Source organism: Bacillus sp. FSL K6-6540 (genome assembly GCF_038007545.1).
On sequence record NZ_JBBOXH010000001.1, the window covers coordinates 4,477,302 to 4,592,644 of the forward strand.

The window sequence follows — 115,343 nt, forward strand, 5'->3', positions numbered from 1 at the left end:
GTTTTCTTTGGACGTTATCAAAATGGATGTACGTCCCGGAGGCATGTTTCTAGGCTGTCAGAAGTCTCCGGACGGCAGTCAAGCCATGTGGGGTAAATTTGTATATCAGGAAGTTATCGTACCTGAGAAGCTGGTATTCGTTCAATCATTCTCAGATGAGGAAGGGAACACGATACGCGCACCTTTTAACGCAAACTGGCCGCTTGAAATTATGAATATCATCACATTGGAAGAAATCGACGGAAAAACTACGCTTACCATGCAGGGAGGCCCCGTAAACGCGACTGCGGAAGAACTGGCAGCGTTCGATGAAATGGCTCCAATGGTGAAACAAGGATTTGGCGGTACTTTTGATCAACTCGCTGAATACCTTGAAAGCCAGCAATAATTACATCGATTAAGGAAGGCTCAACCGAGCGGAGGCGAACCTGTTGGTTCGCCTATTTTTAATTCTTCAGAATGCAGCATCATCACGCTCGAAAACCCCCCTTAAAATTTAAGGAGGGTTTTTCCATGAAGGTTCGAGAAATTACAGTTTTTGGGCGACCGCTTGTTCCGCTGCCTGTACATCGTCTTTATTCTCAGGCAACTCGCCGTCTTTCCAGATGACTTGTTCGCCGTAATCTTTTCCCCAATCGTACATCAATTTCAAAATCGGCATCAAACTCTCCCCGTAGGGAGTAAGCGAATATTCCACCCGAGGGGGAACCTCAGGGTAAACCACGCGGTGGACCAGCTGGTCCTCCTCCAATTCACGAAGCTGATTGGTCAGCATTTTTTGCGTGATGTGGGGAATCATTCGGTTCAGTTCACCGAAGCGTTTCACGCCCTCCAAACCGAGATGCCAGAGGATGATCAGCTTCCATTTGCCGCCGATGACCGCCAGGGTTAACTCCTTATGGCAGTTTATTTCCTTCAGATTAATTCGCTGCTTGACCTCGTTTGCCATAATGCATCACCCCTTCTTCCCTATAGTATACAACGGTTGCGGGGATATCATCAAAGCGGCAAACTTATCATCATGACCGTTTTTTCTTATTCCAAATTGGCATGCAGGCTAAACATTTGGTCTGAGCGAAGCTTGCTTTTTTCCATCAATCTCAGGATAACCGCATCGAGCACGATCAGCATGCTTTGCTCAAATAATGAAGCCATCGGTTGAACGGTGACGAGGATATCCTGATTCTGCTCCTTCGTTGTTCCCGGAAGCTGGACCATCGCATCCGAAAGCATGCCGATACTCGATTCCGGTCTCACGGTTACGACTGCAACCGCGGACCCGATCCCTTTGGCTTTCCGAGCCATGGATACCAATCCTTGCGTTTCGCCGGAGCCTGAACCGATAAGAAGCAGGTCATTCGCTCCGATAGCCGGTGTTACCGTATCGCCGACGATATGAACCTTAAATCCCATTTGCATTAACCGCATGCCGAAAGCCCGGATCATCAGGCCGGATCTGCCTCCCCCTGCCAAGAAGACGGCATCGGATTGCACGATCCGTTCAATCAATTCCTCGATCTGGCCAGCATCCACCTGCTGAACGGATTCCGATAACTCCTTGGCAATGACGGATGCATATTGAAAGATGTTATGACTCATGGCGACTTATGCCTGCTTCACAAGCTCGTTCATTTGAGCCGCTGTGGCCTTCTTGTCGGTTTGGCTTGTAATTCCGCCGCCGACGATGACGAGATCGGGATTTGCCTGAATCACCTCAGGGAGCGTCTCCATTTTGATTCCGCCCGCAACGGCAGTTTTGGCTTGTTTCACGACACGTTTGATCGCCGCCAATTCCTCGAATGAGTTTTTGCCTTCCGCCTGGTGGTCGTAGCCGGAATGAACGCAGATGTAATCCACGCCGAAGGCATCGATCTCCCGCGCCCTGCCTTCAATGTCCTTTACATTGATCATATCCACCATCACTTGCTTGCCTTGCTTGAGGGCTTCCGCTACCGCGCCTTTGATCGTGGAATCGTCGGATACGCCAAGCACCGTAATGATATCCGCACCGGCTTCGGATGCCTTCATCACTTCATAGCCGCCGGCATCCATAATTTTAAGGTCGGCCAGCACGCGCAGATGCGGGAACGCCTCTTTAATCGCTTTGACGGCATGAAGCCCTTCGTTAATGACAACCGGCGTGCCGATCTCCACGATATCGATAAACTCCGCTACCTCCGCCACGACTTCTTTTGCTTCCGGAATATTCACCAAATCCAATGCCAATTGAAGTTCCATATTGTCAATCTCTCCTTATGAGTGTATTGGTTAATAACTACACGATCATTGTAGAGTAGACAGTTTACTTTACGGAAGTACGTACTTATAAGTGAGATACTTACGTGGAAGTAAGTAATACGGAGGGACAAGGGTTCTCGGGCTTTCGCTTATTTGCGAAACTTTCGTCTCGATGCTGGTAAAAAACAATTAAGCCTGTTTGTTCACTTTAGTCCAGTCTTCGGCTGTGATTTAATATAGTTGTCAGGCCGGACAAAATGATCGGAAAGGAGGCTGAACGAATTGATTCAGAATATGGAGGTGGCATCCGCGTAAGCGGGTGTCGCGTTTAAGGGAGCCCCGTGCTGGGCTCCCTTTCATTTGAAATCCACAGAATCGGAGGTAACATGATGTCCTATTCACGTCAACCTGCCGTAATCGTTGTCACCGGCGTCATGGCTTCAGGTAAGTCGACCGTAGCCCAGCTGCTGGCCGAGAAGTTTGATCGCGGAGTCCATTTGCGGGGAGACTCGTTCCGGAAAATGATAGTCAGGGGCAGGGAAGAAATGCTTCCGGATGCTTCCGACGAAGCGAAGCGGCAGCTTGCCTTGCGCTACAGATTATCCGCATCCGCTGCCAAAGCTTATGTCGAGGCCGGTTTTCATGTCGTTCTGCAGGACGTTATTCTCGGCCCGGCGCTGCAAGAAATGACCGTTATGTTAACAGGCGTTCCCGTGTTCGTCGTTGTGCTCAATCCTTCCGAGGATTCCATCCGTGCCCGGGAGCAGGATCGAAGCAAAAAAGGCTACGGAGTCTGGAGCATTCATGAGCTGAACCGGCGGTTAACCGACGAAACGCCCAGAATTGGCCTCTGGCTGGATACTTCCGATTTAACACCTCAAGAGACCGCCCAAGAGATTTGGAAGCGGATTTGGGATGAGGGGAAGATCCATTAACCTAAACCCTGCATCTTCACGACCGGACTTCCTGGTAAAAAACAATTAAGCTTGTTTATTCACTTCAGTCCTGCCGCCGGCCGTAGTTTAATATAGATGTCCGGCTGGACCAAATGATCGGAAAGGAGGCTGAACGAATTGATTCAGAATATGGAGGTGGCATCTGCGTAAGCGGATGCCGCGTTAAGGGGAGCCCCTACAGGGCTCCCCTTCATTTCATTTATTCATAGATTACGGCTTTGATTTCGTCGCTATCGATATTGTTTTTGTCGTACCAGTAGAATCCCGTATCGATCTGCGGTTCGACCTTCTCCCCTTTGATGGCTGCCACGGCGGCTTTTACCGTCTCATATCCGATGCCGACCGGATTTTGCGTGATGGCTCCCGCCATCGTTCCGTTCTTGATCGCGTCGATCTGCGCTTTTCCGGAATCGAATCCGACCACGATGATTTGGCCTTCCTTCTTCATCTCCGTCACCGCATTGATGACGCCGACGGCGGAGCCTTCATTGGCGCCGAATATCCCTTTTAAATCCGGATGCGCCTGCATCATCGCTTTGGCCAGGTCTGTCGACTTCAGGTGATCCCCGCCGCCATATTGAATGTCCACGATCTCGATATTCGGATACTTCTCTTCGATCTGCTTCTTGAAGCCGTCGCGGCGGCTGACCCCGGTTACGCTGGTCTGGTCATGGACCACCATGGCGATTTTGCCTTCATTCCCGATGAGCTCCGCCATTTTGTCCGCCGCGAGCGCCGATGCAGCCATATTGTCCGTTGAAGCCGTCGTTACCGGAATGTCGCTTTCCACGCCCGAATCGAAGGCGATGACCGGGATGTTGTTTTCCTGGGCTTTTTTCAGATAAGGTATGGAGGCCTGGCTATCCAATGCGGCAAAGCCGATCGCGCTTGGTTTCTTATCGAGTGCAGCCTGCAGCATTTCGATCTGCTTATCCACCTGGGATTCCGTTTCCGGACCTTCAAAGGTAATCCGCACGCCAAGCTCTTCCCCTGCTTGCTCGGCACCGGCTTTCACCGCCTGCCAGAACTGGTGCTGAAAGCCCTTGGAAATGATCGGGATGTAGATCTCTCCTTCGGCTTGAGAACCGGCTCCTGATCCGGATCCGCCCTCGCCTGGACTGTCGGTACCTCCGGCAGCGTTATTGCCCGATGAACCGCAAGCCGCCAGCATGCTTGCAGTCAGCAAAAGAATCAGCGTTAATACGGAAAGCTTTTTCATAATGCAATCTCCCCTTGTTTGGACATTTTGGTACAGCTATAGATCTTCCGTTATGGAAGCTTCTATCGAGATCAAGCCAACCTACGGCTAACCTAGCTCCGGCAGCAGGCACTTATAAGGGCTTACGCTTTGCGTCTGCGCAAAATATCCGCATACACCGCGAGTATAATAACGAACCCTACAACAACGGTTTGCCATTCCTGCGGCACGGACAGAATGCGCAATCCGTTCGTCAGCACGCTCATGATCAACGCCCCGATCACCGTTCCGATAATGGTACCCTTGCCTCCGCTGAGCGAAGTTCCCCCGATCACGACCGCCGCGATGGCTTCCAGCTCGTACCCGGCACCCAGCGCCGGATTTGCCGAGTTTAGCCTCGATGCCATCATGACCCCCGCCAAACCGGTAAATGCGCCGGTTAAGGTGTAGATCACGATTTTCCAGAAGCCCACGTTGACGCCGGACAATCGGGTCGCCTCTTCGTTGCTGCCCAGCGCAAAGTTATAACGGCCGATGATGGTCTTCGATAAGATGAGATAGCCCAGGATCGCCGCAATGAAGAAAATGACGACCGCATTGGGAATATCGAGGCCCGGCACCAGCCAGCCCAGCACGCTGCCCTGGGACACCTCGGCAAAGCTTTCGGCATCGTTGAAATAGACCGGTTTGGCCCCGGAGATGATGAGCGCGAGACCTTTGGCAATCATCATCATCGCCAGCGTTGCGATAAAAGGCGGAATCTTCATTTTCGCCACCGCCGTCCCGGACAGAAGCCCGCACAGGGCGCCGGTCAAGATGCCGCCAAGAATGCCGACGGGGACAGGCAATCCCCAGAATGTGATGCAGACCCCGGTCATAACGCCGCTCAGCGTCATGACCGTCCCGACGGACAGGTCGATGCCGCCGGTAATAATGACAAAGGTGGATCCCAAAGCCAGCACGCCGATTACCGCTGTGGAAAGAAGAATGCCCACGATGTTGGAGAACTGAAAGAAATTGCTGGACGAGAACGTAAAGAATAGGACGAGAACGACCAAGCTGGCAAGAGCCAGCACTTGCTGGAGCGCGCCCGATTTGATTTGAATGTTCATCTGCTTGTTCCTCCTGACGTGAATAGATGACGGCGACGGCGTCTTACATCCTCGCTGTAGCCAGATGCATTATGCTTTCTTGGGTCGCCTCTTCATGATCCAGCTCGCCCGTAATCCGGCCTTCGCACATGACGAGAATCCGGTGGCTCATCCGAAGAATTTCCGGCAGCTCCGACGAGATCATGATGATCGACTTGCCCTGTGCTGCAAGATCGTTCAGCAATCGGTAGATTTCGCTCTTGGCCCCAACGTCGATTCCTCGCGTCGGCTCGTCGAAGATCAGGATGTCGCAATCCCTCGTCAGCCATTTGCCAATGACGACCTTCTGCTGATTGCCCCCGGAGAGGAACTTGACCTCCTGATCGACATGCGGCGTTTTGACCTTCAATCGCGACACCATATCCTCCGCCTGCTCGCGAATCCTCGCCGTATTCATCCAGCCCCCGGGACGGAGGAAGCTGCCGTATGAGGCGATAGCCACATTGCTCTTCACGTCGAGATCGACGACGCATCCATAGCGCTTGCGATCCTCGGATAGATAGCCGATCCCTTGCCGCACCGCATCGTGCGGGCCCTTGATCGTTACCTTCCGGCCGTGCACGCGGATCTCGCCGGATTGGATGCGGTCGGCGCCGAAGATGGCCCGGGCAAGCTCGGTCCGTCCCGCGCCGACGAGGCCGGCAATACCAAGAATTTCTCCCTTTTTCAGAGTCAGGTTAATGTCCTTCAAGTTTCTGCCTTGATTCAGTCCTATAACCTCCAATACCGTCTCGCGCTCACCAGCCGTCCTCTCCGGCTTCGAGGTCTCGTAAATCTGCCGACCGACCATCTTCGAGATGATGTCCTGGGTCGTGACTTCAGCCGTGGATACCGTATCGATGTACTGCCCGTCGCGCATCACTGTAATGCGATCCGTGATTCGTTTGATCTCATCCATTCGGTGGGAAATGTAAACGATTCCAACTCCGCTCTCGCGAAGCTGCCGTATGATGCGGAACAAATCCTCAATCTCCGTTTCGCTCAAAGCCGCTGTCGGCTCATCCATGACCAGCACATCGGCGTTGTAGGATAATGCCTTGGCGATCTCCACCATCTGCTGCTTGGCAACCGTTAATTCCGAAACCTTGATGGAGGGGTCCATGTCGAGGCCCATCCGTTCGAACAGTTCCTTCACCTGCCGGTGCAGCGCCCGGTCGTCCAGAAACAATCGGAGCTTTCGCCGCGGCTCCCGCCCGATGAAGATATTCTGGGCGACTGTCAGGTCAGGGGCCAGATTCAGCTCCTGATGAATCATGCTGATTCCCGCGTCCTGAGCCGCTTTCGGGTTCGATAACTCAACGGGCTGCCCTTTGAATTCGATCGTTCCTGCATCCTTCTGATAAACGCCGGTCAGGATTTTCATCAGGGTTGACTTGCCCGCACCGTTTTCACCCATAAGGGCATGGACTTCACCGGCCCGCAGGTCGAACCGGCAGTTATTTAATGCAAGAACACCCGGAAATTCCTTCATGATTCCTTCCATCTGTATCAGCCATTCGCTCAACGTCCCTCACCTCTCTAGCTGGCACCTTTTATGAATCATTGTACAAACCGCTACCCCGCGAAGGAATGGAATATTCTCTGATCGATGTTGAATAATCTATGATCCGCCGCAGAAACCCAAAAGAGAAGAAGCTACTCCTCCACAAAGGGAAAGAGCAGCTTCTGGTTCTCCTCGGTATACATATTGTCCTTATTGATGATAACGGAATCGGTGTATATATGCCGGGGCATCCTGTCGCCCTCGATAACGGATACGGCAGTTTTGATGCCCAAATAACCGATGTTGAAGGGCTTCTGAACGATCGTGGATTGCAAGACTCCCTCTTCGAGCAGCTTGACTTCCTTCACCGAGCTGTCGAATCCGACCAGCTTGACTTTGCCCACCAGCCCCAGTTCCCGAATCGCTCTGCCGGCCCCCACCGTAGAAGGCTCATTCAGTCCGACGATTCCATTCAGGTCAGGCCTCTCAAGCAGGAGCTTTTTCGTGATTTCGTACGCCCTCTCCTCCTTGCCTTCGCTGTAGTAGGTGCCTACGATTTCCGTGCCGCCGCGCTGCTCCAGAATGCTTCGAACCCCTTGCTCCCTCTCGATCTGCGTCGAGGTGCCCTGCACGAAACTGATGATAGCAACCTTGGCATGTTCCGGCAGGCGTGACGAAAGCTCCTTGCCGGCCTTCTGTCCCGCATTCACATTGTCGGTCGCGATCAAGCTCAGCGCGTAATCACCATTCACGGCGGAATCAATCATAATGAGCGGGATGCCGGCCTTACGAATCGACTCTGCTACGGGAACCAGGCGATTATAATCACCGGCGGCCAAAACGATCGCATCCGGCTTCTGCTTGACGGCTTCCTCCAACAATTGAATCTGCAAGTCAACCTCGATTTCCTGAGACGGTCCTACCACCGAGACGTCAACGCCGAATTCCCGGGAAGCCGTGTTCACCCCTTCAATCAGTACCCGCCAGAATTCATTCTCGTCCAGCGCCTTTACGCCGACGATGATCTTCTTGGCTCCGGGTTCTTCCTTGGACCACTGATTAACGGCATAACCCAGAAGAAGCAACGGAATCAGCAGCAGTACCATATAACGCATTCGCAGGTACGACTTCAAGGCACATCCCCCTCCACACGCTGCCACTCATCTGCATGAACGGCCGGAATGACCAGCGTTACGCTTGTACCCGATCCGGGCACGCTCGCATAGCTAAGACCATATTCCGTTCCAAAATATAACTGTATCCGCTGATGAACATTCGCAATGCCAACGCTGTTTCTCGATCGTGTGCCTTCTTTGGACGTGAGCAGCGTCTCCACCTTGGACTGATCCATCCCGATGCCGTCGTCCTTAACTTGAAATTCGATGCGGGTATCTCGACGCACCCCCGTAATCGTGATCGTCCCCGGCCCTTCCTTGTTTTTGATGCCATGATAAATGGCATTCTCCACCAGCGGCTGCAGAAGCACCTTCAGCGTCAGATACGGGTAAAGCCCGCGATCGATATCCAGGGCAAACGTGATTTTGTCCTGATAACGCATCTGTTGTATTTTCAAATAATTCGTTATATGCTCCACCTCGGTCGCAATCGGTATCAATTCCTTCCCCTTGCTGAGCGAAGCCCGAAACAGCCTGGCTAAAGCCGATGTCATCAAAATCACCTCGTCATGCTTTTTGCTCTCGGCCATCCATATGATGGAATCCAGCGTATTGTAGAGAAAATGGGGGTTGATTTGGGCTTGCAGGGCATTCAGCTCGCTTTTTCTCTTAATCTCCTGCTCTACCACGATTTGATACATCAATTCCTTAATCTTCAGCACCATCACGTTGAAGCTGCGGGCCAGTCCGGAGATTTCCCTGGAATGCCCCACCGGGACCCGAATGTCGAAATTTCCCTTCTCCACCTCCATCATCTTCTCTTGCAGCTTCTTGATGGGACGCGTCAGATTGCGCGAGAGGACGACGGAGAACAGCACGCCGACGACGAGGCATAACAATCCCGCTATAGCAAAAGACAGCTGCATCTGCTTCTTATTGTCCACCAGCTCATTCTCGTAAAAAACGCCCACGATTTTCCAGCCGAAATCCGTGTTCTTAATGCTGTAAATCCGGCTCGCACCGTCCTCCTTCACGACAAAACTTCCATGTTTGTCCTGCAGCACCTGGTCCAATCTCTCCGTTTTCAGATTGCTGTAAAGCAGCTGCTGCTGGGGGTGATAAACAATCCGGCCTTCGCGGTCGATAACGAACACATACCCCCGGTTCCCCAGATCGAGCTTGCTGAGCATATCGTTAATTACTTTGAAGTTAAGATCGATTAGCAGGATGCCAAGCCCTTGGGTCGAATCCATGCCGCTGAGCTCGCGGCTCAGCGATACAACCCAGCGGTACTCTCCCTTAATGATGGGCTGTACATGCGAGGAAGAGATCACCGTTTGTCCTTGGTTTTCCTTCGCCTGCCGATACCAGGGCTGATCGGATATTTCAATATAAGGATTTAACTCCGCGTTGGACCGATCGGATATGAAGGTTCCGCCCGCTCCGAAGATGTTGATCGAAGCAATGTCTTTGCGCGAAATGCGAATCGAGTGAAAATAATCCGATATCTTCGCCTTCAATACCGCCAGCTGCGCAGGCTCCAGCTCGTCGGCCGAGGCCAGGTATTCTCTTACGTTCGGATTGTTCATCGCGGCCAGCGAAATGTCCTTCATGCCTGTAATGTAGGTTTGGATATTCGCATTGACTTGATTGATCAGCTCGGAGGTATAACTTTCCGCCGTTTCGCGAACAGCCGATTCGGACAGCCGATAGGAGATGAAGATAAGCAGCAGGGCCGTGAACAGCACGAGCATCACGAAGGAACTGGCAATGCGGGACTGAATGCTTTTGATTCGCTGCGGAGCCTTCATGGCTGTACCTCGCCAGTTGCCATTTTGTTCCGGTACTCCGTCGGGGTATCTCCGGTATGTTTCTTAAACAGCACGCTAAAATATTGAGGATCCTGATAGCCGGTTTTCGCCGCAATTTCATAGGTTTTTAACAAGGAATGCTTCAGAAGTTCCTTCGCTTTCTCCATGCGGACTTCCGTAACGTATTCGACGAAGGTCTTCCCGGTATGCGACTTGAACAAGGCGCTGAAATAACTCGTGCTCATGAAGATCCGGCTGCACACGGTCTTAATCGATAACTCCTCATCCTCATAATGCCGCTGGATGAAATCGACCGCCTCCAGCATCTGGGAGCGTGTAATATCCTTTCTGGTCTTGGCTACGTCCCTTAACGCCTGCTCGCATACCTCGTTTAACCAGCGCTCGATCTCATCCAAGGACCGAAAAGAATACAGATCGGACAGCAGCCTCTTCTCCTTGCCGATCAGCTCGTTCCCATTGCTGCCGATTTCCATCAAGGTTTGAAGCACGGCAAGCATGACCCGAAGGACCCGCACGTAACAGAGCTCGATTGAAATTGAAGCGCTTCCAATTTCGTTGATCAGCCGCCGGATGCACGCCTTCACCTCTGAGCCTGTGCCCGCCCGGATTGCCGAAACCAGCGCCGTCTCCGTTTCGATCCCATCCAGGAGAGGACCGCTCCCGCGTTTTTCAAGATCGGTGATATGGACCACCTGATCGCGGCCGATCAGAAGCCGGTACTCCAGGGCGGCCTCCGAGGCCTTGCAGGAATATCGTATGTCCTGCAGCTCGCGACAGATCGTTCCGATGCCAACCGTGACCGTGAATTTCATGAACTGCTTGGTGGAGCCGCGAATGTCCTCCGCCAGTTCCTGGGCCCGGGCGTGCAGATCTTTCTCGTCGGAGCCCGACAGAATGGTCATGACCTTATTCTCTTTGTACCGAAACACGGCCGCACCAGGCTCACCCGCCAGGATCTCCTGCATGATGTTGTATAAGGCAAAAGCATGCAGTTCATTATCGGCGTGCTGTTCATCCGAGCGTAGCTCATCCATATCCGCTGCCATGGCGATATACAGCGGCCCGCGCAGCGGAATATCGAAATAATCCAGCCGGCTCTCCATTTCGGACCGCTTCATCGGCGATGACGCCAATCGTTCCAGAAAACGTTCCCTAAGCAGAACCAAGCTCTCGTTCAACTGCTTCTTGAGTCTCTTCAAGTGCTCGGTATGACCGCGCTCCTCATCCATTTCCAGCTTGAGCTTGTCGAGCATGTCCCTTAATTCCGCCGCCGTAACCGGTTTCAAAATAAAATCCGTCACCTGCAGCTTCACCGCCTGCTGGGCGTATTCGAAATCGTCGAACCCGGTCAGGATGATGATCTTCGTCTTAGGAAAACGTTCCGTAATATGACGGGACAATTCCAAGCCATCCATGTACGGCATGTTGATGTCCGTTAACACGACATCGGGCTGATAGCGGTTTACGGCCTCCAACGCATCTCTGCCGTTCTCGCAATCCCCGATGCATTCATAGCCATGCTCCGACCACGGAATCCGGTTTCGGATCCCTTCCCTTACGATCGGTTCGTCGTCCACAATAAGAATCGTATACAATCAAAGCCTCCCCCGTTCAAAAGCAAATCCATTCGCTTTGGTTTATCGTGTTACGAGGTGAATAATACAGGAAAAGCCCTTCGGCAGGCAACTGCCAAAGGGCTCCAGACTTCATGTTTTATTTCCGGGCTTTCATCCACGTCATGAAATTGTTCACCACGATATCGATGAAACCGATCGTCGGTTCATGGATCAGCTTGCCGGACTCATCCATCTTCTCGTGCACGGCGCCGATATAAACTTCATTATTGGGAAGCAGCGGTGAGGTAATGCCAACGGAGAAGAGAATGTCCCGAAGATGCTCTTGGGCGCGAACCGTTCCGAGCTGCCCCATCGACGCCCCCATGATCCAGGAAGGCTTCCCGTTCATGACCTTATCGACGCGCGATAACCAATCCAGCGCATTCTTGAGCACGCCCGGTATGGAATAATTATATTCCGGCGTGATCCACAATACGGCATCGGAAGCGGCAATCCGCTCCTTGAATTCCTTGACGGCCGCTGGAGGGTCCAACTCCGTGTCTTGATCGTAGAACGGAAGATCGCGAAGATCCACGATATCAAAGGCGATCTGATCCGAATAGCGCTGCTTCAAATATTCCGCCAGCTTCCGATTGTACGACTCTTTTCTAATGCTTCCCACAACGATTGCAACGTTCATGATATCCTCCAGTTCTATGCCTTTCCAGCATACATGATTCAGTTATTGGGTAACTTATTTTAGCCTATCACCATATTTTACCATTGTCAAAATAGCCATGTTCTACTTCATCAGGGACAGCAGCTTACATACTTCACGTTCCAGGTCTCCCCTTCTTTCAACAGGCACATGCCGCAGCAGCGCCATGGCGGCGTAAGGTACCTTGATGGCATGCGGATCTTCATACAGCCGGCTCCAATAGGCCGATTCCGTGATGGAAGCCTTGGCAGGCGCATCGATCCCCTGAGCCATAAGCGCTTGAGGTCTGAGACGGTTAAGTTTCGTTTGGAGCCGGTGATTGCCTTGGCCCAGCTTGCCCAACTGGGCATAACCGAGCCGTTCCAGCTCAATCAGCGCGTGTGCGTGGGTAATCCCATGCTCAAGCTCACCGGCAAAAAAATAATATTGGCCATCCACATGCTGATCCGGCAGCACGTGATCCAGCTCGGAAAGTGCGCGGCATGCCAAATCGGACGCATCCCGGTAAGGCGGTATTTCCGAGAGTGAGATTTCCGATAGATCCAGCTGCGTATAATCGTCAATGCCGTAATACCTTGCAAGCTTATGTTCACTCGCTGCATCGTCCATGAGCTTAAGCAAACCTCTCACGATGGACGGAGTCAGTAAGTCCGGACGGTCCCGCAGTGCTTTCAGTCCGAGCACGCCCAGGGTCACGCCGTGGCCCGAGGTGCTCAGGCTTGTCAGGTTGGGCAGAAGCCCTTCCAGCAATTGATCCATCAACTCAGGCTGAGCGGGCTCGGATGGATACGGTTCAAACCAATCTTCATGCTGAGCGCGCAGATGACGGCAATTGGCAGCCAATCCATGAAGCACATCTTGAGGCAGATCTTGCTCCTTCTGCATGTAATACGCTGCCAAATACGCTCCGCCGACATGCCCTTCAAACCAACCGACTTCGCCGCCGCGGCTCAAAGCCGTGAGACCGTCTATCAAATATTGGTCGTCAATGACCGGGTTCACCTCCTCCCCTTCGGCGGCACTCGGCAGATTCAGCTTGGCTGCAATTTCCTTGGGAAAGCTGGTTATCTTCAACCTGATGCTGTAGCCGTACATTCTAAAACGCAGTCCCTCATCGTTATCCGATTGGATCATCCGCCGATCCAGGGCCGAGCGAACCCGGTCTATAAACCGCTCGTCGGTGACGCCATACGTTAATTCCAGCGTCGGTGCCAGCGCGTACATCGAGATCGGGATCCATTTGCGCCTCGTGGATACCACAACGGCATGGGCCGTTCCGCCGATGACAAAAGCAAATTGTTCCGATTCCTTGGCGATGGTGAATCCGAGCGTCCGCTGCATCCACAGTCGGGCAGCTACCGGATCCTCGACAGGCAGTCCCACTTCCCGCAAATAGAGGACGCCATATTTACCGCTCGGGGTCAGGACCCCTTCCTTTAAATCCGGATGGGCGATAAACTCCAGCAAATTTCCATCCCCATCCCTGAAGTATACGTTCACGCCGGAATCGAAGGGTTCGACCACCTTGCCGTCCGGCCATTTCAACAATGGCACCTGTTCCGCGAGGCTCCTGACGGTGGAATCAAATTGGGAGAAAGCCACTTCAAACGCGATATGGGCAGGGGCTATGGGTTCAAACACCTCTTCAAATACAAGCGTGAAATCGGGTGTAGGCTGAAATGCAATTTCGGCCTCGCTTTCTCTGACGACCGGGAATTGAAGCAATCCGTGATAGAATTGCTTCACTCCCTCGATGGAGACGGTCCTTAAAGTTAATCCGGCGAAATGGGTGATCATGAGATTTCAGCCTCCACTTTATTGCTGATCTTCTTAACCAGCTCCATAAAGATGGAAAGCGCCTCTTTCGCCCGATAATCCAGCACGATCGTACCCTCAGCCGCTTCCGATTCGTAAATGGCCCGTTGAGATCCGCCAATGGAAATCCATTCCGGACTATTAATACCATGCAAATTGCGTATGGTGGCCTGCATTTGCTGCAGTGAACTTACGCCGACCGCCCCGCCTGCCGAGCTTACCGATAAGACGGGTTTACCCGAGAAATGCATTTGCCCCAAATGATCCAGAGCATTCTTCAACACTCCGCTCATCCCGCCGTGATACTCCGGGGTAGTCAAAATGACGCCGTCCGCCTCCATTAATAACCGCTGCAGCTCACGCACGCCCTCATGCCGGTTGAATATTTCGTCCGGGGAATAGAACGGGAGCGGCGTTTCATACAAATTAAACAGCTTCACTTCGACGAACAACCGGTTCATTTGCGCTTCCAAGGCTTTGGCCAAAATGGTGCTTGTCGCTTCTTTGCGATTGCTGCCTGCGATAATTACGATCTTCATGGTAATGCCTCCCTTATTCGTATTCGAATGTTTTGTTAAATACATTGTAGAGGAGGCACGTCATGAAATCGTCAACATATCGAGTGATTTTACGAGCAAAAGCTCTCATGCCTTCGGCTGAGAGCTTCTACGACTATAGTCTTAGAAATGATCATTATGTACGGTTATATTGCATAAGCAGCAAATCCCTAATCCTATACGATTCCATGCTTAAGCGCATAGATGGCAGCCTGTGTCCGGTCGGCAACCCCAAGCTTATCCAGCAGGTGGCTGACATGGGTTTTGACCGTCTTCTCGGTAATATAAAGCGCTTCGCTGATTTCCCTGTTATTCATCCCAGAGGCAATCAGCTGCAATACTTCCTGCTCTCGGCGGGTAAGCTTATCCAGCTGCGCAGCTTCCTGATGGCTGGATCCATTGGCCTCATCCTCTCCCGCCGGGGAAGTAACATGCGTCATGAGCAGGCCGGCTGCATCCGGATGCAATTCGACCTGTCCTTGGAACACGCGTCGGATCCCGGCTACCAATTCCTCCGGCTCGATATCCTTCAGGAGATAGCCGCGAGCACCCGCTCGAATCGCAGGCAGAACATGATCGTAATCAACAAACGAGGTCAGTACGATCACTTTGATATGAGGCAGTTCTTTTTTCAAACGTGCCGTGGTATCGATGCCATTCAATACAGGCATATTCAAATCCATCAACACGACATCAGGCAGCAAAAGTTTGGCCTGTTCCAGCGTCTCTTCGCCATTCGCGGCTTCTCCCACCATTTCGATATCCGGCTGCGTCGCCAGAAAAACCTGGAGGCCCCGCCGTACCATGGCGTGATCGTCAGCTATTAACAATCGGATCATCGGTTATCCCCCTTTCTCTGTTGTGACCGCCTTCAAGGGTATCGTAACCTCAATGATGGTTCCCTCCCGGTGCACGCTGTATAAACGGAACTGGCCTCCGAGCGATTCGGCCCGCTCCCGCATGCTGGACAGGCCGATGGAATGCCGCGTCAGCTCCTTCCATCGTTGCTTGGTTATCCCGCGCCCTTGATCCTCGATCCGAAGCTCCGCTTCATCATTCTGCAAGGATAACGCTACCGTTACTTCCTTCGTATCCGCATGCTTGCTCACATTGTTCAGCGCCTCTTGCCCGATCCTCCACAATGCCTCTTCCGCAATCCGCGGCAGCTCCTGCATCCCGCTGATATGTGTACGCACATGAAGCTTCAATCGTTCGCCGTATTGCTGTAGACCTGTCATCAGCCCCTCCTCAAGTCCGGGCGGGCGAAGCTGCATGATCAGCTCCCGCATTTCCTTTAGTGCGCTTTGCGATAATGACTGGATATCGTGGATCGTGTCCTGGAGCAAGCTTTTCTGCTCATCCGGTTCAGCAGCAATCATCCCCCCTACACCTTTGGACATCATCACCAGCGAGAACAGGGTTTGGCTTACCGAGTCGTGCAGGTCCCGGGCCAGGCGATTTCGTTCATCCATCCTTGCGAGCTCCCGCCGGTTCTCCTCCAGACGGATGCGCTGAAGCGTCATGCCGATATGCTCCGCTATGGCCTCGATGACCTCCATGTCCGCCCGATGCTGGTCTCCATACTGTTCATAGCCCACCAAGAGCATCCCGGTTAAGGAGTCCGAAGCAACCGCAAGCGGTACCGCAACGGCTCGACGAATGGGAGCTATCCATCCTTTCTCCACCAGTTGATCCGCAAGTTGCTGCGCATCCGGATCGCCGACCGGCGCTGCTGAGCGCTTCACTGCATCAGAACCGATCCGAGCCATGTCGGCGAGCGGAAATTTGGCATGGGGCAGCGTGGTCTGTCCACCGCTGTATAGCGCACGCAGCGTGATTTCCTGGCCCACCGGTTCAAGCAGCGCCGCAACCGGCCAATCAAAATAACGGCCGAGCAAACTCATCACCTGCTCCGTTAATTCGGCCCGGCTTACCGCTTGGGATGCATAAGCGCCTAGCGCGCTGCTATATTCTCCTAGCCGGGCGAACAAATCAGCCCGACGCTGCTCAGCCGCGTACAGACGCATGCGCTCGATGGCGCTGCCGATTTGGTAGGCTACCGATTCCAGCAGCGCCAGCTCCTCCTTGGAAAAATGAAGCTTCCCGGGTGCGGCCACATTCAGCACGCCGAACCTGCGGCTGCCGGAACGCAGCGGAACGGTAGCATGATGGGTAATTCCCTCCGTGTCGCCCCACTGATAACGAACGGCGTTATCCAGACGTTTGCAATTCAAAATGTTCACGGCATTTTTCAGTCGGCCGTCATCATAGCGCTCCAGGCACCAGCAGCTGCCGCACCTCATCGGTTCGTCATCTTCCCGTCTCAGAGCAGGCGGCAGATTCCGGCCCGCTACGAATTCATGCGTTCTCTTCTCTTCCACCAGGAACAGCCAACCGGTCGTAAGTCCGGTCAGCTCCAGCAGTTTGCCGATAACAACGTCCAGCATGGGGGCTAACTCATTGGATTCGTTCAGCGTTTCGGCAATCGTCTTCAACGTGATTAACTCCTGGATATGCGGGTCGTGTGTGGACATACAAGCAAGCTCCTTCTTTATTTTGCATTCTGAAGTAACTATATTATATAATCCTGTCACACACCATCCAAATTCCGAATGGAATTCCTGGCCGGTGAAGATCATTCATCCCATGAATCGTGGTAAAAAACAATTAATATTGTTTTATCTCTTGCAAATTTCCACCTACATATGGCTTAATATAGAAGTCGGGCCGACGAAATGAGCTGAAAGGAGGCTGATTGCAATGATTCAGATCCGTGAGGTGGTATTCGCGTAAAGCGAATATCCGTTAAATGGGAGCCCGCCGCGGGCTCCCTATATCTATTTTCAACTCCAATAAAACCAAAATCTAAAAAAACCAATTTCACGAAAGGAGGAGGGCAAGCATGATCAATGCAATTGTTTTGAAACTCAGCGATAGCTTAAATATTTACACAGAAAGAGGAGGGCATCGATGGGCCATTACAAGAACGGAAGAGAAGTGCTTCCCCCCGAGCTGCTGCAGCAAATTCAACAGTATATAGACGGAGAATTACTCTACATACCGAAACAGAGCGAGCAAAGAGCCGGCTGGGGAGAGTTAAGCGGTTCCAAACAACGCATCGAAAGTCGCAATAAAGAAATGTATCGCGCTTACTGCAAAGGACGGTCCATTGAGGAATTGGAACGGACCTACTTCCTGTCTGGAGAAAGCGTGCGCAAGATCATAAGTAAACTTACCCGCGTAGGGACCTGAACCGATGAGGTTTAACGGTCTCCGCACGGATTAACATAGGACTGTTCCCACGGGGTACAGTCCTTTTCATGTTGCATGGATCGGGGCACGGTGAACCCGCGATGTACCGTTTTTAGGGCTGTTCGGCATTTTTACCGCATTGCCACTTTGTCCGATTCGTCTGCACCATAGAAAAGGCCCGGCTGCAAACGAGCTGCAGCCGGGCTTGAATGTACCCTAAAGTTCTTCCCGCTTCTCCCCGGCTACATCCCATCGATGGCGGAATTTCTCCAGCCTCGGATGCAGAACCGGCGGCTCGGACAACAAGATCAGCCTCAGCTTCACGATCCATTCCTCGAAGGAAGAAAACGAAGCAAACACGTTAGCTACCTCCGGAGTCAGGAGAAGAAAGTGGGGACTTCCGTACTTCTCGACCAGATGTCGAAGCGCCGTATCGATCGGCGTGTATTTTTTTCGCTTCGACTCGAACGATTCAATCACGACCGAAGGTCTTCCGTGCTCCTCAATCCATTCCTGAAGCTGTTTCTCCCGCTTGTAATAAGGGCTCACCGGCTCCTTGAACATCCGCTTCACCGTCTCTTCGTGCAGCGGATACCACACCAACTTTGCGAAGGATCGTTCCTCAAAGATGGCAGCCGCCTGCTCGAGGGCCACCTGATCCTGCTCAAAAAGATCGTAAAATATCAAAGTGCCTTTCGTTGTCGGCTTCGGGGGCTCGTAGCCGTATGGGACATACTCCAAATTGCGCGGCATGATTGAACATCACCTCTCTTTACTATGATGACTGGGATGAAAGGTTCGGCGGCACACGATGCTTGGTGGCCTGCTCGAAGCCGTAGGCTAACTGAATCAACACCGGCTCGCTATAAGCCGTCCCGATGAATGTGATGCCCTGAGGACCTTTGGTGTTGTATCCTCCCGGAGCTATGATCCCATTCTCGGCATAACCACCGGGAACGGTAACCGAAGGATACCCTGCACGGGCAGCCAGATCGGGTCCATATTCATTACCCAGAAACAGCAGTGCGTCCAGCTGATGCTCCCGCAGTACATGGTCAATTCCCATGGCGCCCGCCCTTTCCTTGTTCTTCCGCTTGCTCTCCAAATACTCTTTTTCGGTCAACGCACCGCTTGTTTCCTCGGCCCAAATCAGCGTATCCTGTCCATATTTCAGGGCTATGTCGGCGTGTGCCTCATTATAAGCGATAACCTCAGCTAATGAATGAACCGGCAGCGACGGAGCTACATTCGCCAAATAATCATTGACGTATTTCTTGAATTCATAGCGAAGGACATTGGCATCCCATCGGGTGCCCTGGCATGGCAGTTCCACCGGATCGATGATGGTCGCGCCTTGTTCGCGAAGAACATCAATGGCAGACTCTACGATATCTAGTCTATCCCGATCCAGGTGCTTATAGTAGTATCGGGGAATCCCGATTCGTGCCCGCTTCAGATAACTGGCGTCCAGAAACTTCGTGTAATCCTCTACCCTTGCTTGAGCAGCTGTCTTGGTCACCTCGTCCAGGTCATCCGCACCCGCGATCGCGCCAAGCAGAATCGCGGCATCTTCCACCGTTCGGGTCATTGGACCTGCCGTATCCTGCGTATGCGTGATGGGAATGATGCCCGTCCGGCTTACCAGACCGATCGTCGGCTTCAAGCCAACCAGACTGTTCTGGCTGGAAGGGCTGATAATCGATCCCGAAGTTTCCGTGCCGATGGCTGCCGCAGCCAAATTCGCCGCCACTGCAGCTCCGGAACCGGAGCTCGAACCTCCGACGAACATTTCGCCGGGACCGTAGGGATTTAAAGTAAGCCCGCGTCTTGACGAGTATCCTGCCCACATGGTCGAGGACATGAAATTCGCCCACTCGGTCATGTTGCTCTTGCCCAGAATAACGGCCCCCGCCTCTCGGAGCTTTGCGGCAACAAAGGAATCTTTGGCGGCGTACGAATCGGCCAGCGTGATGGAGCCGGCGCTCGTATGCAGCCGATCCCCGGTGTCGATGTTGTCTTTGAGCAGTATCGGAATCCCGTGCAGCCGTCCCCGTGCTCCCAAGTTTCTGCGCTCCTGATCCAGCTCTTGGGCAATCTGCAGCGCATCCGGGTTCACCTCTAGAATCGAGCGAAGCCATCCATCGTATAACCCGATCCGTTCCAGATACAATTGCACCAGTTCGACCGAAGACATCCAGCCTTCTTCCATGGCATGCTGCATATCCGCTATGGTTGCTTCCACAATCCATGTTCTTTTATCCAAGCTCATATATGGTCCCCCTTATTTTTCTGATCTTGCGGCAGGTGTGGGGTTTAACGTTTCATATTTTAGCCTCCAGACGTTTCAAGTCCCTATTCAATTCGGGATTCAGACATGAAACTCCTTCTGGCACGCAATCGGTCGGCATCTTAGCGGCTCTCTCGTCTCCCATGGCGGCTTGCCCCTCCTAACGTAAACTAAACGCAGGAAGCGGACCAAGAATGACTTCTTGATCCGCTCCGCTTAACTTTCGCATGCGCTTCAAAACCGGTGCCGCATGCTAGCGATACCACTGGGCCTGCTTATTGAACATCTCGGCATAATGGGCTCCCTGCCCGATTAATGCCTCATGTTTTCCCTCTTCAACGATTCGCCCTTCCTTGAGGACGAGAATGCGGTCCGCATGTCTGCAGCTTCCCAATCGGTGCGATATGAAGATGGCGGTTTTGCCTTCGGTCATGGACATCAGGCTCTCGAATATCGCGGATTCCGTAAGCGGGTCTACGGCCGCCGTCGGCTCGTCCAGATAGATCACTTCAAAATCCCGATAGAACGCCCGGGCGATCGCGACCTTCTGCCATTGGCCCTGAGACAGTTCGCGCCCGCCGGAGAAGCGCGTACCCAGCTGGGTTGCTACTCCGTCCGGCAGCGAATCTACTAGCGGCGTCATCGCGGCCTTCTCCATGGCCTGATTCAATCGGCGATGGGCTTGCCGGTCGTCCGGATCATGCTCACGCAGCGCAATGTTAGCCTCAAGGGTCCATTCATATCGATAAAAATCCTGGAACACCGCCGTTACTTTGCTGCGGAAGCTGACGGAATCATAATCCTGGATCGGGATGCCGCCATAGCGCACAACGCCATGCGTCGGTTCATACAAGCCTAGCATGATTTTTACGAGCGTGCTCTTCCCCGCACCGTTCTCCCCGACAATGGCAACCTTTTCTCCGGGCTTGATGCGAATCGTCAAATCGTCTAGCACAGGCTTACCCTGATTTGGATAGCAAAAGGTAACGCGATCGACTTCGATTCCCTCCCGCAAAGGCGTGGTCATCGGCAGCGCTTTTTCCGGCTGCGGAACCGGCGTATCCAGAAATTCGAACAATTGGTGGATAAACAGACCGTCATGATAGATTTGCCCGATGTTCTGACTGATGTTCTGGATGGAATATCGCGTGTCCTGGACCGCTTGATAGAGGGCGACATAGCTGCCGATGGTTAGTTTGAGGCGTGAGCCGAGCCAGACGAACACGGCTAAAATGCTAAAAGAACAAATCGTCACCGCCCCTTCCACGATCAGGCGATTCTTCATGTTTTTCCGCTCGACGCCCAGCATTTCATACGTATTTTTGAAATAAATGCCCCGCCATTTGTTCAATAAATAATCTTTGGCATGAAACAGCCGGATTTCCTTGGCCGCTTCCTTCGTCTGCAGCAGTTGGTTCATGTAGGCCGCCATACGGGACGAAGCCGTCTGCTGATGAATGACCACGAAGCGGGAAGCCCCCTCTTTCTTCTGGATGATCAACAGCGGAACGATCAGAAGCAGCATAACGATTGGTAATATGTAATGAAAGCTGAACAAGAGCACGAGCAAACCCGTCAACGTGATGAGGTTCTGAATAATCGAGAACATGTAAAACACCATGTTAATTCCGCAGATATTCAGATTGCGAAGAGCACGCTGCAGCTTGTCGTAGCTTTCCGGAGATTCAAAGAATACGAACGGAAGCTTGCTTAACTTCTCCGACACTTGGAGATTAAACCAGTAGGATACATAAGCATTCATCTTTCGCTCGGTATACTTTTGAAGAGATGCCAGCACGAGGCCAATCAGAATGACCGCCATCTGGAGTAACAGCCAATACAATGCTTGGTATGGAGCTTGATCCCGAATCAACACACCGGTAACGGCGTCTATGACTTGAGCCGTAATATAAATCTGGGCAACGGGCAAAAAAGCCTGCATCAAATAAATCATGGTCGATCTGGTGAACATCCGCGGAGAGACGCGGTACACCTGCTTCATAACCTCGAACATCAGGTTTGCATATTTCATGTTGTATAACCTTGAGCCTCCTTCGTCGCTAAGCCGATTTGTTTAGGGCTGAAGGTTTAGCATGAGGCAGCTGGTTGATCATTTGTTCTAAATGATGCAAATAATTCGTGACGCTTTTGTTGATGACGAGCTGCTCCTCGGATAAGTAGAACGCCAACGGAAACCGGTTCACTTTAAACGAATCGATCATAGCCCGGTCTGCCCACACGACCTGCATATCGGTTAACTCATTGGCAACCGCCATTTCTGCGGCCTCATCCGCATCCTGGGCATATAGGAATACCGTGACCGAAAGATCCGGATGCGAAGCCATAAACGCTTTGATGGCCCCGTACGTTTCTTTGCAGGCATTGCAATGGTTCATCGTGAACAATAGAATTTTGGGCTTGCCGTCGTACAAATTCACGGTATCACCGGCCATGCTCGTATAGGCTGCCCGAGGAATCTGCGTGCCAAGCTCGAGCCCTTCCTTCGGAACCGCAGGCATCTCGTGCCCGGTCACGACTGTCTGCGGCTTCAACTTCAACTCCCGAACCTGACGGTACAGTTTGAACATGAAGAAAGCCAAGCTGAATATCAAGCCATACTGAATTACGAGCACGGTCGTAATCAAATTCATGGATTCGTTCCCTCCTTCGCCTGTAATGAATCAAGAGTATACGCATTCACCGCCACCAACGAAATAACGGCAATGCCGCCGGCCGACAGCAAGGTAAGAACCGCCTCTTGGGCCGGCATGAGGAAGAGATTCACGGGTTCGGACAAAAGCCAAATTAGCGCATCCAATATACCTAAGCATGCAATCTTAACGACCGTATTCTTGCCGAGGGCCTCACTAAACCATGAGCCAAAGCAGCTGCATTGGATCTCCTGATTCTGCACAACCCTGGCTTGATAAACGGCGTATCCGAACCCTGCCAGCAAAATAAAAATCACGATCTGCGCAGCGGCTCTGCTCCAGGAAAACAATAAACCCGCCCCGGCTGCAATCTCAGCGGCGCAAATGAGAACAGGTACAATCCGTAAGCGGCCTGCAGGCATCTGCAACCGTTCGATCGTCGTCCTGAAATCCGCTAACGATAACAGTTTCGACACTCCCGAAAACACAAACACCAAGGTCAGAAACAAAAGGCAAAGCGCGCTCATGGACATGGTTCATTCTCCTTCCCGACAACCAGGGGGACCAAGCCCCCATTCGATGACTTTGATATCTTGCTTGGACTGCACCTTGCCGTTCTTCTTCGCGGTTCACCCGTTCTCGATCATACTGCAATGGACCCAAAACCATATTCGACCCCTCACTCTTCAACCGTAATAGGAAGCCGCATGCCCTACGTGAAATATAAACAGCGGAACAAGTAGTTCCGCTGTTTAAAAGATAGGTTCATGCGTTTACAAAAAATTAACAGCCGCAAGTATATCTCTCTTCCGAACCGTTGCCGCAGTCCCATACTTCAAGACGAACGCCGAATTTGTCGCGTCCGCATTGCTCCGTAGTGTTACAGGAAGTATGACGAAGAATGCACATAAATACTCACCTCCTTTCAAGTCATGAAGTTCAGTCATTTATATGAAAGGTGTTGCTATGCAAAAAGCTTCGGAATGTGTTAAACGCTGGCTGTAGGGATCTTCAAATTCTTAAACCGAGTCGTTTGTAAGCGGGTTCAATTTCTGAGGGGTGTAAGTGGTTTATGCTAACTAGCTGGCTTGCAGGATAATTTTAAATATACTATATTTATCATTTCTTACAAGGATAATATCTTATAGTAAAATAATAGAATATTATCCCTTATTAAAGAAATTACATAAACAAAAGGCCGCCCCATTTTGTTAATCGGGGCAGCCCTTTGCTTACCTATTTAACTGATGATCGTAATGACCGGCGCCGAAATGGTAGGCTGTGTCGTGATGGCGGAGGCCGTATTCGTGAAGCTTGCAATTTCCAACAACACCGGTATTCCCGCCGGAACATCCGTCGTATCGAGCACCAAGCTGGCGGTTGTCAAAGTCGATAACGCGAGCTGCTGCAGCATCCCGTTAATATACACATTAAAGTATTCAGCGCCTGTCAACGCGGGAAATGCCGTCACGGGTGCTTCGGCATCATCGATGAAACTCGTGGCCGGCATGGTAATCGAGTCTGCACCGATCATCGCTTCGTCGACCAGCGCAAAATAACGGGTTACGATTGGCGTTACCGTCGTGGTGATCGTGCCGCCGGTTGCAACGGGAACCGATGCGACCGCGGTAATGATAGGTTTAATAACTGGCATGATCTTCACTCCTCTCTTGTCTAAGATAGAAAAAATATGGCTGTGCCACATTATCATTAAATGATAGATTCTGAGATTTGGTTCTGACATTCTCCCACTATATAAAAAACAAACAGTGAATGAATCCATGCTCAGGCCAATATATCACCGAAGAAAGGATAAATGTCCACTCGAGTCCTTCCCCGATAACATAAACTAAGTGGAGACATTCATCCGGGGGGAGGGGGGATAAGACTGAAAACTCCCGTGATCAAGCGGAAACGATATCGAATTCTAAAAGCTGCAGAATATCGAAAACGCAGGAACTGCAAGAAGCGAAAATACAAACGAGTCGTGGCGGCAGGCAAACGAAAATGGAGATGCAACTCCAGATCCACTTATCGGACCACCCCCTCTGCTGTTCAACATAGACGTCAAGTGGGACGCGGTCCAAAAAAATTCTTATCGACACTATTACCTCTATTCCCTCAAGTCGTTCCTGGGAACCCGGGCTTGGCGGGGCCAGCCGGGCTTCAAGGACCCCAGGGCATTCATGGCAACCCTGGCTCGGAGGGGGCAGCGGGCATTCCCGGACCGGTGGGACCCCAAGGCCCTCAGGGTGTTCCTGGCAACCCTGGCATGGAGGGGCCGGCGGGCATTCCCGGACCGGTGGGACCCCAAGGTCCTCAGGGCGCTCCAGGCAACCCTGGCATGGAGGGGCCGGCGGGCATTCCCGGACCGGTGGGGCCCCAAGGCCCTCAGGGCGCTCCAGGCAACCCTGGCATGGAGGGGCCGGCGGGCATTCCCGGACCGGTGGGGCTCCAAGGCCCTCAGGGCGCTCCAGGCAACCCTGGCATGGAGGGGCCGGCGGGCATTCCCGGACCGATGGGACCCCAAGGTCCTCAAGGCGTTCCAGGCACTCCAGGTATGGAAGGGCCGGCGGGCATTCCCGGACCGATGGGACCCCAAGGTCCTCAAGGCGCTCCAGGCACTCCAGGTATGGAAGGGCCGGCGGGCATTCAGGGGCCCACGGGGCCGCAAGGCCCGCAAGGAATCCCCGGAAGCGTCATCGTGCCGGAGATTAACGTGCTGCCGACCACGCTTCGCTATTTTTACGTATTGATGTCCGAGGTTAATCTGGATGATCCCTTCGTCATATCTGCCGGACAATTTACGGATGACGACGGTAACCAGGCATTTCAGAGCATTATGGTAGGTCCGAACAGCTCCTCGACCGTTTATATCAACGGTATGATTCAGGAAGGCCGAATCTACACCATCACTTCGGAGGCACTAACCTTATATTCTCCCGGCGATGTGCTTCTGGCCGGAACGCCCATCTTGCTGGAGGTGCTGTATCTCACCGTTCAGGTGGTAGCTTGAACGGTGAGCAAAACACCCCGCTGCGGCGGGTAGCAAGGTTCGCGCAAAAAAGACATCTGCCGCAAGGAAGATGTCTTTTTCCTCTACTTCTTAACATGTTACCGAAATAAACGGTCCCCTCTCTTTCATCTTATCGAATTCGACTATTCGGCCCGGCTATCGATGACTTCATAATCAAACCAGTCGAACAGCGCAGGGGTTGTTCCATTGTCGCCGAATGCATACATAGCAATCATTAACCCTGTAAATCCGCCGGCTACTTCCGTCGCAAGCAGATGGGTTTCACCTGATCCCATATTCAGGACCTCTGATGAACTTTGTCCCATGGAGAATCGGAAATGCTCGGGCATTGCTTCGATTCGTAACACGACAGGCCCCTCCGGACAGCGACTGGTATGTTCTACGCTAAGCGACCCCACGGTACGTCTGAATACGATCGTTTTTTCCCCGTTTATAAGCTTTACGGCCAGATCATAATGATACCTTTCATTCATAAAAACGGTTAATCCCGCTTCTTCCCCCTCGTTTGCAGGCTCAAAGTCCAGAGCAGCGGATATATTGCAAGAAAAGTGCCTTAATCGTCGCCCGACAAAAGCAGGGGATGCCGCGTCGTTCAAGGACGATGGGTTGCCCCGCAGCATGAGATATCCCGGATGTTCCTGCAGCGACCAGCTCCCTGGTAATGGGTTGCGCAAAAAGACCCAGTCCAAACCGAGGGAGGCGTGATCGAAATCGTCTCTGGACGGCTTTGCGGGCCACCGGCATTCCGGCAGCTGAGGACTGTCCATTACCTGCTCGACCCTTCCCTTGAATCCGATGCTCGGCCAACCGTCCGCCGTCCATGTGACCGGAGCCAGATAAGTTTCTCTGCCGAGATGATGGCGCATGGGGTATGAAACCGGCCTGATCCCCAAGAAAACGGCCCACCACGTGCCATCCTGAGCCTGCACCAGATCCGCGTGCCCTGTCGCGTGTATGGGGCTTCTCCTGCTTCGATGGGACAGAATCGGATTATGGGGACAAGGCTCAAACGGCCCGTAAGGATGTCGGCTTCGCGAGACCGTGACCATATGTCCGTACTCGGTGCCGCCCTCGGCAATCATTAAATAATACAGACCGTGTATTTTGTATAAATGCGGGGCTTCCGGACTGGCTCCCCCGGTTCCTCTCCAGATTAAGCGGCTTTCCGTCAGCTTCTTGCTGCTTGCAATATCGATTTCGCATTGATAAATGCCCTCTCCCTCGTCGCCGTAGCAAGCCGTCTGAAAATAGACGCGACCATCGTCGTCAAATAGCAGCGAAGGATCGATGCCTTGCTGGGCGACAGGGATCGGGTCAGACCAAGGACCCGCAGGATCCGTGCTTTTGACGTAAAAGTTGCCGATTCCGCTGACGTTGGTTGTCGTCATATAATACCAGCCCTCATGATAGCGAAGGGTCGGGGCATAAATTCCCCCTGAGCTCCCGGCTTTCTTAAGGGGCAGTTGTTTTTCCGATGTAAGGCAATGGCCTATTTGCTTCCAATTTACCAAGTCCTTGCTATGAAAGATGGGAACGCCCGGGAAATACTCAAATGTGCTCGTCACCAAATAATAATCTTCGCCAACACGGCAAATGCTTGGATCCGGATAAAAGCCCGGTAGGATGGGGTTGCTAAACTTCATGAAACAAAACACTCCTCTGTACTCCTTATTTATGTCTAAGAAGCGATGGTCTATGAAACAATGGCGAAAAACAGATTGGCATAAAAGAGAGGCAGCTTTTGGGCCTGCCCCTCAATCAAACGGTTCAGTTATTCCACAGCTCCACCCGATCACGAACCAGCTCCGAATATTCCTGCTCCATTTTTTCCGCCCCGGCAGCGTTCAGATCTTGAATGAACTGATCGTAAAGGGCATCGAATTGGGACGGGTCCGCAAGGATGATCTCCGGAATGCGTTTGCGAACAATCTCTTCAACCCGCTTGTAGGTGATTGCAATATTGGAGTCGATCGGCGGGGAAATAAGATATGCCGCACCCCACGGCTTCGTCGGAAATTCCTCCGACTTTGGCCAGAAATCCTTCCACATTTCCGCACCATACGCTTGCAGCGTCTCTTTGGCTGATGGCGTATAATTGGCTTTGATTTGTTCCGGGAAGTTGGTCGTATAATAATTTCCGGTCGAATCCTTCACGCCGTCGCCATAACGAGGAAACAAACTGTTATATAATCCAATTCCGCTCTCTTTGGTAAAGCTGGCGTTGTCGTTAACTTTGCGGTCCTGCACGTCCTCCGGAATGACGCGTTTGCCGTCTTTGACATTGTAATGCTCGCCTTCAATGCCCCAGTTCATCAAAATTTGCCCTTCTTCGGAAGCCAGATAATCCAAGAACTTGATGATCCGTACCGGATCCTTCGCGGATGTCGTGATGCCTACTCCCCAGCCTGCTGCATACCCCGCATTCTGGAACGAAGCGTCCTTGGTCGTCTCATCCAATTGGATCGGGAATCTCGCATAGGTACGGTTCTCTTTGCCGGCCGTTCTCAGCGCATTCGTCGGGTTTCCAAACCCCCAATCGGCGTCAATGACGCCAAGAACGCGGCCAGAGGCGATCTTTGCTTCGTACTGGTCCGTCTTCTGAACGAACGTTTCATTGTCCAATATGCCCGTGGCGTTGAGATGATTCAACCAGCGGAAGTATTCCTTGTCCTCCGGACGTCTGTAGTGCAATTTCGCTTCATACGTTTCCGGATCAACATAATACTCCCCATCCCCTGACAAACCGGTAGCAATCACGGCCGCATCCGTTACGGAGATCATGAATCGCCAGCCATCCGCATTGAGCGTCAACGGAATCGTTGGCTGACCGTCGATCGTCGGGTGTTTCTCATAATAATCCTTCAGCGCCTTCTCAAAATCCTTGACGGTCTTGATTTCCGGATAACCGAGCTCTTTCAGCACTTCATGCTGGATATGAAAGTTTCCGCCGGCATCCAATTGCTGATGATCCACCGCATTAAGCGTCGGAAGAACATAGATCGATTCATCCTCGTTGCTCCACTTCAGACGGTTCATGTAATCCCCATAGAGCTTTTTCAGGTTCGGTGCATGTTCTTCGATCAAATCGGTAAGGTCGATAAAAGCGCCCGAATCAACGAACAGATTCGCATCGCCTTTCGCGAAAACGAGATCCGGATATTCACCGCTCGCTACCATCAACGGCAGTTTCTGATTGGAACCGTCAACCGCAAATTCGGCTTGGATCGTAACGCCGGTCGTCTCGGTCAGCTTTTTGCCGACGGCATCCTGCATACTTGCCCAGTTCGCATTCGAATCGGCGCTGAAATACGTAATTGTAACCGGTTTCAAATCTTCCCCTTCGCTGCCTGCGGAATTGCCGCTGTCACCGCTGCTGCACGCACCCAGAATAAAAGTAACCAGCAGCATCATGGCCAAGAGCGGCGATAATCCCTTCCAGAGTTTCATGTCTTTACCCCCTATTCAATATCTTCTTGTCAGTCGCCAGCAGATCATGCTTTCTAGCTTTTTTGTATGAATGGTTTAGAGCGACTCCACTTTCAGATCCTATTATATCTTCTAGTTTTGTCCTTATTCCTTGATCTTAGAGCCTGAATATAGCATGATAAGGACATCGAGATACTACATAATTTACTTTTGGAGGGTGGCCGAATGAGAAGCGTACATTTGGATTGGTTTACGACCGATGAGCAGTTTAAGTTCTTTATTCAATATGGCGGACACGAAGAGGACATGTACGTGCATCACCATGTTGATTTCTCCGAACTCGTTATCGTTTTGCATGGTCATGCCACCCATATCGTCAACACAGAGGAATCGTTTATCAAGAAGGGGGACGTCTTTGTCATTAACGGCACAACCTCCCATGGATATAAAGACCCGCATGAGTTTCGTATTTGCAACATCATGTACAAGCCCGAGATGCTGGAATTGACGGGTCCGGAGTTCAAAAGATCGAACGGGTATCAGGCGCTTTTCGTTCTGGAGCCGTATTACCGCAATATCAACCACTCCTTGAGCAAGATGAGCCTGCCGATCTCTAGTCTGGATTACGTATCGTCCGTTGTTGACTTCATGATTGAGGAATACGCGAACAAGCTGCAGGGCTACCAGACCATCCTGCGTTCGCGATTTATGGAGCTCGTCGTCCAGCTGTCACGGCAATATGAAAAGCAAGAGCGGTACGGAGCCCAAATTCATCTGATGCATTTGGCGAAAGCCATTTCCTTTATGGAGGATAACTATTTGCAGCCCATTTCCCGTGACGAAATTGCGGCCAAATCCAATATATCCGTCAGGCATTTGAATCGGATATTCCAATCCTATTACCAAACAACGCCTTTCGCCTATCTTCTGCAGCTCCGCTTGGAGCACGCATGCAGGCTGTTAAAGACGACACCCCTTCCGATTTCGGAAATTTCTTATCGGAGCGGATTCAATGACAGCAATTATTTTACCCGTCAGTTCTCGAAGGTGTTTGGCCTATCTCCTAAAGTGTACCGAAAGCGCAGGTAAGCACTTTGCAAGGCGCGAGAAATACCGTCCGCCACAAATCCGTGAGTTTCAATGCAACCTTAGATCCTGCAGCAGAAGCAAACCGTTCGAAAAAATCATCCCACCTTTAAATTAGCTAAATTAATTGAAACGCTCCCTGTATTTAGCTATTATAGACTCAAATTAGCTAAATCGAGGTGAAATTTATGAGAATGACTTCCACCGATATGCAAAACAATTTCGGAAAGTATCTTAAATTAGCTGAGGCTGGCGAGGACATCATCGTGACGAGAAACGGCAGAGATATTGCCAAATTAATAGCCTATGCCGGCACAGATGAACCTGTCCTGAGAGAGGGGGCTGTAAAGTATACAGCCGACAATGACTTCGTTACTTACGAGGATTTCCTGGAACTAACCGAAGGCTCGGAACAGCGCCACGAGCTGATCGACGGGATCGTGTATAACATGGCTTCCCCTTCATACAACCACCAATATGCAGTTAATGAACTGCACGGCACATTTTACAATTGGTTCAAAGGAAAACCCTGTACACCGCTGACTTCCCCACTTGATATTACATTGAAGAAGGAGGAGGCAAATATCTGTGTCGTACAGCCGGATCTGGTTGTCATTTGCGACAAAGATCAAATCAATGAGAAGGGAAACTATATGGGTACGCCTGACCTCGTCATCGAGGTGTTGTCTCCGTCCACGCGTAGCAAGGACATGATCCCGAAGCTTGATCTATACCGGCAATGCGGCGTAAAAGAGTATTGGATCATCGATCCGATGAAAGCTCAAGTCATCCTCTTTTCCTTGTCCGACGGCGAGATCTCGGATGTGAACTACTTCTCGCAAGCCCATGACTCTTTTGCGGAATCCAAACTTAATCCAGGCTTACAGGTTTCCATGAAAGATTTGTTTGCGTGACTACTATACATTAGGAAACAACCGCCTATTGGCCACCTGCTTTGCAACTTCAATAAGCATTTTCCAGCGTATAATTGTCTTCTTACGCCCATTCATGAAACCAATCCTCTTCTGTCGGCGTACTAAAAGAAAGCATCCACGCTGGTAAACGATCGTATACTTCCTAGTACTGCAATCCATATCAGCATCAGCTTAAAGGTGTTTTTAATCGTAAACGCTATTTAAAAATTATTTGAAAGAAGGACGATCATATGATTATGACAACAACATCTACCATTGAAGGTTACCCGGTTAAAAGGTATATCGGCATTGTGAACGGCGAAGTCATTATGGGCGCTAATGTAGTGCGGGACTTTATGGCCTCCATTACCGATTTTGTTGGTGGGCGCTCGGGAGCCTACGAGAACAAGCTGCAGGAAGCAAGGGATGTAGCGTTTGCCGAGATGAAAGACAAAGCTGAGCGAATGGGGGCCAACGCTATCGTAGCGGTGGACATCGACTATGAGGTCATTCGTGAGGGAATGCTGATGGTGGCTGTCAGCGGCACAGCAGTGGTGATATAACCGGTAGTTTTCTGAAAATTCTTAAAGTTCTTAGAGGCAGCGGGTCTAACCGGCTGCCTGTTTGTCTTTATCGTGCCATCACCTAAGCACCTGAATCAGTGTTGAAAAATCTTTTTAAAATTGAAGATAGTCCCTGCAACTTCAATAAGCATATGCCCAACCTGCTGCAGGATTGCTTATGTACTCGAATAGCTCTTTGGTTCATTTATAGCATCCTGTAGAATATCAAGGCATCCGACTTGCCACCCCCGGTCTGTTTTCTAGACCGGGGGTTTATCTATTTTTTATGGGCTGACAGTATGGGCCGACAATATTCTTAAGATGAAACAATCGCTGTACCCGTTGTCATTATAAGATTAGAAAAGATGTTAAAGAACGGACGATTGGAGTGTCGTGAAGCGGATGATACGATCGAATTGCGCATACTGCACGCAGTCATTGATTTCTAATTAACGACTGCGTGCATTTTTTGTGCATCGTTCTATCCATGATTATGAAAAAGGAGTTGATGCAAAAAAAGATCCGCAGGGCTCGTCCTGCAGCGTTTACATCATTTTTCATCAAAGGAGGAATAGGTTATGAAGAGTAAACCGTTAATTGCGGGGTTGCTGTTGTTCCTATGTTCTGGTTTAAGCACGGCCTTCGCCGCGCCGCAAGTTAACACATTTGAGCGTCCGGCTGCTGGCAGCGCCTATACGCTAAGCGAGTGGAACACCGACGGATGGAGTGCCCCCTGGGACAACGGAATGAGCAGCAGAACCCTGATCGACAATGCGTATTCGCACACCGGAAGTAAATCGCTGCGCGTCTTTTACCCGCAAGGAAAGATTGGACCGGTCGATTCCGGCGTGCAAGCCCCGTTCGCAATCAACCCCGGTCAAGAATATTATTTATCCTACTGGGTGCGGTTCAGCTCCGACTTCAGCTGGGGAACAACGGAATTCGCGGGCAAGTTGGGTCTCGGTCTCGCAGGTGGGGCGGCTTGCTCGGGTGGACAAACCTGCACAGGCTATAACGGCTTTAGCTCGCGCATCATCTGGCGAAGCGGCGGCCAAGCAGCCATATATTACTATCACATGGGGAACGGCGGTCAATATGGAGACTATGCCGTCCTGAAGAGAAACGGTTCCGATGTCTACTACCCCAAAGGTGAATGGGTCCATATCGCGCAACGCCTAAAAGTAAATACCGTAACTGCCGGCAATGCCAATCCGGACGGAGAAATCCAAGTTTGGTATAACGGCGTTTCTGCCGCTAATATAACGGGCCTTCGCTTCGTTCGCAACGCCGATAAGGTCGATAAAGCCTACTTCTCTTCGTTCTTCGGCGGAGCGACTGCATCGTTTGCCCCGGCCAACGACTCCTACGTCTGGTATGATGATATTAAAGTATCCGCACAGAAGTCGGATATCTGTGAGTTAAACGCAGGTGGCTGCCAGAATGGGTTGCTTTGGCAGTTGCCTGATGTCCATCCGGACCATCAAGCAACCCCTTGAATTTTTAGGAAGCAGAGTATTCTATGCAATTGGAATGAAGAAAAGGCGGTGCTCGGGATGTTATCCCTGCACCGCCTTTTCTTGTTTTCATTTCGCTGCCGTCTTTTAGCAAATTGTGAAAGATCAACCGCGAAGAGATGATTACCCGGACGATGGCCAGCGATAGGAGACACGAACACTGATATTCACCTGATACGATAGGATTGCGCCCCACCGGACCCATGATCTTGGGGGCGCCTCCTTGATCTCGAACCTATCTAATTGACAGCTGACAGTGCACGGTCATGAGCGGTTTTATATATGTTCAAGATATCTTCGTATCCCAGTTTTTTCTGCTCGTCGATGAAGATGTTCCACTCATCGAAGCTGCGCGTGCCCATAATAAATTTTGCAAAATTTTCGTCCCGGTGGCTGTTCAGAGAATCACCCTTTGTACTCAGAATTTGCTGCTCCTCAGGCGTAAGGGCAACGGAAATCTTTTTGTCGCTATCGTATTTCGGCGCTTCCTCGTAGGCAGCTTTCAGTTCGGGCGAAGATACCGAAATATGCGCTTCGAAATCAAACCAGGTGTACGTGCCGTCCGTCGATAAGCCGGTCTTCTTTCGCATGTCCGCGATGTCGGCATATGTCTCGATGAACGCATTGCCCGCATACGTTTCGCCTTCCTTGCCCCAGCTCGCCATTTGCTTCCCTTCCTCGGAATAGAAAAAGTCGATGAATTTGACGATATCTTCAATTTTCTTCGACTTGGAGGATATCATGAAACCCTCTTCGCTGATCTGCGTGTACGCATTCTTCTGCGGCCCGCCTTCCCAGCCTGCAGGAGGAGCCATGAAATTCATGCTGAAATCCGAATTGGCTTGGCGCAGCGCTGCATTGTAGAAATCGATTCGCCCGATATAATCAAGCGTAATGAATGCGCGGTCCGTCGAAACGATGTCCTGCCACATTTTTGTGTCGATCGTCAGAAAATCTTTCGGTATGAGTCCTTCCTTGTAAAACTTGTTGAAATACGTGAGCAGTGTTTTATACTCCTCCTGAACGGGCGCATATTTCCACTCCCCGGATTCCGCATCAAACATGACGCTTGCTTTCTGTGCTTCGACTTCGGCAGCAACATCAAAGCCCGCACCAAAATCATAGAAATAACGAAGCCCGTTCCTGAACGTTAGGGGATAGCTTTCAGGATACTCGGCTTTCAGCTCCTTGAGTACGTCATACAACTCGTCCCAGGTTTTTGGCGTTCCCAAACCATGCTTCTTGAACACATCCTCACGATACATCCAGGTGCGACGATTCGACTCCCCGATGCCGGCATTCGGTGTCATGTACATCTTGCCGTCGGCGGAAATAAAGTTTTGCGTTTCCGTCGGATATTTCTCCATCCAAGCCTTGAAATTCGGCATGAGATCCACATAATCCAGAATGTTGGCGAGTGCGCCTTGCTGTCCGAATTTATCTGCCGCATCCTTCGTTTGGATCCACATCAAATCCGGCATTTCTCCCCCTGCGATGGCAAGACTGATGGCATCTTCTAGCAGATTACCCGAAGGCAGCTGGATATCCAGGGTTACCCCCGTTTTTTCTTTGATGTAATCCCACACCACCCATTGCTCATCATAAGGCCAGCTGGGATTGCTGTAGTTCAAGAACGTAAATGTTTGTTCCTTTGTTCCTGTCTGCTCGTTGACGGCTTGGCTTGGTTCAACCGTTTTACCATTCCCTCCACTGCCGCCGCCCGAACAAGCGCTCATAACCAGACTTAGGCCCAATACGATTGTAAGCAGCAAACTTGTCCATTTCGTTTTCATTCGTTGCCCCACTCTCCCTATGCTTTTCTTAAAATCCTTGCCTTGCTTCCTTTCATCGCATCCTTGTTTCATAACTTTTATGTTAACCCTTGACCGACCCGATAAGAGCCCCCTTCGCAAAATATTTCTGCAGGAACGGGTAGACCAAAAGGATGGGAACGGTCGTTACGATAATGGTTGCATACTTAAGCGATTCGTCAACGATCAGGCTGTCACCGCCGATGGTTCCCGCACCGTTTGCGCCACCGGCGCCTTGAAGCACCATGTTGCGAATAATGACTTGCAGCGGCAGCAGATCCGCATCGCGCAAATACAGCAGCGCGGAGAAAAAATTGTTCCAGATGGCAACGCCGTAAAACAATCCGATGGTAGCCAGGATAGCTTTGGACAGTGGCAGCACCAGCCGGAAGAAGATGCCGATGTCTGTCAATCCGTCCATTTTACCCGACTCCTCCACCTCCTGCGGCATGTTCGTGAAGAACGTCCGCATGACAATAAAGTTCCAGGAGCTGATGGCCGTCGGAAGCACCATGGCCCAGATCGTATCGATTAGATGATAGCTCTTAACCACCAGAAAGGTAGGAATCATGCCGCCGCTGAAAAATAGCGTAATCACGATCATGAGCATGAACGACCTTTGAAACAACATCGTTTTTTTGGAAAGCGCATACGCGCCTGCCGCGGTGATGAGTAATGAGATGGACGTGCCCAGCACCGTATACAAAATCGTATTAAGGTAGGCTTTCCCGATATCCGGATTGTCGAACACGGCTGCATACGTGTTTAAATTGAATTCCTTGGGCCACAGAAACACCTCGCCTTTCAGTACAGGAACCGTTCCGCTGAGCGAGACAGCAATCATATAGACGAATGGATATAAGGAAACAACTACAACGGATAACAGCACGAAATAGATGAGTCCGTCGAAAACGGTAAATTTGGGTTTTATGTTCGCCCACTCCTCTCCTTACCAGAGACTGGTGTCGCTGACTTTGCGACTGATCCAGTTGGCAGTCAGAATAAAGGTCAGGTTGATAACGCTGGTAAATAAATCGATCGCCGTTCCGTAGCTGTAATTCATCGCCTGAATTCCCGTCCGATAAACATAGGTGCTGAGCACGTCGGCCGTTTCATATATCGACGGGTTCAGCATCAGCAATACCTTCTCGAATCCGATATCGAGCACTTGCCCGATATTGAGGATAAACAGAATGATGATAGCGGAGCTGATTCCGGGAAGCGTGATATGACGAAGCTGACTCCAGCGGTTCGCGCCGTCCACTCTGGCGGCTTCGTACAACTGGGGGTCTATGGCGCTTAAGGCTGCCAGGTATATAATGGTTTCCCAGCCGACATGCTGCCAAATGTCCGACAGTACGTACAAACTCCTGAAATAGTTTTCATTCTGCATAAAATTGATAGAATCGTAGCCGAGCCACTCAATCGCCTGGTTCACGATCCCGTTTGATGGTGACAGGAACAAAAACATCATGCTGACAACCACGACATTGGATATAAAGTGAGGCAAATAGCTGACGGATTGGACAAAACGTTTCAGAACCTGACGGCGGACCTCATTCAACAGCAATGCTAGTATAATCGGTGCCGGAAAGCCGAATATGATTTTGTACAAACCCAGCAAAATGGTGTTGCGGAACAATTTCCATGATTCGGGGCTTTCAAAAAACATTCTGAAATACTTCAGGCCTGCCCACGGACTTACCCATACGCCTTGGAAAGGATTATAATCCTTGAACGAAATCAGAATACCGAACATCGGCACGTATTTGAACATGATGTAGTACACCAGCGCGGGAAGAAACAATAACAACAAATATTTGCTCCTGTTCAATCTTGTAAGGAAATGTGCCATGCAATCCTCCTGTCTTTCTGCTATGCGATGATTCATGAACGCTGGAAGCGGCGGCGAACTCCGAAGCTGCAGAGAAGCGCATACTACAGCATTACGCGTTCACCCAACGCCGTGCTTTCGTTCGCTGCCTCCAGAAACCTGATGATTTCCACCGTTTCGGAGATCGCAATCGGTGGAGTTCCCGTCATGAAAAACGTCACGATCTCATTCAATAAATACGCGAGATAAGATTTGCCCGGTTCTGAGGCATCAACGATTTGGGAGCCGGCTTCCCGGTGCAGCACACCGCCGAACCCTTCGCGGCCTGTGCGATACCCACGAAGAGTTCCGATCCGTCCGTCCGCCCATTCGGCAATGACGGTATCGCAGGTTTCCGAATGAAAGGCAGTCACCGCTTTGCATCCGCCTCCAAAACCACGAAAGAGCATGTCCGCCATATGAATGCCGTACCAGAAATATCCCGGCTGTGTCGGTTCAAGTTCCATAGGCCCGTGGACGTCCGCACCCAGGATGTCTCCCAGAGACTTGTCCCGAACCGCTCTCACTAACGATTCCGCATATCGAAGCGCGGAACAGCTCATGACGGGGACACCGGCCTCTGCTGCCAATCTTGTCATCCGTTTAGCTGCTTTTGCGTCCAGTGCAAACGGTTTGTCAACGAAGATGGGTTTACGGTAGGCAACCAGCTTCTCGAATAACGCTTCCCTTCCCCTCCCGTCTACCACTTCCAGCATCCAGGCGTCGCAGACGGCGGCTGCCTCGTCCAAATGCTCCATCATGGGCACGCCATAACGATCTCGCAGTTCTCCGAGAAACCGATCATAGCGCAGTGCACTCATGGCAAAGTCCAGAGACGGAGAACCAGGCCAAGCAGCCGCAAAATACGCTCCAGCTACGCCATCGGGATTCTCCGGGTTGTGAAGCAAATCAGCAAAAGCAAGCACGCGCGAATTATCAATTCCCGCAAGCCCGATCCGGACCGGGGAGGTATGTTCGCCTTCCCGTCTCATTCCCTCATACCTCCTTGCGGGACCACGACTTCGGTTCCTTGCTCGCTGGAGAGGTATAAACTTTCTACAGCCGACACGACGCTCCGCGAATAACTCATCGAGCACTCGGGCTCTTTCCCGCTTTCAATGGCCTGTATCAAATCCCGGATTTGCATGACGTGGGAATTCTGTGGCCGCGTAACCGGAACGGCTGTATATGCGCTCCCCTTGCTTATCCAGACGCCTATCCCTGTTCTAAGCAGCAAACTGCCGTGAGTGAAGAGCATTTCGGTTTCATCGATAGCTGCGCCGGGATAACCGGATTGGCAAATCAAGGCCGGAATTCCTTTTGAAGTCTCGCAAAATGCAAGTCCCCCTCCCTCAACATCTCCCCGGCCGAGTCCATAATCTACAGAGGCGCGTATTTTGGTAATGGAACCGTCAATCAACCACTGGATCTTATCAATGGAATGGGAGCCCAGGTTCGTTAAAATCCCCCCTCCGGCCTTGGACTTCTCGAAGAACCAGTCCGGCCGCTCCGGCTTATTGTAGGGAAGATGCCGTCGGTCATTGATCATGACGAGCCGGCCGAACTCGCCGCTCTGCACATACCTCTTGGCTATCCGATTCTCCGCAGAATAGTGCTGGGTGTGCCCCACCATCAACATGACGCCGCAGGTGCGTACGACCGTCTCGATTTCGTTGCATTCGCTTGTGCTCATCGCCATCGGTTTCTCTAACAGCACATGACAGCCGTGCTCAGCAGCAAAGATGGTCGCTTCTTTATGCAAATAATGCGGCAGCGTTACAATGGCAATGTCCGGCTTTTCGCGTACAATCATCTCCTTATAATCCAGATAGGGATGGATACCGTAATCGGAAGCCAATTGACGTACCCGCTCCTCCTGAATGTCGGCTACTGCGCAAGACGCTACTCCGTCCATCTCCCGAATCGCCTCCAGATGAGAGACGGCTATGCCCCCGCCTCCAACAATGGCAACTCGATAATGATCGTTCATCTCTTTCAACCCCCTCTCCTTGTTGTCCGACATCATCGTAACAACCAAGCCGGGATTTTGGCGATCAGGATATGTTTCGATTCTTCGCTAATTTCCTTGTGAACAGCGATTTTAGGCGCCCATCTTAATAATTGATAAGGATTGTAAGTCTTAACTATTGAGCCGCCAAGGTTCGCCCATGCTATACTCATAAATATCAAATTTTAAACAGTCGAGCTTCGGATGAAAGGGAAGGTGACATGAAACGAATCAAGCATTGGAGCATTTCTAATAACCAGTTGTCACTGTTCTTCACCTTATTCTGCAGCTTCATCGCCATCATTGTTCTTTTGGTTTGTATTTATGTGGTGTCCTATTCGTTTTTTCGGGAGCGAATGAAAGATGAAATCATCATGAACAGCGGCCAGGATCTCAACACAACCGTTACGAATTACGAGAAGCATATCAACCTGATCCGAAGTTACATGCTCGGCTACTTGTTCGAGAACGATGCCCAAATTCTGAAGAACGGCGAAGGTGCTTGGCGTTACGATATTGTGACGAAGGTGCAGCGGGAGCTGAAAAGTACGATGAATAACTCCCTGCTGTATTTGGACAATATCATTTATCTGTTCAAGGACACCGGATTTGCATTTGACAGGGACGGGACCAGAACTGCGGAAACATTGTTTTCTAAGTTCTATGTAAGCAAGGTGTACACTGCGGATTTCTGGAAACGGCAGATCGAAACGATCGAGAGCTTCAAGGTATATCCCTCTGCCCCGTTCCGTATGGTAACGGCTTTCGAGGATTCCCCTCACGGCAACCTGATGCCGATTTTGATCAAGAGCCCATACGACGATAGGCTTGCATTCATCCTGCTTCTTAAGAGTACGCAGGTTTACGAAGCGTTCCATCAGCCGAAGCCTGGCAGCAATCTCGTTATTTTCAATGAAGAACAGCAAATTATATTTTCCTCTTCCGGAAGCGAGTCGCTGCCTGCCCGCATACTGTCAAGCAGTGGGAGCGGTTACATAAAGGAGGGAGATACCTATTACTTCTATCGAAAGGGCGTGGAAACCGGATTTACATATGTGGAGGCTGTAGCGGACAGGGGGTTGTCCGAGCAAATTCGTCATTTGAATTTGATGATGTTCACCATTCTTGCATTGTCCATCCTGATCAGTCTCGCCGTCTCCTATTTCATATCTAAAAAATTCCATAATCCATTGGCCAAGCTGATTCATTCCATTCAAACGTACAGTGTATTTGGCGGGCCGGGCGCCTCCAACAGCCGAATTAAGGAATATAACTTGATTCAGTCGAAGCTTCGGGACTTATCACGATCCCATCAAAAAATTCATCTTGACCTGCAGGCAAAAAACGCAATGCTTCAGCAGCTTGCATACATGACCAAGCTGAAGAAAATCGGGGGCGGAACAGAGGTTGAAACTTCCATCGATTCCGATAGGGCATACCGGTTGGTCTTGTTTCAGATCGATTTCAAGGAGAAGTATTTATCCGAGATTTCAAGCTCTCCTCATCGTGCTTTCAACACTTACAAAGAGCTTATCGATGCGCACTTCTCTATACAGTATAGCGACTCTCTGACGTTTCAATTGGAGAAGGACCAAATTTTGTCCATCCTGTTCTTGGAGGAGGATCAGACCGACGGAGAAGCAGATATCGATATGCTTGTGCGCATATTTGCAGCGGACGCGTCGTATTGCAATTTCACCGTTGCGCCTAGTCCCGTCCGTAAACATTCCCAGGATTTTGCCGAAACGTACCAGAACGCCCTGGATTTGATTCAACAGCGCAAGCTGGGGGAAGACGTGCAAGTCATTACGGAGTGGCACCCTCACCCCGCGCTTCTTATTCCCACCCCTTCCGAAGAAGCGGAGCTTATCGCCAATCTGCAAGCCGGTCTTGAATCCGTGACGATTCCGATGGTGGAGAAACTGCTTGACCGGCTCGATAAAAGTGAAGCCACGGCGCTACAGTTCCAGGAGTTCTCCAAAGACATTCTGAACCGGACGATCAAAGTGATGTATGCCCAAAACATCTCTTTCAACTCGATCGCCGAAGGAAGCGTTGTGTACGAGCAGCTCAGGAATTGCCATACACTGGCCCAATACAAAGCTTTCTTCCGCCGATTCTTGACGCATTCCGCAGCAGCCATCCAGGAAAAAAAATCGGAAACCGACGCCATTACGAAATTCGTCATCGAATATGTGGAAGCAAACTTTGGCGGGAATCTGTCACTCGACATCATCGCCAAAAAACTCGGTATTACCGGTCCTTACTTGTCAAGTTATTTCAAAGAAAAAACAGGGACGAACTTTAGCGATTACATCTATACCGTTCGCATGAACAAAGCGAGCGAAATGCTCATGGAAACCGATCTGCTGATCCAGGAGATCGCTTCCCTGGTCGGTTATTTCACGGTTGCATCCTTTAATCGGGTCTTTAAGCGGTATACCGGGATGACGCCCAGCGAATTTCGAAGACAAAATAAAAAATGGGAGGAATGATCATGAATCACCTGCTGCCTTTCGCTCAATCTGTAACGATGCGCAAGGAAGAGAGGTATGTTTACGGGGCTCAACACCCTATCCTGATATCGGCAAACCAGAGAGAGCCGAGATTGGAACGCGCCATTTCACGTTTGTTTCCGAGTCAGGAGCCTGAACGAAAGCCATTAAACTCGGGTTGGGCCTACACCTTGTACTGGGGACCTTTGGAGCAGCTCGATGAATATACCTTCCGTCCCGTTGATCAACCAATACCCGCCCAAGGTTATGCGCTCACCATGCACGGGGAATCAGCCGTTATCGTAGCATCGGATCCTGAAGGATTATACTATGGGCTGCACACGCTGAAACAGCAGCTTGACGCTGGACGGCAGGAGGCTGTTGAAATAGTTGACTATCCCGACACCGGGCTTCGCGTTATGAATTACGATTTGCGCCAAACCTTCTCCAGGCCCGAGCGGCTCATCTCCTATCTGGGCACGCTGGCCTCACTGAAAACCAATGCGCTGTTGATTGAATACGAAGATAAGTTCCCGTTCAGCCATGAGGGGAATCGGGAATTCACTCACCTTGAGCATGCGCTCTCGGAAGCAGAGTTCGAGATGTTGAAGTCGACCGCCCATGAGCACTTTATCGAGCTTATCCCGCTGCAGCAATCCTTTGGTCACCTGGAATACATTCTCGGTCGCGCCGCATACCGAGAGCTCCGCGAAACGTCAAGCTCGACCGGAGAACTGTGCCCGCTCAAGCCTGAATCGTTCCATCTCGTCTCCGGACTGCTGTGCGAGATCGCGAACAGGCACCCCGGTTCCCGTTATCTCCATCTGGGATGCGACGAGGTATACAGTCTTTGCGAATGTCCGGAATGCCGCAAACGGTTCGGATCATCCAGGCATGAAGCATTTGTATATTTTGTGAACCGGCTGATCGATTACGCTTGCAATCTGGACAAAATACCGATAATTTGGCAGGACATGCTGAGCGACTGCCCTAATGAAGTATTGGAGAAGCTGGATCGACGCGTTACGGTGATGATCTGGCATTATAACGGCAGAAACATCCAGGGTCTCGTTTCCCCTCTCATGGAACGTCTGCGCGGATACGGCATTCAAGTATGGGGCGCTCCCGCCGTTCGCTGCTTCGATCGCAAGGATGACCAGAATTACCCGCTTGTCGAGCAGCGGCTGTCGAATATCGAACAGTGGACAGCCGTTGCGCAGCGATCGGATTTGAGCGGACTCGTGGGAACGAATTGGACGGCCGTCTTCAGCCATGGCGTTCCCTATGGCGTATTTGAAACGACTTGGTATACGATGGCCTATTTCGCCGACCGGAGTTGGAACCGTTGTGAGCGGCCGGAGGGAGACCGGTTCATCGATCGGTTTCTGTCTTTTTTCCATGGCATCGAACCGGCCCGGGCATTCGCGGCTGTCGGGCCTTACGAGGACGAGGATTATTATGCGCTCGCTCCCCAGCTGCTCCCCCTTGCGCAGGCCAACCGGGATGTCTTGGAACTGATCGCGGCCATGTTGGATTTTGAGACCGCTTCGGATCGGTCCAGGACGATCCATAAATATGCTTACCGGTGGAAGCTGCACCCGGACAATGAAGCGGAATGGCGGTCATTGAAAAATAATTACCGGATCACGCGCTGCGGACTGGGACGCGCCCTGGGACGGATGAGGAACGCTCTGCAGCCCTATCAGCCTGAAGACATGGTCGATCATTACGTTCTGTCCCGCTATTACTTGCATGATCATTTGGAAGAAAGTTTGTATCGCGGCATGGGGCTTCGCCTGGAAGGACCCTGCTTCATGAGAGAAGCAAATAGCGGCAAACCGTTAAGGGTTTGCCGCTTACTTATCGTAAAAACAGATACCATGAGTCGTTAGAAGAACCGGCAACACGGTTTACAGACTGGTCCATTGCTTGGCGTATTTTGCATAAGTTTTCCATGTGGTGTAACCTAGTTTGCCGTAAAAGTCTATGAACGGCGTAGTATCGATCACGATACGGCGGCTTCCACGAGTCAGCAAATAGTGGATGGCCGCTTGAACAATCTTGATGCCGTATTGATGGCCCCGATAGCGTTCATCGATCCCAAGCGGGCCGATCCCTCCAAGCGGTTCTCTAAACGAGGGCGACCAGTAGATATTTTGCGCGAGCAAGAGGGAATCGGTATCGTTGATGCGGCAAAATCCGATCAGCACTTCGCCTCTTTCCAACAACACGTATTCCCTGCCGCTCCCTCCTCGTCTCCAATACTCCTGATGCTGGTAATCCCATGCCCCCGGAAAACACCGGGTCATGAAAGCCGACAATGCTTCCCGGTCCCTTTCCGTCGCGATACGGACCGAAGCATCGGTCAAATCCGGAAGCGGAACCTGAGGGGTCTGTCCGTACGCATGGAACAGATCATGGACGATCTCCTTGCAGGCATACCCTCGTTTCTCGAACCAGCTTCTCGTTTCGGACAAGTGAGCGGGAATGCCCGGGAACAGCCGATGATGCAGATCGTTCCCGAGGGCAATCCGCAATGAGCCGGCATCGCTCAGCGCCGATTCCGCATGTCGAAGCAATTCCTCGCCAACCCCTGCTCGCCTGGCTTCGGACGCAACAAGCAGCGACTGGATCCATCCGGAATCCGGGCCGATGCCATGCTGTTTCAACCGCTCTCCCGGATGCTTGGACGATACAAACCCGATCACCCTTCCGGAAATTGAATCCTTTGCAACCCATGAGCCTTCACTAAGCCAATTCGGGTCCTCGAATACCGTTTGGGTGAGCAAACGTCCGGTCATCGGAAAGTCGCTTCCAAGCTCCTTGTTCCAAAGCCCAAGAATCTCTTCCCCATGATCTTTATCCATCCTGGTTAACTTCATATGCCTTCTCCCCTTTCTGCTTCAATTAGAACATAACCAAAATGGCTAGAATGTGGTATTAGCAAATCTTTCGATTGTTTGTCGATCTCAGGTTGTCTCTTTTTTTGAGAGCCCAAACTGAAACCGAAAAAAAGACCGCCGCAGCGATCTCTTCTCTAATTATTGCACCAGGTAGTCTAAACGACAACGCCCTTTTTGAGGATAACATTGGCATACAGCGCTTGTTCGCCCGTCGACACGATGGCATACGCATTCTTGGCGCGTTCATAGAACGAGAAACGTTCCATCTCATCGAATTCAACGGGAACGGCGTGAAACTGCTGCACGATCTGGCGGTAATCCTCCCAGATCGGCGTTTTCACGGTATCTCCGGGGGTGACGGCCATCAGCGCTACCGGGGATTCGACGTACGTATCCAGCGGAAATAACGGCAATATTGCGTTTAATAACGCAGGGATTCCGTGTCCGTCTGCCCGGACCAACCGCCGGGCGTGACTGGCAGCCGGGAAATTGGCGTCGCCGAGAACGATTTCATCCGCGTGCCCCATCTCCATAAGTATTTTCAGCAGCTCAGGCGAGAGCAAATGAGATATGCCTTTTAGCATGGAACGACATCCTTCTTTATCAGATTTTGAAGCAAGATGAGAATCTTAACAGGGAGCTGTCAGTCCCTGAACGCTCTCATGATCACGGCTGTGCCTGCTGCTGCCCGATCAAGGACTTGTAACGCAGGAACGCTGCCTCCCAATCCTCACTGGATTCGGGTTCATACCAGGCCAGCGGAAAAGACCGCTTCACGAGTTCGACTCCCTCTTCCCTGCTGCTGAGCGTGCCATTGGCCACAAATTGAACCAGCATGTTCCCGATGGCGCTGGCTTCGACCGGACCGGCCCACACCGTACGGCCCATCGCATTCGCCGTATACCGGCATAACAGCTCGTTTTGAATGCCGCCGCCAACCATATGAAGCCCATCGTACGACTGCCCTGTCAGTACTTCCATCCGTTCAAGCACTTCCCGGTATCTTAGGGCCAGGCTTTGCAGTATGCACTGGACATACTCACCGGCGCTTTGCGGAACGGGCTGCCCGGTCTCCAGGCAATAATCCCGAATTTCAGCCGTCATATCGGCCGGATTCATGAAGCGTAGATCATCGGGATGGATGAGGCTGCGGAAAGGCTCCGCGTCCTCCGCGAGCTCAACCAGCTCTGCATAAGAATACTGCAGTCCCTGATTTTCCCACTGCCGCTTGCACTCCTGAAGAATCCAGAGGCCCATGATATTCTTCAGCAATTGATAGGACTGATAAGCCCCGCCCTCATTGGAGAAGTCTTCTTCCAGCACGTCCGGGTGGACAAGCGGCTCCGGCATCTCGGTTCCGAGAAGCGACCAGGTCCCGCATACGAGATAAACAAACCTGCTGGCGTTCGCCGGAACGGCCACCACGGCGGATTCCGTATCGTGCGACGCCACGGCAATCGCTTCGATCGCCGGAACGCCAAGCTCTTGCGCCACGGCATCCTGCAGCCTGCCAATCACGCTTCCCGGCTGTACGGGTTCAAGGAACAAGGACGAGGGAAGTCCCAGCTCATCCATTAACCGGTTATTCCACTTGCCTTCCGTAACATGGTACAGCTGGGTCGTGGTTGCCATGGTAAACTCGCATGCTTGAACCCCTGTAAGAAAATAGTTCAGAAGATCCGGCGTGAGCAGGAACTTGTCCGCGATATCCAGCATCGGCGACTTCGCCTTGAGCATCGCATTCAACTGGAAAATGGTGTTAAACGGCATGAATTGCAGACCGCTTTCTTGGAACAGCCGCTCTCTGCCAACCTGCTTGCAGGTTTCCTCCACCATGCCTTCCGTCCGGAGGTCCCGGTAATGATAAGGCACTCCGATGAGCTCCCCGTTGCGGTCAATCAGTCCATAATCGACGCCCCACGAATCGATGCCATAGCTGGCCGGTCGATAACCGTCCTGAAACGCTTTACGGATGCCGTGCTTGACCTCCTGGAGCAGCATCGGGAAGTTCCAGTGCAGATGATCTCCCATCTGAACAGGGGTATTGGCAAAACGATGAATCTCCGTAATCTTCAGTATGCCGGGGGAGTCATGATCAGAAGCGGTGATTTCGCCCAGCAGCGCCCGGCCGCTGCTGGCCCCCAAGTCAAACGCAAGCACCGCAGATGGATTGCTCATACGCCGCATCCTTTCTCACCTTTAGTACGATACCGATTCAAATTTCAACTACCCGAGTCTGAACGTTAACTCGACATTTATTTCATCTTCTGCAGAAGCTGAATTCGATAATCCTCGCTCTCCAGTGCAGCAATATCGTCTACTTCCTGATCGGTCAGCGGCACCGGCGTGCCGGCCGCCTTGGCGCTCAGATAAATTTTGGCGCTCTCTTCAACCACTTGGGTCCGGTAATACGCTTCGCGCAGATTCCGGCCGGTTGTGACCAGTCCATGATTACCCAGCAGTATGGAGCTGGCCGTGGTCACTTTCTCCGCGACGGCATCTGCCAGCAAATCCGTCGTTGGTATGATGTACGGGATATAAGCCGTACGGCCGACCAATGCCGCCTGATCGGGGAACATTACCGGCAGCTCCTGTTCCACCAGCGTAAAGGCAATGCAATGGGACGGATGCGTATGCACCATGGCCCCGATGTCAGGGTTGCTGCGGTATCCGTACAGGTGCATCAGCACTTCGGAGGAAGGCCGCAGACCCATATCGGTAATATCGCCCGTCGGGATATCCACTTCAATCCATTGCTCCGGCTCGATCTCCTCCAGCGCGAAACCGCTCGGGGACAAATACATTTTGTCCCCTGCCCTGGCGCTGATGTTCCCTCCAGGCCCTACAACGAGTCCGCTGTCGACGATTTTTTTGGCATATTTGCAGAGCTCGTTTCTCGTTTCTACATTCAGCATGATTCGCTCTCCTCTCGAATGACCTTATTTATATAGAGGACCGAAGTTCTGGCAAGCGCGGAAATCGGCGCTTTCCGGATCGGACGTTCCAAACATGCCCCATGCACGCGGACGGAACACCTCATTAGCGGGCACATTATGCATGTTGACCGGAATTCGCAGCACCGAAGCCAGGGTGATAAGATCTGCTCCGATATGTCCGTAACTGATCACGCCGTGATTGGCGCCCCACTGGTTCATGACCTCATAAACACTGGAGAAGGCTCCCTCTCCCGTGAGGTTCGGTACGAACCAAGTCGTTGGCCATGTCGGGTCTGTACGCTTATCGAGCGTATCGTGCACCTCCGACGGCAGGTCCACGGAATAGCCTTCGGCGATTTGCAGGACGGGACCAAGCCCTTTCACCAGGTTAAGGCGGAACATCGTCATCGGCATGCCGCCGCGCGTCAGGTAGTCGGTCGAGTAACCGCCGCCCCGGAAATACTCCAGGTTAGCCGGTCTCCACTGCGTGGCCTTGAGCGTGCGGTCGACCTCTTCATCCGTAATATCCCAGAACGGTTTCATGGCCGGTTTGCCGTCAAGCTCCTGCTCGCCCGTTCCGTCCAGCGCAGCCGAACCGGAATTGATCAAATGCAGGATGCCGTTCTCCGCCTTGCCTTCAAGCTTATAGCCGGTAACCCGTTCTACCGAAGCCGGACTCCAGTACGTCCGCACATCCGCGAAAATCTGTGCCGTATTGGTTAACAGGTATCCGAACAGCATGCCGACTCCGTTCAGGCTGTCATTCTCCGTTGCCACGATATAGGGCGAACGTCTGCCGTTCCAATCGAAGGAGGAATTGAGGATGGTCTCCAGAAAGTCTCCGTTCGGGGAGTGATCCGTCCATTGGCGCTGCCCCTGGAATCCGGAAGCGATCGCGCTGTGGCCTTGGGCTTCCTCTTCGAAACCAAGCTCCTTCAATCGCGGATTGCCAATCATCAAATCACGGGTGATCAGCGTCATTTTGACGACGGTTTCCCATTCGAGATCCTTGCGCTCCCGGCTGTTCTGCAGATGATCCGGATTGTTATCCGGTCCTTCGGTACAGTTCTCCTTCACCCAAGCAAGCGCCTTCTCATATTCTTCAGGATCATAGATTCCTTCTTCCAAACGGCGCGTAAACTCGCTCATATCCACATATTCGTTCCGCATGCCCAGATATTCCTGGAAGAAGCTGTCGTCCACGATCGAGCCGGCGATGCCCATTGACACCGAGCCCATGGACAGGTACGATTGTCCGCGCATATAGGCCGCAGCCAGCCCGCTCCGCGCAAAGCGCAGGAGTTTCTCTTGAACGTCATCCGGAATGCGGGTATCCCCTTCATCCTGAACGTCTTCGCCATAGATGCCGAATGCGGGAAGTCCCTTCTGCGCATGGGCCGACAAGACGGCTGCCAAATACACCGCGCCCGGACGCCCTGTTCCGTTGAAGCCCCATACCGCCTTCGGACGCGAAGGATCCGCATCCATCGTTTCCGTTCCGTAACACCAGCAAGGCGTAACGGTTATCGTCAGGCCGACCTCGGCATTCTTGAACTTCTTGGCCGCTGCGGTCGCTTCGGCAACGCCGCCGATGCAAGTATCCGCAATCACGCATTCAACCGGCTCGCCATTCGGATATTTAAGCTCTTTCGTCAGCATCTCGGCGACGGCCTTGGCCAGATTCATGGTCTGTTCCTCAAGGGATTCCCTTACCCCTCTCCGTCTGCCATCTATCGTAGGGCGAATGCCGATTTTCGGAAATCCGTCCCGCCATCTGTAATCGTTTTCAATTGTCATGTATGTCACGCCTCCCTATAAGGATTATGACATCATTGTAAGTTGATTCGGGCTCAAGGATAACCCACTATGTTGTTATATCGGTCCCCAATTTCAGCAAGACAGTGTACCTATTCGTCAGCGGGTTGCAAACGATTTCGGCATCGAGGAGCAATATGCATTATAATAGGAAAAGGATGCTGCTTTCAGGAGGGACGAGACCGTGCCAAAAATCGAAATCTCGCATAGTAAAAGCGATCACTTCCGCTTCATCAAAAATCCGCAGCTGCTCTTTGCCGGCCAGGTCGTGGACGAGGACTTCTTTTATGGCCCGCCGCAAATCCACGATTTCTGCGAGATCATCTATGTGGTTGAAGGACGCGGAGAATTCACCATAGCAGGTAAAGTATATGAGCTTCATAAAGGCGATGTCGCCATCTATAACCCCGGCATTCCCCATGAGGAGAAATCCATCACGGACGGGCCATTCAAGGTAATCTATTGCGGCGTGGATTCGCTTCACATTGAAGGGGTGCCTCAGGGGATGCTGCTGCCGGCCTATGTCGAGCCGGTCATATCCTGCGAGAAATACGCTTATAAAGTGGAGAGCTATCTTTCCGAGATCCTCCGCGAATGCGATTCGCAGGTACTTGGATATGAAACGCTGAGCACGAACCTGCTGATGTCATTGATTACCGTGATTTATCGCATCGTGGACGTTAAACACCAATTCCAATCCTTGAAGGGCAAGAATGAAATCGCGCTGCGGACCAAGCACTTTATCGACGCCAACTACACCCAGAGCATCAGCCTCAAGGACATTGCCGATACGATGTATGTCAGCCAGCATTATTTATCCCATCTGTTCAAAAAAGAAGTCGGCGATTCCCCCTTCAATTACTTGATATCCCGTCGAATTGAAGAGGCCAAGCGCCTGCTGGCGGATTCCGAAATGCCGGTGCATGAGGTTGCTTCCCAGGTCGGCTACGGCAACGACAAGTATTTCTCGATGTTATTCAAGAAAATTACCGGTCAAACGCCAAGCTCGTTCCGGGAACAGAGCAAATTGGCCGTGGAGTGAAGGAATTTTCGTTTGTTTTCCTTTCGACAAAGCAGGCAGCCGCAATGGTAGGGCTGCCTGCTTTTTAAATATATTACAGTTATATGTCCTTCTATATCGTCAAAAGTATGGAGCATGCTTGATTTTGACGGGGCCGACCGTTTCGATCCTGCTCTGGCATCCGAGACGGTACCCCTCTTCGATTTCTTCCGGATCCAGGCGCCGTTCTTCGGCCAGATTGGGTTCGGACAGATACTCGATTCCCTCCACCACCATGCAGCGGCAGCGCGCACACGTCCCTCTTTTGCAAAAAGAGTTCCAATCCACCTCATTCCGCTCGGCCAAGTCAAGCACCGTCATGCCCAGAACTGGGGCCACGCTGCGCTGAACCTCGCGGCCCGTAAGCTCGATGATCCGGTCCGGCACGGCTTCCATTCTCTCTTCCGCTGCCGGGAGCGACGATTTCTCTCCGCTGTTCCCGCCCTTTTTGTTTTTCCAGAATTTAAACACGCCTTTATCCCCCTATGCATGTAATCATCAGGTTATGTATGAATTCCTTCAATTATTATACTGGAAAGTTTAAAAAATCAACATGCTTACTCTTATCGATTCTATGACATCATGCAATTGGAACTCTATGAAAATTTTGCTATACTAGCGTATGCTAGAGCAAATCCCATATTCTATGAGAATCATTCTATTATTTTATTGGGTTGGAGGGAAAACAATAGCATGCTGCATAAACCAATAGGAAAAACAGCCGTCGCTGCCGTTCTTGCCTTATCTCTGCTCGGAACCGCTCCCCATATCGGCCAGGTACAGGCTGCGCCTGCCATTTCGGTCAAGCTGGATGACGTTGCGCTTACATTCGATGCGGCTCCCATGATAGACAAAGGGGTCACTTACGTGCCGTTCCGGACGGTCGGTGAGGCGCTGGGCATTCAAATCACGTGGAACAGCAAGACCCAAACGGTGAAGGCCATTGGCGAGGTGAAAGGTCAAACGACGGAAGTGCTGCTTCAAGTCGGGAGCTCGAGCGCAACCGTCAACGGTAAAAAAGTGAAGCTGGCCGCTCCCCCTGTCCAGCGGGAAGGCCGCGTTCTGATTCCGCTCAGCTCGTTCAGCAGCCAATTCGGCGTTAATGTCGGCTGGAATCAGGCGACTCGCACGGTCTCCCTCGTGTCGCCGCAGCGCGAAATGCATCTAAGAGCCTTTTACGCTTTGCAATCTTTCCAAGAGCGGGATCTCGTAGCATCCATGAATTCAGTCGCCTTCGGCTGGAGCCGCATTGATCGGGAAGGTCAGTTTACGCTTCAAGGCGACGAATACCGTCTGCCTGCGGCGGCCGGGGACGTGACTCCGCAATCGATTGTTGCGGATGCTGCGGACCGGGAGATTAAACCGTACCTTATGGTTTACGCTTTGGACGGAAACGGCGAATTAACCAAAGTCCTCAGCGACAGCAGCCTTCGCCAAAAGTCCATTGAAGGCATCACGACTGCGGTGGCGGATAACGGATTCGGCGGCGTGGTGCTTGATTTCGAAGGGCTCGGTTTTAAACTGGATGCCGCGAAGCAGCAGAAGCTGCTTAATGATTACGTCAAGCAATTGAAAGCCGCATTGCCGAGCGACATTGCTCTGTCCTTAGCCGTTCCGCCATTGAACAGCGCCTATAAAGGCTATGATTACAAGACGCTGGCCTCCCTTGCCGATGATCTCATCGTCATGGCGTATCAGTACAATCCGGTTGGCACCAAAGCCCAGGTTCCTGAACCCAACAGTCTGGTGGACCAAGCCATTCAGCAGGCACTTCAGGCAGGCGTTCCTAAGCAGAAGCTCCTGCTCGGCATCAGCGTAAGCAGCGAAACCGCCACATCCGTCGACGATAAGCTCGGCTTGGCCAAGCGCTATGATCTGAAAGGTGCCGCCTTCTGGCGTCTGGGCTTGTTCCGTTCCTATAATAATGGCATGGAAGCCGCCGTGAATGCCTCTGTCGTAAAGGAATAATCTAGTGAATCTTTTCGCAGAATCCCAAATTATAATCTTCCATAAAAAAAGAAAGCCTGACAAGATCATCTCTTGTCAGGCTTTCCGGTTATGTATCGAACTCTAAACTGCGTATTCCAATTAGCTCGCGCTTCCTACCAGTTTAGCATAGTTCTCTTGACTCAATACACGGCGCGCCGTAACATAACGCGGTTCGTAATAGGAGTCGCTAAGCTTGCTGATTCTTACGCCCTTGCTGCTGGAAGCATGCGCAAATTGTCCATCTCCAATGTAAACGCCCGCATGGGAAATGCCGCTTCCGCTTGTATTGAAGAATACCAAATCTCCGACTCTCAGGTCCTCGCGATCCACATGAACCCCGGCTTTAGCCTGACTCTGGGAAGTGCGTGGAAGGTCCAAGTCGAAATTTCTAAACATATACAGAATAAATCCGGAGCAATCAAATCCGCTTGTCGTTGTTCCGCCCCATTTGTAAGGCGTTCCTACCAATTGCTTCACTTGATGCTGAAAATTCGGTTGTTGATCAGCATAGGCTGATACGGCACCAGAAGAAAAAATAATTGCAGACCCAAGCAATGTGATGACAAATTTCTTCAAAATACGTTCTCTCCTTCGATGCCTACGGAGTTAGCTAAGGGTTCGGTTGAAGGTTCCCTATACTCTCTATGGTACAAGAATAATTCACCCAAGACGGTTCCCCCGTTTTCACAAACGAAATTCGGCAAAATTCATTAACATTTTGTAACCTTCTCTTAATATAGTATACAAGCAAGGATGCTGTCAATAATATCCTAGAAATCTATCACTATATGTTAATCAATGTCGTATAGGCTGAAAATTTTCATGTTTTTTCATTATGCCATCTCGTATACTCATGACAATTATGTAACACTCCATCGAACCTCCGGCGACGTTTTGTTAATGGGCATGCAACTTTTTTGCAGTTCGGAACGTTTACATATTCAGACAAGAAATCAAAGAGGTGATCCTTCGCTTATGAGTCAAATTACGATGGCTGAAGCTTTGGCAGTCCGGGCAGCAATCAACCGTCTCATGAATCAACTGATGTCGGAACGCTTGAACAACAGCAGCACGATCATTGAAAAAGGGGAAACGGCGGAGTATCCTGCACGCAGCGTGGATGCCATTACGGAAGAGATCGAAGCCGCCGCAGCGGATTACAGAAAGCTGGATCTGCTGATGGCAATCTCCAACACGACGCAGACCATTAGTTGGAACGGCTCCGACATGACCATCATGGAGGCGATCGAGCTCGCCAAACAAATGCGCAGCGATATCGGACAGCTTGCCCATCTCGGCTCCCGCAAGAAGCTGGAGCGCCAGAGCGGCCGGGGAAGCGGAGATGGCGCCGTAACGCTGTTTAACGTGGCCTTATACGATCCGGAAGCTTATCAGGCGCAGGCGCGCAAGAAGGAACGCGAAGTGACCAGGCTCTCCTCACTGATCGAGCATGCCAACCATACGAGCATGATTACGTTCGACGCATCAAAATACATGGAATAGCGGAAGCCGCCGGCTCCAAGCCTGCAGGCCGCCTCGCGTGCGGGTTTGGAGCCGGCGGCTTCCGTCGGCGGGCGGGAAAGTGCGGGCAACCGCTTATTGTTTGTCGGATACAAACAAACCTAATAGGAAACCAAAAACTCGACTCCAGTGAAAACGGATGACGGCTTACGGTTTACGCCTATCACCTGTCACAAGTTACGGACTTCGCTTACGCAAATATGATCGCTCCGTTTCCCGCTCTCTTCATGAATAATCAGAAAGCCGCCCTTGAGGGCGGCTTTTGTTGCCTTTTCTTACGAATATATTATTGGAACAAGGCTGCGGCTCCCACCAGGCCAACATCGTCCCGCAGTCCCGCAGGAACGATCTCGTAGGTTCCTAGATAGGACGGCATGACCAGCTTATCCGTCATTTCCCGAAGCTGCGGGAAAAGAAGCTCGCCTGCTCTGCTCACACCCCCGCCAACCACGATGCGATCGGGGTTGAAGCTGTGAATGACGTTAACCAGTCCAAGCGCCATGTAATAGACGGCACGATCGATGACCTCCACTGCGACGGGGTCATGAAGACGTTTAGCCTCGAATACATGCCTGGCGTTCACGCCTCCATCGGCTGCGGCCAGTTCAGAAATAACGCTGGTCTGGGTAAGCATCCGCTGGGATGCTGCCAGGCCGATGGCCGTTCCTGAAGCAAACACCTCCCAGCAGCCATGGCTGCCGCAATTGCACTGCGGACCGCTAGGATCAATGATATGATGCCCAAGCTCCCCTGCAAAGGAATTGCTGCCCAGAAACAGCTTGCCATCCAGCACGATGCCTGAACCGATGCCTGTGCTGAGCGTCACGTAAACCATGTTCGTCGACCCTCGGCCGGCACCTCTTACATATTCGCCCCATGCGGCTGCATTGGCATCATTCAGCACTTGTACTTCCGTATTCAGATCTCGTTCCATCCAGGCTTTGAGAGGGACGTTGGTCCATTCCGGCAAATTCGTGCCGTGAATGACAATGCCCTCCCGGCTGTTAACCGTTCCCGGCGAAGCCATGCCTACGCCTCGAAGCGGGTGGCCGCCCGACACGCTGCGAATCATGTTCGTAATTCTCGCGACCACTTCCTCGGCCGTACGCGCTCCGGCTGTCTCCATTTGCTCCCGGTTCAGCAGCTGTCCTTCGGAATCAAAGAGCGCTGCCGCGATCTTCGTACCCCCAAGGTCAACGCCAACCACAAATTCTTGCTGTTTATTCAATTCGGTTTGCAATTTTTGTTCACCTGTTTCCGATAGGTTTGCTACTTCTATTGATGTAAGCTGTCAGCCAAGGATCGCAGTTCAACCGGATCAATGGGCTTCAGCCCTGATCGGCCATACCGGACAGCTGAGCCGAAATGAACCTCGCTCACGCCGGTCTGGTCGATGAAATCGCGTATGATTTCCCACTTCAGGCCATTCCCGGCCAAAATCTTAAGCCCGGTGCCTGCGGCTTGTTCCACAAGCTCGCGAATCCTCGGGATCGCTTGCGGTGCCGGCTGCGGTCCTCCCGACGTCAAGACGCGGGTGACGGCCGGATATTTCTGCAATGTACGCAGCCCTTCGAATTGATCCTCCAATTCATCAAAAGCCCGGTGGAATGTCACCTGCATATCGCCCGTCCATTCCAGCATTTGGGCCAAGGCGGCCTCGTCGATCTTTCCTTCCGGAGTCAGCATGCCAAGGACCACGCCAGCCGCACCCGCCTTGCGGATCGCCTTAACCTCCGCAACCATGGTTGCTATATCCAGCGCGTTATACACAAAGGATCTGCTATGGGGCCTTACCATCACATGGACCGGAATCCGAACGGCTTTCACGACCTCTTCCACGAGACCGATGCCCGGCGTGAGCCCGCCTTCGGTGATCGCCGTGATCAATTCCAGACGGTCCGCGCCATTCTTCTCGGCTGTGATGGCATCGTCCACGCATGTTGCGATAATTTCAAGCAGCATGTTCTTCACTCCTTACTGTCGTTGGTTCGCTTATGCAGGGCGAAACTGCTTCTCCACATAGTCCGCCAGCAGCCTGGCTCCATAGCCGGTAGCCCCTGCCGCGGAGTGAGGGAATTCCCGTTTATACTGGACCGTGCCTGCCATATCGATATGCACCCATTTCATGGTCTCCGCCACAAAATGGCGGATAAACAACGCAGCCGTTATGGCACCTGCCAAAGTCGACGTGCCGACATTCCTCAGGTCGGCATAATCGCTTCTAAGCTCGGATTCATACTCGTCCATCAGCGGCATGGGCCATAAGCGCTCTCCGTTGCGCTCCCCGATCTCAACCAAATCGGCCGTTATCTCTTGATCGCCCCAAATGCCGGCAATTTCCAAGCCCAATGCCGCACCGACATTGCCGGTAAGAGTTGCGATATCGATCACCTTGTCTGCGTTAAGATGGGCCGCGTGCAGCAGCGCGTCCGCAATGATCAATCTTCCTTCCCCATCAGTATTCGCCACCTGAACGCTCAAGCCGTTCGGATAGTGAACGACGGAAGAAGGAAGCATCGCATCCGGCCCCGATAAATTATCCGCTACGGCGATCAATGCCGTAACCCGTACCGGAGATTTCCGCGATACCAGTATATCCATGGCGCCCACGACGGCGGCTGCGCCGCCCATATCCATGCGGGCATCGCTGATGTCTCGGCCGATCTTAACGTTCATGCCGCCCATATCAAAGGTAACGCCTTTGCCGATAAGCACGATATGAGGGTATTCCTTCCCGGATTCCGCTCCATTGTAGGAAATCTCGATCATGGCAGGCTCGTATTTGCTGCCGGCACCCACGGCGATCAGTCCGTTCATCTGCCGGTCGTGAAGCTCTTGACCGCGGTATACATGAAGGTCTACGGGCGCTTTTTTGAAACGATCCTCAACGACCGCAACAAACGCCTCCGGATTTAACGTCTCGGGTGATTCATTCACCAAGTCTCGGGTGAGCTGCGTTCCTTCGATCCGGATTTCCGCCGTCCGGATGACGGCTTCCATATCTTCACGGGAAAGCCCTTCCCAATCATCTTGTCGAAGATGAAGAGACAGGGCCTGTAGATTGGCCGTAACCCCGCGATGCTTATTGAATTGATACAATCCGTACAGCCAGCCTTCCAGCCACGCTTGGAGCTCTTCCTCCGCCGAGATACCTGGAGTTACCCCGACATCGCGGGCTGCCGGTCGGATCAGCACGGCGCTTGATTTATTCTCCTTGAGCAGCGCTCTCGCGGCCGAAGCGCCCGTTCTTCGCACTTGCTCCGAAGTGAGGTTCGAACGTTGCCCCATTCCGGCAACGAGATCGTCCGACTCGTGCTCGGAACGTCCATAGAACCAGGTCAGCGTCTTGCTTTGCTTCCGGGATTCCGTTACGCGGTAATGAGACTCCTCACCCTCATAAACCGCATAGATCGAAGTATCTGCCAGCTGAACTTCATCGATGGTAATGTTCATATCGAGCCCTTACCTCCTTTTATGAGAAAATCGCGGTCTGTTACGCCTTCTTCATGATTTCTTCGTCATATAAATGGCAAGCCACCTGATGTCCCGGCTCAATCTCACGGTATACAGGCGTAATCTTTTTGCATACTTCCATGCAGGAAGGACAGCGGGTATGGAATCGGCAGCCTGTCGGCGGATTGACCGGGCTCGGCAGATCCCCCTTTAGAATGATCCGTTCCTTCTTCTGCTTCGGATCCGGAACCGGCACCGACGACAACAGCGCTTGCGTGTAAGGATGAAGCGGGCGATCGTACAGCGTATCCTTATCGGCCGTCTCCACGAGCGCGCCCAGATACATAACGCCGATCCGGTCGCTGATATGCTCTACCACGCTGAGATCATGGGAGATGAACAGATAGGTCAGGCCGTATTCTTCCTGAAGATCCTGCAGCAGGTTCAATACCTGGGATTGAATGGATACGTCCAGTGCCGATACAGGCTCGTCGGCTACAATCAGATTGGGGCGCACGGACAAGGCTCGGGCAATGCCGATGCGCTGGCGCTGCCCGCCGCTGAACTCATGGGCGAAGCGTTCGGCATGGAAGCTGTTCAAACCGACCGTTTCCAACAGCTCGCAAGCCAGTTTATCGCGCTCTTTGGAACTCAGCTTGGTATGAATCAACAAGGGTTCCGCTACGAGCTCTTTGACTTTCATTCTTGGATTAAGGGAAGCGTACGGATCCTGAAAGACCATCTGCATGTCTTTGCGCAGCGGACGCATCTGATTCTCGTTGTATCCGCTAATGTCGGTTCCGTTAAAAATCACTTCGCCGCTATTCGGCGTCAGCAGTCGGGTCACCAGCCGGCCGGTCGTCGATTTGCCGCAGCCGCTCTCGCCAACCAGGCTGAAGGTCTCGCCCTTATGGATTGCGAAGGAGATGCCATCCACGGCACGGAGCTGCTTGGACGTACCGAAGAACCCTTTTTTCACCGTGAATGATTTCTGCAAGTTTTTTACTTCTAATAAAGGTGTTTCTTTCATGCGGTTTCTCCTCCCTTCGAATGACCTTCCTGTGTCAGCCAGCAGCGGCTTTTGCGATGTTCTTCATTTACTACGGGGAGAAGCTCCGGCTCCCGGGAGAGGCACTGCTCCATGACAAACGGACACCGCGGAGCAAATTTGCAGCCTTGCGGCATATTCCGCAGATCCGGCACATTCCCGGGAATGGATTCCAAGCGGCGCACCTTTTGTCTAAGCTTGGGGACCGAATTAATGAGTCCTTTGGTGTACGGATGCTGAGGGTTCTCAAACAATTCCTCGACCGTCGCCTCTTCGACGACCCGGCCAGCGTACATGACAACCACCCGGTCACACATTTCAGCCACAACGCCAAGGTCATGGGTAATGAGCAGCATGCCCATTTCCTGTTCCGTCTTGAGCCGATTCATCAGATCCAGGATTTGAGCCTGAATCGTAACGTCCAGGGCGGTAGTCGGCTCGTCCGCGATCAGCAGCTTCGGATTGCACGACATCGCCATCGCAATCATGACCCGCTGGCGCATGCCGCCGGACAATTGGTGCGGATAGTCGTCCACGACCTCGTCCGCCCGCGGAATGCCAACGAGTTTGAGCGAATCGATGGCATGCTGCCGCGCTTTTTTGCGGCCGTATCCCAAGTGCAGCATAATCGCTTCCTCCAGTTGCTTCCCGATCCGAAGGACGGGATTCAGCGACGTCATCGGCTCCTGGAAGATCATGGCCAGCTCGTTTCCGCGATAGCGGCGCATTTCTTTTTCCGACATTTGTACGAGATCCTTGCCCTCAAAGCTTACCGAGCCCCCGGATATTCGGCCGGGCGTGTCTTTAAGAAGCCTCATGATGGACAGGGAGGTCACGCTTTTGCCGCATCCGGATTCACCCACGAGCCCGAGCACTTCGCCTTTATTGATGTGAAAATCCACGCCTGCTACGGCAAGCACCGATGAGCCATCGCGTTTGAATTCGGTTTTGAGACCTTTAACTTCAAGCAATGTTTGCGTCACGATCTATCCCCCCTATTAGTTTTTCGTCTTCGGATCAAGGGCATCATTCAGTCCGTCACCGATCAGGTTGAATGCGAGCACGGTCAGGAATATGAGAAGCCCCGGGTAATATACGATATGGGGTGCAATACTCAAGTAGTCCCGACCCATGCTGAGCATGGCGCCCCAGTCCGGTTCCGTCGGCTTGGCCCCGAGGCCGAGAAAGCTTAACGAGGAAGCCGCCAGTATGGCGCCGCCGATTCTCATCGATACGTTGACGATAATGCTGGGAACCGTCTCGGGGAAAATATGTTTCCAGATAATCCGGTTATGCTTGGCACCCATGGACCGTGCTGCCTCTACATATAAAGATTCCTTTGCGGAGAGCGTCACGCTTCGAATGATTCTGGCAAACGACGGGGTCCCGAAGACCGCCACCGCGATGACTACATTGGATAAGCCCGGCCCCAGTATCGCCACGATACCGATGGCCAGCAGCAGGTCAGGGAACGAGAACATGACGTCACTGCCCCGCATGATGAGGCGATCCAGCCACCCGCCATAGTAGCCGCTAATCAGACCAAGAATCGTACCGAGAATTGCGGATATAAAAACAGCGCTTAAACTGACCGCCATGGTCAACCTTGTTCCGTCAATCAAGCGGCTCATAATATCACGGCCGTACTCATCCGTACCTGCCCAATGAGCAGCCGACGGGCCTTGCATCATCGCATCATAGTTCGGCTCATTCGGAGGATACGGAACGATATGCGGACCGATCACCGCCAGCACAAGTAGTAACAAGATAAATCCGCTTGATATTACGGCAAGCTTTTGCTTCATGAATTTAGTTGTAAACGCTCTGAATTTGCCAGTTGCCTGGCTCTTTGCAAGCATATCCTCCGGCGCGGAGGAATGGACCGTCACTGTTGAATTGTCGCTCATGGGTTCCCCCTCCTATTTCGATGCATACCGGATTTTTGGATTCAGTACACCGTACAATAAATCAACAATCAGGTTTATCAGGATAAATTCAGCTGCGAACAGCAATAGAAGCGCTTGAATCACGGTGTAATCCCGGAACGCGATGGAATCTACCAAGAGACGCCCCATGCCGGGAATACTGAACACCGTCTCGACCATAACCGAGCCGCCCAGCAAAAATCCGAACTGAAGGCCCGCTACGGTCACGACCTGAATCAGGGAGTTGCGCAGCGCGTGTCTTCCGACAACGACGAATTCCCGCAGACCCTTCGCCCGTCCCGTCCGGACATAATCCTCGCGCATCGTTTCTAGCATCGAAGTACGGGAGTATCTCGCCAGCATGGACATAATCCCCGCTCCCAGCGTAAAGGAAGGCAAAATATAGGATTGCCAGCTGTCGACGCCTCCTGTAGGGAACCAGCCCAGCTCCACGGAGAAAATTTGAATCAGGACAAGACCAAGCCAGAAGCCTGGCAGGGAAATACCGGATATCGCAGTCAACATTCCGAGATAGTCCGGCCACTTGCCGCGGTTGACGGCAGATATGATACCAATAATCAGACCAATGACCAGTGCCCAGCCAAGGCTGGTAAAGGTCAGGACAATCGTCGGGAAAAAGCGGCTTTCCAACATGTCCGTCACCGGTAAGCCGGAAGTAACGGATACACCCAAGTCACCCTTCAACAGATCACTCATGTAGTTTACATACTGCTGCCATAGCGGCAAGTTCAAGCCTAGCTGCTCTCGAATCCCGTTGATCTCCTCAAGGGTGGCATCCTTACCTGCAACAAGTCGTGCCGGATCTCCAGGAATCAGGTGAATGAACATAAATACAAGGATGGATACAACGAACAACAGCGGGATTACACCCAGCAGCCTCTGAATTGCATATCTTCCCAAAGGATGTGCCTCCTTTCAACATGCCAGCTTTTAAAATACGATGGGCCGCTTCCTTATTGATTCAAGAGGCGGCCCACCACAAGGTATACGTTTAGCAAGCTCTTCGCTGCCTGATTATTTGACTTCTGCGTTGATCACGCTGATCGATCCGTCCGGTAGGGCCTTCACGCCTTCAAGGTAAGCACGTTTGCCCGTGATGACCTGATCGACTCCGAGGAATGCCCAAGGAGCATCTTCCCAGATTTGTTTTTGGATGTTTGCATAGATTTCTTTGGCATCTTCAGCTTTGACGGATGCGTTAGCATCTTTGATCCATTGGTCAACGTTGTCGTTCTTGTAGTAAGCGGTGTTGGAACCCGCTGGCGGGAAGAACTCGCTGCTGAACAGACCTTTTGTCGCGCCGTCGGCATCGCCAGACGAAGGAGACCAGCTTACGTACCACATTTGAATTTTCGCGTTTTCCGGCGTAGCCGAGTTAATCTGATCGGACAGGGTTGCACCTTCCATCGACTTCGGTTCAGCTTTGATTCCGACGAGGGCAAGCTGCTGCTGAATAAACTGCATGCCTTTTACCGTTTCGGAATCATTCTCTCCCCAAATCTCAGCTTCGAATCCATCTGGATATCCTGCTTCAGCCAAAAGGGCTTTGGCTTTCTCCGGATCATAATCATAACCGGATTGCTCGGAGTAGTGCTGGGTCATGGAGGACATGGAAGAAGTCAGCTTCGAACCCAGTCCGGATTTAACGACTTTAATGTAAGCATCTTTATCGATGGCATAGTTGATGGCTTGACGAACCTTCAGATCGTCGTAAGGCTTCTTCATCGTATTCAGCGTGATATAACGCACGATCGTAGAATCAGTCTTATCGATGACGATATTGGAATCGCCTTCTACTTCGGACACTTGCTCTGTCGGCATAGGATAGATGAAGTCCGCTTCGCCCGTTTTCAGCATCGCGATCCGGGAACCGTTCTCCGGTACCGGTTTGAACGTAATGCTGTCCACCTTCGGAAGTCCTTCTTGCCAGTAATCTTCATTCTTCACAACGACAAGGCGGTCGCCTTGAATCCATTCCTTGAATTTGTAAGCCGCCGTACCTACTGGGTTCTTCGTGATGTCGGCGCTTTCCTTAAGAGCCTTCGGGCTGATCATCAGCGCCATGGCCGTCTTGTTCAAGAAAGCGTTATACGGCTGGCTAAGGGTGATGACAACGGTGTGTTCATCCGGAGTTTGAACATCGGCTACTGTTGAGAAGCTCTTGCGCATTCTCAGGTTGTTCTTTTCATCCATGATGCGATCCAGATTGGCTTTTACCGCTTCAGCATTGAAATCCGTCCCATCATGGAACTTGACGTTCTGGCGCAGATTGAATGTGTACGTCAGGCCGTCTTCGCTGATCTTGTAGTCTTCAGCCAGCACGGGAACGAGTTCCATTTTCTCGTTGAAGCCCATCAAACCTTCATACATCGTGCGAGCACCGGAAATGGAGTGCGTGTCTCCGGCATTGTGAGGGTCAAGCGTGATGAAGTTGGCGTTAATCGCAATGACAACATCTTTGTTATCTTTTGTCACCGGCTTGCTTTCGCCGCCGCCTTCACTTGCCCCTTTGCCGCTTCCGCTGTTTCCTCCGCAGCCTGCCGCAACAATCGTAAATGCGAGCAGCAGCATGAGCAGTGACCATGTTCTACCTTTGAATCTCATTGTTTTACTCCCCCTTTGATGTAATGAATATCTATAGATTCACTCGCCGCTTCGGCATGTAACAGCCTGCCTGCCGCTTTGAGTTCCTCACCGTTTAAGCATTCCATTCGTACACGGCGCGCCGTTCACCGACAAGCGTGCCCCCATCGTTGAAAATCGCATTCGGAACCAGCTCATACAACCGGTCAATCGTAGACTGATCGCTGTAGCCGAGACGCTCCAGGATGGAAGCGATGATGCATGGCCATACCTGCTCGGAGCCGTCGGATACTTTAAGCGAGATCGCCAAGCGTTCTTTCCGAAGACCGATGCCGTACACGCCCTTCGCGCCGCCCTTGGCTGTCAGGTTGTGGTCCCGGAGCAGAGCTGAACACACAAACTTGGTGTCTGCAATGATATCCGGATACTCGTTCATCAGCTTCGCCATTCTGGCTGCTGCTTCTGCAGTCTCTGGATCCTCGATCAAATCCGGGCATGCCAGCTTGAGGAAGGAATACCCGATGCGATCCAGAGGAAGCGCGAAGATGGGAAGTCCGCAGCCGTCGATGCCTTGCGGAATCGAGGAAACCGGAACCTCGGCAAAATAAGCCAGCGTCTCGAGGATCTCTTGCTGAACCGGATGCTCCGGCTTGTAATACGTGTTCTCGTCCCAGCCCATATGCTTGCATAGGGCAATCAAGCCGCTGTGCTTACCGGAGCAGTTATGGAAGATTCTGCGCTTCTCCTCATGATCGCGATGGCGCTGCGCCTTGGCATCCTCGTTCAATGGATAAGTCGCGCAGCAGTGAAGGTCCTCTTCCCGAATGCCGGTTTTCTTCAGAATGGATTCCAAGGCATCAATGTGGAATCGCTCGCCCCGATGGGAGGCGGCGAACAAGGCCGTTTCTTCCCCCGTTAGTCCGTACACTTCGTCAATCCGGCGTTTCATTACCGGAATTGCCTGGAAAGGCTTGGCCGCCGATCTTAGAAAGGTCATATGATGCGGATCGCCCGCTGCGTATACAACCTTTCCGTTCTCGTCTACGACGCTGATCGCGCCGTAGTGCACGTTCTCCAATACGTTCCCGCGATATTCCTCTACCAATGGCACAAATCCCATGTTCATGCTCCCCCGATCTCCAGATGAATTAATTCAATTGAAAGTAACGATCCTGTGCGACAAGCCCCGACCCGATGATGACCCCATGCTCGTGAAGCTCCGAGCGAACAATCGAAAAGGAATCTTGAAGCGGTTCCCAGATGTACTGCGAGTAACACAGGTTGGTGATCTCCTCGTACACTTCGGGAAACTTGTCCAGAAACTCGCCGCTCAAAATGACGCTGTCCGGATTGTACATGCTGACGACGTTATTGATCGTAATCGCCATGTAGGCCAGGGCCCGGTCGATCAAATAGCTAGCCCAGCGCGTTCCGGCCCGCCTCTCCGCGAACAGCTCCTCGATCGTGCGGACGGGTTTGATTTTGCTGGCCTCCGACAACAAGGACGGTATATTGATATACGTTTGGAGGCATCCGGCTTTCCCGCAGTCACACATCATGCCTTCAGGGTCGACGGTCGTGTGACCGATCTCCCCGGCGCTGTTCGTCACCCCGCGGTAAATCTCCCCCTCCAGAATGAGCGCCGATCCGACGCCATTGCCGAAGCCCAGGAGCACCGTACGGTTGGAGCCGTAGGCCGAACCCTTGAGCTGCTCCGCCAACGCCTTTACCTTCAGCTCATTGTCCACGACAGCTTGAAGCCCGGTTAGTTCCTTGAGCCTCTCAGCAAGGCTCACATTCTTCCATCCCAGCTGTACCGAAAAATTGACGATGCCGGCGTCGACATCGATGATGCCCGGAAGTCCAACGCCAATGCCCACCACCCGTCTTCGGTCGATATCGCATTCGGCGATCAACTCTTCAATGGTTTCCGCAATCCGGGTTACCGTGACATCCGCCGTTTCATCGGATGATCTTGAAAAGCTTCCGCTGCACAATACGTTACCCTGAACATCAATGAATCCGATATGGGCTTGATGCCGATCCAGCTCGACGCCGATCGAGATGACCGCCGTATCCAGCAGCCTTATTAAGGAAGACTTTCTTCCGCGGCCGGCCGAGGCCTGCTCTTCCGTTTCGTGAACGTATCCTTCCTCCGTCAGCTCCGATACGATCCGGCTGACCGTTGTCGGACTCATGCCCGTCTGTTTGGCAATGACGGCTCTTGAAATCGGCTGTTCATTCTTGATGATTTGAAATACTGTGAGTCTGTTCTGCCGCTTCATAAAGTCTTGATCATGCTTTTTCATGAAGACATCCCCTATTTAATTTCACCAGTAGATTAATTAGATCAATTTTCCAAGTAAAAAGATCCGAAATCATCAAAAAACAGTGATTAATATCAGTTTTAATATTTTTATTCTCCAGTGATATTAATAATAAAACGTGTTTTGTAAAAGTGTCAATATATATGACACATTTAAATAATTATTTTTTTGATTCTGGAAATGTAAGCATTTCACTTTTTTACGAAAGAAATTCAATCTCCTGCATACATACAGATGGCCGCCTATCACGCACAACATGACATGAACATGACGTAAAATCTCCTAAAATGTAGGTAACAACGTCGTTTCACCCTAACAATAAAGCCACCCGAGAAAAGAATGATTGGAACATTCTTCATCCCGAATGGCTTTAAGAGCAGTAAATTATGATATTTTTAGTATTCACCCAGATCACTAGGGACTTCGTTGCATCATCCGCCTAAAACGAATTAAACCACCCGAGAAATTAATTCGAGGGGGCCTCGATATCCCGGATGGCTTATGTATAGATCGAAGCATGAACGCAGTTCAAGTCGCTCTATTTTGCACGCTATTGATCTTAACCGCTTTGTTTTGATACACATAACTTATAGATTTAATCGCTCGCTCCAAACTTCAATCTCTAATCTTTAATCTTTAATCTCTTATCTTATCTCTTATCTTTAGTCTTTTAATCTTTCCCACCAGCGGAGGTTTGAGGATAGCCGATCCTTTGGGAGTCCGTTTCTACCCTGCCTATTTCCATTCCGGAAACGGGCGGACAACAGAGCGGATAGCCTCAAACCGGAGCACTCGATAGACTCAAACCGGAGCGCACCGATCCTTTGGGAGTCCGTTTCTACCTTGCCTAATCCATTACCGGAAACGGACGGACAACAGAGCGGATAGACTCAAACCGGAGCGCCCGAGCGCCCTACTTGTTTTTGTAATATTCAACCGCTTTATCGAAATAATGCTTCTGGTCTTCCGGCAGATCCTCAAAATAGAAGATGGCCGCCACCGGACAAGCCGCTTCGCAAGCCCCGCAGGAGATGCAAATATCGGTATCGATGTAGAACTGGTCATCTCCTTCTTCTATACAATCCACAGGGCAAACGTCAACGCATTCTCCCGCCTTCTCTTCGATACAAGCTGAGCCGATAACATACATCCGTGATTCCACCTTCCCAAGTGTTATAAGAATCTTTTAAATTCTATGACGCACTATCATTACAAAAAGCCCATTACTCATCCATTGCTTGGTTTCTATACTTTTTATACTAAAATATATCATAATTATGTGGTTAATCATGCCAGTTGTCAACAAACCGCGAGAGAACAGCCTCGAAAACGGCCATTCCGGTTGACTTATAGAAGGTAAAGACATAAGATGAGACATATTGCTTTTTAACCTTTTTTGTTGCAAAAGAAAGCATTCATCGAGAAACAAGGCGGTGATTATAGTGGATCAAGAAGTTGCATACAGCACCCGCGAGTATATCATGCAAATGTTGAAAATAAATGGTGAACTCAGCACGAAATCCATAACCGAGGCACTGGGCATTACAGGCATGGCCGTCCGTCGCCATCTGGAGAGCTTGAAGAATGAAGGGTACATCACGTACAGAACCGTGAAGCAGCCGATGGGAAGACCCGTCTCCCTATACAGTCTTACCGAATCTGCAGAGGATTTTTTCCCTAAGAACTATCATTCGCTTGCCCTCGATCTGCTTAACGAGCTCCAGGACGAAGCTGGTGACGAAATGATATCCTTACTGTTCGACAAGCGCAAAGACACGTTGCTGAACAAGTACACGCCGACGGTAAAAGCCGAAACTCTCGAAGATCGGGTTGCGGCCCTTGCCCAGATTCAGAATGACAACGGATATATGGTGGATTACCAAAAAGTCACGGATGAAGAATATGTGCTTGAAGAACTGAACTGCCCGATTTCCCAGGTAGCCAACCGGTACCAGCATGCATGCCGCTGCGAGCTTGATCTGTTTCAATCCTTGCTGGAAGCGGATGTGGAACGTACCGAATGTCTTGCCAAAGGCGATAAGAAATGCGTGTACCGGATCCGAAAGCAAGCTGAAGCCAAACAAACATAATATCTGTTATTGCCACTTCAGGCTCCTTCCATACGGGAAGGAGTCCTTTTTTTGTTAAGAGATAAGAAAGTATAAACTTCAGAGGCTTACCCACCTTATCTCGCAAGAAAACCTCCGCTATATGCGGTCTGTCTTCTGAGAAAGTACGTCGATAGACGTTTTTCTTATAGCACTTGTCCTATCCTATTCTCTTGAATCACGAGTCATGTATGTTTCTCGGAATTATTCCAGTACAAGCAGTCGATCATCCTGATCGGACGGCACGCCCCGGCCATCGGTATTGTTGGTAATGACATAGGTTTTGCCGTTATGGACTTTAACGTCTCTTAATCGGCCTTCGCCTTCCAGTACGGTCTCGAGCGCGTCTTTCTCCGGCTGAAACCGGTACAGCTTCTGTCCCCGAAGGGTCGCCACGTACAAGCGGTCCTGCTCGTCAAAAGCGATGCCGGAAGGAGCAATTGCCGTTTCGCCGCTATGGTAAAGCGGGAGTTTCATGCCTTCCATCGTATCATCGCCATAAATTTCGGGCCAGCCGTAGTTGCTGCCGGCCTTGATTTCATTAATCTCATCGTGTCCGCCCGGCGTGCCGGAAGGCCCGTGCTCCGAGCTGTAGAAATCCCCATCCGAATTCCAGGCCAGGCCCTGCGAATTCCGATGCCCTAACGTATAGACGTAGGAACCAGCCGTCGGATTGTCCGCTGGGACTTTCCCGTCCAGCGTTAATCGCAATATTTTGCCTGCCAGGTTCTCCTGATTTTGCGCAAGCTCACCCTCGCCCGAATCTCCCGTCGTAACATAGAGCATCTCGTCGGGACCAATCGCGATTCTGCCGCCATTATGGACGTTGGAGCCGGGAATGGACTCAAGGAAGACTTGGGACTCTGTCCATTGGTTTCCCTTCAACTCCAGCAGGACCAGCCGGTTCATGAGCGCTCCACCCTGATCATAGGTATGATAGGCGAAGGCTTTTCCGGAATCCTGAAAATCAGGAGTTAATGCAAAACCCAGAAATCCCCCTTCTCCTTGATGCGAAACCGGCTTCTCGGTATGTACCGATTGTCTGTTCAATGTGCCGTCCTTGATCTGAACGATATTCCCTTCCCGCTCGCTGATATAAATTGTCTCGCCGTCAAAATCGATGGACCAAGGCGTTCTCAATTGCTCGGCAAGCACCTGATAGGATGAATCCGGAGTCGCTTCCCGCCTCTCCTCCTGCGTTCCTTCGTTCGCCGAAGGGGACGACTGGCTTGTACAAGCAGCAAGTAGCAGCAGCGCTGCTGTAAACATCATGCCGAACGTCTTTCGTTTCAAATCCAGCACCTCCCAGGTTTGTTTAGGGTTCCGGTGTCATCATCAGGATGTCCTGCTCTATGCCCTGCAAAGAACTCATCACGATATCCTCATCGCTAAACGATTCGATCCGGCTGCCCGTAACATAACGGGTTTCGTGCCCTCGTCCGGTTATAATAATCCTGTCCTCGTCACCGGCCATTTCCACTGCGCGTTGAATCGCTTCTTTGCGATCTAAGACAACCTCCCAGTTTACCGATTCGCGGGAAGTTAAGCCGCCCAGCATCTCGGCCATGATCTGCTCCGGATCCTCCGAGAACGGATTGTCGGCCGTGAACAATACATAATCCGCATACGAAGCTGCAATATCGGCCATGATCGGCCGTTTCGATCGGTCCCGCTCGCCCCGGCAGCCCATCACGCATATCATTTTGCCTGAAGTAATGGCCTTGGCGGATTGCAAGGTTGCCTTAAGACCGTCCGGATTATGCGCATAATCGACCACCACGCCAAAACGGCGTCCTGTTTGTATTTCTTGAAACCGGCCATGAACCCCTGCAAATTGTCCCAAACTTTCGCGGATTTCTTCCAGCGGTATCCCTTCCAGCAGGCAGGTCGTCATGGCGGCCAGCGCGTTGTAAATGTTGTGTGCTCCATGCACCTTCAGATTAACTTCGCTGCTTCCCCAAGGCGTTTCTGCATGAAAGGCGCAGCCTTCCCTTGTGTGATGAATGTGCGTTGCCCGGACGTCCGCCTGATTCTGAATGCCATAGGTTATGATCTGGGCGGATGTGCGTTTAACGTAATAAGAGGATGCATCATCGTCAGCGTTCAAGACGGCCTTCTTCAGCATGTCACGGTTACTGTTGCCCAGCTGGGCGAACAGCAGCTCCTTCGTATTGCGATAGCTCTCCATTGTCTGATGAAAGTCCAGATGATCATGCGATAAATTCGTGAAGACGACGGTCTGAAAATCGCATCCGCGCACCCTTCCCATATCCAATCCGTGCGAAGATACCTCCAGAACACCGTATTCTCCGCCATGCGAGATGATCGTATGAAAATAACGCATGAGCTGGATCGTATCCGGCGTTGTATTCAGCGTCTTCTCCGCATGATTTCCGATTTTCATATACAAGGTGCCGATGATCCCTGTTTTGCGGCGGGCGTCGTTAAGTATTTGATCTACCATATGAGTCGTCGTTGTCTTGCCGTTCGTCCCGGTAATCCCGATCAATTTCAAACGCTGCGTAGGATCGCCATAAAAAGCGTTTGCGAGAATCGGCAGGATTCTTCTGGTGTCCGGTACGGTTATCAGTGTAACGTTTTCAGACAGTCCCGAAAGCTCCCGCTCGGCCACGATGGCTACAGCCCCGTTTCGTATCGCCTGCTCGGCGTAATCGTGGCCGTCTACGTGAAATCCCGGAACGCAGACGAACATGCCGCCTGGCCGGATTTCTCTTGAATCTGTATCCAGGTTCGTTATATCCACGGAAAGACTGCCCGTAATCGTCTTAAGGATCAACCGCTCCGTCAGTGATTTTAGAATCATGTCAGCTTCCTCATCTCGTGATGTAATCATAATCCCAGGGTCTGGTGGCAGTGTGATGTATAAGATGTAGAATTTACGACTATGTATCGTTTTAACCAGCATTTCTAATTAACCTAACCAAGCAAGGGCATTCTGAAACTGAAAAAGGCAGATTCCTTAATGATCAAGCGGGTTGCCGCATTCTTCTCTGATATCCGCACCTATTTTCAATAGAAAAAGCGAACTATCGACTGATAGCTCGCTTTCATTCCTATCAAGTTGAGCCATGATGACGTGCGTAACGCGCATATGCCTCAGCTACGGCCCGATTTCTTTGGAGGAGTTCACTGTATGCCCTTACGCCATATCACACCAAACAAAGTGGATGACTGGATTCGCTAACCATGTTACCCTGAAAGTAAGCGGTTGCATTAAGCATGACGATGTATGCAGCCTGTTCTATAAAGAACGCGGACAAAGGATCCGAAAATCCATATCTGCCTGAAAGGGGAACTTTCGATGGGACCGTTCACCGACGATTTGCTTCGCGATAAAGTCGTTTTGATTACGGGAGGCGCCACGGGCCTGGGGCGCGCCATGGGAGAGAAATTCGCGCTGCTGGGCGCAAAGCTCGCCATATGCGGACGCCGGGAAGAAGTGCTGCAGCAGACCGCTGAGGAATTAAAGCAGAAGGGCTGCGAGGTATGGTACAAAAGCTGCGATGTTCGCGACCCTGCGCAAATCTCGGCTCTTGTTGAAGCAGCAGAGCAGCATTACGGAGGCATTGATGTGCTTGTCAACAATGCGGCCGGGAACTTTATCAGCCCCACGGAGCGCCTTTCTCCTCGGGCTGTGGATGCCGTGCTCAACATCGTGCTGCACGGCACCTTCTATGCCACCCTGGAGGTCGGCAAACGCTGGATCGAACAAGGCAAAGGCGGAACGATGCTCAACATCGTCACCACATACGCTTCTACGGGCTCAGGCTACGTGGTCCCGTCTGCGGCTGCCAAAGCAGGCGTGCTTGCGCTGACGCGCTCCCTGGCCGTGGAATGGGCACCATACGGCATACGCCAGGTAGCCATCGCCCCGGGTCCGTTCCCAACCGAAGGCGCCTGGTCAAGATTATCCCCTACGCCGGAACTGGAACAGAAAATGATCGACCGCATCCCCCTCAAGCGCGTTGGGGATGCTGAGGAGCTGGCTAATCTCGCCGCCTATCTGATTTCCGATTATGCCGGCTATATTAATGGCGACGTGATCACCATCGACGGCGGCGAATGGCTGCAGGGGGCAGGGCAGTTCAACGACTTAACGGAAGTGACTCATGAGCAGTGGGATCGGCTGGCCGAGCTGACGCGCAAAGGCAAATAGGATATACGCAAGAAAAGCAGCTTTCCATCTACTTTCACTGAAGACGGAAACAGAAGAAGGAATAGTGTGAATCGAGTTTTCAGTTTTTCTGAAAACTTATGTATTTCTATAATCTAAATGAGCCCCAAGCCGGGAGCATCCAACGGACTGCTCCCGGCTTGGGGCTCATCTTGAGTTTAAGATTAAATATTATGCTTCGTAAGAATCTACCAGCAAGGCATATACGATGCCGGGTCCGTGAACGCCAATCGTCAGATCGTTCTCGATATCGGCGGAACGGCTCGGACCCGATATGAAATGGATTCCTGCCGGCAGCTGCTCACGTCCGGCCTGATCGAACTGAACGAGAATCTCTCCTAATCGGGTAACCATTCTGTCAATTGGAATAATAGCGATCAGCACGGTCGGCAGCAGGCTGACCGAACGGCCCTTATGCGGGGCCGACTTCACCGTAATCGAACCGGTGTAAGCCGCAGCGTAATCGGCCATGATAACGCCGAAGTCGGCTCTGGCGGCGACAGCCCTCCAATCCGTGTCCGCCGCTTCGTTCCAGGAAAGAACCAGCGCATCCGGCAGACTCTCTTCCAGACCCAGTCGATCCAGCGCGTCCTCCTGCTGACGAAGAATCGTAGCCGCGCTCATCTCCATCGCTTTATCCCTGATAAACCGGGTGACCTCTTCGCGATGGCTCAGTCTGACCACATGGCCTCCGGCTGCTTCAAAGTTCGCGGTAAACTGCGTGATTTTCTCCTCGAGCGGCCAATTAAATTCTTTCCAGAAATCCGGTGCACCGCGGAAAGGGTGCTCCGGAGCGGAGCGAATCCGATCTCTACCCAGCTTCGCGGCGATCCCATCCATGAACAACTCCTGCTTCCTGCGGGATTGTTCTTCTAAACGGGTTAACCAGCCGCGATCGGTTTCGTTAGTCATGCGCGTTCTCCCCCTTTCCGGATTTCTGCTGGCGAAGCCGCTCGCTCAACCGATCGGCGATTACAGGATCCATGGTCCCCGAGGTTCTGCGAATATCCTGCTCCATTTCGGGCCATCGATCACGGAAGGAATGTTTGGGGAGGCTTGGGGTCACCCTGTACGAATTCCATCCCTTCAAAGGACCGATTCTCGTTCGGATCTCGCCGCCCCGCACGACCAGCTTCTGACCCCATTTTCCGAGGGATACCACGCTGCGGTAACGCTTGGCATTACCCATGACCGCCGAGAAGCCTTTCATCCCCATCGCTTCCAGCTTATCGCCGCGTCCGGCTTCAATCTTCCGGCGGCGCAAGGATACCAGCATGTCATGCAGCGGGATCTTGACCGGGCATGCTTCATAACAGGCGCCGCACAGGCTGGATGCGTTGGCGATATCGTCCCATTCCGCGACGTTTTTGTTCAAGGCCGGCGTTAATACGGCACCGATTGGGCCGCTATACGTGCCTCCATAGGCGTGCCCGCCAATATGGCGATATACCGGACAAGCATTCAGGCAGGCGCCACATCGTATGCAATTGAGCAGCTCCTGGAATTCCGGATCGCCGAGCTGGAGAGAGCGCCCGTTATCAATTATGATAATATGCATTTCGTCTGGTCCATCGGCATCCAGCTCTCTCTTCGGCCCGCTGATGCCGGACATGTATACCGTCAGTTTCTGGCCGGTCGCGGACCGCGGCAGCAAGGTTGCCATTACCTCGAGGTCAGACCATGAAGGAATAATCCGCTCCATGCCCATTAGGGTGATCTGCGTCTTCGGCACGGTGGTCACCATCCGGGCATTGCCTTCATTCTCGAACAGGACCATCGACCCCGTCTCCGCGATGGCAAAATTACAGCCCGTCATGCCAATGTCCGCTTCGAGAAATTTCTCGCGCAGTTTCATGCGGACGAAACCCGCCATAATCGCCGTATCCGGCGGCAGCGCTTCGCCCGCCTCCGCGGACAGCAGCTCTGCGATCTGATAACGGTTTTTGTGGATGGCGGGAATTATAATATGGGAAGGCGTTTCATCCGCAAGCTGAATGATGTACTCGCCGAGATCCGTTTCCACGGCCTCCACCCCGATGGAATCCAGTGCCTTGTTCAGGTGCAGCTCCTCGGACACCATCGATTTCGATTTGACGACGGATTTGGCCGACTTATGCTCCGCAATCTGCAGGGAGATCGCAACCGCTTCTTCTGCCGTCTCCGCAAAATGGACATGTGCTCCGTTCGCCCTGGCCTGCTCGGCAAACTCATTCAAATAATAATCCAAATGCGCAATGGTATGGAGCCGGATCTGGCGCCCCCGTTCCCTCCACGCATCCCAGTTCCCATGCTCCTCCGACGCCAGCTTTTTACCAAGCCGCAGCCGTTCTGTCGTAAACTTCACCGCATTGCGCAGAAATTCATTGTTCAGAGCGTAACCCGCACGCTCCTTCACCGTCTGCGCTTTCGTCTCAGCTGTGCTCATGCACGCTCACCCCCTCGTACAAAAGCTCGGCCAAATGCTTGACCTGAACCTTCTCGCCCCGGTGTCGCAAATTGCCGGCAATGTTCATGAGGCAGGCCATGTCAAGTCCGACCAGCACGGACGCCTCGGTTTCCAGCACATGATCGCTTTTCTCCGTTACCATCGCGCCCGAAATATCCGCCATTTTCACGGCAAACGTTCCCCCGAACCCGCAGCAATCCTCGGCAAACGGCAAAGGGACGAGCTCCAGCCCTTTGACGTGACTCAGCAGTTTCATCGGTTCGTCCTTCACCCCGAGAAGGCGGCTGCCGTGGCAGGAAGGATGATAGGTTACCTTGCGCGGATAGACGGCGCCAACATCGGTCACGCCCAGCACGTCGACGAGGAATTGCGTAAACTCATAGCATTTGGATTGAAGCGCTTTCGCTTTATCCAGGTAAACGGGATCGTCCTTGAACAAATCCGGATAATGATGAATCATATACGTGCAGGACCCCGAAGGGGACACCACAAAGTCGCTGTCGTCAAAAGCGTCCAAAATCGTCCTGGCGCTAATGCGCGCCTCTTCCCAATAACCGCTGTTGTAGGCAGGTTGGCCGCAGCAGGTCTGGATTTCCGGGAATTCCAGCTGCACGCCGTACCTTGCGAACAGTCTTGCCATCGATTCAGCTACCCGCGGGAACAAGGCATCGCTGAGACAAGTGACAAACAATGAAATCTTCAACCTCTTCACCCCGCTAATCGTCAGGATAGGCCGATGAGTCGGCCTCTAGCAAGAACCCCCCGGAACGGGGGGATTCCATGTTGATATGATCTAGCAACTTGATTTATACGGATTCGATTCGAAGACCCAGCGCCCGATAAGGCGCCGCTTCCTCTTCCGTCAATCTCCGGTCGGTGATGATCAGGTTCACTTCGGCGAGGTCGGCGACCTGCGCAAAAGCCTGCGTGCCGAATTTGCTGGCATCGGCAAGCAGAATGGTCTCATCCGTCATCCCGATCATTTTTTGCTTGATTCTCGCCTGCAGCTCATTGGATTCGCTCAAGCCCCGGTCCATGTGGACGCCCTTGCAGGAGAGGAAGGCTTTATCCACGTAATAAGCTTCCAGCGAACGCTCCGCCAGCGGACCGACGAAGGACAAGGAGCGATGAGCCAGAATCCCGCCCGTCGAGATGACCTGAACGCGCTCCTTGGTGCTCAGCTCAGCGGCCACCTTAATCGAATTCGTCAGCACGGTAATCGGAATGTCCGGTATGATCTTGGCCATGTACCACGCGGTTGAGCTTGCATCCAGCAGGATGCGGTCGTTCGGATGGATTCGCTTGACCGCTTCCTCCGCAATTCGCTGCTTCTCCAGCGCATGCATGATTTCCCGTTCAGCATACGGTATTTCCGGCTGAGACCGCTGAATTTCCGGTTGATCCTTCACGCTAACCGCTCCCCCGTGGGAACGGCGCAGGCGCCCTGCTTGCTCCAGCCTGTCAAGGTCGCGGCGAATCGTTTCCTCCGTTACGCCGCAGAGCTGACTCAGCTCGGAGACGCGGATGCTCCCTCTTTCGTTGACCAACTGTACTATTTTCTCATATCGTTCTGCAACCAGCATCATACCGCCCATCCTTACTGTTCGTATATTCTATCTCTTCCCGGTCCGCTGACCGAACACCCCGTAAGCTTCCTCCCATAAGGGAGCATCCTGCGGCTCGTAGGTCTTGACCGGGAAGGATTCCCTAATGACTGCGCGCGCTTCCCATATATCGGACAGCTGGCCCTGCGCAATGAACTGTACGGCCATATTGCCGATGGCGCTGCCTTCCGCAGGCCCCGCCCATACCGGCTTCCCAATGGCGTTCGCCGTCCACTGGCATAATGTTTCATTATGAATGCCACCGCCTACCATATGCAAGCCCTGAAATTTCCGTCCGGACAATTCCTCGGTCAGCTCCAGCACATATCGGTATTGCATGGCCAAGCTTTCCATAATGCAGCGCACAAGCGCGCCCTCGTTCTGCGGAACGCCCTGGTTCGTTCGGGCCGCATATTCCCTTACCCGTTTCGGCATGTCTCCCGCAGGGAGAAACATGGAATCGTCCGGATCGATGAAGCAAGCAAATGCCGGCGCCAATTCCGCCATATGAACCAATTCGGGATACGAATACGACATCCCTTCCCGCCCCCAGGTCCGCTGACATTCCTGCAGGATCCACAGCCCCATGATGTTCTTGAGCAGCCGGTACGTGCCGTATGCGCCTCCTTCATTCGTGAAGTTCAGCTCACGGGCTCGTTCATGAATGACCGGCTGGTCGACCTCGGTCCCCATCAAAGACCAGGTGCCGCAGCTCAAATAGGCGAACGACCGCTCCAATGCAGGAACCGCTACCACGGCGGAAGCCGTATCATGCTCTGCAACCGCATAAAGCGGGATGGATGGAACCCCCAGCTCCTCGGTTACGGCAGGCCTTAACCCTCCGATATGGGTACCGGGTTGAACCACTGGATGAAATAACCCATGAGGGATCTTCAATGATTTCAATAGATGATCATCCCAGCTGGCCGAGTGCGGGTTATACAGCTGCGTCGTGGTCGCATTCGTGAATTCGTTCGCCATCTCGCCCGTCAAGAAATAGCGCAGCAAATCGGGGATCATTAAGAATCGCTCAGCCTCTTGAAGCAGATAGGGTTTCTTCCGTTGGAGCGAAGCAAGCTGGTACATCGTATTGAACGAGAGAAATTGAATTCCCGTCCGATCAAAAATTTCTCCAGGCGTCAGCTCCCGGAAGACCTGTTCCATCACGCCATCCGTGTGCGTGTCCCGATAATGATACGGATTCATGAGCAGCTCCCCGCCCCGATCCAGGAGACCGAAATCTACCGCCCAGGTATCAATGCCGATGCTCGACGGCAGGCGATGTTTCCCCTTCAGCTTGAGCAAGCCCTGTTTCATCTCATGGTAGATCCGTAAGATATCCCATTGAAAGCGGTCGCCGATTCGAACGGGATCGTTCGGGAATCGGTGAATTTCCGTCACGCCGATGGTGCGGCTGTTCAGCTGGCCCAGCATCGCCCTGCCGCTGCTTGCTCCCAAATCAAATGCAAGAACGCTCAACGCTCCCCAGCCTCCTTGTCAGATCATAATCAACGGTTCGGGCATGAACCCGATGACCATTCCGTCTATTCTCATGCCTGCGAACGCTTCAGCAATACGTCCTGTTCATACTGTTTCACTTCAGACAGCCACTCTTCTCTGACCGGTACTCCCAAACGTTCGCAGTAGTAATCCCACACCGCTCCGAACGGATAGGATTTAAACTCTTCGGTCAAAGCCAGGCGGGTCGTGTAATCGCCTTCAAGTTCAGCCTGCTTCAGCCGATCGACCGGTTCAAGCTTGGCGCGCAGCAGCGCCTTGATCGTATTGCGGGTTCCGATAACCCACGCGGCGATGCGGTTAATGCTGGCATCGAAGAAATCCAGTCCGATATGGGTAACATCCAGCAGTTGATTGCGCACCAGCTCGCGTCCGATCTCGGTCAGTTCATCGTCCATGATGACGACATGGTCGCTGTCCCAGCGCATCGGCCGGCTGACGTGAAGGAGAAGTCCATCGGTGAAAAGGGCGAGCGACGACAGTTTGCCGGCAATGCTCTCGGTTGGGTGAAAATGACCCGCATCCAGGCAGATCAGCTTGTTGTTCCGAATGCCATACCCCATGTAGAACTCGTGCGAGCCCACAACGTAGGCTTCGGAGCCGAGCCCGAACAGCTTGCTCTCGACGGCATCCAAATTCCATACCGGATTGATCTCCTCGGCAAAAATCTCATCCAGCGAATCCTTCAGCCGCTGTCTCGGTGCCATTCGGTCTACCGGCATATCCTTGTAACCGTCCGGGACCCAAATATTCGTCACGCAGGTCTGACCCAGCTGTTCACCGAAATAAGCTCCGATTCTTCGCGAAGCCTTGCAATGTTCAATCCAAAATTGACGAATCGCCGGGTCGGCATGACTCAGCGTAAACCCGTCCTTCGACTTGTCGTGGGAAAAGCAGGTGGGATTAAAATCGAGTCCGATCCCCTGCTCCTTGGCCCAATCCACCCAGGACTGGAAGTGCCTCGGCTCCAGCTGATCCAAATCAACGGACTCGTCGGTATCCGCATAAATCGCGTGGAGATTCACTTTGTGGGATCCGGGAATGAGCGACAACGCTTTTTCCAGGTCGGCCCTCAGCTGGTCCGGCGTTTCGGCTGCCCCGGGATATTCCCCGGTCACGGAGATGCCGCCGGACAGGTCCTGATCACGGAACAGGAATCCGCGAACATCATCTCCCTGCCAGCAATGGATGGAGATTTTGATGCGCTCAAGTTCCGTCAAGATTTGGTCCACATCGATGCCATGCTGCCCATAGAGCTGTTTAGCTTCCTCAAAGTTCCTTGCAACGTCCTGCCTCATCGCATATCCTCCCATATGAATGAGGACAGCCGGGTTGTATCAACCCAGCGCCCCATCTTAATAAGAATTCTTGATTCCTTGCGTTAGGTTGGTTACTCATTCTTTCGATTATCGAGTAAACGCTGCCGGTACTCCCCCGTCAATCGTCAGCATACAGCCGGTCGTCTTCGATGATTTGGACGAAGCAAAGTAAGCAATGCCTTCGGCAATGTCCTGCGGATAGATGTTCACGAGCAGTGTCGTGCGTTTCCGATAGTGCTCTTCCAGCTGATCCGGTTCGATCCCGTAGGCTGCAGCCCGCTCGTTTCTCCAGTTCGAGTTCCAGATCGCAGAGCCTTGCAATATCGCGTCAGGCAGGATCGTATTCACTCGGATGCCGTATTCCCCGCCCTCGGCAGCGATGCAGCGGGCCAAATGCGCCTCTAGCGCTTTCGCTGAGCTGTATGCGGTCACATTTTTTCCGGCATAAACGGAGTTCTTCGATCCGATAAACACCATGCTCCCGCCAATTCCCTGTACCTTCATCAAGGAGAAGGCTTCTCTGGCCACGAGGAAATAACCTGTGCCCAGCACGTTCATGTTCAGGTTCCATTCCTTTAGAGACGTCTCGTCAAACGGGCTGGACGTTGCAAGGCCCGCATTGTTCACGATAATATCGACACCGCCATAAGTTACGGAGGTTTCACGATAGGCGCGCTGCACGGCCTCTTCGTCGGTTACGTCCATTTTAACAGCAAATGCCCGATTCTCCCCGTACTTTGCATTGATTTCCTCGGCAACCTGCTGCGCGCCTTCAAGATTTAGGTCCGCCAGCACGACATGGGCTCCTTCGGCTACCAGCCTGCGCGCCGCGGCACTGCCGATCCCCCCGGCTCCCCCGGTGATAAAAGCAATCTGCCGCGAAAACTCCGCTTCGGCCGGTGCAAGGCTCAATTTATACAGCTCCAGCGGCCAATACTCCACGTTGTAGGATTCGTTCTCGCTCAGGGATACGAAGTCGCCGAGCGCCGTTGCGCCGCGCATGACCGCGATTGCCCGGTGATACAGGGCGCCGCTGACTTGCGACATCGCCCAGCTCTTGCCGGTGTTGATCATTCCGATTCCGGGAATCAGGATGACGCGCGGAGCCGCTTCGAAAATGACGTCGCCTTCATGATGGTTGCGTTCAAAGTAGGCTTGATACTGCGCTTTGTATGCCGCAATGCCCTCGATGAGCTTTGCCTTAAGGCCTTCGATATCTTCAGCGTTCGGCGTCCAATCGATGAAGAGGGGAACAACCTTGGTATGAACCAAATGATCCGGACAAGCGGCGCCTACTTGGGACAGCTTCGGCGAATCGATGCCGCCGACGAAGTCCAGCACATCGTCTTGATCATCGAAGGACAGGATCATTTTCTTCGCGTCGCTGACGGCTCCGCGTACGGCAGGCATCACTTCCGCAGCGATGCTCCGGCGGATTTCCGCGGCAAGCGGCGCATGCTTCCGGCCGCCGAACAGCTTGTCGTTGTTCACTCGGGCTTCAATGAAGGCTTCCGCTTCACTTATGATGCGAATCGTCTGTGCGTAACAAGCTTCCGAGGTGTCGCCCCAGGTTACAAGGCCGTGCTTCTCCATAAGCACAAGCTCGGCGTTCGGATTAGCCAGCACCCCTTCCGCGATCATCTTCGACAGCGTAAAGCCAGGGCGGACATATGGAACCCACACAAATCGATCGCCGAAAATTTCCCGGGCTAATTCTTTGCCGTTATGGGCGCAGCACAAGCTGATAATGGCATCCGGATGCGTATGATCCACATGCCGAAACGGCAAGAACGCGTGCAGCAGCGTTTCTATGGATGCTCGCGGGTGCTTCGCATCTACCATGCAATGACCCAGGTATGCCACCATTTCCTCATCCGACATCGAATCTCGTTCGAACAGCGGCCGGATATCCTCCATGCGCAAGCCTGTGAAATTGCCCGCTTTCATGGTGGCCAGATCGGATCCGCTGCCTTTCACGTACATTACCTCGACGTCGTTGCCGCGAAAATCCTGAATCGTTGTTTTACTGGATGTGTTGCCGCCGCCCCAGTTGCATACGCGCCGGTCAGCACCAATCAAATTCGAGCGATAGACAAGCTCATCCAATGTATTTTGTGCCTGCTGTGCCTTTGATTGTTCCCATAAGCTCTGAACCATGAAGCTTCCCCTCCGATTGACCATATGAATTTGCTTTCATTTGTTTCCCATATTAACACGCCCGTTTATTTTTGAATAGTATATTTTCAAAAATAAACAAAGATATTGTATTTGTTTGTTTGGTTTTCAATGCATATCCCGTACAAACAAAAAAAACAGCTCTTGTCAGAGCTGCTTTACGAACCGAGCTGCTATATTTGATTTATGAATGGTCCGAGCCGGAGCCCGCGGCCGCCATTTGATCCGCTTTTGCAATTCCTTCCAACAATGCATCACGGAATGCAATTTCATCCTCGTTGACGTAACCCGTGAATACGATTTCCGAGATGTCCTTATGGTTGAAAAAGATGTTGGAATCCGCGGTCAGATTTCCGTGAGGATAGAAGCAGGCAACGTAATCCCAACGCTTTAGCGTCTTGGAGTCGTTCTGCATCCGGCCATAGATCATCAGCGTCTGGTCCCAATCCTTGAACTTGACTACAGATCCGATTGGCAGCAGCTTCTGCTCCGTTTGCTCATGCTGTTCCATGTTGATCAACCCTTCATTATTTTTTTACCGATCCAATAGACAATCGACACTACGAGTGGTACGCCAATGAGAAAGGATAGGCAGATGACGGCTTTTTCCGCTGCCGCGTAACTCGTGTCCAGCAGATTCGGAATCACCGTGCCCAGAACGCCGACGATAGCAATAATCACCATTATGTATTTGAACCGTTTTTGTCTGTCGCTCATCGGCTGTGTGCCCCCTTCTATTTTACCGTAATCGCTCCGCCGACTCCGACGAGGCTTGCTCCCGGTCCCAACGGGATGTGGAACTTCAAGCCGCTCTTGCCCACCTCCGCGGATGCGCCGAGTACGCCCAGTGAAGCGGAACCTCCGATGTGCAGCTCTTTATCCGTCCAAGGAAGCGGAATATTCACGCCGCCCTCATATTTGTTTAATGTAGCCTCAGCTCCAACGCTAAGCGTACCGTCCTTGACCGCCGCCTCGACTTCGGCCTTCACCAGGCTAACCGATCCTTCGACATGATCATTCGCATAGCCTGCTTCAACAACAGCCCCGCTGGCATGCGCTCCTTCGGATAAGCTTGCTCCCGCGCTGCCTGTTATTGCTTTGGCATAAAGTCCATTCTCTTCGTGCTTGATTACGCTGCCTTCCACTTCTACTCCTTTGAGCGCTGCGTCCAGCGGGTTGCTTGAGGATTTAGCGGCCACGCCGGAAGTCTTGGATGCAGCGCCTGCCGCCGCAGCGATTCCCGCTCCGGTTGCCGCCCCGGCCATAATGCCCGCGCCTGCTACGGCTCCTCCAGCTGCAGCACCGTTCACCATTTCATCCGTGGAACGGAATTTGACGGAAATTTGCTTCAGCTCGGCGGATATCGTTTGCAAGCACTCCACAAACTTGAGCATCGTCGTCCTGGCATGCTGATAATCCCCGTAAAACCGCTCGCGGGTCATCCCTTCCCACTGACCTTCCATTTCGTGAATGCTTCGCTGGAGCCGCTGCACCAAATCGCCGCTAAGTTGCCCTGATTGGGCAAATTGCGCGGATACCTGCTCCAGCTGCTCGGGTGTAACTAATATTCGATTGGACATAAATACGGACGCCCCTTCTGTCTCGCCGCCCTGCTTCTTCAGGCAGTCTACAAACAAATTTCAATTCCATAAACTATTAAACCGATCTACCAAGCAATAACCACATTTTTCAATTTTAGTAGGTATACAGGAAAGGAACAATCAAGCGAAGGATTCATTTTCATCAGGTCCCGATCTAGTAAAAAAGCACTGACCTCCTCATTCCCCATGCGGAAACAGCCATCTCATCCCCGGCTTAAGCCCAGCCATGAAATCATCCCGGGGTACGGTGCCCATTACATCCCCAGCCCGTTAAAGCAGCTCCCGTTCTCTTGTACATTAGAAACAATTCATCTTTCCGAAAGAGGGTATTCATTATGAACCGACTTGCACGTGAAGCGGCCAGCGGGGCATACCGGCTGTATAAACAGGAGACATGGCTCATGCTGACGAGTCTGCTCGGCTTTTTGCTGGCCGGAATTTGCGGGGTATGGGTGCTGCTCCATGGCGGACCTGTCTCACCGGACGGAGATGTCTCCAAAGCCTTTTCCTTCAACGCGGCCCTGGGAATATTCATCCTATCAACCGCAAGCGTTCTACCGGTTTCCGGCATGCGGCCACGAAGCCAATCGATCTACCGCTGCTGTTACATTCCCCTAGTGTTGTTCTCCTACTTCGCCGAGACCGTACAACATTTCCGCGGCGTCGATCCGAGGTTCGTTCGGAACGGTTCATCCTTCGATCATGTCATCTCCACGATTTTTCCTGCCGTTGCGCTTCTGCTCATCGTGTTCTACCTGATCCTGGGGGCTCAATATTTCCGCAAGCGTGTAATAGAGGCCCATCCGGAGCTTGGTCTCGGCATCCGTTATGCCATGATCGCGGTGCTGGTATCTTTTGCGGCAGGCATCTGGATTTCCATCAACGCGGGTCGTTTCACCGGGATCGGCGGCAATATCATTTGGCTGCACGGACTCGGGTTTCATGCACTGCAGGCCATTCCTTTGGTGGCCTGGCTGTCCATGAGAAAATCCGTCAATGCTGCCGTCAAACCGATAATCATCCATATCAGCGGCCTCGCCTATTTATTCGGACTGATCGCCATCGGATGGCAGACGCTTCTCGGTTACTCCGTGGCGGAATGGTCCTTGCTGCCGATTCTGGCGGGCAGCTGTTTTCTCGTTGCCTTTACCCCTGTGATATGGCTGATCAGTCAATCCGATGCATCCGCCGAACCTTTCAACCGTACCCAATCCACGCGAAATTTATAAAATGGACATAGAAAAAGAGACAGTATGGGGCACCTTCCCCGACTGTCTCATCGAAAACTGCTGGCCTTGATCCATATCCTGATGTGGGTTTAGATAAATAAAAACGGAATGAGGAACAACAAGGCAATGGCTTCCCAAGCAAGCACATTGCCTGCGAAACCGTAGCCTCCATACGGTCCAAAACCGCCGTAGCCGTACGGTCCAAATGCGGACGTTTGTGCACCGCCTTTGGTCGACTTCGAAGATTTTCTGCCCTTTTTCCCTTTGGCGGACAATATATATGCGGATGGGTTCGCAAATTCGAGTTCAAGACCCCGATCATGTACACCGCGAATCGTCCCCACGACTTCCGTCCCATCATGCATGACAGCGCAAACGGTTTTACCGACGTAACCTTTGCATCCTTCTGCCGAAATTGGTATTGGCTGCAATCCTTCTCCCCCTCCCAAGCGTTTGTGTATTATATTCCTCCTGGGGAGAAGGCGGCAGAGATAGAAGTCCACGCAACCAAAATTCCGCCATTAACCTTACTTAATCGCTAGCCTTGCGGTAAGCCCTGGCCATGATATCTTCGTCGATCGCGCCTTGAAACCGTTCTGATACGATGCCGCCAGGCGAAATGACGTAGGTGGTCGGATAAGCCACCACCTCGTACCGCCCGGTGTTCTCACCATGCTGGTCGTACAGGACGGGAAAGGTGATGCCGTTCTTCTCAACAAAAGACTGTACCTCGCTCATGCTTTTTTCCAGGTGGGTCATATTGACGGCCAGTATGATAACATCCTCATCCTGATGTTTCTCGTAAAAATCCTGCATATAAGGCATTTCGACCTTGCAAGGGGGACACCAGGAGGCCCAAAAATTAAGGAGAACGGTTTGCCCGCGATAATCGGACAGCTTGATCTCCCGGCCTTCTGAATCGGTCAGCGTGAAATCCGGCGCGCGAAGCCCAGGCTTCAAACCTTCCGCTGCGATTTCCTGGCTTCCCTCTTGATGCGGCGGTGCGGCTGCTTCCCGCTCGCTGGCCGTGTTCGAAGTGAAGTCATAAATGACCCACGCGAAGAGAGCTGCCATCACGACCAGGACTGCCCTGTTTTTTCCTAATCCCAGCGTAAGGAATTGCGGCAGCGGTGCCTGAAAGCGAAGCCAGCTGACCGTCAGCAAGACGCCGAACATCAGAGCATAGAATAAAAAAGGCGTCACACTCGCACCATCCGCCCACAGCCACTGAAAGAGATACCCTGCCGTTCCGCTTGCAAAGGCCGATAACAGCGCCGATTTCAGCAGCAGGCCAGACTCCCCCCTCTTCCTGTTCCAGCGAAGTGCAGCGTAGACGATAGCGAGAACAACCCCCAGCCATATGCCCCTGACTCCCCCCGTCATGTAGATCAGCGAGGTCGGATGCTGGAGGGTGCGGATCGGATCGAATACCAGCATCCCGAATTTCCATGAGAGAAAACCTATGATGATGACGGATAAATAGGTGTCCAGGATCCATTCCCGCTGCGGCATCTCGCGCAAACGAATGCGAAGTGCGGCGAACCCGGCCGCGGCGCAGATCAGAAATATCACCATATCGGCTCGGATCATCAACGGACCTATCGGAATAATACTCAAATGCGAACCTCCTATAGTGCGGCAAAATCAAAAATCGAGTTACCCGCCGGGGTATATCTCCATCATAGTGGATTCTCTCATTAATGTAAAACCGAGCGAAGACCTTCAGGAAGATGAGCGGATTTGGTCAAGGGAACTCCAAAGCAGTGCCAATTCGGCATGTCTTTTTCCCCCGATGACAATCTCTTTTTGCTTCAGCTCTTGAGCGCCCATATATCTATAAAATTGCTCGGCTTTATTGCCTACCAGCACCCAAACCGACAACGAAGAATATCCTCTCGTTTGCAGAAATTCCTTCAACCTGGCAAATAGCCGTTTTCCCCATCCCTGCCCTTGAATTTCTTCCAAGAGATAGATCGCGTAGAGTTCTCCTTCATGGGAGATCTTCTGCTCTCGCTCCGTCCCGTACGACATAAACCCGTAAACCTTGCCATGTTCGTCTGAAATAACCAGTAGCTGTTCGTCTTCGGGCATATTGGCAAGCTTCCTGCGCCAGCCTTCTACGCGGTCCGCAACGGAAAGCTTTTGCAAAAAATCATCATCGACGATCCCCCTGTACGTCGTTTTCCAGCTGTTTACATGTACGCTAGCAATGCCTTCGGCATCTTGCTCATTTGCAATTCGAATCTGCATGGTCTTCCACTTCCTCCTGTTCCTCTCTTGATCTCTTGGTATTCGCGGAGAGGCTCGAAGATCCTCTTTTTATCATTGATTGCTTCATCCTGATGACGCCAAGCCCACAACTAGCATAAATAAAATGTATCGGATACCACATGGCGCTCGGATGCCCGTGAAAGGAGGGTCTGTACATGAATATAGCAATGATACGGCTTGAAGATATCGGCCCTGGCGGATGGTACGGGACGGAAGAACAACAAGCAAAGCTGCTTGTCATCGCAAAATTCCTGCACCAGCTGCAAATCCCCTTTCATCTGGCCGCTATTCCCCGATATGTTGATCCGGCGCAACATACGGACCGTTCGATAGCCGACCTGCAGGATGAAGCTTCCCTTCGGTTTGTGCGGCTGCTCCGCACGATGACAGCGCTCGGCGCCTCGCTTGGCATTCACGGCTATACGCATCAGTACGGGAGATCGGCAAGCGGCGACGGATTCGAATTCGCATATTCGGAATGCACCGCCGATTGTCCGCCGGATGATCTCCCCGAGGCTGTGGCTTCGCTCCTGCAGCTGCAGCAATCCTATGCCTATCGGCGGGTTCAGCTGGGGCATCAAGCGTTCCAAACGGCGGGCTTTGCCGCGGCCTGGTTCGAGACGCCGCATTATGCCGCATCGCCGGTTCAGCGGCAGATCATCGAGATCTGCAACGGGGTCCTGTACGAATCTCCGCCGGACGAACCGAATGCGAAGACAGCCGTGCTCCGGCACAACCCGGACGATCCGTTGACGAACGGAACGATCTATGTTCCCACGCCGCTTTATTATGTTTCAGGCCATAACATCGAAGCCGAAGTTGCTCAGATGGAACAGACTTTAAAAGATTTCACGGGTGAGCGCGAACTGGCCTCGTTCTTTTACCACCCTTATCTTGAATTTCCTTATATCCGATTCCTTGATGACGGCACCGTGCAGTATGACGAACACTCGCCGCTCAGAAGGATCCTTCGGTTCTTCGAGAGGGAGCGTAAATCGTTTGTATCCTTAACCTCCATCCTCCCCTTCATACCGGATTTCAGGGAAACCCGGCTGTCGGACAGGTTGAGTTTGAAGCGTCCCAAGTTTCTGCACGCCAAAAGAAACAAGCTCCCGAACCGATGGATCATTCGGGACGAGGCCAGCAACACATGGTACACCTTGGATCTTGGGATCCGGTCCCCCCTTAGAATCCATAATGGCATACATTCGATACGTCCGCTATTGGCCGACTGGCCGCCATCCCCTAGCGGCACCGCAATGACAGGCGATTTCGACGGCGACGGCTTTATCGATGCGGCAGTATGGCATGCAGAGCTTGGGATATGCCATGTGGCCTTGGGCGCAGGCAGCAGCCGTTTGGCACCTGACGGGTTTTGGCTGTCCGAGCCCGGAGTCCTGAATTGGAAATCCTTAACGGGAGATTTTAACGGGGACGGCAGAGATGATTTATTTCTATGGGATGACGTCACCGGTAAAGCCGCCATCGCTTACAGTTCCGGGGGGAGCTTTTCTCCTCCCCTTTTTCAGCATGAGGTTTCCTTACAGAGCAATGATATGATACCGTGCATCGGAGATGTAAATGGCGATGGCCTGGATGATCTGGTGGTGTGGAACTCCGCCTCCGGAGCATGTCAGGTCTGGCTAAGCAGCGGTACACGGCTTCGGAATGCCGGCGTTTGGTATTCCGGCGAGGATCCCTTGGGTTCGCCCCTGTCCGTGGTGTTAGGGGATGTCGATGGAGACGGGCTGGAAGATTTGGTTCTCGTTCAACCTGCTTCAGGGATGTGGTTCATCCTGTACAGCTCGGGAACGGCCTTCGGCAGGCAGGAAGAATGTTTTGGGCCATGGGCTGCCGGAGAACAGACGACGCCTTTCCTTGCTGATCTATCGGGCAACAGCCGCGTCAGTCTGCTGGCATGGTCACCGAATCGGCACGGCGGAACCCTGGACGCCGCCATCAATGCGAGGGACCGGACAATGGGATAAGTACATGTTATACTTCTATTCAAACCTATGCGGTTTGTTCTGTTAAGTTATATTTCAAACCTTATTCCTATGTTTGGAGGAAAAAATCATGGCACCCCCCAATACGGCCGGTTCAGCGGCACCGATCAAAATCGTGAAACCCAAGCTCCCCAAGCAGCTTGAGCCTGTGATCCTGTCCGATGCCGGCATTGACGACGAATCCTCGTTCGTTCAATCCGCTTGTCAGGACGAGACGCTTGTCTATGTTACGGCCAACAAGGTTCAGTTCGACCAAATGATCTTCGATAACGTGACGTTCCAGCACGTCACGCTCCATCATGCCGAACTGACGGACCTCGTGTTCAATCACTGCGACTTGTCCAATGTGGATCTCAGCGAGGCCATCATGTATCGGGTACAATTTAATCATTGCAAAATATTGGGGCTCGACCTGACGGCCGCCACCATCCGTAATGTCGTATTCGACCATTGTACGGGCGACTATGCCACGTTCCGGTTTGCCAACATGAAGCAGGTATCCTTCCAATCGACATCGCTCGTCAAATCGGATTTTTATCATTCCGAGTTAAGCAAGGTAGAGTTTATGGACTGCCAGATCGATCAATCGCAGTTCTCCGGCACGAAACTTGCGGGAATCGATCTAAGCCGAACGGACTTCCACCATATCGGCGCAACGCTGGAAGATCTTCAAGGATGCATTATATCGCCGCATCAAGCCATTCCGCTAACGAAAATATTCGGTCTTGTCGTAAAAGAATAACCTCTTGTCGCTCCATTCCAGTTCGGAATAGACAGGTTAGCCAGTGCGATATAGAGTTCCCGACACAGTGTAAAGCGGCTTACCCCGGGTCCAGTTGACCTTTGGGGTAAGCCGCTATTAACATGTGACGCAATATTATTGATCCAGGGTGTACTTCGGCAAATCAAGCGGAAGCGGTGCCGGGATGTCGCAGGTGCTGGACATCTCATACCGTTTGCCGTCATCTGAAGCATCATGGAACCCCCACATGGCTTCAAGCACATGATAGGCAAGCTCGCCGCTCGCTCGATGAGCTCTTCCGCTCCGGATGGCGTAGGCCATATCCGCAGGGCCGATCCCCCTCGTATTCTCGTTATACCCCGGAAGCAGAGGTTCTTCCGTCCACTCGGTTTCACCGGTCAATCGGTATTTTACCGGCCCGCCGAAGGTGTTGGGATCCGGAACGAGAAGCGTACCCTTGGTGCCGTAAATCTCAATATTAGGAAGCGTGCTGCCTCCGAACACATCGAAACTCGTAATCAGCGTGCCGATGGCTCCATTCTGAAAATCGATAAGTCCGGCTACATGCGTAGGAATGTCTACCTTAATCTTCTGCCCTTGCTTCTTCTCGCTGGTAATGGTCCGCTCCGCGAGCGCAGCGCCGGTCATTCCGCTAATACCGCGGATCGGTCCCAGCAATTGGACCAGTGCCGTCAGATAGTAAGGCCCCATGTCAAACATCGGACCGCCGCCGGCGGCATAATAAAATTCCGGATCCGGATGCCAATGCTCATGTCCGCGGCTCATCATGAATGCGGTTGCTGCGATCGGCTTGCCGATACGTCCATCCTCAATCAGCTTCAGGGCCGTTTGGATACCGGCTCCAAGGAATGTCTCGGGGGCGCATCCTACCAGCAGCCCTTTGGCTGCTGCCATGTCCAACACCGCTCTGCCCTCTTCCCGGGTTACGCCCAGCGGCTTCTCGACGTACACATGCTTTCCGGCTTCCAATGCATCCAGCATTATTTGCGCATGAAGGGCAGGAATCGTCAGATTAATGACCAGCTCAATTTCCGGGTCCGCGAGCAGCTCCTCGGTGGTATAAACATTCGGGATATTATATTTGGCGGCCTGTTCCTCGGCACGGGCTCGATCGATATCCGCACAGGCCGTCAGCTCCAGGATGTCGAACTTGTGGCAGTTTTCCATATAAATGCCGCTGATTTTACCGCAGCCGATAATGCCTACCTTTACCTTCTTCATGATCCCAGTCTCCTTCTGCCTTTATTGGCTGTCTCCCATGCCTGTGTAGCCCTGACCTTCGGTAAAGAAACTCATGTCCGAGCCGGCATACAATGACTTGCCCTCGGCGGCCCACAGCAGTCCTCTCCGCATCATTTCCTTCACCTGCGGCATGTCGACGATATCTGCATGATGACCTAGCGAATTGTAATACACCCGTCCGTATCCCCAGCGCTTCGTCCACGCCACCGGCATGTCAACCGCTTTGTTCAGCAGATGCGGTCCTGCCGCAACCGGAAAACGGGTGGTGGCCAGCACTTCGACGGCCGGATCCACATGCAGATAATACTGCTCGGATGCCACGGTGAAATCCTGCAGCCCTTCCACAAGCGGACTGGAGCTGGATTTGATCTCGACCCGGTACTCCACTCCGTCGTTTCCCGGATGCGCAACCCAGTTTCCTCCCGTCATGAACTGCCAGTCCACATTATTGCGGAAAGAATCGCACATCCCGCCATGGCAGCCGGCCAAGCCGGTTCCCTTCTGCACGGCAAGCGATACGTTCTCCACTTGCTGCTTCGATATTTCGCCCATCGTCCATACCGGCACGATCAGATCCAAAGCCTGCAGCTTCTCCGCATCGTTAAATGCATCCAGCGTGTCGGATACTTCCACTTCATACTGCTCGCCCCGAAGCATTTCCGCAAAAATGCCGGCAACCTGCTCCGGTTCGTGTCCGTCCCAGCCGCCCCATACGATTAAAGCCTTTTTCATGCGTAGCACTCCTTTTTTATGTGTCCGGCCAAGCCCTGGCCGAATGATTATGATTACATTTCAGACAGCTGCACCCAGCGTCGTTCTTCGATCGATTTATCCACGGCTTCCAGGACGGCTTGGCATTTTACGCCGTCCGCGAAATTAGGCACCGGCTGCCGTCCCTCCGAAATCGCGTTCGACAACTCAAGAAATTCATGCGTAAAGGTGTGTTCGAAGCCGATCGTATGCCCCGGCGGCCACCATGCTTCCATATAATCGTGTACGGGATCGGTAGCCAGTACCCGGCGGAAGCCCTGAACGTCCTCATCGTCGGTCGTGAAGTAAACCTCCAGTTCGTTCATCCGTTCAAAATCAAATTTCACGCTGCCCAAGCTGCCGTTGATCTCGAAGGAATTGGTGCTGCGATGTCCCGCGGCAAACCGCGTGGCCTCGAAGCTGCCCAGCGCCCCATTCTCGAAGCGGGTCATGAATAACGTAGCGTCGTCTACCGTAACTTGGCCCATGGGGCCGCCTTCGCTTCCTTTTGCGCTTAATCCGGTCATCTCGCTGGCAATGGGACGCTCCTTGATGAAGGTCTCGCTCATCCCGATTACTTCCTGCATATCCCCGACCAGATAATGCGCGAGGTCGATCAGGTGAGCGCCCAGATCCCCGTGCGAGCCGGAGCCGGCCACTTCCTTCTGTAACCGCCATACCAGCGGGAACTGCGGGTCCATGATCCAGTCCTGCAGAAACCAGGCACGGAAGTGATAGATCTGGCCCAATCTGCCGCTGTCAATCAATTTCTTGGCCAGTCTTACGGCCGGAGAAAATCTGTAGTTAAATCCGACCATATGGGTGACCCCCGCATCTTCCGCAGCCTGCAGCATCTCTCTGGCGTCGGCCAAGGTCAGCGCGAGCGGCTTCTCGCAGAAAATATGCTTGCCGGCCTTCGCCGCGGCCAACGCAATTTCCTTATGGGCGTCGCTTGGAGCATTGATATCGACCAGATCGATATCCTCCCGATTCACGAGTTGCTTCCAATCGGTAACGCTTTCACGCCAGCCCAGCTGATCCGCCGCTTCTTGCACGGCCGACGCATTGCGGCCGCAGATGGCCACCATTTCAGGCTTCAGCGCCTTCGGAAAAAACATCGGAAGGCTTCGATATGCGTTGCTGTGGGCTTTGCCCATGAATTTATATCCGATCATGCCGACACGTAATTGTTTCATCTTTCATTCCTCCTTGAATAAGGGTTCATTGATTTCGATGAAGCGAAGATGCGCGGACCACCAGGCGAGTAGGCAGCTGCCGATGCAGCGCGGCGTTCGATCCGCTGCCGTCCGGCGAATCGGAGTCGTCCAGCAGGTGAAGCACATGCTCTGCTGCAAGATATCCCAGTTCATAGAAAGGAACTCTTACGCTGGTGAGCGGCGGGGTGCAGAGCTCTGCAGCCTCCGAGTCGTCATAACCGACAAAGGCAGGCATTCGATCCTCTGCAATACCTAACGCGCGCAGGCCCTGCTGTAATCCGATCGCCATGCGGTCATTGGCCGCAAACACCGCTTCAATCCGGTCCAGCTTCCCGGCGATTAGCTCGGCTGCGGCATAACCGCTCTTGCGGCTGAAGTTGCCCTCGAACAGCAAGGATTCATCCGGCTTGATTCCCGCTTCGTTCAGCGCCCGGGTGTACCCCTTCAGCCGGTCGCGACTGTTGGAATACTGGGGCGGGCCATTAAGAAAAGCAATCTGCCGGAATCCCTGCCCGATCAAGTGATGAACGGCTTGATAGCTGCCTTCCACATGATCGGCATCCATGACGTGAAACGCCTCGCCGTCAAAGTATTGATTAATAAGGCAATAAGGGCGATCCGCTTCACTCAGCTGTTGGATGGCTGCGCGCTCGCCTTCATCGTCCCGGGCGCCGAGAATGATGCAGGCATCCACCTTCTGGGTACGAAACAGGTTCAAGTAATCCATCGAACCGCCGGGTTCACGGAACAGCATCAGCAGGTCATGCTTGCTCTCCAGCGCCTTACTGCCGATGCCGCTTAGGATCTCCGAAAAATAATAGGCGGAGAATATGCGAGCTTTCGGCAGGTAAGGCATAACGACGCCAAGATTACCGCTCCTGCGCCGCGCAAAACTGCGGGCTAGCGCGCTTGGGGTATATCCAAGCCGATCCGCCGCTTCCAGCACGCGCTGCTTGGTCTCCTCCTTGATCGGCCCGACACCATTCAGGACGCGGGATACCGTTGCTTCCGAAACGCCGGCGAGCTGTGCTACCTCTTTACGACTAGCGATAATCATCAAGCCTCCTGCAATTTATGTACGCGCGTACATTTTCTCATGGAGCATGGCTGTTGTCAACCGCTTTCCGATCCTTCATCCTATTCTTTTTGAAACCAACATATTGTTCTTGCACCGTCTTATCGGATGTGCAATAATCATCCCCATGGACTTATTAAACACGTTTAAAAAGAGTGAACGAGGTGATTCATACGCGCAAAGAAGCTTTGCCTACGCCGCAATCCATGAAATTCGCCGTCCGGCGCGCGCTCCGTTCGTCGCTTCTGGAGCTGGGGAGCGGAACCAAAGCCGAGCTCAGCGAAAGACTCGGCATCAGCTTTCCGACAGTGAGCAAAGTTGTGGAGCTCATGGTGCAGGAGGGTGAAGTCAACCTGCTCGGACTGGATGAATCCAGCGGCGGCCGACGTGCGAACCGCTATGCTTTTAATCCGGATTACATGCTGGGTCTCGCCGTTTATTATGAGAAAGAGCAGAGCGTATACACTGTTTTTAATTGGAACGGCGACTTGCTCGAGCGGAAGGTTGAAGACGGCATCCTTCATCGTGGACCGGAAGCCTTGGCTACCCAAATGGCAAACTGGACCCGCCGTTATTCAGAGATTCGCTCCATCGCCGTTGGCATGCCGGCGGCGGTGCGGGACGGTATTATTTTTCATGTGCCGTCGTATGGAACATTCCAGGATTACAATCTCCAATCTTACCTGGAGGATCTGTTCTCCATTCCTGTCATCGTAGAGAATGACATGAATGCAGCCGTGCTCGGTTACCACAATCTCAGCGGCTCGGAGGAGGCTTCCCTCGTATACGTATACCTCGGTCACAACGGACCGGGGGCCGGACTGCTCATTAATGGAAACGTCGTTCGCGGCCGCTCGTTCTTCACGGGCGAGATCGGCTTCGTCCCGATAAGCGAGGGCAGCAATTTTCAAGACATATTGGAACGTAATCGTTCCGTAATGAGCAGTCTCATCGAGCCGGATCAGGAGCAAATCGATGCGTTAAGCCGGCTAAGTGCCGCCTTCGCCGCGATTCTCAATCCCGATGCCATTCTGTGGTGCGAGCATAATCTCTCGCCCTCCGCCCTGCTCTCCATTAAAGAGCGTGCTTCCGCCTACGTGCCGGAGCGGCATCTTCCCGAAATGCTGCTTCGCGATTGGGAACACGACTATCTAGCCGGCTTGCAGCGGATCGCTCTGGATATGATGATATCCGATACAAGCGCAATGTAAAATTCAACAATGACGATTGGGGATTAACCGTGAATACTGACCTTCAACCAAAAACAAAACCTAAATTGAGCAAAGACTACACCCTGCATTTGGCAACGATCTTTCTCGGCTTTATCATATTTGGGATATCGGAGAATATTAAGGGGCCCGCCATTCCGCGGATCCAATTCGATTTTCGATTGGATGAAATGCAGATCGGCACCTTGCTCTCCCTGAACGCGCTCGGGTACCTGATCGCGTGCTCCTTCACCGCGCTGTTGACCCGGAAGATCGGAATCAAGTGGGTCAGCATGGCTGCCTTCGGATCGATGGCCATCTCGGGCGTGTTGATCTTCCTGTCCCACAGCTACCCGCTGTTTACCGCATCCTACTTCTTAATGTACATTGGGAACGGTATGCTGGAGATCGGCCTCGCGATATTGTCAGCCCGGATCTTTGTGCGCAATACGGGCACGATGATGAACCTGTCCCATTTCTTCTACGGTATCAGCTCAACGGTGGCCCCGATGATTGCATCCGGTCTCATGACCGTTACCGTGTTTAATTACACGCTGGATTGGCGGGGTATGTACCTGGCCATGCTGATGTTATCCATACTTCCCATGATCCCGGCACTCATGAGTAAGTTTCCCGGGGACGATCTATCCGAAACGGAACGGACACCGCTGAAGCTGCTGGTCAAAGATCCCGCGCTGTGGCTGGTCGTCATGATCCTGTCCTTCGGCGTCGTATCGGAGATGGCGGTTGGCGGTTGGCTCGTCAACTTTCTTGAAAAATCGTACAAATGGGAACCTGCAGCGGCAGCCGGCATGCTATCCGCGTTCTTCCTCTGCTTCTCGGCGGCACGCCTGCTGCTTGGCCCGATAACGGACCGGATCGGCTTCACGCTGTCCATCATCATTTTGTCCGGACTGACCGGAGTCTGTACGTTTGTCGCGATTTTCGGCGGAGAATCCTACGCCTTCCTGTTTGCGGCGGCAGGCATCGGGATTGCCCCGATCTATCCGACGGTCATGGCTCTCATTGCCAAAAGATATCCGAATGAGAGCGACACCGCGATTACGTTCACCGTCACCATGATGGGGATCGGCAGCGTCATCGGTAATTACGCGATCGGCGCGATCACGAACGGATTCAAGCAAATGTACGGCAGCGGTACAGAGCTCGGCCTGCTGCGCGGGCTGCAGGCCGGTTATGGCTTCATTGGGTTATGTGCCGTCCTATGCTCGCTATTCGGTATCGTCTTGTACCGTTATTTAAAAGTCCGCAAGCAATTAATTTGATACTCGAATCAACATGAAAGGGAGCCCTCTCAGCTTACAAGAGGGCTCCCTTTTGTTTATCCATCGTCGGTCTGTTCCGGACGATTAACCCAAGTCGGGTGTGTCGACAAGTTCGATGCTTGCCGTTTCGGTATGATGCAGCTCAAATACCAAGATTTCATTCCGTCCCTGCTTCAGCAGCGGTCCAGGCAGATACAGCGCTGCTTGCGGCCCTTGCTCCCAGTAGCGTCCCAGATTGAAGCCATTGACCCAGACGACCCCTTTTCCCCATCCGTCTAAGCGGATAAACGTATCGCCAATGTCATCCACCAAGAATTCGCCGCGATAGAAGGTAGGTCGGTCCTGCTGTTCAAAAGGTCCCTCCAGCGGTTGAAACGGTGCCGCATTCGGATGATCAAGCGGTAAGGGATAGATGCTCCAGTCATACAGGAACTGGTTGTTCATTCGGACTCCCTCCGTGATTCCTTTATAATCCTTCAGCCTCGGGCCGTAATTGATGCGTCCCATATTCTCGACCACGATCTCCAGCTTGGCGCCGGCTGCCGGAACATCGATTGGCAGGGCTTTGGGATCCCAACGTTCCACCGTCCCTTGATACTTTCCGTCCAGGAATACCTGTGCCCGGTCATGCACCTCTTGCAGATGCAGGGACTCCCCTTGGCGCGGCCCGGATATATGCGTTGCGTAAACCGTGAAGCCATAGCTTTGGCCCAGCCGTTCCATCGGTACGGGTGCCGTGCATTTCTGCTCCTCGGAAAGCGCAGGCAGATGCTCCATCAGGTCGGCATAGTGCGTCATGCTAACCGAGCCATAGCTTATCTTCTTGACAGGCTGCGGAGGACTTGGCAAATCGGAGAGTTCTTTCCCCTGATGCTGCGCGATCGCGCTTCGAATGGCTTCGAACTTGGCCGTCACGTCCCCGCACTCCGAGAGAGGGGCATCATAATCGTAGCTGGTTAGCGTCGGTTCATACTTTTCGTGAAAATTCGCCCCGTTATAGAATCCGAAATTCGTTCCGCCATGAAACATATAGAAGTTCACGGATGCATTCAAGTCCAGCATCTCCTTGAACACGGCAGCAGCATCCTCCGCGTCCCGGGTATGGTGTGGCTTCAGCCAATGATCAAACCAACCGTTCCAGTACTCCATGCACATCAGAGGATCTTCCGGACGGTACTCCCGCAGTTTATCAAACGCCTCTTTCGTTCTTGATCCGAAATTGACCGTGGCAAGCACGCCGGGAACGGTTCCGCCCTGCAGCATTCCGTCCGTGGGGCCATCCGAAGTGAACAGCAGCACGTCCACGCCCCGCTTGATCAAGCCATCCTTCAAATACTTCAGATATGCCGTATCATTTCCGTAACTCCCGTACTCGTTCTCGATTTGCATCGCAATCACGGGACCACCCTTGGAGGTCAGTAACGGAACCAATCGCGGAATCAGCTCATCATAATATTGGTCGACCTTCTCCAGATAAACCGGGTCCATGCATCGAAGCTGAATATCCGGATATTGCAGCAGCCAGGATGGAAGTCCTCCAAATTCCCATTCTGCGCAGATGTAAGGGCTCGGCCGAAGGATGACATGCAGCCCGAGATCGCCGGCGATACGGACGAACCTTTCCAGGTCGGCAATGCCATCAAACACAAATTGTCCTTCCTTCGGTTCATGCAAATTCCACGGAATATAGGTTTCCACCGTGTTCAATCCGCAGCTTCTCAGCTTCATCAGCCGATCTTCCCAATATTCCGGAACCACCCGAAAATAATGGACGGCACCCGACAAAATCTGAATCGGCTCATCCCCCAGCAGGAATTGTTGGTTAACCGCTTTCAATTGTGCTTTCATAGCTTGTTTCCTCCTAACACGTTTCATTTGCTTTCTATTGCCATCATCTATCAAAATCCCATGCTGCTCAATCTCCAAATGGGGCAATCTTTATACCTTTTGTGCCGAATCATCGTTATGATACAATATAAGGCATCATTACCGGCGTTTTCGATGCCCAAAAGGAGCCAGCTGTCATGGATATCGCTTTTCGCTTTCCCAATATGATTCAAACGCTGCAGGTAACCGGATGCCATTTTGATTCCCAGCCGCCAGGCTGGAGTTATCCGAGGCATCACCATCACCTGTTCGAGCTGCTATACTGTCTGGAAGGCGAAGTCCTGCAGGAAATTCATCGGGATTCCATTCAGCTCCGCGAAGGGGAATGGCTTCTGATCAAATCCGGGGTGCCCCATCAAACCTCGAATGCATCCAACAAGCAGTATGGGTACTTCAATGTTCATTTCGATCTGGATGATGCAGAAATTCGAAGCTCATTATCCGCTGCCCCTTACCGACATATTCGCCAGCATGAAAGCGAGCGCAGCAAACTGGCTGCCTACGTTCAAGAGCTGGAGGGAATCGTCCGGCGCAGCCAGCCGGCAGCCCATTCGGTCCGTCCGGAGAACCAGCCCAGCGATTACAATCTCACTTTTGAGGACAGGCTTCTGCTCCAGTCCTACACCCTGCTCATCATCCATGATGTGCTCTCTCTCTTGAAGAGGCAGGATGCGCTGAAGCCGCCCCGCGCTTTATTTGCGGCAGCAGGCACCCCTAAACCGTCCTCCCTGCTTGCAGCGGATGCGGCTCATGCCATCGAAGCGAAGCTGTCGTCAGGATTGACCGAAGAGATATCGGTCATGGCTGTGTCCCAAGAGCTTAATTTAAGCCGAAGCCAATGCTCCAAGTTATTCCGCCAAGTGTACGGGATCTCGCCAAGACAATATATCAGCCGTCAGAAGCTCAGTCTGGCCAAAGAGCTGCTGGTCACGACCCATCTGCCGATGAACGCAATCGCCGACAAACTCGGTTTTCGCTCAGCCAGCCATTTTTCCAGGCAATTCCGCCGCTGGACCGGGCAGTCGCCGACGGAATACCGGCCCAGGCACTAAGCCATGAAAAGCATTAAAGAACCTCCAATATCGAGTACCAGAACAATAGCCATCCCTTTGAGGATGGCTATTGTTCTGTATTGGCTGAACTTCATCTAATCATATGGCATCATGATTGGATATTGTATAATCCAAGTATTTTTAGTTAGTTACTTGACATTCAATAGTTAAATTGAGTATGATACAACCTATAGTTCTCAGCTATATTTAAGTTAGTTGATAACATTTTAAACCAAAATGACAAGGAGTGGTCTATTTCATGGGTAGTTATTCTTCTGCAGGCACTTTCATAATTCGGGTGATTCTGGGGGTCATCTTTATGGCTCACGGTTTGGATAAATTCCAGAGCGGCATCGGGAATATCGAAGGATTCTTCGCAAGTCTGGGAATTCCTGCCTTTATGGCAACCGTTGTAGCCATCATCGAAATCGTGGGCGGAATTGCGCTGATTATCGGTTTGGGAACGAGAATCGCTTCTCTGGTTCTTGGGGTCGTGCTTGTCGTGGCGATTTTTCAGGCGAAGCTGGGCATGGGTTTCCTGGGTGGCTATGAACTGGATATCGCGCTGCTGGCCATGGCCGTACATCTTGTTCTAAGCGGCAGCAGCCTGCTCTCGGTTGATTCGCTGTTCAGCAAGAAGAACAAGGCCTAACGCGGACAAGAGCGTCCTCAAGGTTGTCGGAGCGTCGATTCCATGAAAAAGAGCTGTGCGCAGATCCATTCCGAAAGGAATGAGACTGGTACAGCTCTTTTTTTAGTGATTTCATGAATAGAAGCTGCCTCCCGCTTCCGCCGCTGAAGCCGGCTTCCGCTGCAGCCTCAGGATTGTGAACGACAGCCCTGCGGATATGGCAATACAGATTGCCCCTGCAATGTAAACCATGCGAATGCCGAGCGTATCCGCGATAAGACCAATAACGGCAATCGATACACTTGTTACCGATGATAATAAGATATCCCGAGAAGCATATATTTTCGGCAGCATGTCCTGATCCACACTGGATTGGAGAGCGGTTTGCTGCGCCACATCCCTCAGCTGATAGGCCGGCCCCATCGCAATACATAAGATTAAAGCCACAACCGGGATACTGTTCAGGCCGTACCACAAAGTAAGCAGACTGAATACCGCGGAACCCGCAGCCATGCAGGGTATCAGATTTTTCTGGATGAAGGAAGACAGCAGCAGCATCAGCAAACCGCCAAGAATGGCGCCGACGTAATAACTGGCATTAATAAATCCCCACCAGGCTTCGCTTTGATGCAGCACTTCCTTTACGTATACCAGCGTGATCGCTCCCACCCAGATGGTTCCGGCTATCCCCTCAACCATATCCATGATCGTGACGATTCTTAGCGTAGGATTTCTCCACAGATAGAACCAGCCTTCACGGATTACTTCCCAGCTTGGTTTCCCTCGTCCGGCTGCAGCAGGAGCTTTGGTCTGCATGGATCGAGCCGCAATCCAAAAACACAATACGGATAGCCAGATGAGCGTACAGCTCATGATTAATGTCGGCATATGTCCGTAGCGTATGACCAGAAACCCCGTAAACGTATACCCGGCAATCTGCAGGGATTGGCTGGTAACGGATAACGAGCTGTTGGCCTTTACCAACCGGTCAGGAGCAACCATTCTTGGTACCATGGACTGGATCAGCGGATTCCCCCATCCCTCGGTAAACGCTATGAATAATATGAAGATACACAATATCGCGACCTGCGATGATATGTACGGGAACAAGACTACCAGCGTGGTCAACAGCAGGGCTTTCAGAACTTGAAGCCTCAACAGCAGCTTGGAGAAGCCGAATTTCTCCATGACGAGCGGAGCCGTAAAGCCGGCGGCAAACCGCGCCACTGCGTTAAACAGCGGGAACAACGCAGCAATAAAAGCCGAACCGGATTCCTGATACATAAAGGTAGTCAGCACCATGATATAGACAACGCCTGCCAGCGAAATGCTGGAGTGCGCGGTCCAGTAATATAAAAAGCCTCCTTTTTTCATGTCACACCCTATCCTAACGTGCCGATCTTTTTCTATTAGTCATAACATAGGTTGTAAGTTTCTGTAAAGATAATGAACCCTTCCCGTTCTAAAAAAGCCTGCTCCCATGATCCATCCATGAGAACAGGCCTTTGACTATGCGTTATTTTCTATGAAACACTAACGGTGATCGACCAACGGTCTTTCCCCGGATAAGGGCAGCGCTTGTCTTTCAGCTTCGCGGCGATCTGTACGATGCATCCGCACAGCGTACACGTGGTGTCCCCTTGCAGTTTAGGGCATGCGAAGCACGCACGAAGACGGGCATCATATTCGTCATCCGGTACGCACCGGTCCGATGAGAACATCGGGGAGGACAGTACGCGCGTTATCTGCTCATCGCTGACCCGGTAATCGTCATGACAACCTTTACACCGATTATCCGCCATGACCTTCGTTTATTCCGCCGTGATCTCGAGAACGGTAACGGACATCGGTGCCAGCTTCGCACGCAGTACGTCACCTTCCTGTTCAAATGCAGTGAATGCAGCCGGCTTGAGAACCTCCGGCGATTCAAAGGTATTATGAGCGTCCAGCGAATCGGCGGCAAGCTGCCGGCCTACGATTTGCTTCACCGCACCGCTTAATCCCCGAAGCTGGATCTTCACGTCGCTCTGCTCCGCGTGACTAACATTACACAAGCTTACATGGATTTTGCCGGCTTCATCCCTCGAGGCCGTTACGGATACTTGCGGGATCTTCTCGCCATTCATCTCATAATCGGCCCCGCTGTGATGGGTAGCCAAACGTTCGGCATCCTGATGCACTTTGTACATATCAAACACATGATAGGTCGGGGTAAGGATCATCTTTTCGCCTTCGGTCAAGATGACGGACTGCAGGACGTTGACGATCTGCGCGATGTTTGCCATCACCACCCGATCGTTATGCTCATGGAAAATATTCAGCGTCAAACCCGCCACCAGGGCATCACGGATCGTATTCTGTTGGTACAGGAAGCCAGGGTTCGTGCCGGGCTCGACATCAAACCAGGTGCCCCACTCATCCACGATGAGCCCGATGCGCTTATTAGGATCATACTGATCCATAATCGCCGAATGTCTCGTGATCAATTCATCCATATGGAGTGCTTTCTTCATGGTGGTGAACCATTCCTGTTCGCTGAATCCGGTGGCAGGTCCTTTGCCTGTCCAGAATTCGCCCGGAATCGTGTAATAATGAAGGCTTATGGCATCCATGTACGGATGTGCTTCCCTCATGACGGTCTCCATCCAGCGGTAATCGTCCACATTCGGGCCGCAGGCAATTTTGTAGATCTTGTTCTCGCCATAGTTGCGGACGTAAGTCTGATAGCGTCTATACAAGTCCGCATAATATTCCGGCCGCATATTGCCCCCGCAGCCCCAGTTCTCGTTCCCGACTCCAAAATATTTCACGTTCCACGGCTTCTCGCGGCCATTCTCCTGACGCCATGCGGCCATCGGCGACACGCCGTCAAAGGTCATGTATTCAACCCATTCCGACATCTCCTGAACCGTGCCGCTGCCGACATTGCCCGATATGTAGGGTTCGCAGCCCAAAAGCTCGCAGAGACGCAGGAATTCGTGCGTGCCGAAATGGTTGTTCTCCACAACGCCGCCCCAGTGCGTATTGACCATCTGTTTCCGATTCTCCCGCGGCCCGACGCCATCTTTCCAATGGTATTCGTCGGCAAAACAACCGCCGGGCCAGCGCAGAACAGGTATATTCAGCTGTCTCAACGCATCCAGCACGTCATTGCGGATCCCTTCCGTATTAGGTATCGGCGAATCCTCGCCCACCCAGATTCCTTCATAAATGCAGCGGCCCAGATGCTCGGAGAAATGTCCATAAATATTGCGATTGATTTTGCCTTTGGATACGTCCGAATGAATGGTAATAACCTGACTCATGACTTTTTCCGCTCCTCGCTATTATTTTATAGATATTTATATGAAACAGTTTAAAAATCTTTAAAACAATGATATCGATCAATTCCGATTCCGTCAACCAATAATTTAAACGCTTTCACTATATGGCCTTATTTTTTGCCAAAAAAAAAGACCAGCCCACAGCCGATCTTTCGATCCAGCTTTGAGCCAGTCCTTTTTAACGCGCGGCCCGATTTAAAAACTCGCGGGTCCGCTCCATCTTCGGCTGGTTAAATATTTGATCCGGCGTTCCGGCTTCGACTACTTGTCCGTGATCCATGAAGATGATCCGGTCCGCCACTTCCTTGGCAAAACTCATCTCATGCGTCACGATCACCATTGTCATGTGCTCCTCGGCCAGCTGCTTGATGACGGCCAGCACCTCGCCGGTCAGCTCGGGATCCAGCGCCGATGTCGGTTCATCAAACAGCATGATGTCCGGATTCATCATGAGCGCCCGAGCAATGGCCACGCGCTGCTTCTGACCGCCCGACAGATTTCCGGGGTATACATCCGCTTTATCGGACAAACCGACCTTTTGCAAAAGTGCGGTGCCGTTCGTTCTAACTTCTTCTTTGCTTTGTTTCTTGACATGTTTGGGCGCGAGGCCCAGATTCTCCTGTACCGTCAGATGCGGAAACAGGTTGAAGTGCTGAAATACCATGCCCATCCGGGACGTGATCGCTTTGATCTGCGGCGGACTGGAATACACGCCGTCCTTCACCAAATACTGATCCTGCACCTTGATCGATCCGCCGTTGATTTCCTCCAGATGCACCAGGCTGCGGAGCATGGTGCTCTTTCCCGAACCGGAAGGCCCGATGATGGCAATCACTTCATTCTTCTGAATCTCAAAGCTGACGTCCTTCAGCACGTCCAGCGAGCCGAAGGATTTTTTCATATGGGTTACTTCGATAATTGCCATTGCGCGACAGTCCTTCTATTCATATTTGAATCGGCGTTCCAGAAATTTAAACAGCAGCGTTAACACAAGCGTCATCAGCAGGTATATCACGCCCGCAATAACAAACGGCATAATCGTGAAATCCCGATTGACCGCCGTATACGCGAAGTGCAGCAGCTCCGGTACCGCCACGGCATACAGCAGCGCCGTATCTTTTACCAGCGTAATGGATTCGTTGGATACCGCAGGCAGGGCTACGCGGAACATCTGGGGCAGAATTACTTTCGTGGTCGTCTGCCAGCGGTTCAAGCCCAGCACCTTAGACGCTTCATATTGTCCCTTGTCAATCGCCAAGAGTCCTCCGCGGAAGATTTCCGCAAAATAAGCGGCATAGTTCAGCACGAATGCCAAGCATGCGGCTACAAAACGATCCAAAACGAGATATTCTCCGATCACCGGCAGCACCGGCAGCCCAAAGCAGAAGAACAGCAGCTGCAGCAGCAGCGGGGTACCTCGAAAAACATATATATAGGCATTGGCCAACCAAGCCAGCGGCTTGATTGCGCTTCGAACCATTAACGTGAACACAAACCCGAGCGGAATGGAGGCCAGAATGGAAATCAAGAACAACAAGATCGTGGTCTGCGCGCCCTCCAGCATCGGTTTGCCGATTTGAACGATGTAATCCATACTCATATCTGCTTAACTCCTAATGGAAAAACTTCCGGAATGCTGAAGTTCTCCGATGATTTCATTGTACCGACCGATTGGAACAGAAAACCGGAGCCTTTGGTTAAAGTCCGGTTTCTTGGAATACCTATGGGAGGTTGGATGACCAACCTCTTGGGAATGCTTACTTCAATACTTTGTCTTCCCCGAACCACTTCTCGGAAATCTTGGCAGCCGTGCCGTCGGCATTCATTTCGTCCAAGGCTTTCTGGAGGCTTTCCAGCAGTTCCTCATTGCCTTTCTTAACTCCGATCCCGTACTGCTCCGGCGCCAGGGACTCCTCCAAAATCTTGTACGTTCCTTCTTCCTTGGACATGAAGTATTTCATGACGACTTCATCTATGATCACAGCCTCAACGCGGCCGTTCTTCAAATCACTCAGAGCCAGCATGTTATCAGGAAATTCGTTGATTTTCTTCACCTGCGTGTGAATCTCGTTGGCGCTTAACGCATCGGCAGCCGAGGATAGCGACTGCAAACCGACCTGTTTACCCGCCAAATCACTGATCGAAGCAATATCGGAATCAGCCAGCACAGCAACAACCTGACTGTTCTCCAGATAAGGCTTGGTGAACAGCACTTTCTCCTTGCGCTCATCGGTGATGGTATATCCGTTCCAGATCAAGTCAATGCGGCCGCTGCTAAGCTCGGATTCCTTCGATTTCCAGTCAATTGGCTGGAACTTAACTTCCTTGCCCATTTTCTCGGCGGCTGCGCGGGCATAATCAATATCAAAGCCGACAATTTCATTGCTCTCGTCGCGGAATCCCATGGGCGCGAACTTGTCGTCAATTCCGACCACCAGCTCATTCCCCCCGCTTGCCGAGCTCGAACAGCCAACTACCGTTAATAAAAGCATGAAGCCTGCTAACACGGATGCTATCTTTTTCACCAAAAAATCCCCCTCGTAGACGTTAAACGCAGTCATATTCTGGGATCTATATCAATCCTCGTCCTATGCATAACTGCTTTTTCACTTTAATACGTTATCAAGACTCCATGATAGCATATTAGCATAGAAGAGTCGATAGTTTCATAGAATGGCCACTTTTCACCAACCGCATGAAATTTATGTATTTTCATCCTGTTTTAAGGTTATTTTAAGGATGATTTCAGTTTAACGGGAAAGAATGATGGACTGTAAGACCAACAACATGAAAGGCGGTAACAACAATGACAAACCACTTGAAGTCAGTGAAGCGGCTGGTGCTTATTGCCATCGCTGTAGTCATGGGCCTCGCTTATCTTCCCGTCTCGGTTTCGGCGGAACCGATCGGACAGCAATCGGAATCACCGGCTGTTCCTTCTTCCAAAGACGAACGCGGGCAACATAAACCCGGTCATATGTTCAAGGCCATCTCCGAGTTTCTGAAGCTGGAGCCTCAAGTTCTCCGGGATAAACTCAAAACCTCGACCCTCGCGGAAATAGCCAAAGAGCAAGGCGTATCGCGGGATGCCATGAAAGCCAAGATCATGGAGCTGCTGAAGGAGAAAATCGCTTCGCATCCAAAGCAGCTGGGCAAATCCATCGATTACTCCGCAGCGGCGGATAAGCTGCTTGACGCCAAGGGCGGATGGCACAAGCAGCGGATGCACCAGCGGCACGGCCGGCTGATCTCGGATAGCGACGAGCTGGCCAAGCTGCTGAAGACAACGCCGGACCAACTCAAAGCATCGCTTCAATCCGGAAAATCGCTGGCCCAGATAGCGAAGGAGCAAGGCGTACCCGTCCAGTCCGTCATTGATCAGCAAGTCCAGTCACTCACGAAGCGCCTGGATCGGAAGCTGTCCGAGGGCAAGGTGACGAAGGAAGAATACGAGGAACGGAAATCCAAGATAGCACCCTTCGTCAGCGACGTGGTCAACGGCAAAATCAAACCGATGAAACACCAGCACTACAGCAAAGATGCCGGTTAACGCTTGCCGTTAGGCTTAGAAACAAACATAAGAGCCGCCCATCGGTAGGATTAACCGAAATGGAGCGGCTCTTCATCAGTTCGCTTCTCTTTTTTTCATGATAAATTAAGGTACATACTGTTGGATGATCTTCACGACGACGCCGTCTTCAACGGTAATATGAAACGGAAACCATTTCATGTCCACGATATCATCCTTTTTGTAGATGTCCGCGAATTTGCTCAGGCTCACCGGCTGATTCCAGGAAATCTGGGCATCCTCATATCGTCCGGTATGGTCGTACAGCTGGAGCAGCACTTCTGCATCGTCCGCTACGGGAAGTTCGATATGCTCTTCCGTATCGTTCACGATATAATAGCCGTCGGGGGCCTCGGTCATCTCAGGGTCCTGCTCCCGTTCGCGGAACACCTGATTCGCTTCCTCTCCCTCATACCACTCGATAGGATCTACTAGAAGAAAGACCTTGCCGTCTTTGATCTCCAGTCCGTTTATGTAGGCAGCTTCCTGATTTGAAGCTTTCGGAACCGGCTCATAATTGTTGCCTGAGGCTACACCGACGGTTGTCATCATGATCAGGACAAGCAGCATCATTGCTCCCAATTTCCAAGCCGACCTCTTCATCTTCTCATCGCTCCCTCTTCATACTTCTATTGATAGATCAGATTTATACCACTTTCTACCTTGGAATCCGACTCAACAAACATTAATGGTCATTAACCCAATTCTTGGGATTTGAAACACCTATGTACTTGTCGTTCCTATTTCTTTCCTTCATTATACGAATCTCCGCCGTAAAAAGGATGTCATTTCGATGTAAATTCATTACAATATTTCAATTTTCGAAAGCGCTTCATATAGGTTGGAGCGGTCCTGCATGATGCAGAAATCCGAGAAAACAGCAAAACAAAAACAAGCCCGCCCCGCTGATTCCTCAGTCGATGGTCAGGCTTGTTCCTATAATCAGCTATTATTGATTGAATGCTTCGGTCAGAACCGGAACGATCTGCGATTTACGGGAAACCACGCCTTTAAGAAGCGCCTTGTTCTCCGACAGAGATACATTGTACGCTCTCTCCACGGCTTTGGACTCTTTACCGAGCGCCAGCGCGATGGAATCGTTGTTCAGGATGTCCGTCACCACGAAGACAAACAAGTCCAGGTTTTTGTCCGTAATAATCGATTGAATCGCATCCTCGAGTTCTGCTTGGCGGGACAATACATCATTCGTATCCACCGCGTTGACCTGGGCGATTTCGACTTTGGCACCGCCCATTTGGAATTCCTTAGCATCGAGGGAGATCAATTGAGCGATGGTTTTGTCGCTCAGATCGGCACCTGCCTTGAGCATGTCCAAACCATAGCTGTCGGCATCCACGCCGGCGATTTCAGCCAGCTCGCGAGCAGCAGCCACATCCTCGTCAGTGCAGGTTGGAGATTTGAACAAGAGGGAGTCCGAGATGATCGCGGACAGCATCAAGCCGGCAATTTCTTTGCGAACGGCTACGCCCTTCTCCTTATAAATCTTGTTCAGGATGGTAGCAGTGCAGCCGACAGGCTCCGCACGGTAGTACAGCGGATGGCTTGTCTCAAAATTAGCGATGCGATGATGATCGATAACCTCGATTACGCGAACCTGGTCAATGTCGCTGGCGCTTTGCTGACGCTCGTTATGGTCCACGAGAATGACGTCCTGCGCTTCGTTTGCAACCGTCTCAACGAGGCGAGGCGCCTCTACTTTGAAGAAATCGAGCGCGTATTGCGTTTCGCCGTTAACGTCACCAAGACGCACGGGCTCGGCCGAAAGACCAAGCTGGTTCTTCAAGTCAGCATATGCAATAGCAGAGCAGATGGTGTCCGTATCCGGATTTTTGTGTCCAAAAATTAAAGTTTTAGCCATATTTAATGCCCCTCTCGCAACATGAATTTCATCGTTTATACCAATAAACAGATGATCACCTATCTGATTATAGCGTTAAATTCTACTTATTCCAATTCCTTTACAGAGATTATTTTCAGAGAGCGTTTATACCAATACAATCTCCGGTTCCGGAACGAACCCGAAATGGTTGTTGATCGACTCCGAAATCAGATTCATCAAGTACAGAATGTCCGTTGCCTTTGCATGCTTCTGATTCAGAATCATGTTGCCGTGGTGCGGAGAAATGATGGCGCCTCCGTATTCGGTCCCCTTCATATTCAGCTGGTCCACGAGCGAGCCTACGGCTACCCCGTAATCGTAATTGTTCTTGAATACGGAACCGCAGGACGGATAGTCGAAATGACGCTTACTCGTCCGGTACTTGATGATGTCGAGCATCGACTGCGGCGTCTCGATTCCCCTTCCGGCCAAAGCATGGACCTCGCCCAGAAAGAACGAGAAAAAGGACGGCAGCGAGGACGGATGGCTGCCGCGGCTCTTCCACTCCGCGAGCAGCGCCGAAGTCGAATGGATCTGCTCCTCCGAGCTGACCGGTATGTTGAGATCGGCGCCTACGATGATCCATGGATGCTGCTGGAAGATGGATTGCTTGTATGCAAATAAACAATCCCCCGCCGCAATGGACTGCACCTTCAGGCCCGGATCCATCGTATCGATATAATATACCGTATCCAGGATATCGCAGATTTGGCGCGCATTATATTTGGCGTTCATATAGATGCCGGCGCCTACGCAGCCCGGCAGCAAAAAAGTAAAGTCGAGCAAATCGGTTCCGCCCATTAACCCCATCAAGGAAAGCAGGGACATCGGCGTTCCGGATGAAACGTACCATTTGTCTCCCGAAACCTGCAGCTCCACCAGGTTTTTGAGCGAGATAAAGACCAGATCGCGTTTCGGTTCGTCCGGGAACAGGATATTGGAGCCCATGCCGAAAATGTACCATGGCAACCCGCGTTTTTTGCAATCCTGCAAAAGTTCCGCCAGGTCGGCTGCCGTTTCAGGCATGGCCAGATAATTGGCTGAACCGCCGATCCCGTACGTCGAAAAGGCAGACAGCTCCACATTGCGCTTGCACAATCGGTCAATAGCAGATGTATGTAAAGTCATCGTAGACATGTCACTCCCTATTCTTCACATTAGGCACAACAACCCTTACTAAATGTGGGGATGTTACATCATTATGATGCAACTACTCGGATGGTGTCAATCTGGGGCGAAATCCTGGCCATATAGCAAAAAATCCCTGGATTACGGCTCGTAGACCGTAACCAGGGATTCGTTCATCATCAGATGATCCGTTACCAAAATTTATTCGAGGAAATCCTTGAGACGCTTGCTGCGGCTCGGATGACGCAATTTACGGAGCGCCTTCGCTTCGATCTGGCGGATGCGTTCGCGCGTTACGCCGAACACCTGCCCCACTTCTTCCAGCGTGCGGGTCCGTCCGTCCTCGAGTCCAAAGCGAAGCCGAAGCACGTTCTCTTCACGCTCGGTAAGCGTATCGAGCACTTCCTCCAGCTGTTCCTTCAGCAGCTCGAAAGCCGCCGCATCTGCCGGTGCCAACGCATCCTGATCCTCGATGAAATCGCCCAGGTTGGAGTCGCTTTCCTCTCCGACAGGCGTTTCCAGGGACACGGGTTCCTGAGATACCTTCTGGATCTCGCGCACTTTCTCCGGTGAGATGTCCATCTCCTTGCCGATTTCTTCCGGCGTCGGTTCGCGGCCCAGCTCCTGAAGGAGCTGTCTGGAGACACGAACAAGTTTATTGATCGTTTCCACCATATGCACCGGAATCCGGATGGTTCTGGCCTGGTCGGCGATCGAGCGGGTAATCGCCTGACGAATCCACCAAGTGGCATAGGTGCTAAACTTAAAGCCCTTGGAGTAGTCGAATTTCTCCACCGCTTTGATCAAGCCCATGTTGCCTTCCTGGATCAGATCAAGGAACTGCATTCCCCGACCGGCATAGCGTCTTGCTATACTAACAACGAGACGAAGATTCGCTTCGGCCAAACGGCGTTTCGCTTCCTCATCTCCCTCCTCTATACGTTTGGACAGTTCCACTTCTTCATCGGCTGAGAGGAGGGGAACACGACCGATTTCTTTCAGGTACATGCGAACTGGATCGCTAATCTTGATGCCTGGCGGAAGCGAGAGATCGTCGTGAACCGAAAAATCCTCTGTTGGAGAATTAGCCGATTTCTCTGTATCCGTAACCTCGCGTTCCAATGCAAAATCCGCACTCTGACGGTTCTCCATTCTATGCCCCCCTGTTGACAATCCCATATTTTCATGCTAATCTAGCATTAGATCATTATGACATTAAACCAATAGTTATTTATCCTTCATTCTAGCATATTTTATAGACTATATCAACTTCTAATATATTCTAGTCCGTTGTACCCGATCTCAACTCTGAGATCGGGTTTTTATATATTCCTATTATATATGTTACGTTTACTTCATTTGATCTAGTACTGCTTTCGTATGCTGATTTAACGGCTTTATATCGGGAGCCTTCACGGGATCATCGCTTAGCTCATATTTGTGCTTTAGCTCAAGCGTCGCCTTTACCCGGTCGTTCAGCATCTCCTCCGGGATCACGCCGCTCCGGACAGCCTTGGTCAATGCCTGGATGACAGCTTCCTCCAGCGCATATTCATGTCCGATCAGTACCATGTTGCTTCCTGCGACGACGGATTTCACGGAAGCCTCACCTACGTCCGTGCTGCCGGATATAGCACCCATTGTCATGTCGTCCGTTATGACAACTCCCTTAAATCCCATCTCTTCCCGTAACAAATCGTTGATCACGGGCTTCGAGTACGAGGATGGGGTATCCGGATCAATGCTCTTCATGAGCAGATGCGCAACCATGACCACATCGGCGCCTTCATGAATCGCTTGTTGAAACGGAACCAGCTCCATTTCATGCAGACGTTTCAAGTCATGTTCCACCACGGGCAGACCGAGGTGGGAATCGACCGAAGTGTCGCCATGCCCTGGAAAATGCTTCACGACGGGAACGACTCCCTTCTCCTGTACCCCCTTCATGGAGGCAATCCCATGCTTGGTAACGGTCTCCGCCGTAGTGCCAAAGGATCGATCGCCGATGACCGGATTGTTCGGGTTGCTATGAATGTCCAGCACCGGGGCGAATACCATATTGAGCCCGAGTCCCGCAACCTTCTGCGCGATAAGGCCGCCAACGCGCTTCGTGAGCGCTAGATCCCCCTTGCTTCCGACTTTGCCGCTTGACGGCAGCTTTACATATTCCTCGGGAAAACGCGTAACCCGTCCGCCCTCCTCGTCTATACTCAGCCACAGGGGCACCGGATTGGCAGCATTGGCTTCCTTCAGATCATTGAGCAGCTTTACCGACTGCTCTACGCTCTCTATATTGTCTTTGAAGAGGATAAACCCGCCAACATGGTGATCCTTCACCAATTTACGCGAAGTTTCATCGATGGCCGTTCCTTCGAGTCCGACCAGTACTAGCTGGCCGATCTTCTCCTCGACGGTCATGTCGTTCATAAGCTCAGCGATCTCATCTTCGATTTCGTTCGGAGACAGGCTGCCGTCCTCGCTTTCATTGTCGGCACTGCCTGATGGAGGCTCGGTTTCGTTGTCATTCTCTTGAGAAGGCGGGTGGTCCTGTCCAACCTCCGATGGCGAAGTTCCTTGGCCATCATTGCCCGCATTCCCCGTCTCCGAACGGCCCTGGCAACCTGCCAGAACCAGCAGCAAGATGACAACCAGCATCGTTAAGCTCATCCATGGTGTCCTTCGCTTCAACATTGTCACCTTCCTTCATGTTCACACTACTGTATTCGCCCTCTGTCCCGCAGAGTCCTTCCATCATAACATGATTTCGTTAAGGGCCAAAACGATCCACAACGAAAGCCCCCCCGTTGCAAAACAAGAAGAAAAGAGCCGCAGCGATGGCGGCCCTTCCTCTTCTATTTAAGCAGTCCGAGCTGACGGGCCTGCTCCTCCGTCAATATAAACTGCTCCGTCTCCCATACTTCATCCTCGTCCGTTCTTCCGAACATCAGCATGATATCGTCCCATATATTCTTTTGCATCGCCTCGGCTTGCGTGATAATAACCTTCATGTCTGCCTCATTCCTTTCCTTGGGTTCATCCCTACTATTACATAATAAAACCATGGAGGGCAGAATAGAATCGATAAGCAAAGCAAAAGCCTGCAAATAGTATCTGCAGGCTGGGGCGGAAGTATAACTAAGAATAGGCAGGATGGTGTTTAATCCATGACATGGCAATGGTGCCTTCGCCTGCATGGATGCCTGCAACAGGGATAAAGGTCATGATTTCGGTCTTAAGCGACGGATGGGCCCCGCTGATTTCCTTCTGGATCTCCTCGGCCTCTTCCACGTTGTTCGCGTGCATGATGCACACCTTCTTAATTTTCTGTATGTCTGTTTTCATGATATCGATCATTTTCTGCTTGGCTTTCTTAAACGTCCGGATCTTCTCCTCCACAATGACTTTGCCTTCGTCAAAACGGAGCAGCAGATGTATGCGGAGCAAATTGCTCAGCAGCAGCTGCGTGCCGGATACCCGGCCGCTGATATGAAGTCGATGCAGGCTTGCCGGTATGAGATAGAACGACATGTTGTGCACCATGGTCTGAATTTTATCCTTTATCACCTGTACGGTATCCCCCTGGCTATGCCAGTGAATGCCGGACATAATCATTTCGCGCACCGGAAACGCTCCCGCTTGAGAGTCGATGCCAACCACGGGTACCTCGGCAATCTCGGCCGCCTGCAGGGAAGAATTCAAAGTTCCGCTGAGCTCCGAAGAACAGTGAATCGCAATAATATCGTCATACTTCACTTTCAGGGTTTCGTAAAGCTCAATGAATTCTCCGATGGGAGGCTGGGAACTGCTGACTTTCGGCTCGTCTTTCATTCGTTCATAAAAGGCTTCTGCCGATATGTCGATTCCTTCCCTGTAGGCCTCTTGTCCCAGAATCAACCTCAAAGGCACAATGTAAATATGATGCTTCTTGGCGAATTCAGGGTCGATCGTGCTCGTGCTGTCGGTTACCCATGCAATGGATCTCATGATCGTGTTCACGTCTCGCTTTCGTGTAGTAAGAAATAGGAATGGAAGCGATTTAAGCCGCTCATTTCATCATATCTTACCCTTGCCGCGCTTTGCAAATGGAAGGGGGTTAATTTCACGTCCTACGCATGGGTTCGCCACACAAAAGCCTTATTTTCCGTCTCCGTTGTACCCTTTTTCCCCAAAAGGTTCCAGCCGTTCGATCCAATAGGCTTCCCGCTTGCTGACCGCTCCCTTCAAATCGAAGAACGGGTCTTCCTTCGGCTCAATCTTCTCCAGGATCTCAAAAACAAACGCATCCTCTCCAAACTCCTTCCAATCCTGCTGAAGCGGCTTGTTGTAGCTTGTCCCCATCTGCAGCTCGAAACGCTTGCCGTTCATGGTTTTCAGATTGTTCGTTCCTGCGACGAATATTTTATCGTTCTTCGTGTTCCGAATTTGATACACGCCGGCTTCAATCTTGATCTCCTTGTATATCTGATTCAGTTCCTGTCTGCGATTCATGGCCTTAACGCCTCCTTCTTGCTTTCAATTATGTCGTTAGCCAATACTGGCTTCCATCATCCTTGCGATCCAAAAAACCATATTCGATCAAATATCGGCGAATGGTCACATAATCGGGATTGTCTCTTCCGATCGTATCGTTGATTTCCTGCTCGGAATACAAGACATCGGGTTTAAAACGGGCAGCGATTTCGCGCAGCACGACGTACTTCTGCTTCTCTTTAAGCTTAAAAGTCTTCAACGGGCCATCGGTCCCCTCGGGGAACGCCTTGGCCAGGATCGATTGCCTCTCTTCTTCCGTAACATTGTAGCGTTCGTCGATCATTTTGGCCTGCTTGGGGATTTCCACGAACGCCGGAGCATGGCTGTCCTTTTCCTTCAACAGCTCCATCAAGGTCAGCAGCACCTTGGACTGCCTCTCCTTCTCTTTCAAGGCAAACCGGTGATTGCGTATCGTCGACGCGCTTCCGATGCCGAGCTCCTGCTGGACCTCCTTGTCGTTCATGCCTTGATAGAAGAGCTGCAGCAGCCGGTTCTGATGCTCGGTCAGTCCGGTCAGCTTCTTATCGAGGCCGGACAGATACTGAAACACGGAGCCATGCTCCCGGCGAATATGAACGGTCATGTATCGTTCCGATTCGTACAGCACATCCTCATCCGGGTAGATGATCCCTTTCTCCAGCGTCTTACCGCACAAGAGACATACCCAGACGGGGCCTTCGTCGATATAGCCTTGTTTAAGTTCATCTATGGAAGCATTCCAGAAGCGTTCATTAAGGTCCATCGCACACACCACTCCCCCCAAAGTTATTTACATAGACATTTTATATTTTTGTCTATAGCATGTCAATCAAGCTCCACGACGACATAATATTTCTTCCTCCCTCCCGTGGAACCTGCTAGAATAGAGGTTGCTGCTGTAAAATTTAGGGGGTATCATCATGAGATTCATACAACAGTCGGCAAAAGAAATGCGTTCTTGGCCGCGCAACATCAAGCTGTTTTTTCTAGCTAACGTGCTGTATCAGTTCGGTACCGGCATGTTCAGCGTGCTCTACAATTTGTACATACAAGGCCTGGGTTATAACGACTCCATGAATGGAACAGTGGTCAGTATTCAATCCCTCGCCACGGCATTGATGTTTATCCCGATCGGCTTGATCGGCGACCGCGGAAGCCGCAAGCGAATCCTGGTCCTTGGCGCGTTGTTAAGCGGCGCCGGACTGATTGCGCGAGCTTTTCTGGCGAGTGAGTTCAGCTTGCTTGGTCTCGCGGTATACACCGGACTGTTCGCATCCTTTTTTCAGGTGCTGGCGATTCCGTTTCTGGCGGAAAATACGGCGAAATCGGCTCGTATGCGCATCTTTAGCATCCATGCCTCGCTTGTGCTTGCTTCTCAAGTGTTAGGCAGCATGGGAGGCGGCTTCCTGGCGGATGCCCTGCAGGCATTCGGCCTGAACAAGGTCGATAGCTTGAAAACAGCCCTGTTCATCGGCGGTCTGGCAACCTTTGCGGCATTTATCCCGCTCTTGTTCACGACCGACAAGAACGACGCGCATGCACGGCCTCTGGATGCACCCATACCGGATCAACCCCTGCGCCCTGGAGGAGCGGTTACCGCCTCCGGGATCGGAAATTTCAAAGTCATCGGGCAGTTCGCGCTTGCCCAGCTGTTAATCGGCCTCGGGTCCGGACTGGTCGTTCCTTATTTGAATTTGTATTTTACCAACCGTTTCTCGGTATCGTTATCCGCGGTTGGGATTCTGATATCGCTCGGACAAGTCATGACGATTGTATCCATGCTGATCGGCCCTTCGCTGGTGAATCGGGTAGGAGCCGTCAAAGCCGTGGTTCTCTTTCAAGTCCTATCCTTGCCCTTCCTGTTGTTAACCGGCTTCACGAATGTCCTCCTCATCGCATCGGTCGGCTTCCTGTTCCGTCAAGCCTTGATGAATGCGGCCAATCCGATACAGTCGTCGATTCTGATTGACCGCGTACCGGATCACCGGAGAGGCATCGCCAATTCCGTCACGCAAACCGCCTTTATGCTGGGCTGGGCGACGATGGGGCCCGTACAGTCGAAATTGGTCACCACATACGGCAGCTACTGGGGATACGCAATCACCTTCTGCATTACCGGAACGCTGTACGTCGTTTCCTCGTTCCTATATTACCGAATGTTCCGCGAACGCAAGGGCAGCGGTCTTTCCCCGGATGCTTCCGCTACTCTCTAGCC

At 52.1% G+C, this 115,343-nt stretch carries 105 protein-coding genes and 1 riboswitch (2 of these 106 cut by a window edge); of the genes, 24 read left to right on the forward strand and 81 right to left on the reverse strand.

Going from position 1 to position 115,343, the window contains the following annotated elements; translation table 11 throughout:
- Positions 1-388 carry the 3' portion of an SRPBCC family protein gene (locus MHH82_RS19670; RefSeq protein ID WP_340967553.1) on the forward strand. The gene continues 119 nt to the left of window position 1, outside the view, so only the last 388 of its 507 coding nucleotides appear in the window; the start codon falls outside the window, past its left edge; the stop codon is at positions 386-388.
- A 141-nt stretch (positions 389-529) separates the two neighbouring features.
- Here the strand turns inward: MHH82_RS19670 and MHH82_RS19675 are convergent, their stop codons facing one another.
- The 3 genes from MHH82_RS19675 to hxlA form a co-directional block, all read right to left on the reverse strand.
- Positions 530-949: a winged helix-turn-helix transcriptional regulator gene (locus tag MHH82_RS19675; RefSeq protein WP_015736080.1), complete on the reverse strand. Its 420-nt coding sequence runs from the start codon at positions 947-949 to the stop codon at positions 530-532.
- Positions 950-1,035: 86 nt separating this feature from the next.
- On the reverse strand, positions 1,036-1,599 hold the full coding sequence (gene hxlB, locus MHH82_RS19680) for a 6-phospho-3-hexuloisomerase (RefSeq protein ID WP_036661286.1): 564 nt from the start codon (positions 1,597-1,599) through the stop codon (positions 1,036-1,038).
- A gap of 6 nt (positions 1,600-1,605) precedes the next feature.
- Entirely contained in the window at positions 1,606-2,238 is a 633-nt protein-coding gene (gene hxlA / locus MHH82_RS19685; protein ID WP_015736082.1) for a 3-hexulose-6-phosphate synthase, read from the reverse strand.
- Positions 2,239-2,627: 389 nt separating this feature from the next.
- Here hxlA and MHH82_RS19690 point away from each other — a divergent pair, with 389 nt between their 5' ends.
- The gene (locus tag MHH82_RS19690) at positions 2,628-3,173 is read left to right on the forward strand and encodes an AAA family ATPase (protein WP_340970057.1); all 546 of its coding nucleotides are present in this window, start codon (positions 2,628-2,630) and stop codon (positions 3,171-3,173) included.
- A 220-nt stretch (positions 3,174-3,393) separates the two neighbouring features.
- On the opposite strand, the gene MHH82_RS19695 is transcribed toward MHH82_RS19690, so the two are convergent.
- The 11 genes from MHH82_RS19695 to MHH82_RS19745 all read right to left on the reverse strand — a co-directional run bounded on the left by MHH82_RS19695 (position 3,394) and on the right by MHH82_RS19745 (position 17,153).
- Positions 3,394-4,413, reverse strand: coding sequence for an ABC transporter substrate-binding protein (locus MHH82_RS19695; protein ID WP_145037816.1), 1,020 nt, complete (start codon positions 4,411-4,413; stop codon positions 3,394-3,396).
- 122 nt (positions 4,414-4,535) lie between these two features.
- Entirely contained in the window at positions 4,536-5,504 is a 969-nt protein-coding gene (locus MHH82_RS19700) for an ABC transporter permease (RefSeq protein ID WP_015736085.1), read from the reverse strand.
- A 43-nt stretch (positions 5,505-5,547) separates the two neighbouring features.
- Positions 5,548-7,047 carry a sugar ABC transporter ATP-binding protein gene (locus MHH82_RS19705; RefSeq protein ID WP_015736086.1) on the reverse strand — a complete coding sequence of 500 codons (1,500 nt, stop codon included), beginning with the start codon at positions 7,045-7,047 and terminating at the stop codon, positions 5,548-5,550.
- A 131-nt stretch (positions 7,048-7,178) separates the two neighbouring features.
- The gene (locus tag MHH82_RS19710) at positions 7,179-8,159 is read right to left on the reverse strand and encodes a substrate-binding domain-containing protein (protein WP_145037812.1); all 981 of its coding nucleotides are present in this window, start codon (positions 8,157-8,159) and stop codon (positions 7,179-7,181) included.
- Positions 8,156-9,952, reverse strand: coding sequence for a cache domain-containing sensor histidine kinase (locus MHH82_RS19715; RefSeq protein ID WP_340967557.1), 1,797 nt, complete (start codon positions 9,950-9,952; stop codon positions 8,156-8,158). The genes MHH82_RS19710 and MHH82_RS19715 overlap by 4 nt, the downstream gene beginning before the upstream one ends.
- Complete coding sequence (locus MHH82_RS19720; RefSeq protein WP_340967559.1) at positions 9,949-11,568, reverse strand: response regulator; 1,620 nt, start codon at positions 11,566-11,568, stop codon at positions 9,949-9,951. Before MHH82_RS19720 ends, MHH82_RS19715 begins: the two co-directional genes overlap by 4 nt.
- Before the next feature lie 118 nt (positions 11,569-11,686).
- Positions 11,687-12,229: an NADPH-dependent FMN reductase gene (locus MHH82_RS19725; protein WP_015736090.1), complete on the reverse strand. Its 543-nt coding sequence runs from the start codon at positions 12,227-12,229 to the stop codon at positions 11,687-11,689.
- Positions 12,230-12,331: 102 nt separating this feature from the next.
- Entirely contained in the window at positions 12,332-14,044 is a 1,713-nt protein-coding gene (locus MHH82_RS19730) for a VOC family protein (protein ID WP_145037806.1), read from the reverse strand.
- Positions 14,041-14,601, reverse strand: coding sequence for an NADPH-dependent FMN reductase (locus MHH82_RS19735; RefSeq protein WP_015736092.1), 561 nt, complete (start codon positions 14,599-14,601; stop codon positions 14,041-14,043). Before MHH82_RS19735 ends, MHH82_RS19730 begins: the two co-directional genes overlap by 4 nt.
- 194 nt (positions 14,602-14,795) lie before the next feature.
- Positions 14,796-15,458: a response regulator gene (locus MHH82_RS19740; RefSeq protein ID WP_015736093.1), complete on the reverse strand. Its 663-nt coding sequence runs from the start codon at positions 15,456-15,458 to the stop codon at positions 14,796-14,798.
- Between the two features lie 3 nt (positions 15,459-15,461).
- Positions 15,462-17,153 carry a GAF domain-containing sensor histidine kinase gene (locus MHH82_RS19745; RefSeq protein ID WP_340967561.1) on the reverse strand — a complete coding sequence of 564 codons (1,692 nt, stop codon included), beginning with the start codon at positions 17,151-17,153 and terminating at the stop codon, positions 15,462-15,464.
- A gap of 436 nt (positions 17,154-17,589) precedes the next feature.
- Here MHH82_RS19745 and MHH82_RS19750 point away from each other — a divergent pair, with 436 nt between their 5' ends.
- The gene (locus tag MHH82_RS19750; RefSeq protein WP_006211013.1) at positions 17,590-17,871 is read left to right on the forward strand and encodes a CD3324 family protein; all 282 of its coding nucleotides are present in this window, start codon (positions 17,590-17,592) and stop codon (positions 17,869-17,871) included.
- A gap of 216 nt (positions 17,872-18,087) precedes the next feature.
- Here the strand turns inward: MHH82_RS19750 and MHH82_RS19755 are convergent, their stop codons facing one another.
- From MHH82_RS19755 to MHH82_RS19780, 6 genes are all read right to left on the reverse strand, one after another.
- Positions 18,088-18,624 (reverse strand): hypothetical protein, encoded by a 537-nt coding sequence (locus MHH82_RS19755; protein WP_340967571.1) that lies wholly within the window; start codon positions 18,622-18,624, stop codon positions 18,088-18,090.
- 22 nt (positions 18,625-18,646) lie between these two features.
- Positions 18,647-20,140 (reverse strand): amidase family protein, encoded by a 1,494-nt coding sequence (locus MHH82_RS19760; protein ID WP_145037803.1) that lies wholly within the window; start codon positions 20,138-20,140, stop codon positions 18,647-18,649.
- A gap of 271 nt (positions 20,141-20,411) precedes the next feature.
- Positions 20,412-22,190, reverse strand: coding sequence for an ABC transporter ATP-binding protein (locus MHH82_RS19765; protein ID WP_340967573.1), 1,779 nt, complete (start codon positions 22,188-22,190; stop codon positions 20,412-20,414).
- A 28-nt stretch (positions 22,191-22,218) separates the two neighbouring features.
- Positions 22,219-22,809: a hypothetical protein gene (locus MHH82_RS19770; RefSeq protein ID WP_015736099.1), complete on the reverse strand. Its 591-nt coding sequence runs from the start codon at positions 22,807-22,809 to the stop codon at positions 22,219-22,221.
- Positions 22,806-23,342 (reverse strand): MauE/DoxX family redox-associated membrane protein, encoded by a 537-nt coding sequence (locus MHH82_RS19775; RefSeq protein WP_015736100.1) that lies wholly within the window; start codon positions 23,340-23,342, stop codon positions 22,806-22,808. The genes MHH82_RS19770 and MHH82_RS19775 overlap by 4 nt, the downstream gene beginning before the upstream one ends.
- Positions 23,343-24,049: 707 nt before the next feature.
- The gene (locus tag MHH82_RS19780) at positions 24,050-24,463 is read right to left on the reverse strand and encodes a DUF4183 domain-containing protein (RefSeq protein ID WP_015736101.1); all 414 of its coding nucleotides are present in this window, start codon (positions 24,461-24,463) and stop codon (positions 24,050-24,052) included.
- 492 nt (positions 24,464-24,955) lie between these two features.
- Here MHH82_RS19780 and MHH82_RS19785 point away from each other — a divergent pair, with 492 nt between their 5' ends.
- The gene (locus MHH82_RS19785) at positions 24,956-25,825 is read left to right on the forward strand and encodes a DUF4183 domain-containing protein (protein ID WP_340967578.1); all 870 of its coding nucleotides are present in this window, start codon (positions 24,956-24,958) and stop codon (positions 25,823-25,825) included.
- Between the two features lie 143 nt (positions 25,826-25,968).
- Here MHH82_RS19785 and MHH82_RS19790 read toward each other — a convergent pair whose 3' ends face one another.
- Positions 25,969-27,489 (reverse strand): glycoside hydrolase family 43 protein, encoded by a 1,521-nt coding sequence (locus MHH82_RS19790; protein WP_015736103.1) that lies wholly within the window; start codon positions 27,487-27,489, stop codon positions 25,969-25,971.
- Positions 27,490-27,613: 124 nt separating this feature from the next.
- On the reverse strand, positions 27,614-29,293 hold the full coding sequence (locus MHH82_RS19795) for an ABC transporter substrate-binding protein (RefSeq protein ID WP_145037799.1): 1,680 nt from the start codon (positions 29,291-29,293) through the stop codon (positions 27,614-27,616).
- 204 nt (positions 29,294-29,497) lie between these two features.
- On the opposite strand from MHH82_RS19795, the gene MHH82_RS19800 reads away from it, so the two are divergent.
- The 4 genes from MHH82_RS19800 to MHH82_RS19815 all read left to right on the forward strand — a co-directional run bounded on the left by MHH82_RS19800 (position 29,498) and on the right by MHH82_RS19815 (position 33,331).
- Complete coding sequence (locus MHH82_RS19800) at positions 29,498-30,361, forward strand: helix-turn-helix domain-containing protein (protein ID WP_015736105.1); 864 nt, start codon at positions 29,498-29,500, stop codon at positions 30,359-30,361.
- A gap of 185 nt (positions 30,362-30,546) precedes the next feature.
- Positions 30,547-31,272, forward strand: a complete 726-nt coding sequence (locus MHH82_RS19805; protein ID WP_340967581.1) for a type II toxin-antitoxin system prevent-host-death family antitoxin — start codon at positions 30,547-30,549, stop codon at positions 31,270-31,272.
- Positions 31,273-31,523: 251 nt separating this feature from the next.
- Entirely contained in the window at positions 31,524-31,835 is a 312-nt protein-coding gene (locus tag MHH82_RS19810) for a YbjQ family protein (protein WP_036661340.1), read from the forward strand.
- Positions 31,836-32,446: 611 nt separating this feature from the next.
- Positions 32,447-33,331: a polysaccharide lyase gene (locus MHH82_RS19815; protein WP_340967582.1), complete on the forward strand. Its 885-nt coding sequence runs from the start codon at positions 32,447-32,449 to the stop codon at positions 33,329-33,331.
- 257 nt (positions 33,332-33,588) lie between these two features.
- Here the strand turns inward: MHH82_RS19815 and MHH82_RS19820 are convergent, their stop codons facing one another.
- The 5 genes from MHH82_RS19820 to MHH82_RS19840 all read right to left on the reverse strand — a co-directional run bounded on the left by MHH82_RS19820 (position 33,589) and on the right by MHH82_RS19840 (position 39,023).
- Entirely contained in the window at positions 33,589-35,142 is a 1,554-nt protein-coding gene (locus MHH82_RS19820; protein ID WP_340967583.1) for an extracellular solute-binding protein, read from the reverse strand.
- 82 nt (positions 35,143-35,224) lie between these two features.
- On the reverse strand, positions 35,225-36,091 hold the full coding sequence (locus tag MHH82_RS19825) for a carbohydrate ABC transporter permease (RefSeq protein ID WP_340970060.1): 867 nt from the start codon (positions 36,089-36,091) through the stop codon (positions 35,225-35,227).
- An 18-nt stretch (positions 36,092-36,109) separates the two neighbouring features.
- Complete coding sequence (locus MHH82_RS19830) at positions 36,110-37,015, reverse strand: ABC transporter permease (RefSeq protein ID WP_340967584.1); 906 nt, start codon at positions 37,013-37,015, stop codon at positions 36,110-36,112.
- Between the two features lie 83 nt (positions 37,016-37,098).
- Complete coding sequence (locus MHH82_RS19835) at positions 37,099-38,025, reverse strand: Gfo/Idh/MocA family protein (RefSeq protein ID WP_340967586.1); 927 nt, start codon at positions 38,023-38,025, stop codon at positions 37,099-37,101.
- Complete coding sequence (locus MHH82_RS19840; RefSeq protein ID WP_340967587.1) at positions 38,022-39,023, reverse strand: Gfo/Idh/MocA family protein; 1,002 nt, start codon at positions 39,021-39,023, stop codon at positions 38,022-38,024. The genes MHH82_RS19835 and MHH82_RS19840 overlap by 4 nt, the downstream gene beginning before the upstream one ends.
- 239 nt (positions 39,024-39,262) lie before the next feature.
- On the opposite strand from MHH82_RS19840, the gene MHH82_RS19845 reads away from it, so the two are divergent.
- Positions 39,263-41,536, forward strand: a complete 2,274-nt coding sequence (locus MHH82_RS19845) for a helix-turn-helix transcriptional regulator (RefSeq protein WP_340967589.1) — start codon at positions 39,263-39,265, stop codon at positions 41,534-41,536.
- A 2-nt stretch (positions 41,537-41,538) separates the two neighbouring features.
- Entirely contained in the window at positions 41,539-43,428 is a 1,890-nt protein-coding gene (locus MHH82_RS19850) for a family 20 glycosylhydrolase (RefSeq protein WP_340967590.1), read from the forward strand.
- An 18-nt stretch (positions 43,429-43,446) separates the two neighbouring features.
- Here MHH82_RS19850 and MHH82_RS19855 read toward each other — a convergent pair whose 3' ends face one another.
- From MHH82_RS19855 to MHH82_RS19875, 5 genes are all read right to left on the reverse strand, one after another.
- Positions 43,447-44,418, reverse strand: a complete 972-nt coding sequence (locus MHH82_RS19855) for a GNAT family N-acetyltransferase (RefSeq protein WP_340967591.1) — start codon at positions 44,416-44,418, stop codon at positions 43,447-43,449.
- Positions 44,419-44,594: 176 nt separating this feature from the next.
- On the reverse strand, positions 44,595-45,023 hold the full coding sequence (fucU, locus tag MHH82_RS19860; protein WP_015736115.1) for an L-fucose mutarotase: 429 nt from the start codon (positions 45,021-45,023) through the stop codon (positions 44,595-44,597).
- Between the two features lie 82 nt (positions 45,024-45,105).
- On the reverse strand, positions 45,106-46,617 hold the full coding sequence (locus MHH82_RS19865) for a rhamnulokinase (RefSeq protein WP_340967593.1): 1,512 nt from the start codon (positions 46,615-46,617) through the stop codon (positions 45,106-45,108).
- A gap of 77 nt (positions 46,618-46,694) precedes the next feature.
- Positions 46,695-47,354 (reverse strand): class II aldolase/adducin family protein, encoded by a 660-nt coding sequence (locus MHH82_RS19870; protein WP_036661352.1) that lies wholly within the window; start codon positions 47,352-47,354, stop codon positions 46,695-46,697.
- A 24-nt stretch (positions 47,355-47,378) separates the two neighbouring features.
- Positions 47,379-49,172 (reverse strand): L-fucose isomerase, encoded by a 1,794-nt coding sequence (locus MHH82_RS19875; RefSeq protein WP_009592101.1) that lies wholly within the window; start codon positions 49,170-49,172, stop codon positions 47,379-47,381.
- A 202-nt stretch (positions 49,173-49,374) separates the two neighbouring features.
- Between MHH82_RS19875 and MHH82_RS19880 the strand changes: the two genes are divergently transcribed.
- Positions 49,375-50,232, forward strand: a complete 858-nt coding sequence (locus tag MHH82_RS19880) for an AraC family transcriptional regulator (protein WP_015736118.1) — start codon at positions 49,375-49,377, stop codon at positions 50,230-50,232.
- Positions 50,233-50,331: 99 nt separating this feature from the next.
- Here MHH82_RS19880 and MHH82_RS19885 read toward each other — a convergent pair whose 3' ends face one another.
- Complete coding sequence (locus tag MHH82_RS19885; protein WP_192571390.1) at positions 50,332-50,721, reverse strand: 2Fe-2S iron-sulfur cluster-binding protein; 390 nt, start codon at positions 50,719-50,721, stop codon at positions 50,332-50,334.
- Positions 50,722-50,943: 222 nt separating this feature from the next.
- Between MHH82_RS19885 and MHH82_RS19890 the strand changes: the two genes are divergently transcribed.
- Positions 50,944-52,218 (forward strand): stalk domain-containing protein, encoded by a 1,275-nt coding sequence (locus tag MHH82_RS19890; RefSeq protein WP_340967596.1) that lies wholly within the window; start codon positions 50,944-50,946, stop codon positions 52,216-52,218.
- Between the two features lie 120 nt (positions 52,219-52,338).
- Here MHH82_RS19890 and MHH82_RS19895 read toward each other — a convergent pair whose 3' ends face one another.
- On the reverse strand, positions 52,339-52,815 hold the full coding sequence (locus MHH82_RS19895) for a C40 family peptidase (protein ID WP_036661354.1): 477 nt from the start codon (positions 52,813-52,815) through the stop codon (positions 52,339-52,341).
- 3 nt (positions 52,816-52,818) lie between these two features.
- A riboswitch (cyclic di-AMP (ydaO/yuaA leader) is annotated at positions 52,819-52,952 on the reverse strand.
- A gap of 262 nt (positions 52,953-53,214) precedes the next feature.
- On the opposite strand from MHH82_RS19895, the gene MHH82_RS19900 reads away from it, so the two are divergent.
- The gene (locus MHH82_RS19900) at positions 53,215-53,742 is read left to right on the forward strand and encodes a hypothetical protein (RefSeq protein WP_015736122.1); all 528 of its coding nucleotides are present in this window, start codon (positions 53,215-53,217) and stop codon (positions 53,740-53,742) included.
- A gap of 304 nt (positions 53,743-54,046) precedes the next feature.
- On the opposite strand, the gene MHH82_RS19905 is transcribed toward MHH82_RS19900, so the two are convergent.
- The 11 genes from MHH82_RS19905 to MHH82_RS19955 all read right to left on the reverse strand — a co-directional run bounded on the left by MHH82_RS19905 (position 54,047) and on the right by MHH82_RS19955 (position 66,267).
- On the reverse strand, positions 54,047-55,000 hold the full coding sequence (locus tag MHH82_RS19905; protein ID WP_036661357.1) for an ROK family protein: 954 nt from the start codon (positions 54,998-55,000) through the stop codon (positions 54,047-54,049).
- Between the two features lie 35 nt (positions 55,001-55,035).
- Entirely contained in the window at positions 55,036-55,722 is a 687-nt protein-coding gene (locus MHH82_RS19910; protein WP_015736124.1) for a copper homeostasis protein CutC, read from the reverse strand.
- 30 nt (positions 55,723-55,752) lie between these two features.
- Entirely contained in the window at positions 55,753-57,213 is a 1,461-nt protein-coding gene (locus MHH82_RS19915; RefSeq protein ID WP_015736125.1) for a leucyl aminopeptidase family protein, read from the reverse strand.
- Positions 57,214-57,253: 40 nt separating this feature from the next.
- Positions 57,254-58,243: an ABC transporter ATP-binding protein gene (locus MHH82_RS19920; RefSeq protein WP_340967597.1), complete on the reverse strand. Its 990-nt coding sequence runs from the start codon at positions 58,241-58,243 to the stop codon at positions 57,254-57,256.
- Positions 58,240-59,244, reverse strand: a complete 1,005-nt coding sequence (locus tag MHH82_RS19925; protein ID WP_015736127.1) for an ABC transporter ATP-binding protein — start codon at positions 59,242-59,244, stop codon at positions 58,240-58,242. Before MHH82_RS19925 ends, MHH82_RS19920 begins: the two co-directional genes overlap by 4 nt.
- Positions 59,245-59,259: 15 nt before the next feature.
- A complete protein-coding gene (locus tag MHH82_RS19930) occupies positions 59,260-60,168 on the reverse strand; it encodes an ABC transporter permease (RefSeq protein ID WP_445661976.1) in 909 nt (302 codons plus the stop codon).
- Positions 60,169-60,180: 12 nt separating this feature from the next.
- The gene (locus MHH82_RS19935; RefSeq protein WP_015736129.1) at positions 60,181-61,107 is read right to left on the reverse strand and encodes an ABC transporter permease subunit; all 927 of its coding nucleotides are present in this window, start codon (positions 61,105-61,107) and stop codon (positions 60,181-60,183) included.
- Between the two features lie 114 nt (positions 61,108-61,221).
- The gene (locus tag MHH82_RS19940; protein WP_119847653.1) at positions 61,222-62,811 is read right to left on the reverse strand and encodes a glutathione ABC transporter substrate-binding protein; all 1,590 of its coding nucleotides are present in this window, start codon (positions 62,809-62,811) and stop codon (positions 61,222-61,224) included.
- Between the two features lie 94 nt (positions 62,812-62,905).
- Entirely contained in the window at positions 62,906-63,910 is a 1,005-nt protein-coding gene (locus MHH82_RS19945; protein ID WP_340970066.1) for an asparaginase, read from the reverse strand.
- A gap of 28 nt (positions 63,911-63,938) precedes the next feature.
- Positions 63,939-65,099 (reverse strand): ROK family transcriptional regulator, encoded by a 1,161-nt coding sequence (locus MHH82_RS19950; protein WP_340967598.1) that lies wholly within the window; start codon positions 65,097-65,099, stop codon positions 63,939-63,941.
- 931 nt (positions 65,100-66,030) lie between these two features.
- Complete coding sequence (locus MHH82_RS19955) at positions 66,031-66,267, reverse strand: indolepyruvate ferredoxin oxidoreductase subunit alpha (protein WP_015736133.1); 237 nt, start codon at positions 66,265-66,267, stop codon at positions 66,031-66,033.
- A gap of 292 nt (positions 66,268-66,559) precedes the next feature.
- Here MHH82_RS19955 and MHH82_RS19960 point away from each other — a divergent pair, with 292 nt between their 5' ends.
- The gene (locus MHH82_RS19960; protein ID WP_009592087.1) at positions 66,560-67,207 is read left to right on the forward strand and encodes a helix-turn-helix transcriptional regulator; all 648 of its coding nucleotides are present in this window, start codon (positions 66,560-66,562) and stop codon (positions 67,205-67,207) included.
- A gap of 222 nt (positions 67,208-67,429) precedes the next feature.
- Here MHH82_RS19960 and MHH82_RS19965 read toward each other — a convergent pair whose 3' ends face one another.
- A complete protein-coding gene (locus tag MHH82_RS19965; RefSeq protein WP_340967600.1) occupies positions 67,430-68,518 on the reverse strand; it encodes a PQQ-dependent sugar dehydrogenase in 1,089 nt (362 codons plus the stop codon).
- Positions 68,519-68,540: 22 nt separating this feature from the next.
- Entirely contained in the window at positions 68,541-70,049 is a 1,509-nt protein-coding gene (locus tag MHH82_RS19970) for a UDP-N-acetylmuramoyl-L-alanyl-D-glutamate--2,6-diaminopimelate ligase (protein ID WP_340967601.1), read from the reverse strand.
- Positions 70,050-70,547: 498 nt separating this feature from the next.
- Between MHH82_RS19970 and MHH82_RS19975 the strand changes: the two genes are divergently transcribed.
- The gene (locus MHH82_RS19975; RefSeq protein ID WP_036661380.1) at positions 70,548-71,402 is read left to right on the forward strand and encodes an SDR family oxidoreductase; all 855 of its coding nucleotides are present in this window, start codon (positions 70,548-70,550) and stop codon (positions 71,400-71,402) included.
- A gap of 189 nt (positions 71,403-71,591) precedes the next feature.
- Here MHH82_RS19975 and MHH82_RS19980 read toward each other — a convergent pair whose 3' ends face one another.
- From MHH82_RS19980 to MHH82_RS20025, 10 genes are all read right to left on the reverse strand, one after another.
- Positions 71,592-72,332: a LutC/YkgG family protein gene (locus MHH82_RS19980; protein ID WP_340967604.1), complete on the reverse strand. Its 741-nt coding sequence runs from the start codon at positions 72,330-72,332 to the stop codon at positions 71,592-71,594.
- Positions 72,325-73,845, reverse strand: coding sequence for a LutB/LldF family L-lactate oxidation iron-sulfur protein (locus MHH82_RS19985; RefSeq protein WP_015736139.1), 1,521 nt, complete (start codon positions 73,843-73,845; stop codon positions 72,325-72,327). Before MHH82_RS19985 ends, MHH82_RS19980 begins: the two co-directional genes overlap by 8 nt.
- Positions 73,832-74,569, reverse strand: a complete 738-nt coding sequence (locus MHH82_RS19990) for a (Fe-S)-binding protein (RefSeq protein ID WP_041622021.1) — start codon at positions 74,567-74,569, stop codon at positions 73,832-73,834. The genes MHH82_RS19985 and MHH82_RS19990 overlap by 14 nt, the downstream gene beginning before the upstream one ends.
- A gap of 103 nt (positions 74,570-74,672) precedes the next feature.
- Entirely contained in the window at positions 74,673-75,449 is a 777-nt protein-coding gene (locus MHH82_RS19995) for a DeoR/GlpR family DNA-binding transcription regulator (RefSeq protein ID WP_096774604.1), read from the reverse strand.
- 30 nt (positions 75,450-75,479) lie between these two features.
- Complete coding sequence (locus tag MHH82_RS20000; RefSeq protein ID WP_340967607.1) at positions 75,480-76,949, reverse strand: rhamnulokinase; 1,470 nt, start codon at positions 76,947-76,949, stop codon at positions 75,480-75,482.
- 71 nt (positions 76,950-77,020) lie between these two features.
- Positions 77,021-78,286, reverse strand: a complete 1,266-nt coding sequence (gene rhaA, locus MHH82_RS20005) for an L-rhamnose isomerase (protein ID WP_251497072.1) — start codon at positions 78,284-78,286, stop codon at positions 77,021-77,023.
- A 108-nt stretch (positions 78,287-78,394) separates the two neighbouring features.
- Positions 78,395-80,464 carry a bifunctional aldolase/short-chain dehydrogenase gene (locus MHH82_RS20010; protein ID WP_340967609.1) on the reverse strand — a complete coding sequence of 690 codons (2,070 nt, stop codon included), beginning with the start codon at positions 80,462-80,464 and terminating at the stop codon, positions 78,395-78,397.
- A 202-nt stretch (positions 80,465-80,666) separates the two neighbouring features.
- On the reverse strand, positions 80,667-80,993 hold the full coding sequence (locus tag MHH82_RS20015; protein ID WP_192571381.1) for a DUF4176 domain-containing protein: 327 nt from the start codon (positions 80,991-80,993) through the stop codon (positions 80,667-80,669).
- A 5-nt stretch (positions 80,994-80,998) separates the two neighbouring features.
- The gene (locus MHH82_RS20020; protein ID WP_009593141.1) at positions 80,999-81,199 is read right to left on the reverse strand and encodes a hypothetical protein; all 201 of its coding nucleotides are present in this window, start codon (positions 81,197-81,199) and stop codon (positions 80,999-81,001) included.
- A gap of 17 nt (positions 81,200-81,216) precedes the next feature.
- Positions 81,217-82,062, reverse strand: a complete 846-nt coding sequence (locus MHH82_RS20025) for a WXG100 family type VII secretion target (protein WP_340967613.1) — start codon at positions 82,060-82,062, stop codon at positions 81,217-81,219.
- Positions 82,063-82,418: 356 nt separating this feature from the next.
- On the opposite strand from MHH82_RS20025, the gene MHH82_RS20030 reads away from it, so the two are divergent.
- Positions 82,419-83,312, forward strand: a complete 894-nt coding sequence (locus MHH82_RS20030; RefSeq protein ID WP_015736148.1) for a hypothetical protein — start codon at positions 82,419-82,421, stop codon at positions 83,310-83,312.
- Between the two features lie 89 nt (positions 83,313-83,401).
- On the opposite strand, the gene MHH82_RS20035 is transcribed toward MHH82_RS20030, so the two are convergent.
- The 3 genes from MHH82_RS20035 to MHH82_RS20045 form a co-directional block, all read right to left on the reverse strand.
- Positions 83,402-83,743 (reverse strand): hypothetical protein, encoded by a 342-nt coding sequence (locus tag MHH82_RS20035; RefSeq protein ID WP_036661398.1) that lies wholly within the window; start codon positions 83,741-83,743, stop codon positions 83,402-83,404.
- A 100-nt stretch (positions 83,744-83,843) separates the two neighbouring features.
- Positions 83,844-84,929, reverse strand: a complete 1,086-nt coding sequence (locus MHH82_RS20040; RefSeq protein WP_340967615.1) for a redoxin domain-containing protein — start codon at positions 84,927-84,929, stop codon at positions 83,844-83,846.
- A gap of 105 nt (positions 84,930-85,034) precedes the next feature.
- Positions 85,035-85,562, reverse strand: coding sequence for a GNAT family N-acetyltransferase (locus MHH82_RS20045; RefSeq protein WP_340967617.1), 528 nt, complete (start codon positions 85,560-85,562; stop codon positions 85,035-85,037).
- A gap of 176 nt (positions 85,563-85,738) precedes the next feature.
- Between MHH82_RS20045 and MHH82_RS20050 the strand changes: the two genes are divergently transcribed.
- The gene (locus MHH82_RS20050; protein ID WP_340967618.1) at positions 85,739-87,571 is read left to right on the forward strand and encodes a DUF2334 domain-containing protein; all 1,833 of its coding nucleotides are present in this window, start codon (positions 85,739-85,741) and stop codon (positions 87,569-87,571) included.
- A gap of 88 nt (positions 87,572-87,659) precedes the next feature.
- Complete coding sequence (locus MHH82_RS20055; protein WP_340967620.1) at positions 87,660-88,331, forward strand: pentapeptide repeat-containing protein; 672 nt, start codon at positions 87,660-87,662, stop codon at positions 88,329-88,331.
- A 135-nt stretch (positions 88,332-88,466) separates the two neighbouring features.
- On the opposite strand, the gene MHH82_RS20060 is transcribed toward MHH82_RS20055, so the two are convergent.
- The 4 genes from MHH82_RS20060 to MHH82_RS20075 are packed head-to-tail and all read right to left on the reverse strand — an operon-like array spanning position 88,467 to position 92,618.
- Complete coding sequence (locus MHH82_RS20060; protein ID WP_015736153.1) at positions 88,467-89,573, reverse strand: Gfo/Idh/MocA family protein; 1,107 nt, start codon at positions 89,571-89,573, stop codon at positions 88,467-88,469.
- Positions 89,574-89,594: 21 nt separating this feature from the next.
- Positions 89,595-90,326 carry a ThuA domain-containing protein gene (locus MHH82_RS20065; protein WP_340967621.1) on the reverse strand — a complete coding sequence of 244 codons (732 nt, stop codon included), beginning with the start codon at positions 90,324-90,326 and terminating at the stop codon, positions 89,595-89,597.
- Positions 90,327-90,379: 53 nt separating this feature from the next.
- A complete protein-coding gene (locus MHH82_RS20070) occupies positions 90,380-91,540 on the reverse strand; it encodes a Gfo/Idh/MocA family protein (protein ID WP_213579118.1) in 1,161 nt (386 codons plus the stop codon).
- Positions 91,541-91,565: 25 nt separating this feature from the next.
- A complete protein-coding gene (locus tag MHH82_RS20075) occupies positions 91,566-92,618 on the reverse strand; it encodes a LacI family DNA-binding transcriptional regulator (RefSeq protein ID WP_340967624.1) in 1,053 nt (350 codons plus the stop codon).
- Between the two features lie 182 nt (positions 92,619-92,800).
- On the opposite strand from MHH82_RS20075, the gene MHH82_RS20080 reads away from it, so the two are divergent.
- Both MHH82_RS20080 and MHH82_RS20085 read left to right on the forward strand, forming a co-directional pair.
- Positions 92,801-93,847, forward strand: a complete 1,047-nt coding sequence (locus tag MHH82_RS20080; protein ID WP_340967626.1) for an ROK family transcriptional regulator — start codon at positions 92,801-92,803, stop codon at positions 93,845-93,847.
- A 29-nt stretch (positions 93,848-93,876) separates the two neighbouring features.
- Positions 93,877-95,130 carry an MFS transporter gene (locus tag MHH82_RS20085; protein ID WP_015736158.1) on the forward strand — a complete coding sequence of 418 codons (1,254 nt, stop codon included), beginning with the start codon at positions 93,877-93,879 and terminating at the stop codon, positions 95,128-95,130.
- An 84-nt stretch (positions 95,131-95,214) separates the two neighbouring features.
- On the opposite strand, the gene MHH82_RS20090 is transcribed toward MHH82_RS20085, so the two are convergent.
- Positions 95,215-96,978, reverse strand: a complete 1,764-nt coding sequence (locus tag MHH82_RS20090) for a glycoside hydrolase family 35 protein (RefSeq protein ID WP_340967628.1) — start codon at positions 96,976-96,978, stop codon at positions 95,215-95,217.
- A 176-nt stretch (positions 96,979-97,154) separates the two neighbouring features.
- Here MHH82_RS20090 and MHH82_RS20095 point away from each other — a divergent pair, with 176 nt between their 5' ends.
- Both MHH82_RS20095 and MHH82_RS20100 read left to right on the forward strand, forming a co-directional pair.
- Positions 97,155-98,069: an AraC family transcriptional regulator gene (locus tag MHH82_RS20095; protein ID WP_015736160.1), complete on the forward strand. Its 915-nt coding sequence runs from the start codon at positions 97,155-97,157 to the stop codon at positions 98,067-98,069.
- Between the two features lie 259 nt (positions 98,070-98,328).
- On the forward strand, positions 98,329-98,721 hold the full coding sequence (locus MHH82_RS20100; RefSeq protein WP_015736161.1) for a DoxX family protein: 393 nt from the start codon (positions 98,329-98,331) through the stop codon (positions 98,719-98,721).
- Positions 98,722-98,832: 111 nt separating this feature from the next.
- Here the strand turns inward: MHH82_RS20100 and MHH82_RS20105 are convergent, their stop codons facing one another.
- The 6 genes from MHH82_RS20105 to MHH82_RS20130 form a co-directional block, all read right to left on the reverse strand.
- Positions 98,833-100,074: an MFS transporter gene (locus MHH82_RS20105; RefSeq protein WP_340967630.1), complete on the reverse strand. Its 1,242-nt coding sequence runs from the start codon at positions 100,072-100,074 to the stop codon at positions 98,833-98,835.
- Positions 100,075-100,223: 149 nt separating this feature from the next.
- A complete protein-coding gene (locus MHH82_RS20110; protein ID WP_145037759.1) occupies positions 100,224-100,502 on the reverse strand; it encodes a DUF6171 family protein in 279 nt (92 codons plus the stop codon).
- 9 nt (positions 100,503-100,511) lie between these two features.
- Positions 100,512-102,005 carry an alpha-N-arabinofuranosidase gene (locus MHH82_RS20115; RefSeq protein ID WP_009593122.1) on the reverse strand — a complete coding sequence of 498 codons (1,494 nt, stop codon included), beginning with the start codon at positions 102,003-102,005 and terminating at the stop codon, positions 100,512-100,514.
- 196 nt (positions 102,006-102,201) lie between these two features.
- Positions 102,202-102,948, reverse strand: coding sequence for an amino acid ABC transporter ATP-binding protein (locus MHH82_RS20120; protein ID WP_036661415.1), 747 nt, complete (start codon positions 102,946-102,948; stop codon positions 102,202-102,204).
- 15 nt (positions 102,949-102,963) lie between these two features.
- A complete protein-coding gene (locus MHH82_RS20125; RefSeq protein ID WP_009593110.1) occupies positions 102,964-103,623 on the reverse strand; it encodes an amino acid ABC transporter permease in 660 nt (219 codons plus the stop codon).
- A 157-nt stretch (positions 103,624-103,780) separates the two neighbouring features.
- Entirely contained in the window at positions 103,781-104,548 is a 768-nt protein-coding gene (locus MHH82_RS20130) for an amino acid ABC transporter substrate-binding protein (RefSeq protein WP_015736166.1), read from the reverse strand.
- A 281-nt stretch (positions 104,549-104,829) separates the two neighbouring features.
- Between MHH82_RS20130 and MHH82_RS20135 the strand changes: the two genes are divergently transcribed.
- The gene (locus MHH82_RS20135) at positions 104,830-105,573 is read left to right on the forward strand and encodes a hypothetical protein (RefSeq protein WP_145037757.1); all 744 of its coding nucleotides are present in this window, start codon (positions 104,830-104,832) and stop codon (positions 105,571-105,573) included.
- 105 nt (positions 105,574-105,678) lie between these two features.
- On the opposite strand, the gene MHH82_RS20140 is transcribed toward MHH82_RS20135, so the two are convergent.
- The 9 genes from MHH82_RS20140 to MHH82_RS20180 form a co-directional block, all read right to left on the reverse strand.
- Positions 105,679-106,194: a hypothetical protein gene (locus MHH82_RS20140; RefSeq protein WP_036661422.1), complete on the reverse strand. Its 516-nt coding sequence runs from the start codon at positions 106,192-106,194 to the stop codon at positions 105,679-105,681.
- A 346-nt stretch (positions 106,195-106,540) separates the two neighbouring features.
- Positions 106,541-107,470, reverse strand: a complete 930-nt coding sequence (locus tag MHH82_RS20145) for a manganese-dependent inorganic pyrophosphatase (RefSeq protein WP_009593146.1) — start codon at positions 107,468-107,470, stop codon at positions 106,541-106,543.
- Between the two features lie 126 nt (positions 107,471-107,596).
- Positions 107,597-108,619, reverse strand: a complete 1,023-nt coding sequence (locus MHH82_RS20150) for a UDP-N-acetylmuramate dehydrogenase (protein WP_340967635.1) — start codon at positions 108,617-108,619, stop codon at positions 107,597-107,599.
- Positions 108,620-108,820: 201 nt separating this feature from the next.
- Positions 108,821-109,771, reverse strand: a complete 951-nt coding sequence (rpoD, locus tag MHH82_RS20155) for an RNA polymerase sigma factor RpoD (RefSeq protein WP_009593145.1) — start codon at positions 109,769-109,771, stop codon at positions 108,821-108,823.
- A 198-nt stretch (positions 109,772-109,969) separates the two neighbouring features.
- Positions 109,970-111,310 (reverse strand): beta-N-acetylhexosaminidase, encoded by a 1,341-nt coding sequence (gene nagZ / locus MHH82_RS20160; protein WP_340967637.1) that lies wholly within the window; start codon positions 111,308-111,310, stop codon positions 109,970-109,972.
- A gap of 161 nt (positions 111,311-111,471) precedes the next feature.
- Positions 111,472-111,627, reverse strand: a complete 156-nt coding sequence (locus tag MHH82_RS20165; protein WP_009593107.1) for a hypothetical protein — start codon at positions 111,625-111,627, stop codon at positions 111,472-111,474.
- Positions 111,628-111,754: 127 nt separating this feature from the next.
- A complete protein-coding gene (locus MHH82_RS20170; RefSeq protein WP_036661431.1) occupies positions 111,755-112,603 on the reverse strand; it encodes a DegV family protein in 849 nt (282 codons plus the stop codon).
- A 150-nt stretch (positions 112,604-112,753) separates the two neighbouring features.
- The gene (locus tag MHH82_RS20175) at positions 112,754-113,107 is read right to left on the reverse strand and encodes a GIY-YIG nuclease family protein (RefSeq protein ID WP_340967639.1); all 354 of its coding nucleotides are present in this window, start codon (positions 113,105-113,107) and stop codon (positions 112,754-112,756) included.
- A 28-nt stretch (positions 113,108-113,135) separates the two neighbouring features.
- Positions 113,136-113,891 carry a DUF2087 domain-containing protein gene (locus MHH82_RS20180; protein ID WP_096774396.1) on the reverse strand — a complete coding sequence of 252 codons (756 nt, stop codon included), beginning with the start codon at positions 113,889-113,891 and terminating at the stop codon, positions 113,136-113,138.
- A gap of 157 nt (positions 113,892-114,048) precedes the next feature.
- Between MHH82_RS20180 and MHH82_RS20185 the strand changes: the two genes are divergently transcribed.
- Positions 114,049-115,341: an MFS transporter gene (locus tag MHH82_RS20185; RefSeq protein ID WP_340967642.1), complete on the forward strand. Its 1,293-nt coding sequence runs from the start codon at positions 114,049-114,051 to the stop codon at positions 115,339-115,341.
- Here MHH82_RS20185 and MHH82_RS20190 read toward each other — a convergent pair.
- Positions 115,331-115,343, reverse strand: the end of a protein-coding gene (locus tag MHH82_RS20190; RefSeq protein WP_340967643.1) for a DUF4166 domain-containing protein. Its footprint extends 665 nt past the window's final position; the window shows 13 of its 678 coding nt (coding positions 666-678); its start codon lies off the right edge, out of view — the gene reads right to left on this strand; it ends in the stop codon at positions 115,331-115,333. The two genes, MHH82_RS20185 and MHH82_RS20190, sit on opposite strands and share 11 nt — an antisense overlap.

Bases quoted from the DNA above. Each gene is read 5' to 3' on its own strand.
- MHH82_RS19675 (WP_015736080.1), bottom strand. From the start codon at position 949: ATGGCAAACGAGGTCAAGCAGCGAATTAATCTGAAGGAAATAAACTGC.
- hxlB (WP_036661286.1), bottom strand. From the start codon at position 1,599: ATGAGTCATAACATCTTTCAATATGCATCCGTCATTGCCAAGGAGTTA.
- hxlA (WP_015736082.1), bottom strand. From the start codon at position 2,238: ATGGAACTTCAATTGGCATTGGATTTGGTGAATATTCCGGAAGCAAAA.
- MHH82_RS19690 (WP_340970057.1), top strand. From the start codon at position 2,628: ATGTCCTATTCACGTCAACCTGCCGTAATCGTTGTCACCGGCGTCATG.
- MHH82_RS19695 (WP_145037816.1), bottom strand. From the start codon at position 4,413: ATGAAAAAGCTTTCCGTATTAACGCTGATTCTTTTGCTGACTGCAAGC.
- MHH82_RS19700 (WP_015736085.1), bottom strand. From the start codon at position 5,504: ATGAACATTCAAATCAAATCGGGCGCGCTCCAGCAAGTGCTGGCTCTT.
- MHH82_RS19715 (WP_340967557.1), bottom strand. From the start codon at position 9,952: ATGAAGGCTCCGCAGCGAATCAAAAGCATTCAGTCCCGCATTGCCAGT.
- MHH82_RS19725 (WP_015736090.1), bottom strand. From the start codon at position 12,229: ATGAACGTTGCAATCGTTGTGGGAAGCATTAGAAAAGAGTCGTACAAT.
- MHH82_RS19730 (WP_145037806.1), bottom strand. From the start codon at position 14,044: ATGATCACCCATTTCGCCGGATTAACTTTAAGGACCGTCTCCATCGAG.
- MHH82_RS19735 (WP_015736092.1), bottom strand. From the start codon at position 14,601: ATGAAGATCGTAATTATCGCAGGCAGCAATCGCAAAGAAGCGACAAGC.
- MHH82_RS19740 (WP_015736093.1), bottom strand. From the start codon at position 15,458: ATGATCCGATTGTTAATAGCTGACGATCACGCCATGGTACGGCGGGGC.
- MHH82_RS19745 (WP_340967561.1), bottom strand. From the start codon at position 17,153: ATGTCCACACACGACCCGCATATCCAGGAGTTAATCACGTTGAAGACG.
- MHH82_RS19750 (WP_006211013.1), top strand. From the start codon at position 17,590: ATGGGCCATTACAAGAACGGAAGAGAAGTGCTTCCCCCCGAGCTGCTG.
- MHH82_RS19755 (WP_340967571.1), bottom strand. From the start codon at position 18,624: ATGCCGCGCAATTTGGAGTATGTCCCATACGGCTACGAGCCCCCGAAG.
- MHH82_RS19760 (WP_145037803.1), bottom strand. From the start codon at position 20,140: ATGAGCTTGGATAAAAGAACATGGATTGTGGAAGCAACCATAGCGGAT.
- MHH82_RS19765 (WP_340967573.1), bottom strand. From the start codon at position 22,190: ATGAAATATGCAAACCTGATGTTCGAGGTTATGAAGCAGGTGTACCGC.
- MHH82_RS19770 (WP_015736099.1), bottom strand. From the start codon at position 22,809: ATGAATTTGATTACGACCGTGCTCGTAATTCAGTATGGCTTGATATTC.
- MHH82_RS19775 (WP_015736100.1), bottom strand. From the start codon at position 23,342: ATGTCCATGAGCGCGCTTTGCCTTTTGTTTCTGACCTTGGTGTTTGTG.
- MHH82_RS19780 (WP_015736101.1), bottom strand. From the start codon at position 24,463: ATGCCAGTTATTAAACCTATCATTACCGCGGTCGCATCGGTTCCCGTT.
- MHH82_RS19790 (WP_015736103.1), bottom strand. From the start codon at position 27,489: ATGAAGTTTAGCAACCCCATCCTACCGGGCTTTTATCCGGATCCAAGC.
- MHH82_RS19795 (WP_145037799.1), bottom strand. From the start codon at position 29,293: ATGAAACTCTGGAAGGGATTATCGCCGCTCTTGGCCATGATGCTGCTG.
- MHH82_RS19800 (WP_015736105.1), top strand. From the start codon at position 29,498: ATGAGAAGCGTACATTTGGATTGGTTTACGACCGATGAGCAGTTTAAG.
- MHH82_RS19805 (WP_340967581.1), top strand. From the start codon at position 30,547: ATGAGAATGACTTCCACCGATATGCAAAACAATTTCGGAAAGTATCTT.
- MHH82_RS19810 (WP_036661340.1), top strand. From the start codon at position 31,524: ATGATTATGACAACAACATCTACCATTGAAGGTTACCCGGTTAAAAGG.
- MHH82_RS19820 (WP_340967583.1), bottom strand. From the start codon at position 35,142: ATGAAAACGAAATGGACAAGTTTGCTGCTTACAATCGTATTGGGCCTA.
- MHH82_RS19830 (WP_340967584.1), bottom strand. From the start codon at position 37,015: ATGGCACATTTCCTTACAAGATTGAACAGGAGCAAATATTTGTTGTTA.
- MHH82_RS19835 (WP_340967586.1), bottom strand. From the start codon at position 38,025: ATGAGACGGGAAGGCGAACATACCTCCCCGGTCCGGATCGGGCTTGCG.
- MHH82_RS19840 (WP_340967587.1), bottom strand. From the start codon at position 39,023: ATGAACGATCATTATCGAGTTGCCATTGTTGGAGGCGGGGGCATAGCC.
- MHH82_RS19845 (WP_340967589.1), top strand. From the start codon at position 39,263: ATGAAACGAATCAAGCATTGGAGCATTTCTAATAACCAGTTGTCACTG.
- MHH82_RS19850 (WP_340967590.1), top strand. From the start codon at position 41,539: ATGAATCACCTGCTGCCTTTCGCTCAATCTGTAACGATGCGCAAGGAA.
- MHH82_RS19855 (WP_340967591.1), bottom strand. From the start codon at position 44,418: ATGAAGTTAACCAGGATGGATAAAGATCATGGGGAAGAGATTCTTGGG.
- fucU (WP_015736115.1), bottom strand. From the start codon at position 45,023: ATGCTAAAAGGCATATCTCATTTGCTCTCGCCTGAGCTGCTGAAAATA.
- MHH82_RS19865 (WP_340967593.1), bottom strand. From the start codon at position 46,617: ATGAGCAATCCATCTGCGGTGCTTGCGTTTGACTTGGGGGCCAGCAGC.
- MHH82_RS19870 (WP_036661352.1), bottom strand. From the start codon at position 47,354: ATGCTGAATGTAGAAACGAGAAACGAGCTCTGCAAATATGCCAAAAAA.
- MHH82_RS19875 (WP_009592101.1), bottom strand. From the start codon at position 49,172: ATGACAATTGAAAACGATTACAGATGGCGGGACGGATTTCCGAAAATC.
- MHH82_RS19890 (WP_340967596.1), top strand. From the start codon at position 50,944: ATGCTGCATAAACCAATAGGAAAAACAGCCGTCGCTGCCGTTCTTGCC.
- MHH82_RS19900 (WP_015736122.1), top strand. From the start codon at position 53,215: ATGAGTCAAATTACGATGGCTGAAGCTTTGGCAGTCCGGGCAGCAATC.
- MHH82_RS19910 (WP_015736124.1), bottom strand. From the start codon at position 55,722: ATGCTGCTTGAAATTATCGCAACATGCGTGGACGATGCCATCACAGCC.
- MHH82_RS19915 (WP_015736125.1), bottom strand. From the start codon at position 57,213: ATGAACATTACCATCGATGAAGTTCAGCTGGCAGATACTTCGATCTAT.
- MHH82_RS19920 (WP_340967597.1), bottom strand. From the start codon at position 58,243: ATGAAAGAAACACCTTTATTAGAAGTAAAAAACTTGCAGAAATCATTC.
- MHH82_RS19930 (WP_445661976.1), bottom strand. From the start codon at position 60,168: ATGAGCGACAATTCAACAGTGACGGTCCATTCCTCCGCGCCGGAGGAT.
- MHH82_RS19940 (WP_119847653.1), bottom strand. From the start codon at position 62,811: ATGAGATTCAAAGGTAGAACATGGTCACTGCTCATGCTGCTGCTCGCA.
- MHH82_RS19945 (WP_340970066.1), bottom strand. From the start codon at position 63,910: ATGGGATTTGTGCCATTGGTAGAGGAATATCGCGGGAACGTATTGGAG.
- MHH82_RS19950 (WP_340967598.1), bottom strand. From the start codon at position 65,099: ATGAAAAAGCATGATCAAGACTTTATGAAGCGGCAGAACAGACTCACA.
- MHH82_RS19955 (WP_015736133.1), bottom strand. From the start codon at position 66,267: ATGTATGTTATCGGCTCAGCTTGTATCGAAGAGAAGGCGGGAGAATGC.
- MHH82_RS19970 (WP_340967601.1), bottom strand. From the start codon at position 70,049: ATGATTCTAAAATCACTGACGGAGCGGTTGATCCTTAAGACGATTACG.
- MHH82_RS19975 (WP_036661380.1), top strand. From the start codon at position 70,548: ATGGGACCGTTCACCGACGATTTGCTTCGCGATAAAGTCGTTTTGATT.
- MHH82_RS19980 (WP_340967604.1), bottom strand. From the start codon at position 72,332: ATGACTAACGAAACCGATCGCGGCTGGTTAACCCGTTTAGAAGAACAA.
- MHH82_RS19985 (WP_015736139.1), bottom strand. From the start codon at position 73,845: ATGAGCACAGCTGAGACGAAAGCGCAGACGGTGAAGGAGCGTGCGGGT.
- MHH82_RS19995 (WP_096774604.1), bottom strand. From the start codon at position 75,449: ATGCTGGTTGCAGAACGATATGAGAAAATAGTACAGTTGGTCAACGAA.
- rhaA (WP_251497072.1), bottom strand. From the start codon at position 78,286: ATGAGGCAGGACGTTGCAAGGAACTTTGAGGAAGCTAAACAGCTCTAT.
- MHH82_RS20010 (WP_340967609.1), bottom strand. From the start codon at position 80,464: ATGGTTCAGAGCTTATGGGAACAATCAAAGGCACAGCAGGCACAAAAT.
- MHH82_RS20015 (WP_192571381.1), bottom strand. From the start codon at position 80,993: ATGGAACAGCATGAGCAAACGGAGCAGAAGCTGCTGCCAATCGGATCT.
- MHH82_RS20020 (WP_009593141.1), bottom strand. From the start codon at position 81,199: ATGAGCGACAGACAAAAACGGTTCAAATACATAATGGTGATTATTGCT.
- MHH82_RS20025 (WP_340967613.1), bottom strand. From the start codon at position 82,062: ATGTCCAATCGAATATTAGTTACACCCGAGCAGCTGGAGCAGGTATCC.
- MHH82_RS20030 (WP_015736148.1), top strand. From the start codon at position 82,419: ATGAACCGACTTGCACGTGAAGCGGCCAGCGGGGCATACCGGCTGTAT.
- MHH82_RS20045 (WP_340967617.1), bottom strand. From the start codon at position 85,562: ATGCAGATTCGAATTGCAAATGAGCAAGATGCCGAAGGCATTGCTAGC.
- MHH82_RS20050 (WP_340967618.1), top strand. From the start codon at position 85,739: ATGAATATAGCAATGATACGGCTTGAAGATATCGGCCCTGGCGGATGG.
- MHH82_RS20055 (WP_340967620.1), top strand. From the start codon at position 87,660: ATGGCACCCCCCAATACGGCCGGTTCAGCGGCACCGATCAAAATCGTG.
- MHH82_RS20060 (WP_015736153.1), bottom strand. From the start codon at position 89,573: ATGAAGAAGGTAAAGGTAGGCATTATCGGCTGCGGTAAAATCAGCGGC.
- MHH82_RS20065 (WP_340967621.1), bottom strand. From the start codon at position 90,326: ATGAAAAAGGCTTTAATCGTATGGGGCGGCTGGGACGGACACGAACCG.
- MHH82_RS20070 (WP_213579118.1), bottom strand. From the start codon at position 91,540: ATGAAACAATTACGTGTCGGCATGATCGGATATAAATTCATGGGCAAA.
- MHH82_RS20075 (WP_340967624.1), bottom strand. From the start codon at position 92,618: ATGATTATCGCTAGTCGTAAAGAGGTAGCACAGCTCGCCGGCGTTTCG.
- MHH82_RS20090 (WP_340967628.1), bottom strand. From the start codon at position 96,978: ATGAAAGCACAATTGAAAGCGGTTAACCAACAATTCCTGCTGGGGGAT.
- MHH82_RS20095 (WP_015736160.1), top strand. From the start codon at position 97,155: ATGGATATCGCTTTTCGCTTTCCCAATATGATTCAAACGCTGCAGGTA.
- MHH82_RS20100 (WP_015736161.1), top strand. From the start codon at position 98,329: ATGGGTAGTTATTCTTCTGCAGGCACTTTCATAATTCGGGTGATTCTG.
- MHH82_RS20105 (WP_340967630.1), bottom strand. From the start codon at position 100,074: ATGAAAAAAGGAGGCTTTTTATATTACTGGACCGCGCACTCCAGCATT.
- MHH82_RS20110 (WP_145037759.1), bottom strand. From the start codon at position 100,502: ATGGCGGATAATCGGTGTAAAGGTTGTCATGACGATTACCGGGTCAGC.
- MHH82_RS20115 (WP_009593122.1), bottom strand. From the start codon at position 102,005: ATGAGTCAGGTTATTACCATTCATTCGGACGTATCCAAAGGCAAAATC.
- MHH82_RS20120 (WP_036661415.1), bottom strand. From the start codon at position 102,948: ATGGCAATTATCGAAGTAACCCATATGAAAAAATCCTTCGGCTCGCTG.
- MHH82_RS20125 (WP_009593110.1), bottom strand. From the start codon at position 103,623: ATGAGTATGGATTACATCGTTCAAATCGGCAAACCGATGCTGGAGGGC.
- MHH82_RS20135 (WP_145037757.1), top strand. From the start codon at position 104,830: ATGACAAACCACTTGAAGTCAGTGAAGCGGCTGGTGCTTATTGCCATC.
- MHH82_RS20140 (WP_036661422.1), bottom strand. From the start codon at position 106,194: ATGAAGAGGTCGGCTTGGAAATTGGGAGCAATGATGCTGCTTGTCCTG.
- MHH82_RS20145 (WP_009593146.1), bottom strand. From the start codon at position 107,470: ATGGCTAAAACTTTAATTTTTGGACACAAAAATCCGGATACGGACACC.
- MHH82_RS20150 (WP_340967635.1), bottom strand. From the start codon at position 108,619: ATGACTTTACATACATCTGCTATTGACCGATTGTGCAAGCGCAATGTG.
- rpoD (WP_009593145.1), bottom strand. From the start codon at position 109,771: ATGGAGAACCGTCAGAGTGCGGATTTTGCATTGGAACGCGAGGTTACG.
- nagZ (WP_340967637.1), bottom strand. From the start codon at position 111,310: ATGTTGAAGCGAAGGACACCATGGATGAGCTTAACGATGCTGGTTGTC.
- MHH82_RS20165 (WP_009593107.1), bottom strand. From the start codon at position 111,627: ATGAAGGTTATTATCACGCAAGCCGAGGCGATGCAAAAGAATATATGG.
- MHH82_RS20170 (WP_036661431.1), bottom strand. From the start codon at position 112,603: ATGAGATCCATTGCATGGGTAACCGACAGCACGAGCACGATCGACCCT.
- MHH82_RS20175 (WP_340967639.1), bottom strand. From the start codon at position 113,107: ATGAATCGCAGACAGGAACTGAATCAGATATACAAGGAGATCAAGATT.
- MHH82_RS20180 (WP_096774396.1), bottom strand. From the start codon at position 113,891: ATGGACCTTAATGAACGCTTCTGGAATGCTTCCATAGATGAACTTAAA.
- MHH82_RS20185 (WP_340967642.1), top strand. From the start codon at position 114,049: ATGAGATTCATACAACAGTCGGCAAAAGAAATGCGTTCTTGGCCGCGC.